The 93,557-nt window shown below is 71.9% G+C and carries 92 protein-coding genes, 3 tRNA genes, 2 pseudogenes and 1 riboswitch; of the genes and pseudogenes, 31 read left to right on the top strand and 66 right to left on the bottom strand.

Features of this window, described 5'->3' with window-relative positions:
• Window positions 1–97: 97 nt before the first annotated feature.
• Together ACFC02_RS09190 and ACFC02_RS09195 are read right to left on the bottom strand one after the other, a co-directional pair.
• Window positions 98–703: a lytic polysaccharide monooxygenase gene (locus ACFC02_RS09190; protein WP_376354378.1), complete on the bottom strand. Its 606-nt coding sequence runs from the start codon at window positions 701–703 to the stop codon at window positions 98–100.
• A 107-nt stretch (window positions 704–810) separates the two neighbouring features.
• On the bottom strand, window positions 811–1,926 hold the full coding sequence (locus tag ACFC02_RS09195) for an SPFH domain-containing protein (RefSeq protein ID WP_376354596.1): 1,116 nt from the start codon (window positions 1,924–1,926) through the stop codon (window positions 811–813).
• A 188-nt stretch (window positions 1,927–2,114) separates the two neighbouring features.
• Here ACFC02_RS09195 and ACFC02_RS09200 point away from each other — a divergent pair.
• The 3 genes from ACFC02_RS09200 (at window position 2,115) to ACFC02_RS09210 (ending at window position 6,441) form a co-directional block, all read left to right on the top strand.
• Window positions 2,115–2,191, top strand: a tRNA-Lys gene (locus tag ACFC02_RS09200).
• A 387-nt stretch (window positions 2,192–2,578) separates the two neighbouring features.
• Entirely contained in the window at window positions 2,579–4,507 is a 1,929-nt protein-coding gene (locus ACFC02_RS09205; protein WP_376354380.1) for a glycosyltransferase family 2 protein, read from the top strand.
• Window positions 4,504–6,441, top strand: a complete 1,938-nt coding sequence (locus tag ACFC02_RS09210; RefSeq protein ID WP_376354383.1) for a galactose oxidase-like domain-containing protein — start codon at window positions 4,504–4,506, stop codon at window positions 6,439–6,441. Before ACFC02_RS09205 ends, ACFC02_RS09210 begins: the two co-directional genes overlap by 4 nt.
• An 80-nt stretch (window positions 6,442–6,521) precedes the next feature.
• Here the strand turns inward: ACFC02_RS09210 and ACFC02_RS09215 are convergent, their stop codons facing one another.
• From ACFC02_RS09215 to ACFC02_RS09270, 12 genes are all read right to left on the bottom strand, one after another.
• Window positions 6,522–7,571, bottom strand: coding sequence for a glycoside hydrolase family 6 protein (locus ACFC02_RS09215; protein ID WP_376354386.1), 1,050 nt, complete (start codon window positions 7,569–7,571; stop codon window positions 6,522–6,524).
• 81 nt (window positions 7,572–7,652) lie between these two features.
• Entirely contained in the window at window positions 7,653–7,964 is a 312-nt protein-coding gene (locus ACFC02_RS09220; protein ID WP_376354388.1) for a hypothetical protein, read from the bottom strand.
• 13 nt (window positions 7,965–7,977) lie between these two features.
• Entirely contained in the window at window positions 7,978–8,331 is a 354-nt protein-coding gene (locus ACFC02_RS09225) for a hypothetical protein (protein ID WP_376354391.1), read from the bottom strand.
• 121 nt (window positions 8,332–8,452) lie between these two features.
• Window positions 8,453–9,232: an HAD-IIA family hydrolase gene (locus tag ACFC02_RS09230; RefSeq protein WP_376354393.1), complete on the bottom strand. Its 780-nt coding sequence runs from the start codon at window positions 9,230–9,232 to the stop codon at window positions 8,453–8,455.
• 118 nt (window positions 9,233–9,350) lie between these two features.
• Window positions 9,351–10,412, bottom strand: a complete 1,062-nt coding sequence (locus ACFC02_RS09235) for a 2-aminoethylphosphonate ABC transporter substrate-binding protein (RefSeq protein WP_376354395.1) — start codon at window positions 10,410–10,412, stop codon at window positions 9,351–9,353.
• A gap of 80 nt (window positions 10,413–10,492) precedes the next feature.
• On the bottom strand, window positions 10,493–11,290 hold the full coding sequence (locus ACFC02_RS09240; protein WP_376354398.1) for an ABC transporter permease: 798 nt from the start codon (window positions 11,288–11,290) through the stop codon (window positions 10,493–10,495).
• On the bottom strand, window positions 11,277–12,224 hold the full coding sequence (locus ACFC02_RS09245) for a 2-aminoethylphosphonate ABC transporter permease subunit (RefSeq protein ID WP_376354401.1): 948 nt from the start codon (window positions 12,222–12,224) through the stop codon (window positions 11,277–11,279). Before ACFC02_RS09245 ends, ACFC02_RS09240 begins: the two co-directional genes overlap by 14 nt.
• Window positions 12,214–13,266, bottom strand: coding sequence for an ABC transporter ATP-binding protein (locus tag ACFC02_RS09250; protein ID WP_376354404.1), 1,053 nt, complete (start codon window positions 13,264–13,266; stop codon window positions 12,214–12,216). Before ACFC02_RS09250 ends, ACFC02_RS09245 begins: the two co-directional genes overlap by 11 nt.
• 1 nt (window position 13,267) lies before the next feature.
• The gene (locus ACFC02_RS09255; RefSeq protein WP_376354407.1) at window positions 13,268–14,002 is read right to left on the bottom strand and encodes an HAD family hydrolase; all 735 of its coding nucleotides are present in this window, start codon (window positions 14,000–14,002) and stop codon (window positions 13,268–13,270) included.
• A gap of 8 nt (window positions 14,003–14,010) precedes the next feature.
• Window positions 14,011–15,135, bottom strand: coding sequence for a TIGR03364 family FAD-dependent oxidoreductase (locus tag ACFC02_RS09260; RefSeq protein ID WP_376354410.1), 1,125 nt, complete (start codon window positions 15,133–15,135; stop codon window positions 14,011–14,013).
• A gap of 239 nt (window positions 15,136–15,374) precedes the next feature.
• Window positions 15,375–16,130, bottom strand: a complete 756-nt coding sequence (locus ACFC02_RS09265; RefSeq protein WP_376354413.1) for a GntR family transcriptional regulator — start codon at window positions 16,128–16,130, stop codon at window positions 15,375–15,377.
• Between the two features lie 401 nt (window positions 16,131–16,531).
• A complete protein-coding gene (locus ACFC02_RS09270) occupies window positions 16,532–17,692 on the bottom strand; it encodes an ROK family protein (RefSeq protein ID WP_376354416.1) in 1,161 nt (386 codons plus the stop codon).
• Between the two features lie 211 nt (window positions 17,693–17,903).
• Here ACFC02_RS09270 and ACFC02_RS09275 point away from each other — a divergent pair, with 211 nt between their 5' ends.
• The 3 genes from ACFC02_RS09275 (at window position 17,904) to ACFC02_RS09285 (ending at window position 20,718) form a co-directional block, all read left to right on the top strand.
• On the top strand, window positions 17,904–19,001 hold the full coding sequence (locus tag ACFC02_RS09275) for a Gfo/Idh/MocA family oxidoreductase (RefSeq protein WP_376354419.1): 1,098 nt from the start codon (window positions 17,904–17,906) through the stop codon (window positions 18,999–19,001).
• A gap of 185 nt (window positions 19,002–19,186) precedes the next feature.
• Complete coding sequence (locus tag ACFC02_RS09280) at window positions 19,187–19,648, top strand: heme-degrading domain-containing protein (RefSeq protein WP_376354599.1); 462 nt, start codon at window positions 19,187–19,189, stop codon at window positions 19,646–19,648.
• A gap of 191 nt (window positions 19,649–19,839) precedes the next feature.
• A complete protein-coding gene (locus ACFC02_RS09285) occupies window positions 19,840–20,718 on the top strand; it encodes an LLM class F420-dependent oxidoreductase (protein ID WP_376354422.1) in 879 nt (292 codons plus the stop codon).
• 119 nt (window positions 20,719–20,837) lie between these two features.
• Here the strand turns inward: ACFC02_RS09285 and ACFC02_RS09290 are convergent, their stop codons facing one another.
• From ACFC02_RS09290 to ACFC02_RS09300, 3 genes are all read right to left on the bottom strand, one after another.
• On the bottom strand, window positions 20,838–21,695 hold the full coding sequence (locus tag ACFC02_RS09290; protein WP_376354425.1) for a fumarylacetoacetate hydrolase family protein: 858 nt from the start codon (window positions 21,693–21,695) through the stop codon (window positions 20,838–20,840).
• A gap of 202 nt (window positions 21,696–21,897) precedes the next feature.
• Window positions 21,898–22,656: a YidC/Oxa1 family membrane protein insertase gene (locus ACFC02_RS09295; RefSeq protein WP_376354428.1), complete on the bottom strand. Its 759-nt coding sequence runs from the start codon at window positions 22,654–22,656 to the stop codon at window positions 21,898–21,900.
• 175 nt (window positions 22,657–22,831) lie between these two features.
• On the bottom strand, window positions 22,832–23,110 hold the full coding sequence (locus ACFC02_RS09300) for a DUF6412 domain-containing protein (RefSeq protein ID WP_376354602.1): 279 nt from the start codon (window positions 23,108–23,110) through the stop codon (window positions 22,832–22,834).
• Between the two features lie 376 nt (window positions 23,111–23,486).
• Between ACFC02_RS09300 and ACFC02_RS09305 the strand changes: the two genes are divergently transcribed.
• The 3 genes from ACFC02_RS09305 to ACFC02_RS09315 all read left to right on the top strand — a co-directional run bounded on the left by ACFC02_RS09305 (window position 23,487) and on the right by ACFC02_RS09315 (window position 26,357).
• Window positions 23,487–24,575: an SEC-C metal-binding domain-containing protein gene (locus ACFC02_RS09305; protein WP_376354431.1), complete on the top strand. Its 1,089-nt coding sequence runs from the start codon at window positions 23,487–23,489 to the stop codon at window positions 24,573–24,575.
• 496 nt (window positions 24,576–25,071) lie between these two features.
• Window positions 25,072–25,479, top strand: coding sequence for an HNH endonuclease (locus tag ACFC02_RS09310; RefSeq protein ID WP_376354604.1), 408 nt, complete (start codon window positions 25,072–25,074; stop codon window positions 25,477–25,479).
• A gap of 14 nt (window positions 25,480–25,493) precedes the next feature.
• Complete coding sequence (locus ACFC02_RS09315; protein WP_376354434.1) at window positions 25,494–26,357, top strand: NgoMIV family type II restriction endonuclease; 864 nt, start codon at window positions 25,494–25,496, stop codon at window positions 26,355–26,357.
• A gap of 21 nt (window positions 26,358–26,378) precedes the next feature.
• Here ACFC02_RS09315 and ACFC02_RS09320 read toward each other — a convergent pair whose 3' ends face one another.
• Window positions 26,379–27,641, bottom strand: coding sequence for a DNA cytosine methyltransferase (locus ACFC02_RS09320; protein WP_376354437.1), 1,263 nt, complete (start codon window positions 27,639–27,641; stop codon window positions 26,379–26,381).
• An 81-nt stretch (window positions 27,642–27,722) separates the two neighbouring features.
• Between ACFC02_RS09320 and ACFC02_RS09325 the strand changes: the two genes are divergently transcribed.
• Window positions 27,723–28,169: a very short patch repair endonuclease gene (locus tag ACFC02_RS09325; RefSeq protein WP_376354440.1), complete on the top strand. Its 447-nt coding sequence runs from the start codon at window positions 27,723–27,725 to the stop codon at window positions 28,167–28,169.
• Between the two features lie 121 nt (window positions 28,170–28,290).
• Here the strand turns inward: ACFC02_RS09325 and ACFC02_RS09330 are convergent, their stop codons facing one another.
• Window positions 28,291–28,920, bottom strand: a complete 630-nt coding sequence (locus tag ACFC02_RS09330; RefSeq protein WP_376354443.1) for an ATP-binding protein — start codon at window positions 28,918–28,920, stop codon at window positions 28,291–28,293.
• 218 nt (window positions 28,921–29,138) lie between these two features.
• On the opposite strand from ACFC02_RS09330, the gene ACFC02_RS09335 reads away from it, so the two are divergent.
• Together ACFC02_RS09335 and ACFC02_RS09340 are read left to right on the top strand one after the other, a co-directional pair.
• A complete protein-coding gene (locus tag ACFC02_RS09335; protein ID WP_376354446.1) occupies window positions 29,139–29,984 on the top strand; it encodes a helix-turn-helix domain-containing protein in 846 nt (281 codons plus the stop codon).
• On the top strand, window positions 29,985–30,179 hold the full coding sequence (locus ACFC02_RS09340) for a DUF397 domain-containing protein (protein WP_376354449.1): 195 nt from the start codon (window positions 29,985–29,987) through the stop codon (window positions 30,177–30,179). It begins immediately after the preceding gene.
• A 338-nt stretch (window positions 30,180–30,517) separates the two neighbouring features.
• Here ACFC02_RS09340 and ACFC02_RS09345 read toward each other — a convergent pair whose 3' ends face one another.
• The 6 genes from ACFC02_RS09345 to ACFC02_RS09370 form a co-directional block, all read right to left on the bottom strand.
• On the bottom strand, window positions 30,518–30,934 hold the full coding sequence (locus tag ACFC02_RS09345) for a YrdB family protein (RefSeq protein ID WP_376354452.1): 417 nt from the start codon (window positions 30,932–30,934) through the stop codon (window positions 30,518–30,520).
• 285 nt (window positions 30,935–31,219) lie between these two features.
• Complete coding sequence (locus ACFC02_RS09350; RefSeq protein WP_376354454.1) at window positions 31,220–31,408, bottom strand: hypothetical protein; 189 nt, start codon at window positions 31,406–31,408, stop codon at window positions 31,220–31,222.
• Window positions 31,409–31,445: 37 nt separating this feature from the next.
• Window positions 31,446–31,928 (bottom strand): DUF2267 domain-containing protein, encoded by a 483-nt coding sequence (locus ACFC02_RS09355; protein WP_376354457.1) that lies wholly within the window; start codon window positions 31,926–31,928, stop codon window positions 31,446–31,448.
• Window positions 31,929–32,029: 101 nt separating this feature from the next.
• Window positions 32,030–32,449 carry an Hsp20/alpha crystallin family protein gene (locus ACFC02_RS09360; RefSeq protein ID WP_376354460.1) on the bottom strand — a complete coding sequence of 140 codons (420 nt, stop codon included), beginning with the start codon at window positions 32,447–32,449 and terminating at the stop codon, window positions 32,030–32,032.
• An 87-nt stretch (window positions 32,450–32,536) separates the two neighbouring features.
• Window positions 32,537–33,433 (bottom strand): alpha/beta fold hydrolase, encoded by an 897-nt coding sequence (locus ACFC02_RS09365; RefSeq protein WP_376354463.1) that lies wholly within the window; start codon window positions 33,431–33,433, stop codon window positions 32,537–32,539.
• Between the two features lie 113 nt (window positions 33,434–33,546).
• Complete coding sequence (locus ACFC02_RS09370) at window positions 33,547–34,020, bottom strand: carboxymuconolactone decarboxylase family protein (protein ID WP_376354606.1); 474 nt, start codon at window positions 34,018–34,020, stop codon at window positions 33,547–33,549.
• Between the two features lie 238 nt (window positions 34,021–34,258).
• Here ACFC02_RS09370 and ACFC02_RS09375 point away from each other — a divergent pair, with 238 nt between their 5' ends.
• Window positions 34,259–34,564, top strand: a complete 306-nt coding sequence (locus ACFC02_RS09375) for a hypothetical protein (protein ID WP_360972361.1) — start codon at window positions 34,259–34,261, stop codon at window positions 34,562–34,564.
• A 318-nt stretch (window positions 34,565–34,882) separates the two neighbouring features.
• Here the strand turns inward: ACFC02_RS09375 and ACFC02_RS09380 are convergent, their stop codons facing one another.
• Complete coding sequence (locus ACFC02_RS09380) at window positions 34,883–35,839, bottom strand: GlxA family transcriptional regulator (protein ID WP_376354467.1); 957 nt, start codon at window positions 35,837–35,839, stop codon at window positions 34,883–34,885.
• Between the two features lie 252 nt (window positions 35,840–36,091).
• Between ACFC02_RS09380 and ACFC02_RS09385 the strand changes: the two genes are divergently transcribed.
• A complete protein-coding gene (locus ACFC02_RS09385; RefSeq protein ID WP_376354470.1) occupies window positions 36,092–36,574 on the top strand; it encodes a DUF2269 family protein in 483 nt (160 codons plus the stop codon).
• 17 nt (window positions 36,575–36,591) lie between these two features.
• Here the strand turns inward: ACFC02_RS09385 and ACFC02_RS09390 are convergent, their stop codons facing one another.
• From ACFC02_RS09390 to ACFC02_RS09415, 6 genes and pseudogenes are all read right to left on the bottom strand, one after another.
• A complete protein-coding gene (locus ACFC02_RS09390; RefSeq protein WP_376354472.1) occupies window positions 36,592–38,139 on the bottom strand; it encodes an MFS transporter in 1,548 nt (515 codons plus the stop codon).
• Window positions 38,140–38,214: 75 nt separating this feature from the next.
• A complete protein-coding gene (locus ACFC02_RS09395) occupies window positions 38,215–39,582 on the bottom strand; it encodes a DUF445 domain-containing protein (RefSeq protein ID WP_376354475.1) in 1,368 nt (455 codons plus the stop codon).
• Window positions 39,583–39,726: 144 nt separating this feature from the next.
• Window positions 39,727–40,639: pseudogene (locus tag ACFC02_RS09400) on the bottom strand (DUF1707 domain-containing protein).
• Window positions 40,640–40,672: 33 nt separating this feature from the next.
• Window positions 40,673–41,710: an ATP-binding cassette domain-containing protein gene (locus ACFC02_RS09405; RefSeq protein ID WP_376354609.1), complete on the bottom strand. Its 1,038-nt coding sequence runs from the start codon at window positions 41,708–41,710 to the stop codon at window positions 40,673–40,675.
• A gap of 176 nt (window positions 41,711–41,886) precedes the next feature.
• On the bottom strand, window positions 41,887–42,765 hold the full coding sequence (locus ACFC02_RS09410; protein WP_376354478.1) for an ABC transporter permease: 879 nt from the start codon (window positions 42,763–42,765) through the stop codon (window positions 41,887–41,889).
• Complete coding sequence (locus tag ACFC02_RS09415) at window positions 42,758–43,558, bottom strand: ABC-2 family transporter protein (protein ID WP_360972377.1); 801 nt, start codon at window positions 43,556–43,558, stop codon at window positions 42,758–42,760. Before ACFC02_RS09415 ends, ACFC02_RS09410 begins: the two co-directional genes overlap by 8 nt.
• 901 nt (window positions 43,559–44,459) lie before the next feature.
• Here ACFC02_RS09415 and ACFC02_RS09420 point away from each other — a divergent pair.
• Window positions 44,460–46,844, top strand: coding sequence for a transglycosylase domain-containing protein (locus ACFC02_RS09420; protein ID WP_376354482.1), 2,385 nt, complete (start codon window positions 44,460–44,462; stop codon window positions 46,842–46,844).
• Between the two features lie 71 nt (window positions 46,845–46,915).
• Here the strand turns inward: ACFC02_RS09420 and ACFC02_RS09425 are convergent, their stop codons facing one another.
• From ACFC02_RS09425 to ACFC02_RS09435, 3 genes are all read right to left on the bottom strand, one after another.
• Window positions 46,916–47,236, bottom strand: a complete 321-nt coding sequence (locus ACFC02_RS09425; protein WP_360972607.1) for a multidrug efflux SMR transporter — start codon at window positions 47,234–47,236, stop codon at window positions 46,916–46,918.
• 62 nt (window positions 47,237–47,298) lie between these two features.
• A riboswitch (guanidine-III (ykkC-III) riboswitch) is annotated at window positions 47,299–47,373 on the bottom strand.
• 44 nt (window positions 47,374–47,417) lie between these two features.
• Window positions 47,418–47,774: a co-chaperone GroES gene (locus ACFC02_RS09430; RefSeq protein WP_037853273.1), complete on the bottom strand. Its 357-nt coding sequence runs from the start codon at window positions 47,772–47,774 to the stop codon at window positions 47,418–47,420.
• Between the two features lie 42 nt (window positions 47,775–47,816).
• Window positions 47,817–48,146, bottom strand: a complete 330-nt coding sequence (locus ACFC02_RS09435; protein ID WP_360972381.1) for a DUF3618 domain-containing protein — start codon at window positions 48,144–48,146, stop codon at window positions 47,817–47,819.
• A 141-nt stretch (window positions 48,147–48,287) separates the two neighbouring features.
• Between ACFC02_RS09435 and bcp the strand changes: the two genes are divergently transcribed.
• From bcp to ACFC02_RS09455, 4 genes are all read left to right on the top strand, one after another.
• Window positions 48,288–48,755: a thioredoxin-dependent thiol peroxidase gene (gene bcp / locus ACFC02_RS09440; RefSeq protein WP_376354486.1), complete on the top strand. Its 468-nt coding sequence runs from the start codon at window positions 48,288–48,290 to the stop codon at window positions 48,753–48,755.
• A 146-nt stretch (window positions 48,756–48,901) separates the two neighbouring features.
• Window positions 48,902–49,564 carry an HNH endonuclease signature motif containing protein gene (locus ACFC02_RS09445; protein WP_376354488.1) on the top strand — a complete coding sequence of 221 codons (663 nt, stop codon included), beginning with the start codon at window positions 48,902–48,904 and terminating at the stop codon, window positions 49,562–49,564.
• A 233-nt stretch (window positions 49,565–49,797) separates the two neighbouring features.
• Window positions 49,798–50,064, top strand: coding sequence for an HNH endonuclease (locus ACFC02_RS09450; RefSeq protein WP_376354491.1), 267 nt, complete (start codon window positions 49,798–49,800; stop codon window positions 50,062–50,064).
• 9 nt (window positions 50,065–50,073) lie between these two features.
• Window positions 50,074–50,148, top strand: a tRNA-Leu gene (locus ACFC02_RS09455).
• A 55-nt stretch (window positions 50,149–50,203) separates the two neighbouring features.
• Here ACFC02_RS09455 and rdgB read toward each other — a convergent pair.
• From rdgB to ACFC02_RS09475, 4 genes are all read right to left on the bottom strand, one after another.
• Window positions 50,204–50,806, bottom strand: coding sequence for an RdgB/HAM1 family non-canonical purine NTP pyrophosphatase (gene rdgB / locus ACFC02_RS09460; protein WP_376354494.1), 603 nt, complete (start codon window positions 50,804–50,806; stop codon window positions 50,204–50,206).
• Between the two features lie 22 nt (window positions 50,807–50,828).
• The gene (locus tag ACFC02_RS09465; protein WP_376354497.1) at window positions 50,829–51,236 is read right to left on the bottom strand and encodes a hypothetical protein; all 408 of its coding nucleotides are present in this window, start codon (window positions 51,234–51,236) and stop codon (window positions 50,829–50,831) included.
• Between the two features lie 161 nt (window positions 51,237–51,397).
• Window positions 51,398–52,123, bottom strand: coding sequence for a ribonuclease PH (rph, locus tag ACFC02_RS09470; protein WP_376354500.1), 726 nt, complete (start codon window positions 52,121–52,123; stop codon window positions 51,398–51,400).
• Between the two features lie 98 nt (window positions 52,124–52,221).
• Entirely contained in the window at window positions 52,222–52,455 is a 234-nt protein-coding gene (locus tag ACFC02_RS09475) for a glucose PTS transporter subunit EIIB (protein WP_376354503.1), read from the bottom strand.
• Window positions 52,456–52,647: 192 nt separating this feature from the next.
• Between ACFC02_RS09475 and ACFC02_RS09480 the strand changes: the two genes are divergently transcribed.
• Window positions 52,648–53,952 carry a PTS transporter subunit EIIC gene (locus tag ACFC02_RS09480; RefSeq protein ID WP_376354506.1) on the top strand — a complete coding sequence of 435 codons (1,305 nt, stop codon included), beginning with the start codon at window positions 52,648–52,650 and terminating at the stop codon, window positions 53,950–53,952.
• 164 nt (window positions 53,953–54,116) lie between these two features.
• Entirely contained in the window at window positions 54,117–55,373 is a 1,257-nt protein-coding gene (locus ACFC02_RS09485; RefSeq protein WP_376354509.1) for a PTS transporter subunit EIIC, read from the top strand.
• Between the two features lie 97 nt (window positions 55,374–55,470).
• Here the strand turns inward: ACFC02_RS09485 and ACFC02_RS09490 are convergent, their stop codons facing one another.
• Complete coding sequence (locus ACFC02_RS09490; RefSeq protein ID WP_376354512.1) at window positions 55,471–56,223, bottom strand: MBL fold metallo-hydrolase; 753 nt, start codon at window positions 56,221–56,223, stop codon at window positions 55,471–55,473.
• Between the two features lie 212 nt (window positions 56,224–56,435).
• On the opposite strand from ACFC02_RS09490, the gene ACFC02_RS09495 reads away from it, so the two are divergent.
• Window positions 56,436–56,900 carry a type II toxin-antitoxin system PemK/MazF family toxin gene (locus tag ACFC02_RS09495; RefSeq protein ID WP_376354515.1) on the top strand — a complete coding sequence of 155 codons (465 nt, stop codon included), beginning with the start codon at window positions 56,436–56,438 and terminating at the stop codon, window positions 56,898–56,900.
• Window positions 56,901–56,948: 48 nt separating this feature from the next.
• On the opposite strand, the gene ACFC02_RS09500 is transcribed toward ACFC02_RS09495, so the two are convergent.
• The 9 genes from ACFC02_RS09500 to clpS form a co-directional block, all read right to left on the bottom strand.
• Entirely contained in the window at window positions 56,949–57,476 is a 528-nt protein-coding gene (locus tag ACFC02_RS09500; protein ID WP_376354517.1) for a hypothetical protein, read from the bottom strand.
• A gap of 171 nt (window positions 57,477–57,647) precedes the next feature.
• The gene (locus tag ACFC02_RS09505; protein WP_376354520.1) at window positions 57,648–59,720 is read right to left on the bottom strand and encodes a putative Ig domain-containing protein; all 2,073 of its coding nucleotides are present in this window, start codon (window positions 59,718–59,720) and stop codon (window positions 57,648–57,650) included.
• Window positions 59,721–59,983: 263 nt separating this feature from the next.
• Window positions 59,984–60,934, bottom strand: coding sequence for a PLP-dependent cysteine synthase family protein (locus tag ACFC02_RS09510; RefSeq protein WP_376354523.1), 951 nt, complete (start codon window positions 60,932–60,934; stop codon window positions 59,984–59,986).
• Between the two features lie 17 nt (window positions 60,935–60,951).
• Window positions 60,952–61,230 (bottom strand): MoaD/ThiS family protein, encoded by a 279-nt coding sequence (locus ACFC02_RS09515; RefSeq protein ID WP_360972411.1) that lies wholly within the window; start codon window positions 61,228–61,230, stop codon window positions 60,952–60,954.
• Window positions 61,231–61,351: 121 nt separating this feature from the next.
• Entirely contained in the window at window positions 61,352–61,447 is a 96-nt protein-coding gene (locus ACFC02_RS09520) for a putative leader peptide (protein WP_324609559.1), read from the bottom strand.
• A 112-nt stretch (window positions 61,448–61,559) separates the two neighbouring features.
• On the bottom strand, window positions 61,560–61,982 hold the full coding sequence (locus ACFC02_RS09525; RefSeq protein ID WP_376354528.1) for a Mov34/MPN/PAD-1 family protein: 423 nt from the start codon (window positions 61,980–61,982) through the stop codon (window positions 61,560–61,562).
• 144 nt (window positions 61,983–62,126) lie between these two features.
• Complete coding sequence (locus ACFC02_RS09530; RefSeq protein WP_376354531.1) at window positions 62,127–63,548, bottom strand: amino acid permease; 1,422 nt, start codon at window positions 63,546–63,548, stop codon at window positions 62,127–62,129.
• Window positions 63,549–63,915: 367 nt separating this feature from the next.
• Window positions 63,916–64,524 carry a DUF2017 domain-containing protein gene (locus ACFC02_RS09535; RefSeq protein WP_376354534.1) on the bottom strand — a complete coding sequence of 203 codons (609 nt, stop codon included), beginning with the start codon at window positions 64,522–64,524 and terminating at the stop codon, window positions 63,916–63,918.
• Between the two features lie 61 nt (window positions 64,525–64,585).
• Window positions 64,586–64,903, bottom strand: coding sequence for an ATP-dependent Clp protease adapter ClpS (gene clpS, locus ACFC02_RS09540; protein WP_360972419.1), 318 nt, complete (start codon window positions 64,901–64,903; stop codon window positions 64,586–64,588).
• Between the two features lie 101 nt (window positions 64,904–65,004).
• Between clpS and ACFC02_RS09545 the strand changes: the two genes are divergently transcribed.
• Together ACFC02_RS09545 and ACFC02_RS09550 are read left to right on the top strand one after the other, a co-directional pair.
• Window positions 65,005–66,351, top strand: coding sequence for a nicotinate phosphoribosyltransferase (locus ACFC02_RS09545; protein WP_376354537.1), 1,347 nt, complete (start codon window positions 65,005–65,007; stop codon window positions 66,349–66,351).
• Between the two features lie 91 nt (window positions 66,352–66,442).
• Window positions 66,443–67,030: an isochorismatase family protein gene (locus ACFC02_RS09550; protein WP_360972423.1), complete on the top strand. Its 588-nt coding sequence runs from the start codon at window positions 66,443–66,445 to the stop codon at window positions 67,028–67,030.
• Between the two features lie 24 nt (window positions 67,031–67,054).
• Here the strand turns inward: ACFC02_RS09550 and ACFC02_RS09555 are convergent, their stop codons facing one another.
• Together ACFC02_RS09555 and ACFC02_RS09560 are read right to left on the bottom strand one after the other, a co-directional pair.
• Window positions 67,055–67,402 carry a hypothetical protein gene (locus ACFC02_RS09555; protein ID WP_376354541.1) on the bottom strand — a complete coding sequence of 116 codons (348 nt, stop codon included), beginning with the start codon at window positions 67,400–67,402 and terminating at the stop codon, window positions 67,055–67,057.
• Window positions 67,403–67,523: 121 nt separating this feature from the next.
• On the bottom strand, window positions 67,524–69,887 hold the full coding sequence (locus ACFC02_RS09560; protein WP_376354544.1) for an immune inhibitor A domain-containing protein: 2,364 nt from the start codon (window positions 69,885–69,887) through the stop codon (window positions 67,524–67,526).
• 404 nt (window positions 69,888–70,291) lie between these two features.
• Between ACFC02_RS09560 and ACFC02_RS09565 the strand changes: the two are divergent.
• A pseudogene (locus ACFC02_RS09565) lies at window positions 70,292–70,472 on the top strand (hypothetical protein); the annotation flags it as partial.
• A gap of 257 nt (window positions 70,473–70,729) precedes the next feature.
• Here the strand turns inward: ACFC02_RS09565 and ACFC02_RS09570 are convergent.
• Together ACFC02_RS09570 and ACFC02_RS09575 are read right to left on the bottom strand one after the other, a co-directional pair.
• Complete coding sequence (locus ACFC02_RS09570; protein WP_376354548.1) at window positions 70,730–71,497, bottom strand: RDD family protein; 768 nt, start codon at window positions 71,495–71,497, stop codon at window positions 70,730–70,732.
• Window positions 71,498–71,590: 93 nt separating this feature from the next.
• Window positions 71,591–73,378: an RDD family protein gene (locus ACFC02_RS09575; RefSeq protein ID WP_376354551.1), complete on the bottom strand. Its 1,788-nt coding sequence runs from the start codon at window positions 73,376–73,378 to the stop codon at window positions 71,591–71,593.
• A gap of 289 nt (window positions 73,379–73,667) precedes the next feature.
• Here ACFC02_RS09575 and ACFC02_RS09580 point away from each other — a divergent pair, with 289 nt between their 5' ends.
• A complete protein-coding gene (locus ACFC02_RS09580) occupies window positions 73,668–74,081 on the top strand; it encodes an SsgA family sporulation/cell division regulator (protein WP_376354553.1) in 414 nt (137 codons plus the stop codon).
• 10 nt (window positions 74,082–74,091) lie between these two features.
• On the opposite strand, the gene ACFC02_RS09585 is transcribed toward ACFC02_RS09580, so the two are convergent.
• Window positions 74,092–75,498, bottom strand: coding sequence for an FAD-binding oxidoreductase (locus ACFC02_RS09585; protein WP_376354555.1), 1,407 nt, complete (start codon window positions 75,496–75,498; stop codon window positions 74,092–74,094).
• 149 nt (window positions 75,499–75,647) lie between these two features.
• On the opposite strand from ACFC02_RS09585, the gene ACFC02_RS09590 reads away from it, so the two are divergent.
• Window positions 75,648–77,150 carry a tetratricopeptide repeat protein gene (locus ACFC02_RS09590; RefSeq protein WP_376354558.1) on the top strand — a complete coding sequence of 501 codons (1,503 nt, stop codon included), beginning with the start codon at window positions 75,648–75,650 and terminating at the stop codon, window positions 77,148–77,150.
• Window positions 77,151–77,340: 190 nt separating this feature from the next.
• Here the strand turns inward: ACFC02_RS09590 and nthA are convergent, their stop codons facing one another.
• Genes nthA through hppD form a run of 4 tightly spaced genes read right to left on the bottom strand, consistent with a single transcriptional unit; the run spans window position 77,341 to window position 79,665 of the window.
• Window positions 77,341–77,922, bottom strand: coding sequence for a nitrile hydratase subunit alpha (nthA, locus tag ACFC02_RS09595; RefSeq protein ID WP_376354561.1), 582 nt, complete (start codon window positions 77,920–77,922; stop codon window positions 77,341–77,343).
• The gene (locus ACFC02_RS09600; protein ID WP_376354564.1) at window positions 77,912–78,205 is read right to left on the bottom strand and encodes an SH3-like domain-containing protein; all 294 of its coding nucleotides are present in this window, start codon (window positions 78,203–78,205) and stop codon (window positions 77,912–77,914) included. The genes nthA and ACFC02_RS09600 overlap by 11 nt, the downstream gene beginning before the upstream one ends.
• Complete coding sequence (locus ACFC02_RS09605) at window positions 78,198–78,479, bottom strand: hypothetical protein (protein WP_376354567.1); 282 nt, start codon at window positions 78,477–78,479, stop codon at window positions 78,198–78,200. Before ACFC02_RS09605 ends, ACFC02_RS09600 begins: the two co-directional genes overlap by 8 nt.
• Window positions 78,480–78,516: 37 nt before the next feature.
• Window positions 78,517–79,665, bottom strand: a complete 1,149-nt coding sequence (hppD, locus tag ACFC02_RS09610; RefSeq protein WP_376354570.1) for a 4-hydroxyphenylpyruvate dioxygenase — start codon at window positions 79,663–79,665, stop codon at window positions 78,517–78,519.
• A gap of 125 nt (window positions 79,666–79,790) precedes the next feature.
• On the opposite strand from hppD, the gene ACFC02_RS09615 reads away from it, so the two are divergent.
• The 3 genes from ACFC02_RS09615 (at window position 79,791) to ACFC02_RS09625 (ending at window position 81,128) form a co-directional block, all read left to right on the top strand.
• Window positions 79,791–80,258 (top strand): Lrp/AsnC family transcriptional regulator, encoded by a 468-nt coding sequence (locus ACFC02_RS09615; RefSeq protein WP_360972449.1) that lies wholly within the window; start codon window positions 79,791–79,793, stop codon window positions 80,256–80,258.
• A 67-nt stretch (window positions 80,259–80,325) separates the two neighbouring features.
• Window positions 80,326–80,898 carry an ArsR/SmtB family transcription factor gene (locus ACFC02_RS09620; protein ID WP_376354573.1) on the top strand — a complete coding sequence of 191 codons (573 nt, stop codon included), beginning with the start codon at window positions 80,326–80,328 and terminating at the stop codon, window positions 80,896–80,898.
• 11 nt (window positions 80,899–80,909) lie between these two features.
• Entirely contained in the window at window positions 80,910–81,128 is a 219-nt protein-coding gene (locus ACFC02_RS09625) for a hypothetical protein (RefSeq protein WP_376354576.1), read from the top strand.
• On the opposite strand, the gene ACFC02_RS09630 is transcribed toward ACFC02_RS09625, so the two are convergent.
• The 4 genes from ACFC02_RS09630 to ACFC02_RS09645 form a co-directional block, all read right to left on the bottom strand.
• Entirely contained in the window at window positions 81,125–81,919 is a 795-nt protein-coding gene (locus tag ACFC02_RS09630; RefSeq protein WP_376354579.1) for a S16 family serine protease, read from the bottom strand. The two genes, ACFC02_RS09625 and ACFC02_RS09630, sit on opposite strands and share 4 nt — an antisense overlap.
• A gap of 30 nt (window positions 81,920–81,949) precedes the next feature.
• Window positions 81,950–82,591: a helix-turn-helix domain-containing protein gene (locus tag ACFC02_RS09635; RefSeq protein ID WP_360972457.1), complete on the bottom strand. Its 642-nt coding sequence runs from the start codon at window positions 82,589–82,591 to the stop codon at window positions 81,950–81,952.
• Between the two features lie 331 nt (window positions 82,592–82,922).
• Window positions 82,923–84,701 carry a DEAD/DEAH box helicase gene (locus tag ACFC02_RS09640; RefSeq protein WP_376354612.1) on the bottom strand — a complete coding sequence of 593 codons (1,779 nt, stop codon included), beginning with the start codon at window positions 84,699–84,701 and terminating at the stop codon, window positions 82,923–82,925.
• A gap of 323 nt (window positions 84,702–85,024) precedes the next feature.
• Complete coding sequence (locus ACFC02_RS09645; protein ID WP_376354582.1) at window positions 85,025–86,530, bottom strand: MFS transporter; 1,506 nt, start codon at window positions 86,528–86,530, stop codon at window positions 85,025–85,027.
• A 246-nt stretch (window positions 86,531–86,776) separates the two neighbouring features.
• Here ACFC02_RS09645 and ACFC02_RS09650 point away from each other — a divergent pair.
• Window positions 86,777–86,848, top strand: a tRNA-Cys gene (locus tag ACFC02_RS09650).
• Between the two features lie 33 nt (window positions 86,849–86,881).
• On the opposite strand, the gene ACFC02_RS09655 is transcribed toward ACFC02_RS09650, so the two are convergent.
• From ACFC02_RS09655 to ACFC02_RS09670, 4 genes are all read right to left on the bottom strand, one after another.
• The gene (locus ACFC02_RS09655) at window positions 86,882–87,808 is read right to left on the bottom strand and encodes an SUKH-4 family immunity protein (protein WP_376354584.1); all 927 of its coding nucleotides are present in this window, start codon (window positions 87,806–87,808) and stop codon (window positions 86,882–86,884) included.
• A gap of 177 nt (window positions 87,809–87,985) precedes the next feature.
• Window positions 87,986–90,295 (bottom strand): xanthine dehydrogenase family protein molybdopterin-binding subunit, encoded by a 2,310-nt coding sequence (locus ACFC02_RS09660; RefSeq protein WP_376354587.1) that lies wholly within the window; start codon window positions 90,293–90,295, stop codon window positions 87,986–87,988.
• Entirely contained in the window at window positions 90,292–92,385 is a 2,094-nt protein-coding gene (locus ACFC02_RS09665; RefSeq protein ID WP_376354590.1) for a 2Fe-2S iron-sulfur cluster-binding protein, read from the bottom strand. Before ACFC02_RS09665 ends, ACFC02_RS09660 begins: the two co-directional genes overlap by 4 nt.
• A complete protein-coding gene (locus tag ACFC02_RS09670; protein ID WP_376354593.1) occupies window positions 92,382–93,275 on the bottom strand; it encodes an FAD binding domain-containing protein in 894 nt (297 codons plus the stop codon). The genes ACFC02_RS09665 and ACFC02_RS09670 overlap by 4 nt, the downstream gene beginning before the upstream one ends.
• Window positions 93,276–93,557: the final 282 nt, after the last annotated feature.

Consider the following 93,557-nt stretch of genomic DNA (forward strand, 5'->3'; position numbering starts at 1 on the left):
GGCCGGTTCCACGGAAACGTGGAACCGGCCTCACCGCTTTCGCGCCCCGGGGCCCCCGGGGCCCCCGGGCCCCTCGGGTCCGGCGTCGGGTCCGGCGTCAGAAGGTGACGTCCGAGCAGGCGTAGAACGCGTTTCCCGTGTCGGCGATCGTCCAGACCGCGAGGATGACGTGGTGGCCGCTCAGGCCGCTGGGCAGGGTGCCGCTGTGGCTGAGGGTGGCCGGTGGCTGCTTGCCGCCGTAGGGGATGGTCAGGAACGGGGTCGTGTCGAGGTCGGCGCGGGTCAGGGCGTGGTCCTGGTTCCAGCCCTGCCTGGTGACGTAGTACCTGAAGTCGGTCGTGGCGTGCCGTGCCTCGAACTGCCAGCGGAAGGTGTAGCTCTGGCCGCCGGTGACCTGCGTGGTGGGCCACTCGGCGCCCTTGGGGGTGCGGGCGCCGTCGAGCTGGCCGAACCGGTCCAGGCCGCCGGAGCACAGGTGCCCGTCCGCCGGTCCGCGCGCCGGGAAGCCCTTGGGACCCTCGACGCTCTGCGGTTCCCACTGGATCTCGCCGCAGCCCCGTACCGTGCCGTCGGCGCACAGCAGCTGCCTGCTGATGGGGAGGTCGGTGTAGCCGTGGCCGCTGGCGCCGCCGGTGGAGAGCACGAGGGCTCCGGCGGTGGTCAGGCCCAGCACGGCCGCGTACAACTTGGCCTTGGTGCGCATGGAGTCGCTCCTGGTGAACGTGTGGGGATGTTCGCTGAGCAGGACTGTGCACGTTGGTCTAGACCAAGTAACAGGCTATGGCGACCACTTGAACATGTCCATACCAATCACGGGATGGTTTCCCGGCGTCCGGCGCAGAACGCCACCGTCAGGTCCCGCACCAGCACCTTGCGCTCGCCGTCGTCCAGATCGACCAGCCCGCGCATGGTCAGCCGGGTCACCGTGTCCTCGACCGAGTCCACCACCGACGTCAGCGCACCGGCCCGGTCCCGGGCGTCCAGCGCGGCCACGCCGCGCCGGTGCATGGCACCGGCGACCTCGGGGGCGTACTCGACCCGGGCCGGACGGACCGAGAACACCTCCAGCCCGACCGGCTCCGCCTCCCGCGCCACCAGCCGGGTCAACGCCTCCCCGGCCGCCTCCGCACCGCCCCGCGCACCCCCCGCACCACGCACCGTCACCCGCGCGAGCGCCGCCTCCACGCACGCGCGCAGGTAGGCCTCGTGGTCGTCGACCCCGAGCACCGCCCGCGCGGTGTCCCGCACCCGCCAGACCACGAGAACCGCCACCCGCAGCGCGATCCCGTCGGCGTCCGCGGACGGCATCGGCCCGCTGCGCCAGTGCCGCAGCCGTACGTCCACGCCGCGGCGCGGCACGAACGGGTTGATCCACAGCAGCCCGGTGCGCCGGACGGTCCCCCGGTAGCGGCCGAACAGCCCGAGCACCCACGCCCGGCCGGCCCGCCCCCGGGTCAGCCCGCCGAAGCCGAGCAGCCCGAGCGCCCCGGCCCCGGCGTACGCGGCCCACTGCGGCAGGCCGAGCCCCGCGCCCGCGCCGGCCGGCAGGGGCAGCGCCCGCGCCGCGAGCGGCGGCAGGACCCCCGCCCACCAGGTGGTGAGCACACAGCCGGCCGCCCCGCACACCCCGGCGAGGACACCGACCGCACCCGGCAGCACCCGGGCCGGCCGCTCCGCCAGGCCCGGCTCGGCCTCGGGCGCCGGGCGGGCCGGGGCGGGCACCCGGCGGCGGAAGCGCGGCCGCTCGCCCGTGCCCCGCCCGCTGCCCACCACCGGGGGCCCGAGCGCCGCCGGGGACGGGTCGTGGTCCGGTCGGCTGGGGCCGGGTTCGTCGCGGAAGAGCAGGTGGAGAGGGATCTCGGTGGTCGCCTCGTTCTGGATGAGCCGGGGGAAGGAACGATTCGGCCGGTCGACCGGGAGCTCCATGCGATCCACGTCACACTCCATACGGACTCGTCCGGATCTGTGCACGTTGATCAGTGTCACAATCGCCCCGGAAATACGCATTCCTGACGGCCCGAAGGATGAAAACGACCCCCGTCGGGGCGGCCCCGGCAGCCGGGCCGTGGTCACAGGCACCTCACCGAGTCCTGTAAAGTTGTCCACGTCAGCAGGCGCCGCTAGCTCAGTTGGTTAGAGCAGCTGACTCTTAATCAGCGGGTCCGGGGTTCGAGTCCCTGGCGGCGCACCATGACGACGACGGGTCCTGTTCGCGGATAACACGAACGGGGCCCGTCGTCGTTCCTGCGCCCCCGCGTCGCGCGCGGGGGGCCCGCCACCCCCGCCCCCGCCCCGTTCGCACCCCAGTGCGCCCGTGCGTCTTGCGCTGATATGAGCCGTTAACTCCGCTTTTCGCATCTTGCGATCAGGCTGAACACCTAGAACCCTGGGTGCCAGGGTGCCGCCGATAAGCGGCAGTTGTGGGGCCTTGGGAGTTTTTCGAAAAACCGTTTGAACCAGTTGCCCGATGTGCGGGAAAAGGGGCCACGTTGCGTCGAGGGCCGCCGAGGGGGGCAGCCATGCAACCGGCAGGAAACCGGAACGACACGCGCTGACCTGCGTGTGGGGGGATGAAGTCATGACGTCGACGCCGTCGGGCGCAAGGCATCGGCACGACCGGCACGACCGGCCCGATCCGTCGGAGACGACACGCCCGCGGGTGCCACCGCACCGCACCGCCGGCACCACCGGAGCGTTCCGCCGGATCAGGAACACCCTGCCGAGATACGACTACGAGCACTACAGCCGCCTGGCGGGACCGCTCACCCAGCCCGACCCGGACGAGCCGTACCGGGTGCGGTACCTCTCCCTGCTCTCGCGGGAACCGCACCGGGTCCGGGTCGCGCTGATGCTGGCCGCCGCCCCGCTGCTCTCCCTGGTCCTGCTGGTCTGGCTGATGCAGCCGCGGCACTGGACCGAGCGCGACCACCCCGCGTACGGCCTCCTGCCGGCCCTCGACACGGTGATGCTGGTCGCGATCGGCCTGATCGAACTCTTCCGCTGCCTGAACGTGCTCTCCAACGCGCACGCCACCCTGGTGGCCCGCGACCCCGTCCCGGTGGTGCCCGAGGCCGGCACCCGCGTCGCCTTCCTCACCACGTTCGTGCCCGGCAAGGAACCGCTGGAGATGGTCACGCGGACCCTTCAGGCCGCCGTACGGCTGCGGCACCGGGGCGTCATGCACGTGTGGCTGCTCGACGAGGGCGACGACGCCGAGGTGAAGGCGGTCTGCGCGCGCCTGGGCGTCCACCACTTCACCCGCAAGGGCGTCGAGCGCTGGAACCGGCCGAGGGGCCCGCACCGCGCGAGGACCAAGCACGGCAACTACAACGCCTGGCTCCAGGCGCACGGCGACGAGTACGACTTCTTCGCCTCCGTCGACACCGACCACGTCCCGCTGCCCAACTACCTGGAGCGGATGCTCGGCTACTTCCGCGACCCGGACGTCGGCTTCGTCATCGGCCCGCAGGTCTACGGCAACTACGACACGTTCGTCACCAAGGCCGCCGAGTCGCAGCAGTTCCTCTTCCACGCGCTGATCCAGCGCGCCGGCAACCGCTACGGCGCCCCCATGTTCGTCGGCACCTCCAACGCCGTACGGATCGGCGCGATCAAGCAGATCGGCGGGCTGTACGACTCGATCACCGAGGACATGGCGACCGGTTTCGAGATGCACCGCGCCAAGAACCCGGCGACCGGCCGGAAGTGGAAGTCCGTCTACACCCCGGACGTGCTCGCCGTCGGGGAGGGCCCGAGCGCCTGGACGGACTTCTTCACCCAGCAGCTGCGCTGGTCCCGCGGGACGTACGAGACGATCCTCAAGCAGTACTGGAAGGGCATCGGCACGCTGCCGCCGGGGCGCCTCCTCAACTACACCATGATGGTCGTCTTCTATCCGATGTCCGCCCTGAACTGGATCCTGGCCGCGCTGAGCTGCGCGCTCTTCCTGGGCCTGGGCGCCTCCGGCGTGAACATCGACCCCACGGTGTGGCTGATGCTGTACGGGAACGCCTCCGCGCTCCAGATCGGCCTGTACGTCTGGAACCGCCGGCACAACGTCTCCCCGCACGAGCCCGAGGGGTCGGGCGGGGTGGCCGGCATGGTGATGTCGGCGCTGTCGGCGCCGATCTACGCCCGCGCGCTGCTGGACACGGTCCTGCGCCGCGGGAGCAGCTTCGTGGTGACGCCGAAGGGCGCCTCGGCGAGCCCGGACACGCTGTTCGGCACGTTCCGCGTCCACTGGTTCTTCATCCTGGTGTTCGGCGGATCGGTCGCGGCCGGTGTCGCACGCGGGCACGCCCACCCCGCGATGCTCGCCTGGGCCGTCCTCGCCCTCCTCATCACCGCCTCCCCCCTCCTCGCCTGGCGCTGGTCGCTGCGGCGCACCCGGCGTGCCCCGGCGCCCGCCGGGCAGGGTGCGTCCGCGGCGGCCGTCGCGGACGCGCCGCCGCAGGACGCCGTGCCACCGGCGTACGCCGGGCAGGCGGCGGGCGGTGACGGCGTATGAGGGACCGGGCCGGCCTGCGCCGCGCCCGCCGGGTCGGGATCGGCGCCGTGGTGGTGCTCGCCCTGGCCGGGATGAACGGGCCGTGGCTCTACCGCTTCGGCAGGGAGCGGTACCACCAGTACAAGATCGACCAGCCCGGGTACAAGGCGGCCAACGGGCACTGGGAGATCGTCGAGTTCCCCGAGGAGTACCGCCAGGACACCATCCACGCCGTACTGCTGCACACCGGGAAGGTGCTGCTGGTGGCGGGCTCGGGCAACAACCAGGCGAACTTCGACGCGAAGCGGTTCGACTCGCGCGTCTGGGACCCGGTCCGGGGCACCGTCAAGAAGGTGCCCACGCCCGACGACCTGTTCTGCACGGGCCACACCCAGCTCGGCGACGGCAGGATCCTCATCGCCGGCGGCACCAAGCGGTACGAGAAGCTCAAGGGCGACGTCACCAAGGCCGGCGGCCTGATGATCGTGCACAACGAGAACCCGGACGAGCCCATCACCCTGCCCGCCGGGACGAGCTTCACCGGCAGGGCGAACGGGAAGACGTTCGTCTCCAAGGACCCGGTGCTCGTCCCGCGCGCGAAGAAGAACTTCGACGCCAGGACGGGGAGGTTCCTCGGCAACACCCCGGGGCTGGGCCGGATCTACGTCGAGGCGCTGAAGAGCGGCGCCCGCTACGAGACCGGGACCCAGGACAACTACCGGATCCGGGGCCTGGGCGGTGCCGACGCCCGCAACACCTACGGCATCGCGCAGAAGCTCGCCCTGGACAAGAAGGACTTCCAGGGGATCCGGGACACCTACGAGTTCGACCCGGTCGCCGAGAAGTACATCAAGGTCGACCCGATGCACGAGGCCCGCTGGTACCCGACGCTCACCACGCTCGGTGACGGGAAGGTCCTCAGCGTCTCCGGCCTCGACGACATCGGCCAGCTCGTCCCCGGCAAGAACGAGGTCTTCGACCCGAAGACCCGCACGTGGACGTACACCCCGAAGGTCCGTCAGTTCCCGACGTACCCGGCGCTGTTCCTGATGCAGGACGGCAGGATCTTCTACTCCGGTTCGAACGCGGGCTACGGACCCGCCGACGTGGGCCGCGACCCGGGCGTCTGGGACCTGGCCACCAACAGGTTCACCGCGCTGCCGGGGCTGGGCGACGCGGACCGGATGGAGACCTCGGGCACGGTGCTGCTGCCGCCCGCCCAGGGCGAGAGGTACCTGGTGATCGGCGGCGGCGGGGTCGGCGAGTCGAAGCTGTCCAGCAGGAAGACCCGGATCATCGACCTCAGGGCGAAGCACCCGCACTTCACGGACGGCCCGTCACTGGCCGAGGGCACCCGCTACCCGCAGTCCTCGATCCTGCCCGACGACAGCGTGCTGGTCTCCGGCGGCTCCGGGGACTACCGGGGCCGCGGCGACTCGAACATCCTCGAGGCCCGGCTGTACGACCCGGCCGCGAACACGTTCGGACGGGTCGCCGACCCGCTGGTGGGGCGCAACTACCACTCGGGTTCGATCCTGCTGCCCGACGCCCGGGTGATGTTCTTCGGCTCCGACTCGCTCTACGGCGACAAGGCCGGCACCAGGCCGGGCACCTTCGAGCAGCGCATCGAGATCTACACGCCGCCGTACCTGTACCGGGGCTCGCGGCCCTCCCTGACGGGCGGCCCGCAGACCATCGCGCGCGGCGCCTCCGCCACGTTCACCTCGCGGCACGCGGCGGCGATCAGGAAGGTCCGGCTGATCCGGCCGAGCGCCTCCACCCACGTCACGGACGTGGACCAGCGGTCGATCGCGCTGGACTTCACGACCTCGGGCGACCGGGTCACGGTGACGGTGCCGAAGAACCGGAACCTGGTGCAGTCGGGCTGGTACATGCTGTTCGTCGACGACGCCCGGGGAACGCCCAGCGAGGCGCAGTGGGTGAAGGTGCCGTAGGCCCCGGCGCCCCGCACGGGCGTCGGGGCGTCCTGTGCGGCGCGGGGCGCCCCTACGGACGTCGCCGCGCGGTCACCCGGTCACCCGGTCGCCCGCGCCAGCTCCAGCGCGTACGTGTCCCACCAGTCGCCCGCCCCCGGGCCGCCCTTGCAGGTGCCGTCCGACTCGCCGGGGCGCTTGACCCAGAGGTAGGCGTCGACGAGGGGGTCGGCGGTCCTCGTCGTGGGGGCCTCGCCGAGGGCGCGGCCGGGCGGGTTGCACCAGCGTTCGCCCGGCTCGCCGTCCGTGTACGGGCCGTTGCCGTTGCGGCTGGTGTCGACGACGAAGTGCTTGCCGCCGATCCTGCGCGACAACTGCTTCCCGTACTCCACGGACTGCCGGGTGGAGTAGAAGTTGGAGACGTTGACGGCGAAGCCGTCGGCCCGGTCCACGCCCGCCCGCCCGAGCGGCTCGAAGATCTGGTCCGGGTGCCCCCAGCCGGCGTTGCCCGCGTCCAGGTAGACCTTGGTGTTCTTCAGCGCCTTGAGCGTGGCGACGGCGCCCTTGAGCAGGTCGTAGCGCTCCTCCTGGAACTGCGGCGGGGTGCAGCCGTCCACCAGGTGCAGTACGGCGTCCGGCTCCAGGACCACCGTGGCCGCGCGGTCGCCGATCCCGCGGGCCACGCCGTCGATCCAGGCGCGGTAGGCGTCCCCGTCGGCGGCGCCGCCCCGGGAGTACTGGCCGCAGTCGCGGTGCGGGATGTCGTAGAGGACGAGCAGCGCCGTGCGGCCCGCCTGGTCGGCGGCCTCGGTGAAGCCGCGGGCCTCCTGCTCGGGGTTCTCCGGTCCGATCCACTCACCGGTCGGCTGCTCGGCGATCTTGCGGATCTGCTCGGCGTCGGCCTTCCGGCCGGCCTTGGCGTAGGCGGCGACCTGGCGGGCTGCCCTGCTGTCCGGGTCGACCCAGAACGGGCCGGCGGCGCGGGGCCGCTGGGTGATCGGGGCGCCCGCGCCGCCGCGCTCGCCGTCCCCGCCCGCACCGCCGTCCCCGGAGGAACACCCGGCGGCCAGCAGCGCCGCCCCCAGCAGCACCGCGGACGCCCGCGCCCCCGCCGCGAGGGCGCGCGGGACCGCCCCCCTCATGCCGTGCATACGACTCCCCCTCGGTGCATTCGGCCGTTCGGTCACATACCCCGCATTCCTCCCGTTCCATGCTGCCAGGCGGCAACCGGGTCACGGGCCGGTTCGGGAGAGGTGGACCGGATGGGGGGACGGGTCGTCCTGGGCGGGGCGGCCGACGGCGGCCATGTCGCCGGTCGCCGGTTCGCCCGGCCGCCCGTGCCCGTCGGCGGCCGCGCCTCCCCACTGCCACAGCCCGAGCAGCAGCACCGCCCAGGCCAGACCGGCGACGAGACGGCCGCGACCGCGGAGGCGTGCGGCGTCGGACAGAGTGCCGGACGGGATGCCGGACATGGTCCCGGACGTGGTGTCGGACGGGATGCCGGGCATGGTCCCGGACGGGATGCCGGACATGGTGTCGGACATGGTGGTCAGCCCTTCAGTCCTCGGTCCGCCGGCGGCCGGGGCGGCGCGCGTCCCCGCGCGCGCGGGGAAGGAGGACGACGGCCGCCGCCGCGGCGCTCGCGAGGACCAGTCCGGTCACCGCGTGCGCCACGCCGGGGGCGTCCGCGACGGCGTGGGCGTCCGGGGGATCCGGTGGCGCCGGACGCGCCTGCGCGGGGACTGCGGCGACCGCGTCACCGGGGGCGGGCGACGAGGCCGCCGGGGCCCGGCCGGCCGCGGCCCCGGGCGTCCCGTCCGTGCTGCCGGAGGTGGCGGCGGGGACCGCGGCCGGGGCGAAGGCACCCGCCACCAGCAGCCCCGTACACAGCGTCAGGCGCAGGGAACCCATCGTGACACCTCCGGTACCAGGAGACGTCAAGGGGCCGGGATACGCATCCGCAACGGGCCGGTACCGCCCGGTACTGCTCCGAACGGGTGAGCGACGACTCAGGGCCCGCCCGGGTCCGATCTCAGACGCGCTCCACGAGGTCGGCGATGGAGTCGATGACCTCGGAGGGGCGGAACGGGTAGCGATCGACGTCCTCGGGCTGCGTCACGCCGGTCAGGACGAGGAAGGTGCGCATCCCTGCCTCCAGGCCGGCGAGCACGTCGGTGTCCATCCGGTCGCCGATCATGGCGGAGGTCTCCGAGTGGGCGCCGATCGCGTTCAGCCCGGCGCGCATCATCAGCGGGTTGGGCTTGCCCACGAAGTACGGCTTCTTGCCGGTCGCCGCGGTGATCAGGGCGGCGACCGAGCCGGTGGCGGGCAGGTCGCCCTCGGCGGAGGGGCCGACGTTGTCGGGGTTGGTGGCGATGAACCGGGCACCGTCGTTGATCAGGCGGACGGCCTTCGTCAGTGCCTCGAAGGAGTACGTCCGGGTCTCGCCGAGGATCACGAAGTCGGGCTCGTGGTCGGTGAGGATGTAGCCGATGTCGTGCAGCGCGGTCGTCAGGCCGGCCTCACCGATGACGTAGGCGCTGCCGCCCGGGCGCTGGTCGTCGAGGAACTGGGCGGTGGCCAGCGCGGAGGTCCAGATGTTGTCCACCGGCACGTCCAGGCCCATCCGGCGCAGCCGGGCGTGCAGGTCGCGCTGGGTGTAGATCGAGTTGTTGGTGAGCACCAGGAACGGCCGGCCCGAATCGCGCAGCTTCTTCAGGAAGGCGTCGGCGCCGGGGATCGGAACACCCTCGTGGATCAGCACACCGTCCATGTCGGTGAGCCACGACTCGATGGGCTTGCGGTCTGCCATGGGTTTCGGTCTCCTGCCGTACGCGGGCCTGCCTGGGCCCCAGCCTAACCAGTGGCCGGATCTTGCCGGAACGGTTCAGCACGCGCTGTTCCGGCAGGCCGGGGCCCCGCCCGGCCGGTCAGCTGCCGGTGGCGCGCTTCCAGTCCTCGACGTACGCGGTCAGGTTCCGGTCGATGTCGGCCCAGTCCGGCTGGAACACCTGCACGTCCTTCAACAGGGCGGCCAGTGCGGTCGCGTCGGCGTCGGTGGCCTTGACGTCCTTGCGGGCGCTGAAGCCGCCGCCGATCTCGCTGACCTGCTGCTGGGCCTGCCTGCCGAGCATGAAGTCGAGGAGTTTCCTGCCGTTCTCGGAGTGCGGGGCCCTGGTGACGAGTCCGGCGGCGTAGGGCAGGGCGAACGTGGTGGGCCGGCCGCCCTGCCGGGCCGGGAACCAGATGCCGAGGTTCGGCATGGTCTTGGCCTGGGCGTAGTTCATCTGGACATCGCCGTTGGCGACCAGGAGTTCGCCCTTGTCCACCTTGGGGGCGAGCTTGCCCGTGGAGGCGGACGGGCCGACGTTGTTGGACTGGAGCTTCTTCAGGTACTGAAGGGCCGCGTCCTTGCCGCCGAAGTCGTGCATGGCCTTGACCAGCACGGCGGTACCGTCGCCGGCGACGCCGGGCGTGGAGTACTGGAGCCGGTTCTTGTACTTGGCGTCGAGGAGCTGCTCCCAGGTGGTGGGGGCGGGCTTCAGCTCCTTCTTGTCGTAGACGAACCCGAAGTAGTTGTTGACGACCGAGGTCCACGTGCCATCGGCCGCCTTGTCGGCGGTGCCCACCTGGTCGGCGCCCTTCGGGGCGTACTTCTGCAGCAGGCCCTTGCCGTCGGCCTGCTGGATGAAGGGGGGCAGGGTGACCAGCACGTCGGCCTGCGGGTTGGCCTTCTCGCGCACGGCGCGCTGCACCATCTCGCCCGAGCCGCCCTCGACGTACTTGACCTTGATCCCGGTCTGCTTCTCGAAGTCCTTGAAGACGCGGTCGTACCAGCCGTCGCCGCTCTCGCCCTTGAGGCCGTCGGCGCTGTAGACGGTGACGGACTTGTCGCCCGCGGCGGCGGAGGAGCCGCCGCAGGCGGACAGCAGCGGGGCGGTGAGCAGGGCGAGGGCGACGGCGACGGCGGGCGTGAGGCGGTTCCTGGGCATGGCGGGGCGTACTCCTTGCGGCGGGCGGGAGGGAAGGAGGGGTCAGCGAGGTGCGGGGTGAGGGCGGGCGTGGTCCGTGGTCAGCGGTAGGAGGCCCGGGTGCGGACGCGGGACACGGCCAGCAGGACGAGCAGCGTGACGGCCAGCAGGACCACGGCGACGGCGGAGCCGGTGAACAGGGAGCCGCGGTCGGTGGCCGCGAAGATCAGTACGGGCAGCGGCGTCCAGTCGGGCGGGTAGAGCATCATCGTGGCGCTCAGCTCGCCCATCGACAGGGCGAAGCAGAGGCCGGCGGCGGCCGTGAGCGAGGGCAGCAGCAGCGGCAGCCGCACCCGCCACAGGACGTACGCGGGCCGGGCACCGAGCGAGGCGGCGGCCTGTTCGTAGGCGGGGTCGAGGCGGACGATCGCCGCGGACACGGACTGGTACGCGAAGGCCGTGACCAGCACCGTGTGGGCGACGATCACGATCCAGCGGGTGCCGTTGAGGAGCACCGGCGGCCTGGAGAACGCCACCAGGACCGACAGTCCGACCACCACCGACGGCACGGCGACCGGCAGGACGAACAGCGCGTCCAGGACCCGGCGCTGGGCCTTCTTCAGGGCGGCCCCGGCCAGGGCGGCCCAGGTGCCCGCGGCCAGCGCGAGCAGGCTCGCGGTGACAGCGGTGACCAGGCTGGTGGTCAGCGCCTGGAGGGCCTCGCCGCGGGTGGCGGCGCGGTAGTTGCCGGTGGTCAGGCCCGAGGGCAGGACACCGGACCAGTGGGTGGCGAAGGAGGCGCCGAGGACGACGAGGAGGGGCAGGGCGAACAGGGGCAGGAAGAGGACGAGGAAGACCGCCCACACGGCCCAGCGGGCCCCCCGGCTATGCACCAGCACGACGGCTCACCACCCGGTAGAGGCCGTAGAGGCCCACGGAGATCAGGACGTTGACGACGGCGACCACGCACGCGCCCGGATAGTCGGACTCCAGGATCGCCTTTCCGTAGACGAGCATCGGCAGGGTGGTGACGCCCTTGGCGCCGGTGAAGAGCACGATGCCGAACTCGTTGAGGCACAGCACGAGCACGAGGCTCCCGCCCGCCCCGAGCGCGGGCAGCGCCTCGGGCAGGATCACCTGCCGGACGATCCGCGGCGCACGGGCGCCCAGTGAACTGGCCGCCTCCAGCTGGGCGGTGTCCAGTTGCGTGAACGCGGCGAGCAGCGGGCGCATCACGAACGGCGTGAAGTAGGTGATCTCCGCGAGCAGCACGCCCCAGGGCGTGGTCAGGAACTGGAAGGGGCCGTCCGCGGCGCCGGTGGCCTGCGTCCACAGCCCGTTGGCCAGGCCGGTGCGGCCGTAGACGAACAGCAGGGCCAGCGTGATGAGGAAGGACGGGAAGGACAGGAAGACGTCGACGAAGCGGGCGACCGCCTTCGCCCCGGGGAACGGTACGAACGCGATGACGAGCGCCAGCAGGAAGCCCAGTACCAGGCATCCGGCGGTCGAGGCGAGCGCCAGCCAGACGGTGGTCCACAGCGCCTCGCGGAAGGCGTCCGAGGCGAAGACGTCGGCGTACGGCTTCAGGGAGGTGCCGCCGGTGTCCGGCTGGAAGGACTGCCGGACGACCAGGGCGAGCGGGTAGAGGAAGAAGACGGCGAGCAGCGCGACCGGCGGCAGCGCCCACAGCAGGCGCCGGGCCGTCCGGGCGGCGGGGGCGCGCGGCGGGGCGGCGCGGGCCGGGGTGAGGGCCGCGTCGGCGGGGGCCGGGGCGGCGGGCGCGTGGGCGGCCGGCCGGGCGGCGGCCGGGGTGGGCAGCGGCTCAGTGCTCATCGCCGCTCACCCCCGCGGCCAGCAGCACCGCGTCCTCGGCGGCGAAGTGCAGGCTGACCGGGTCGCCGTGCGCGGGGGGCTCCCGCAGCTCGGGCAGGTCCGCCATCACGGGGTGGCCTGCGACGTCGACGTAGAGCCGGTGCGTGGAGCCGCGCCACTGGACCTCGCGGACCGTGCCGGTGAGCCGGTTGGGGCCGTCGCCGAGGCCGACCAGGTGGGGGCGTACGCACAGGGTGGCCCGCGCCCCGGCCGCCGCGCCCGCCGTGTCGAGCGTCAGCTCGGCGTCGCCGAGGACGGCGCCCCGGGGCGTCACGGTGACCGGCAGCAGGTTGGCGTTGCCCACGAAGGACGCCGTGAACTCGTCGGCCGGGGCCCGGTACAGCTCCCGGGGTGTCCCGCAGGCGCGCAGCCTGGCCCTGTCCATCACCGCGATCCGGTCGGCCAGGGTCAGCGCCTCGATCTGGTCGTGGGTGACGTACAGGATGGAGACGTCGGGCAACTCCCGGTGCAGTCGCGCCAGTTCGGCGAGCATCCCGGAGCGCAGCCGGGCGTCCAGCGCGGACAGCGGTTCGTCGAGCAGCAGGACGGCGGGGCGGATGGCGAGCGCGCGGGCGATGGCGACGCGCTGCTGCTGGCCCCCGGACAGTTCCCGGGGGTAGCGGCGCGCGTAGGCGGCCATGCCGGTCATCTCCAGGGCCGCGCCGACGCGTTCACGGATCTCGGCCCGGCCGGCCTTGCGGGCCTTCAGGCCGAAGGCGACGTTGTCCTCGACCCGCAGGTGCGGGAAGAGGGCGTACTGCTGCACGACCATGCCGATGCCCCGCCGGTGGGGAGGCAGGTCCGTCACGTCCCGCTCCCCGAGAAGCACCCGTCCCGACACGGGCCGCACGAAGCCGGCGACCGCCCGCAGCGCGGTGGTCTTGCCGGATCCGGACGGCCCGAGCAGCGCCATCACCTCGCCGGGCGCGACGGTGAGGTCGAGCGAGTCGAGGACGACGTTGCCGTCGTAGGCGACCGTGACGGAGTCGAAGCGGATGCTCATCTCACCGTTCTCCCCGGAGCAGGCCGGGCAGGGCGCCGACCGAGTCGAGGACGTGCGTGGCGCCCGCGGCACGGAACTCGGCGTCGCCGTGGGCCCCGGTGCGCACTCCGGCGACCAGGCCCGCTCCGGCGCGCAGCCCGCTGAGCACGTCGTAGGAGGTGTCGCCGACGACGGCCACCTGGCGCACGGCGTCGGCGGCCTTGGTGCGCAGGAAGGCTTCGAGGACCATGTCCGGGTACGGCCGCCCGCGTCCGCCAGCGTCGGCCGGGCACAGGGTGAGCGGCACCAGGTCGCGCCAGCCGAGCGCGTCGAGGATGGCGTCCTGGGTGACGCGGGCGAAGCCGGTGGTGAGGACGACGGTACGGCCGTCCGCCAGCAGTTCCTCGACGGCCTCGCGGGCGCCGGGCACGGGGGCGACGAGCCCGCCGTCGACGAGGTCGCCGTACGCCTTCTCGAAGGCGGCGTTGGCCCGCTGGGCGGCCTCCTCCGCACCGAACAGGTGCCGGAAGACGGAGATCTTCGACTCGCCCATGGTGGCGCGGACGTAGGCGAGCTTGTCGGCGTGGTCGGCGGAGCCGGGTTCGACACCCAGCTCGGCGGAGGCGGCGGCGAAGGCGCGCTCGACCAGGCCGCCGTCGGCGACGGTGGTGCCGGCCATGTCGAGGACGACGAGCCGGATGCCGGCGCCGCCCTGGGCGTCGTCCGGCACCTCGGTGGTGGTGTGGGTTTCGGTCATCGGTTGTCTCACCAGCCCAGTTCGTTCGCGGTGCGTTCGGCGATCGCCGGGGAGCAGGTCATGCCGCGCCCGCCGGGCCCGGTGACCAGCCAGACGCCGTCGCGCACCTGCTGTCGGTGCACGACCCGGCTCGGGTCGGTGCACTGCGCGTACACGCCGGCCCAGCGGCGGCGGATCCTCGGCAGCGGGCGGCCCAGCAGGGATTCGACGACCCCGGCGAGGTGTTCGTAGGGGTCCTCGACGGTGTCGAAGGCGAAGGGGTGCTCGTACTCGTGGGTGTCGCCGATGGTCAGTCCGCCGTCGGCGCGCTGCACCATGAGCAGCTGCATCCGGTGCGCGGCGGCGGTCTCGGGCTGCGGCTGGGCGGCGTCGAGCGCGTCCAGGGCCCCGCCGGCGTACGCCGGGTAGTAGCGGAAGCTGTCGGCGTCGGCGACCGAGGTGGGCAGCGCCTCGCCGAGCGGGTCGGTCTGCATCATCTGCAGCCGGACGCGGCGCACGGGCAGGTCGGGTCCGGCCAGTTCCCGGACGAGTCCGCCGAGCCAGGCGCCGGTGGCGAGGACCACCACGTCGGCGGTGTGGACGTCGCCGTGGTCGTCGCGGACGGCGCCCGCGCCGACGACCTCGCGGACCTCGCGGCCCGGCAGGAAGGTGTACTTCGGGTGCTTGAGCAGTTCGGCGCGCAGGGCGCGCTGGGCGGTGCGCGGCTCGACGGCGGCGTCCCGTTCGCAGTACAGGGCGGCGTCGAACTCCCCGCGCAGGGCGGGATTGAGGGCGCGGGCCTCGGCCGGGGTCAGCAGCTCGTGGCCGCGGGCGGCGGCGTCAGGGGCCGCCGCGGCGGCCTCGGCCACGGCGCGTTCGAGGGACCCCCGTACGGGGGTGAGGGAGCCGTTGGCACGGAAGCCCAGCGCGGGCACCCGGCCGCCGATCTCCTCCCACAGCTCCCGCGCCCGCAGGGCGGTGTGAAGTTCCTCGCCGCTCGCGCGGCCGCTCACCCAGATCTGCCCGAAGTTGCGCAGCGAGGCGCCGCGGGCCTCGGCCTCGCGCTCGATCTGCACGACCTCGTGGCCGCGTTCCACTGCCTGCCAGGCGTGCATGGTGCCCACCACGCCGGCTCCTACGACTGTCACTTTCACGACGGCGACGTTCCTCTCGGAGGGAGAACCGGAAGAGTCCGGCTGACAACGAGAGCCTGAACGAGGCATCACGATTGGGCTAGACCCGTTATCCTTTCGTTACTCGCAGGCGGGGGTGGAGTGGGACGTCTCACGGCGGCACGCCAGGCGTTCAGGGAGCGTCAGCCGCTCAGGCGGGTGGTGAGCGTCAACCGCTCAGGTGGGTGGTGAGCGTCAACCGCTCAGGTGGGTGGTGAGCGTCAGCCGCTCAGGTGGGTGGTGAAGGAGAACCGGTCCCCGCGGTAGAGGCTGCGCACCCGCTCCAGCGGCTGTCCCTGCGCGTCCCGCGAGACGCGGTGGATCAGCAGCATGGGGAGGGCGGGCGGGGTGCCGATGAGCAGCGCCTCGCGCGGGGTGGCGAGTACGGTCTCGATGCGCTCGTCCGCGTCGCCGAAGGCCAGGTCCAGGCTCTGGAGGTAGGCGTAGAAGGACGAGTCCGGGTCGAAGTCGGTGTCCAGGCGCGGCACGCGGGCCACCGCCACGTAGGTGCTCTCCAGTCCCACCCGCTCCTCGTCCGCGAGCAGCACCCGCTCCAGGTGCCAGACGGGCTCGCCGCGGCCGAGTCCGGTCTCGGCGGCGAGCGCGTCCGGGCAGGGGAACCGTTCCAGGCCGACGAGCGTACGCCCCGGCGTACGGCCCTGCCGCCGCACGCCCTCCGTGTAGCTGGCCAGCGAGAGCGGCTGCTCCAGCTTGGGCCCCGCCACGACGGTCCCCCGGCCCCGGCGCCTGAGCTTGCCCTCCAGGACCAGCTCGCGCAGCGCCTGCCGCACGGTCTCGCGGGCGACCCCGTACTCCTCGGCGAGGTCGCGCTCGGTGGGGATCGGCCGGTCCTCGCCCAGCTCGCCGACGAGGCGGTCGATCCTCGCCTTCACCGCGTAGTACTTGGGGATCCGGCCGTGCTCCGGGATGCCGGAGCGCACCGGGGCGCCGGGGGCCTGGTCGTTCGGGTAGTCCACGCAGGGATCGTCGCAGACGGTGGCGCCGGGTACGGCGGCGGCTCTGCATCGGGGCGAACGCCTCGGCGGCGACCGGCAGGACGGCGGTGCGCCAGGCAGCCGGGCGACAGCACGGCAGAGCCGCAGCGGGGCGGCGCCGTAGCACGGCAGAGCCGCAAGGCGGCAGGGCAGGTCGGCCAGACGGCACGAAGCCGGATGGCAGCGCGGCCGACGGCCGGGCGGCAGGCGGCCGGGCGGCAGGCGACAGCGCGGCAGAGCCGCAAGGCGGCAGGTCGGCAGGTCAGCCAGACGGCAGGCAGCCGGGCGGCAGGTGGCAGCGCAGCCGGAGGCGGGGCGGCAGGGGGCGGAGCCGCAGGCGCGGCCACAGCGGCCCGGCCGCAGCCGTCCCCTCACCCGTCCTCCTACCCGTCCCCCCGCCCGAACAACGGCGCCAGCAGCAACTGCGCCGCGCCCTCCGCGACCCCGCGCGCCCCGGCCGGCGCCTGCCTGACCGGCACCGCGCCCTCCGGCAGCCCGCCCCGCCCGGCCCGGGCGGCGACGACCGCGCCCACCCCGGTCACGAACACCTCCGGCTGCTCGGCGACCGTACGCCCGCCGAGCAGCACCAGGTCGATGTCCAGCAGCCCGACGAGGTTCGCGGCCCCCGCGCCCAGTACGCGCGCCGCCTCCCGCACGTCCCCGCGCGCGACCGCCGCCAGGCACAGCGCCTCGACGCACCCCCGGTCCCCACACTCGCAGCGCGGCCCGTCCAGCTGGATCACCTGGTGCCCGAACTCGCCGGCCCCGGTCCGCACCCCCCGGTGCACGGTCCCGCCGATGACCAGCCCGGCCCCGAGCCCCGTGCCCAGGTGGAGGTAGGCGAAGGAGCCGCCGCCCCCTTCCCCGGCGACGGCCAGGCCGAGCGCCGCCGCGTTGGTGTCCTTGTCCACGACGACGGGCACGTGGAGCCGCCGCTCCAGCGCGTCCCGCAGCGGGAACCCGTCCCACTGGGGGAACCCGGTGACCCGGCGCAGCACCCCGCTCCCGTGGTCGAGCGGCCCGGGCAGCGCCACTCCGGCCCCGACGAGCGAGGCGGCGGACGCCTCCCGGGCACGGACCCCGAACGCCTCCGTGACCAGCGCCTCGACCTGCGCCGCCACCGCGTCCACGACGGCACCGGCCCGCGCTCCCAGGGCCAGCGGCTCGCGCCGCTCGCCGGTGACGGTGCCGTCCAGGTCGACCAGTACGGCCCGCACCTCGTCCCGCTCGACGTGCACGCCGACCGCGTGCCCGGCCTCCGGGACCAGCCGCAGCACGGTCCGCGGTTTGCCCCCGGTGGAGGCCCGGCGTCCCGCCTCGGCCGCCAGTCCCCGTTCCCGCAGCCGCGCGGTGATCTTGCTGACGGCCTGGGGGGTGAGACCGGTCCGCTCGGCCAGTTCCAGCCTGCTGATCCCGGCGGCCCCCGCCCGGCGCAGCAGATCGAGCACCAGGGCGGTGTTGTGGCTGCGCAGGGCGAGCAGGTTCGCCCCGGCGCCCACGCCGCGCACCTTCCCGCCGGTCACCAGGTCCTCAGCCTCACTCACCGTGCACTTCCACCGTCCTCGCCCTGCGCTCGCCGCGCCCGTACCCGCCGTTCGCCGCCCGTCGCCTTCCGGCCACTCGCCGCTCGCCGCTCGCGCCACGTTCGCCGCCCTAGGCTTCTCGCCACCCTCGTCCGGCTGCTCGCGCCGCACCGTCCGCCCCCATTCTCCCCCGCGCTTGCACTTAGGCAACAGCGTTGCGAAAGTGGAACACATGACTACTACCCCCCTCCGCGACCTCCGCGTGGGCCTCATCGGCTACGGCCTCGCCGGTTCCGTCTTCCACGCCCCACTGATCGCCGCCACCGAGGGCCTGACCCTCGACACGGTCGTCACGTCGAACGAGGAACGGCAGGCGCAGGCCCGTAAGGAGTTCCCGGACGTCCGCGTCGCCGCCGGCGCGGAGGAGCTGTTCGCCCGCGCCGGCGAGCTGGACCTGGTCGTCGTCGCCTCCCCGAACAAGACGCACGTCCCGCTCGCGACGACGGCGCTGGAGGCCGGCCTGCCGGTGGTCGTGGACAAGCCCGTCGCCGGTACGGCGGCCGAGGCGCGCGGCCTCGCCGCCCTCGCCGAGGAGCGCGGACTGCTGCTGTCCGTCTTCCAGAACCGCCGCTGGGACAACGACTTCCTGACCCTGCGCGGACTGGTCGACCGGGGCGAACTCGGGGACGTATGGCGGTTCGAGTCCCGTTTCGAGCGCTGGCGCCCGCAGCCGAAGGGCGGCTGGCGCGAGTCCGGCGACCCCGCAGAGATCGGAGGTCTCCTCTACGACCTCGGGAGCCACGTGGTCGACCAGGCCCTGGTGCTCTTCGGCCCGGCCACGCAGGTGTACGCCGAGTCGGTCGTCCGCCGCGCGGGCGCCGAGGCCGACGACGACACGTTCCTCGCGCTCACGCACGCGAACGGCGTCCGCTCCCACCTGTACGTCTCCTCGACGGCCGCCCAGCTCGGCCCCCGTTTCAAGGTGCTGGGCTCGCGGGCCGGATACGTCAAGTACGGCCTGGACCCGCAGGAGGCCGCACTGCGCGCGGGTGCACGTCCGGGCCCGGACGGCTGGGGCGTCGAGGAGGAGTCCCTGTGGGGCCGTCTCGGCGCTGGGGCTGCCCCCTTTGGGGGAGAGTCCCAGGTGACCGGCGGCGGCAGCCCCGTACCGACCCTGCCCGGCGACTACCCGGCGTACTACGCCGCCGTGGCCGCCGCCCTGCGCGAGGGCGCCCCGAACCCGGTGACCGCCCACGAGGCCGCCGCCGCGCTGGACGTCCTGGAGGCGGCGCGCCGCTCCGCCCGCGACGGTGGGGCGGTGCGGCTGTGACGAACGCACCGAAGCCGCCGCAGCCCTCGAAGCCGCCGCAGCCCGCACAGCCCCCGCAGCCTCCGCAGTCCCCGCAGCCCTCGGCCGCGGGGCCGGCCGATACTGACACCGGCACCGGCACCGGCACCGGCACCGGCACCGGCACCGGCACCGGCACCGGCGTCCCCGTCGGCGTCGGCGTCGGCATCGGCGTCGGCATCGAGGAGCTGGAGGCGCAGGAACGCCGCCTGGTCTTCCCCCGTTTCACCCACGAGGACGCCTGGGCGCTGGGCTGCCTGCTGGTCGAACTGGCGCGGGAGCGGCGGGCGCCGGTCGCCGTCGACATCCACCGCGCCGGCCAGCAGCTGTTCCACGCGGCCCTGCCCGGCTCCACCCCCGACAACGACGCCTGGATCGCCCGCAAACGCCGGGTCGTGGAGCGCTACGGCTCCGCGTCCTACCTGGTCGGCGCCCGTTTCCGCGCCAAGGGCACGACCTTCGAGGACTCCTCCCGCCTGGACCCCGACACCTACGCGGCGCACGGCGGCTCCTTCCCGGTCACCGTGGAGGGTGTCGGCGTGATCGGCGCGGTGACGGTGTCGGGCCTGCCGCAGGTACAGGACCACCGGCTGGTGGTGGAGGCACTGGAGACGTATCTCGGCCTCTAGGACGGCAGCATCCCACTCGCCGGGCCGGGGAATGACGGGCGCCGCCCTCGCGGTTGGGGTTGGCTGTACGCAGGACGATCAGGCAGTGCAGATCAGACATGGCAGATCAGACACTGCCGACCAGACACTGCCGATCAGACACTGCCGATCAGACATCTGATCGCGGCACCCGCCCGGAGGGATCGGAACCGATGAGCGACACGGCAGCCCCACTGAAGGAGACGGTCGGACGGTACGGCGTCTGGAGCGTCGGCCTCCGATCGGAGGACCCGTCCCGGCGCGGCGCCATCGCCGAGGCCGCCGCCGAACTGCAAGAGCTGGGCTACGGCACCGCGTGGCTCGGCGGCAGCAGCGCCCCGGGCCACGCCGCACCGCTGCTGGAAGCCACCTCGACGCTCGCCGTCGGCACCAGCATCCAGAGCATCTGGCAGCACGACGCCGAGGCGAGCGCGGCCGGCTACGCGGAGCTGGAGGCGGCCCACCCCGGCCGCTTCGTGCTGGGCATCGGGGTGAGCCACGCCAAGCTCGCCGAGCAGTACCGCCGCCCGTACTCGGCGCTGGTCGCCTACCTGGACCAGCTGGACGCGGCGAAGGTGCCCGCGGAGCGCCGGGTGCTGGCCGCGCTCGGCCCCAGGACCCTCGAACTGTCCCGGGACCGGGCGGCGGGCGCGATCCCTTACCTGGTCACGGCGGAGCACACCGCGCAGGCCCGGGAGATCCTGGGCGAGGGCCCGCTGCTCGCCCCCGAGCTGAAAATCGTCCTGGACGAGGACCCCGACCGGGCCCGCGCGACCGCCCGGGGCTACCTCGCGATGTACCTCCAACTCCCCAACTACACCAACAACTTCCTCCGTCTGGGCTTCACCGAGGACGACCTCCGCGACGGCGGCAGCGACCGTCTGATCGACGCCGTGTACGCCTGGGGCGACGACAACCGCATCCGCGCCCGCCTGGAGGAGTTCCGGTCAGCGGGCGCGGACCACCTGGCCCTCCAACTGGTCACCGGCACGACGGACCCCGACGACCTCCCGAGGGAGGGCTGGCGCCGCCTGGCCTCACTCCTCGACTGAGGCCGGCCGCACAGGGGCGCGGGGCGGTGCCGGTATGCGGCTCCGCCCCGCGGGCCCGGGCATCCACGACGGCGCCGCAGACGCAAAAGCACCGTAGTCCCCCGCCCCCGGCAAAACGCTCACGCGTCCTTGAGTTCCTGCCGCTGCCGCCCCAGCCCCTCGATCTCCAGCTCGACCACGTCACCGGAGCGCAGGTACGGCTTCGGCTCGGGCTGTCCCATGGCCACGCCCGCCGGCGTACCGGTGTTGATGACGTCACCGGGGTAGAGCGTCATGAAGTGGCTGACGTAGCGCACGACTTCGGCGACGGGGAAGATCTGCTCGGCGGTCGTACCGTCCTGCTTCAGCTCCCCGTTGACCCACAGCTTCAGGGCCAGGTCCTGCGGGTCGGGCACCTCGTCGGCCGTGACGAGCCAGGGCCCGAGCGGGTTGAACGTCTCGCAGTTCTTCCCCTTGTCCCAGGTACCGCCCCGCTCGATCTGGAACTCCCGCTCGGACACGTCGTGCGCCACGGCGTACCCGGCGACGTGCGCCAGAGCCTCCTCGTCCGTCTCCAGGTAGCGGGCCGTACGGCCGATGACGACCGCCAGCTCCACCTCCCAGTCGGTCTTGGCGGAGCCGCGCGGTACGAGCACGGTGTCGTTCGGCCCGACCACGGTGTCCGCCGCCTTGAAGAAGACGACGGGCTCGGCGGGCGCCTCGGCGCCCGTCTCCCGGGCGTGGTCGTGGTAGTTCAGTCCGATGCACACGACCTTGCCGATCCGGGCCAGCGGCGGACCGATCCGCAGACCGTCCGCGTCCAGCACCGGCAGGTGCCCGGCCTCGGCGGCGCTCCGGACGCGGCCGAGCGCGGCAGCGTCGGCCAGCAGGCCGCCGTCGATGTCCGGGACGATGCCGGACAGGTCGCGCAAGGTGCCCTCGGCGTCCAGCAGTGCGGGCCTCTCGGCCCCGGCCGTACCGACTCGCAGCAGCTTCATGTTCCCCAACTCCCTCGATCGCGGGCAGCCCGGCCGAGCGACGCGACCTGAGTGCGGCGGGCGCAGCCGTCGGAGGACTGTTCGATCCTCCAAGGTCGGGGTCCACTCCGCAATACCCCGTTCACGTACTGGACCGTAGGCCCGCCTCGGCGGCCTGGCGCAGTGGCTCAGCACGCCCCGCTCGGCGACAGAGCAGACCCGCTCAGCGGTAGAGCACGGCACGTTCCACGGCACTCCACGCGGTGCTGGTCACCACGTACAGCGCGGCGGCCAGCGGCACGACGGCCACGGTGACCAGCGTGGCGAACGACATGAACGGCATGACCTTGCCGACGGCGGCGAGCCCGGGCACCTGCTCCTCGCCGCCCGCGGCGCCCGCACCGCCACCGATACCGGCCGACGCCCGACGGGCACGCAGGAAGTTGAAGGTGGCGACGACGGCCACGACCGCGAACAGCCCGACGTACACGAGCCCGGCCGGCCCGAACGCGCCCCCGCCCGCCAGGGCGTCACTCCACCGCCCGCCCAGCGGCGCGGCCAGCAGCCGGTGCGTGAGCAGCCCGTTGGCGTCGCCGCCGATCGACGTGCTGGAGAACAGGTGGTAGAGCAGGAAGAACGCGGGCAGCTGGAGCAGGCCGGGCAGGCAGCCCGACAGCGGGGACACCTTCTCTTCGGCGTGCAGTGCGAGCACCGCCTTCTGGAGCCGCTCGGGGTCCTTCCGGTACTTCTTCCGCAGCTCGGCGACGCGCGGCTGGAGCGCGGTCCGCGCCTTCTGCCCGCGCGCCGCGGCGCGGGAGAGCGGATGGACGAGGAGCCGTACGAGCGCGGTGACCAGGACGATCGCGGCGGCAGCGGCGGAGGCGTGGAACAGCGGCTGGAGCAGGTCGGCGAGGTGTTCGACCGCCCCGGCGAAAGCAGAGAGGACGGACGCCGGGAGAACGGACGCGGAGACGACGGACATGGGTGAGAAGCCCTCCGGGGGATTCGTCGTGCCGGGGAAAGAAGACAGACGGCATGACGACCCGCGGCGCAGGCACACGTGACGTACACGAAGCGAAGTGAACGTGCAGTCCAGAACCAGAACCAGAACCAGAACCTGGCAGACGGCACAGGTACCGGGAGAGAGGTGGCGTGCCCTACGCGGCGACGGTCGCCGGAAGGCCACGTCCGGGTGCCCTGGGCCGTCGCCGGCCCGCGGCATCGGGATCGCGCTGCGGCAGGAAGGCCGTACGGCGGTCCCGATCCCGGATCGCCGTACGCACCCGCGTGGGCGCCACGGCGGGCGCACACCGCGAGCCGAGCAGCACACACGCGACGAGCGCGGCACCGGCGGCGACGGTCACGGAGAGACCGCCCGTGTCCAGCAGCGAGAGCTGGAGGACCAGGAGGGCCAGGACGAGCAGGGAGCCCAGCACGGGAGCGAAGCGCGCACCGTTGCGGGGACGGTGGCGCGGCACATGACGCAGCACGATCGACTCCCCCTCCCGAACGGTTCCCGTCCGACTACGACTACAAGTGCGACCTGGTGCCGCCCTGGTCGTCTCGTTATACAGGACGCTCCGGCCCGGCCCGCAAGCCCCCTCTCACCGGACCGGGCCCTCACGTCCCGACCACGCCACGGCGCCGCCGGAGGCCGCCGTGCCGCCGGGACCCCGTGCCGCCAAGCACCTGCTGGGGCCCTGGCCTGCGGAGACCCCGACGAACCCTCCCGCGCGTACGCCCGCGGATATGCCCCCCGATACTCCGGTGGACGTCTCACCTTTGTCAGCGCCCGGCAGTACGGTGTCCCCCATGCGCCCCGACACGCCCGCCGAAAGCACCGGAAAAGCCGGGAACGACCGCCCCGGCGAGAACGACCGGAACACCTCCGCCGCCCCGAACGCCGACACCGCCGACCACACCGCCGAAGCGGCCCGCCTGGAGCGGACCGCGGGCCTGTACCCGGAGGACGCCGAAGCCCTCCTGCTGCGGGCCGCCGCCCACCTGGAACTCGCCGGCGACCGCCCCGCGGCGACAGCGCTCTACGACCGCCTGCTGGCCACCGCGGGCGCCCTGGAGAACGCCACGCTGGTACGCGCCCTGAAGGCGGCCAACCTCTGGGAGTACGACCACGAGGCCGAGGCCCGGGCGATCATCGACGGCGTCCGCGCCGCCGCGCCGCGCGACCCGGCGCCCTGGGTGATCGTCGCGGAGTCGTTGGAGTCGCACGACGAACTGGAGGCGGCCCACAAGACGTTCACGGAGGCCGTCACGCTCCTCCTGACCGACGTCCCGGAACCCCCGTACGCCACCCACCCGCTCCTCTTCGGCCGCCACCGGGTACGCCGCATGCTCGGCGCGTCCCACGACGACTGGGACGCCCTCGCCGACACCCTGCACTCCCTGCCGGTCTCCCTGGACGAGCTGCACGACCCCAAGCGGGTCTGGTCCCTCGGCTCGGAGAACCCGGCCGAACTCCAGGCGGAACTGGTCCGCCTGCGCGCGGAACTCGGCGCCTACCGCGAGGCCCTTTCCCGCCCCTTCCCGGTGGCGGTCCTGCACTGGCCGGCGGGCGAACTGGACGAACTGGTCGCGGCCTACGCCGACCTCGCCACGGAGTACCCCTCCCACGAGACCCACCTGGCGACGATAGAGCGCTCCCTGCGCGAACTGGCCGCCTCCGGCACTGCCAACCTCGGCATCGTCACAGGCACGGTCCCCTCCTACGAGGCCTTCGCCGCCTCGGAGGGCTCCTCCCCGTCCGACACGACCCTGCTCCCCCAGTACGCGACGACCCTGGCGGCCCGGGGCCGGGCGGTGGCGTGGCCGCCGCAGCGGGCGGCGGAGTGCTGGTGCGGCTCGGGACGGGCGTACGGGGAGTGTCACGCGAGTGGAGCCTGACAGACGTTGGAGCCAGGCAGCCGCGTTAGCAGGCGGCGAAGTGACCAAGAGGCCTCCTCAGAGCAGCCCTTAACTAGCGATCCGTTGGCCGGCCATACTCCTGCGCATGGACACCAGCGGACACGATGGACCGATAGCCCCAAACGGAAGGCCGTGGTGGGAACTCACGATCCAGCCGGGCACCCAGAACAAGCGGTTCGGTCAAGAACGACGCCTAGCAGCGTGGCTGTGGTTCAACAAAGAAATAGGCGACATATTTACTATGAACGAACTCCGCGATGCCCTAGGACCGGACATAGTAGGTAAGTCTGAGCACCTCAACCGCCGTCTTCGCACACTGCGCCATGTCGGGTGGGTTATCCCGTCCTACAAAGATGACGGTTCACTCAAACCCGATGAGTACCGCCTTCAAGCGAAAGGCGCACGGTATTGGCTAGACGAAGACCGCAAGACTCACCAGAGATTTTCACCATCCGCCCGGGTTAAGCGCGAGGTGATGGAGCGCGACGGCAGGCGCTGCGTCGTGTGCGGGACGGCGGCTGGGGAGTCATACCCGGGTGATCCGACTAACAAGGCCCGGCTCACCATCGGACACCGAGTACCGCAGGAGCGATTGCGGTCTCGCGGAGCCGCCGACGATATCGATAATTGGCGAACCGAGTGTGCACGATGTAACGAGCCAGTCCGGGATGCGATCCCTGACCCCATCCAGTACGACGAAGTACTAGCCCAGGTCAAGCGTATGAGCCGCGACAACAAGCGAACGCTGCTCAGTTGGCTGGAACGAGGGGAGCGCACTCGATCGGAACTTGATCGTGTCTACGACCTAGCTCGGATCCTTGGGCAAACAGAAAAAGAGCATCTCGTCGCATACTTGCAAACCAGTTCAGCACCCTCACGCTAAGGAGCATCTCTCACGTGACAGCAGCACTGACCGCCGCCAGGAAGAACTTCCATGACGAGCTTGTCGATAGACAGACACTATCGCTGTCACTTGATGGCGTAGCCTCAAATGCGGACAGCAGCCAGCGGACTAGCGTCGACGTCGCGCTAAGGATCGCAAAAGACCTGTCCACTCAGACCATTCCCAAAAAACTCACAGGACAGCGAGTCGGAAAGCAGTTCGAGGAAGCCGTCGAAGGCTTTCTATCAGAAACCTTTCCCCTATTTCAATCCCTTCGACCCGGCCACTGGAGCATCGAGAACGTTGGCGGTTCTCGCAGCGAGTACCAGATTTCAAAATACGAACCCTACACTCACCTGGCCGATCTCGCAAATGCAATCAGGAGCGATCGAAACCTCGCATCAGTCCTGGGGAATTCATATGAAATCAGCCCTGACATTCTGATTCTCCGAAACCCCGAGCCAGACTCCGTAATCAACCGCGATTACGATCTCGTAGATTCAAAATCGGGCCAGCATGCCGCAATTAGGTCCGCCAATCAGCCACACCCGATCGTTCACGCCATAGTTTCATGCAAGTGGACGCTGAGGAGCGATCGGGCTCAGAATGCGCGCTCGGAGGCACTCAACGTAATCCGCAACCGTAAAGGACGCACTCCGCACATTGCGGTCGTTACTGGCGAACCTTCTCCGTCCAGATTGGCATCCTTGGCTCTCGGAACGGGCGATATCGACACCGTCTACCATTTCGCCCTGCCTGAACTAATCACCGCAGTCCAGGAAACACAGAACGACGAGGCAATTAGCATGCTTCACACTCTGGTTTCCGGTAAGCGCCTACGCGACATCAGCGATCTTCCCCTAGACCTGGCTATCTAGTGGAGATTTCCGCGAGAGTGACTAACTAATACGAGATCGCAACTCCGCGAACCGCGCGTGCCGCTCGTGGCCGGCCTGGCCCGTGAAGCCCTTGAAGCCCGAGAGCCGGTACGCGCGGCCTCCCAGTTGCTCATCCTCGTCGATCACGAAGTCCCGTGCGAGCAGAGCCATCCGGCGTTCAAAGCTGAGGGAATCCATCTTCTCGCCAGCGAGCTTCACCAGTTCCTTCTCTGTCAGCGCGGTCGACGCATTCTTCAGTGCCAGGTAAAGCCGATCATGCATGACCTCGCTCTCAACTTCAGCCAGCTGTTTGGGCTCGCCTTTTTGATGCAGCGCGTTGGCAATGGAACTGCCAACTGCCCGGGCTACAGGAGGCGGAAAAGCATTGCCGATCTGCCGATACCTTGTGGTCTTGCGTCCAGTGAAGTGCCACTCGTATTCAGATCCACTTTCCCAACCCTGAATGCGCGCCACCATCTCGGTAGTGAGCTTCGGCACAAAATCGATGGGGGTCGACGTAGTTGGTGGGCCGTCGGCAACCCCCATGGCATCTACTCCGAGGTTACGCCAAGCTGCTTTGGCGCGGGTAGGACCAAGATCAGCACCGCCATGCTTCTTCGATCCACCAACAACCGTAGGGGCGATATCATTTGCCTTCTTCGCCCAGGCATCGGCACCTAGCCAGCCCTTATCGGCCATCATGTCGCGCAGTGCGGTTCCAACGGTGTCCTTTGTCGGCTCTTTCGCTGGCCATTCGAACCACTGGGCGTCTTCATGACGCATAGCGACAAGGACGAACCGGGGCCGCAGCTGAGGAACACCGTAGTCGTTTGCTTGCAATAGCTGCCAGTCGGACCAATATCCCAGGTCTTTGAGGCGGTCTTTGACGTGCTGCCTGTAGGCGGAAAAACGGGGCATCGAGAGGCCGCGCACATTTTCCAGAAGGAGAGCCCGGGGCCTCATCTTGCCTGCTAGCTCCACAGCCCAGGCGAAGAGGTCACGCTCGTCAGTTGCACCGAGCTGCTTGCCAGCAATCGAGAACGGAGGGCAAGGGACCCCACCAGCAAGGAGGTCGATGCCGACATAGTCATTCGGATCCCAAGTCCGTTCGTCGGCTACGTCACCGTGCGCTACTTTCCAATCACGGTTCTCGCGGAGCGTGTTCACGGCGTTCTCGTCCAGCTCGACAGCGAGGGCGTGGTTGAATCCTGCCAGCTCAAGGCCCAGCGACTGGCCCCCAGCGCCCGCGCAGATCTCAACGGCCGACAGATCAGCCACGCTCATGCCTACACCTCTCCTTGCTTAGGACTACCATCCTGAACCATCAAACACTGTGGGTCTGACACCAGGGCTACGGTGGAGGCGATGCCCCCGACCTCCGAACCCTCTGTGCCAACGCCGCCGACCCCTGGCCGGTCGCGCAACATGGCCGCGATCAAGCGACGAGACACCCGGCCTGAGCGAGCCATCCGGTCCTTGCTCCATGCCGCGGGGAAGCGCTACCGGGTTGACGTCCGTCTGCAACTGGGGGACGTCCGCCCCCGACCGGACATCGTCTTCACCCGCGCCCGAGTGGCTGTCTTCGTGGATGGCTGCTTCTGGCACTGCTGCCCTCAGCATGGTCGGCAGCCTGGTGTCAATGGCGGATACTGGGGGCCGAAGCTTGAGCGCAATGTTGCCCGGGACCGAGCCGCGAACGAGGTCCTCACAGCCGCCGGCTGGACTGTCGTGCGAGTGTGGGAACACGAGGCTCCAGAAGAGGCAGCCAAACGCATCATCGCCGTGCTCGATGGCGTTACCCCTGCTAGCTAGTAGTGATCTACGAGCAGTATGGCGCTGTCCGTGCAGGGAACCTCCTTGGGGAGACGCAACGCATGTCCGCGAGGTCTCGCCTCGTGAGCAATGCCACAGATGCGCTTCAGCCAGCCCGTCGCTAGGCCGCCCTCGCTTCGGCTTCGTAGTGCAGCTGGGCCCGGTCCAGCACGTCGTCCGGGTCCAGACCGCGCGCTGACGTCCAGTGGAGCAAGTCAGCGATCAGCTCGATGGCCGACTCCTCCAAGGCTGACTCACGCAGGCGTCCCTCCAGGGGCACGTCCCTGCGCCCCTGATAGTTCTCGAGCGCATCCACAGCTCGTTCCATCCGGCGGCAAGCCGCCTCAGAACCCAGCGCGATCTCGCACCAGACGGCCTTGCCCATGACGGTGACGATGGTTCCCCAGTCCACTGCCATAGCCGTCAGCAAGTGCAGGCCCCGGCCGCACTCTCCATCACACCCGGCACTGCGTGGAGTCGGCCGTACCGTGCTCTTGTCGTGCATCTCAACACGCAACCGGTCTCGCCTCCGCTCAAGGATGAGAGTTGCCGACACCCCTTCGCCGACGTGCTTGATGACGTTCGTCGAGAGCTCCGTAACGATCAACTCCGTCTCATCACAAGCCGTCGGCAGACCCCACTGGTCCAACTGCGCCGCGACCGCCTTCCGCAGTAGACGGACCTCCGTCGGTACTGCCTCAAAGGGCAGGACGCAACGGTCCTCACGATTCCTGCTGTTGGTGGCCAGCATGAGCCATCCTCCCTCCCGCGCCACGCACGTGCCTCACCTAACGCATCGAGGCTGCTGCACTGCGTAGCGATCCGTCAGACGAGAATGGCACAGAGAAGTTTCGCCATGTAACTTCTCACGCGAATCGATCGGGTGAATCCCGTAGTGAGCCGACCGCCGCGCTGCCTAGCCTGTTCCCGCCCGAGCGAGTGCCTGGGCGTCACGCGCAGAGGAGCCCCATGCCTGAGAGGACCACCACTCGCCGCCGTCAACTGGGCGCAACACTGCGCAAGTTGCGAGCCCGTAAGGGCATGACCCTGGAGGAAGCAGGACGGCTGGTCGGCGTGTCCAAGGCGACGGTCAGCCGGTACGAGACCCAGGCCGGTCCGGTGAAGTGGATCGTCGTCGATGCGCTGTGCCGCGAGTACGGAGCGACCGACGCCGAGCGGGAGGCCGTCGTACGGCTGGCCAAGGATGCGAAGCAGCAGGGGTGGTGGAGTTCGTTCGCCGACTCCATCCCGGAGAGCATGAACCTGCTGCTCACGCTTGAGGATGAAGCCGTACACGAGAACCATTTCTCATGCGTCTACGTCCCTGGGCTTCTGCAGACCCGGGCGTACACCACCGCCCTGCAGAAGGCCAACGAGATCCGGCTGGACCCCGCAGAGATCGAACGGCTGGTGGACATCCGCATGAAACGCCAGGAGATCCTCACCAGGCCGAAACCGCTCCGCATGTGGGCCATTCTCGACGAGTCGGTCATCCGCCGTGTCGTCGGTTCAGCCGAGATCATGAAGGAACAGCTCGACAGGCTTCTCGAAGCCAACGAGTCGTCCCACATCAGGCTGCAAGTGCTGCCGTTCTCCAAGGGCGCTCACGCCGCCGCCCTCGGCAGCTTCGTCATCATCGGCGGGACCGAGTCACCTCTCGACGTGGCTTACGTCGACTTCCACACCGGCTCGCTCTTCTTGGAGAAGGATGAAGAGCTTGAGCGATACAGACTTGCGTTCGAGTACCTGCGCGCACAAGCGTTGGACGTGGAGGCCTCCTCCGCCATGATCCAACGCGCCCGCAAGGAGCTGTGAATGCCCGTCGGTACCCGGCCCGTCTCCGCATCCGCCTGGTTCAAGTCCTCGTACAGCGGCGGCAACGCCACCGAGTGTGTGGAATGCGCGTACACCAGCCAAAGCGTCCTGATACGCGACTCCAAACAGGTGGAGGGCGCCATCCTGCGAGTCAGGCCCGAGGTGTGGTGGCTGTTCGTGCGAGACCTGGCTTAGAACTCCTGCCCGACTACGGCGGCCGGGCACGGGGCCGGGTTGGCCCCTCACGCTCACGAATGCGGCGGAGTCGCCGTTCGCACTTCGGCTGCCGGAAGGTCAGGCACACGCTTCGCGTTCCGGCCCCCTGATGCGCGCACCCACCGCAGGGGCCGGTTGAGGCGGCGGCCTCCGCGCCTGGGGCGGAGGCCGTCCGCATTCCGCGCAGTGCCAGCAGGTCTTGAAGACCGAGGGCGCCGGCACCCCCGATTGGCCGACGGTGCCTGCCGACGGTCGGAAACTCCGACGCGTGCGGGCGGCTACATGGCAACGGCCCACCGGATAGGCCCGAGCTCGGACTACAGCAGGGGGTCTAGCCCCACCTGCCGCGAACGACGGAACGTCTCCGCCACCGCCGTGTTCGCGACGACCAGGCCAGCCAGCGCGATGGCAGCCGTGGGATGGCCGACCTCGTACACGGCCGTGGCGCCACCGCCCAGGACCACGGCCTTGACCATCAGGACCAGCGGGAGACCGGGGCGCAGCCGGGCCTTCGGGGCGGCGAAGAGGGCCCAGAGAGTGATGGCCAGGGCGGGAGTGCCGAGGCCCAGGAGGATGCGCATCGCGCCGTGGCCGGTGGTGAAGCCCCACCAGGTCAGGGTGGCCAGCGCACCCAATTCCAGGAGGAAGGCCAGGATTTCGTTGGCCGCGTACCAGGGACGTATGCGTGGGGGCGTCACCGCGACGCGGGCGGTGTTCTCCATCGTACCGTCCATCTTTCCTCCCCCGTGAGCGTCGCCTTGACGGCCACGAGGCACAGCCTCGCACGGGCAACCGGCCGGTTGACGGCCTTTCGCACGTGAGGCCGCCCCGCAGACCGTCCGTCCCGTGGTTTCTGGGGATGGTGACCTGGCTGCTGCCCTACCCGGGAGAGCTCCACGTGACCGGGCAGCGGAGCGGTCCAGGGGCAGCCGAACACAGCGCTCAGGATCGAGCCGGTGCGACGGCGGGCCCGTGCCGGGGACCCGTCCCGGACACGGGGCACTGCCGGTTCGTCGAGGTCAGGAGCCTGCTCGCGCCCCGCGCACGGTCTTCAGGTGGTCCTCAATATGCCGGAGGCGTCTCCGCACACCAGGGTCCGTTCCGTCGCCGAGTTCGTAGTGGAGGGCCGGGCGGGCCGTGGGGCCGAGGCCTCGGCAGGGGGTGTCCGTCAGGGTGCTGTCCAAGCAGCCCCGCCCGATGTCGGCCACGGAGTCCGGGCCGAAGGTGAGAGAGGGATCCGGCCACTCAGGCTGTGCGGTGCGCCCGCCGGGGCCCGCCCAGTTCCGCCCTGCCGAAGAGCAGCGCGTACCCCGTCGGCAGATGGGTCAGGACGTCCGTCAGGACGGGTGGGGGCAGGAGGTCTGCCAGGACGGTCAGCACCGTGCCGGTGTCCCAGCGGGCCGTTGCCGGGGTGGAGTTGTCGAGGCGGGACGCCACCGCTTCGACGAAGTCCGGGGCCGGCAGGGGTCGGAGGGCCGGGATCTGGGAGGCGAGCACCCTTGCCGCCTCCTCGGGGAGGGCGCGGGCCAGGGCCACGCGTTCGTCACCGGTCACGTGGGTGCCGAGGACCGAGAGGACGGTGCGGGTGATGTGTTCCGCCTCCGCTCTCGTCCGGTAGCCGCCCGCTTCCCGCACCCGTTCGGTCAACGTGAGCCAAGTGGTGTCAGTAGAAGGGAAGTTCGCGGGTGTACTGGTCGTCTTCCTGGTGGGGGCCGCCGTCGCGGTCATCGTGTGGGGTCTCCTCCGCCTGGGTTCGCTCTCCGGGGTGGCGCGTGGCCGCGTCCCGTGAGCGGGGTACGGGCTCACGGGACGCTTCCTCGAAGGTGTTCTCAGCTGCTCAGCTGCCTGCGTTCGCCGCCGCCGGTGATCTGGATCTTGCGCGGCTTGGCCTGCTCGGCCACCGGGATGCGCAGCGTGAGGACGCCGGCCTCGTACGAGGCGTCGATGCGTTCCGTGTCGAGTGTCTCGCCGAGGAACAACTGGCGGGTGAAGGTGCCCGTGGGTCGTTCGCAGACGAGCATTTCCGCGCCGTCGGGGGCCGGGGGCTTCCGCTCGGCGTGGACGTTGAGCACGTTCCGTTCGACGTCGAGGTCGATGGTCTCCGGATCGACCCCGGGGAGGTCGAAGTGGACGACGAAGTCGTCTCCCGAGCGGTAGGCGTCCATGGCCATGGCACCGGGGCGGGTGGGACCGAAGGCCTGCTGCGCGAGGCGGTCGAACTCGCGGAAGGGGTCGGAGCGCATGAGCATCACAGGTCACTCCTTTCTCGTGGCACTGAGTGCGATGCCCTACGTCTCTTTATATAGCTCGCCGGATGAAACCTGACAAGCCCCGACTCAGGTCAGGAACGCCGCCACCGCCTCGTACAGGGCTTCCGGCTGGTCCAGGTGGACGTCGTGGGCCGCGGCGGGGACGGTCAGCGGCGTGGTGTCGTGGGGGCGGCGGGCGTGCATCTCCGTGAACTCCGCCTCGCGCATCGTGCCGGCGGCGCCCCTCACCACCAGCGTGGGGCAGGTGATCGTCTGCCACTCGCGCCAGTGGTCGTGCCGGGTGAGTTCGGCGATCGAGGACACCATCACGTCTTTGTCGACCCGCGGCCACCAGCCGTCCGCGCGCTCCTCCAGGCCCCGCGCCCAGGCCTCGTGGCCGAAGAAGCCGGTGGCCGCCTCGGCGGTGGGGAACGGGAGCGGCCAGGAGTCCAGCCAGGCCGCGATCTGCCCGGGGACGTCAGGCGGTGCCGCCGCCGGGCCCGCCTCGATCAGGATCAGGGACTCCACCAGCTCGGGGCGGGCTGCGGCCAGGAGCAGGGCGGTGTGGCCGCCGAAGGACTGGCCGACGAGGACGGCCGGGGCCAGGGCGAGGGTCTCGATCAGCGCCGCCGCGTCCGCGACGCAGGCCTCCCGTGTCACGTCCTCGGGGCGGCGCGTGCTGTCGCCGTGGCCCCGGGCGTCGTACGTCACCACGCGGTGGCCGGCCGCTACGAGACGCGCGGCCAGGTCGTCCCATTCGCCGCGGTGTCCCGCCAGGCCGTGCAGGAGGAGTACGGGTTCCGGCCGGTCCGAGGGGGGTTGGGAAGGGGGTGGGTCGCGGTCCTCCGGCGTGCGGTCCACGGGGGTGTGGTCGTCGTAGGCGATGTGGGTGCCGTCCGGGCGGGACAGGCGGCCCCGACGGGTACGGGCGGTGGCGGTGCTGGTAGTGGTGTCTTCGTGCGTCGTCTTCGGTTCGTCAGGCACCGCTCGGCCCCCCAGCGGAAGATCACCGTTCGATTCGGTGGTCAGCCTATGCCGGGGGGCATGAGGGTGTAGCGAGGCCTCGCGGTGGGGCTCGTGGTGAACCGGATCGGCCGTCAGCCGAACATGCCCGGCTCGTAGTCGCCCGCGGGCTGCTGGATGACGACGTTCAGGCGGTTGTACGCGTTGATCAGGGCGATGAGGCCGACGAGGGCGGCCAGCTGGTCCTCGTCGTAGTACTTGGCCGCGTTCTCCCACACCTCGTCGCTCACGCCGCCGGCCGCGTCCGCGATGCGGGTGCCCTGCTCGGTCAGTTCCAGGGCCGCGCGCTCGGCCTCCGTGAAGACCTTCGCCTCCCTCCACGCGGCGACCAGGTGGAGGCGCTGCGCCGTCTCGCCGGCGTGCGCGGCGTCCTTGGTGTGCATGTCCATGCAGAAGCTGCAGCCGTTGATCTGGCTGGCGCGGATCTTCACCAGCTCCTGCGTCGCGGCCGGGAGCGTCGAGTCCGACAGGACCTTTCCGGCCGAGTTGATGTAGCGGAAGAACTTGCCGGCGACGGGGTTCTGGAAGATGTTGAGGCGGGCTTCCATCGTGGGCTCCTTGGGCGTCTTGGGCATCGTTGCTCGTCTTCGTGCGGTTGCACTGATACGACGGATCCGGGGCGCGGTGTGTGACAGGCCGACGGGTCCTGATGGTGTGACCTGGGTCTCACTCTGGCGTGCTCGGGGGCGGTCCGCCCGTCGGCGGGGCCGGGGGTTAGCCTCGGGTCGTTCGACACGTGCGGGAGTCTCGGCACGTGCGGGAGTCGGGGGAGACAGGGAGACAGTGATGGCGAGGATTCCTACGGCAGCGGTCGCCGCGACCGGGCTCGTCGGCGGCTACGGGGTGGCCCGCTGGACCAAGAAGCGGCAGTTGGGCGGGGCCGTACTGGCCGTCGCCGGTGCCACCGCCGCGCAGCAGTGGCGGCAGCGGGCGGGCGGGAAGGCGGCGGGTGCGCTCACGGCCGCCTACGTCGCCGCGTTCGCCGGGTCGCACCCGCTGGCCAAGAAGGTGGGCGCCTGGCCCGCCGTGTTCGGGGTCGCCGGCGCGGTCGCCGCCGCCTCCTGGGCCGTCGCCGACCGGCGCGGCTCGTAAGCCGACCGGCGCGCAGGGCTCGTACGCCGACCGGCGCGCCAGGCTCGTAAGCGTCTAGACGCGCCGGGCTCGTAAGCCGACCGGCGCGTGGAGTTCGTACGCCAGCCGGCGCGCACGGCTCGTACGCCACCCGGCGTGCGCGGCTCGCGGGCCGGCCGGGCCGGCTCGAACGCCGACCGGTGCGCGCCCGCAGGCCTACCGGCGCGGGCCGAGGCCGTCCGGCGCGGGCTCGTGACCGGCCCTGACCGAGTCCGAGCCGATGCGTGGGACGCGCGTCCCGCTCGCGTCCGCGCTCCCGCCCCCTCAGCCCCCGCCGCCTCAGCCGCCCGCCGCCTGGAACGACTTCCGGTACGCCCTCGGGCTCGTGCCCACCACCCGCCGGAAGCGCTCACGGAACGCCGTCGGGGAGCCGAAACCGGCCTGCGCGGCGATGTGCTCCACCGGGTACGGCGTCGTCTCCAGCAGGTGCTGGGCGCGCCGTACCCGCGCGCGGTGCAGCCACTGCAACGGCGTCGTGCCGGTCTGCTCGCGGAACCGGCGGTTGAGGGTGCGGGTGCTCATGCCCGCCCGGGCCGCGATCTCCTCCAGGGCGAGGTCGCGGTCGCAGTGCTCCTCCAGCCACCGCAGCACCGGCTCCAGCGTGGCGCCGGAGGGGGCCGGAGGCAGGTCGTGGACGATGAACTGCGCCTGGCCGCCCTCCCGTTCCAGCGGCATCACCGACATGCGGGCCGCGTGCGCGGCGATGGCCGAGCCGTGGTCCTTGCGGATCATGTGCAGGCACATGTCCAGGGCCGCGGCGGCGCCCGCGGAGGTCAGGAGCCGGCCGTTGTCGACGTAGAGGACGTTCGGGTCGACGGTCACCTCCGGGTACCGCTCCGCCAGGGTCCCGGCCGCGGCCCAGTGGGTCGTCACGCGCAGGCCGTCCAGCAGGCCGGTGGCCGCGAGGACGAAGGCGCCCACGCAGATCGAGGCGATGCGGGTGCCGTGCGCCGCCGCGGCGCGCAGCGCGTCCGCGACGCCGGGCGGGAGCGGGGCGGTGGGGTCGGCGACCCCCGGCACGACGATCGTGTCGGCCTCGGCCAGCGTCTCCAGCCCGTACGGCGCCTGGACGGTGAACGCGCCGCCGGCCGCCCGCACCTGCGGGCCCACCGAGCAGACCCGGGTCTCGTACAGGGGCCGGCCGTCCGGCTGCCGCGCCCAGCCGAAGGTGTCGACGGGGGCGGCGAGGTCGAACGGGATCACCTGGTCCAACGCGAGGACGGCCACGATGTGCATGCCGGGAGCGTAGGCGCGCGTACCTCGGGCGGGCACTGGGGGTGGCCCCTCAACCGGTCCACACCAGTCCTCAAACCCGGTCCACACACCCGGTCCCCACGCCCGGTCCCGGCACCTGGGCCCGCCCGGTCCCCACGCCCGGCCCCGGCACCTGGTCCCCACGTCGGTCCCCGTCCCTGCCTGGCGGGAATCTGTCGGTACCTGGCATTCTTGCCGCTTCTTCCGGCTCGGCGGCCCGTCTAGCGTCGGCGCGTGACCAAGTTCCTCCTCGCCGTGCACGTCCTGGCCGCGATCGTCGCGGTCGGGCCCGTCACCGTCGCCGCCAGCATGTTCCCGCCCGCCGCGCGCCGCGCGCTGTCCGCGCCGGAGGATCCGCGGGCCGCGGAGACCGTACGGCTGCTGCTGCGGATCTGCCGGGTGTACGCCGTCGTCGGCGTCGTCGTGCCGGTGTTCGGGTTCGCCACGGCACGGAACATGGGGGTGCTGGGCGACACCTGGCTCATCGTGTCCATCGCGCTGACCGCGCTCGCCGCGCTCGTGCTCGCCGCGTTCGTCCTGCCCCGCCAGGCAGCGCTCGCCGAGGGCGTCACGGGCGGCGGCACGACCGGCGGCACCGGCGCGGACACCGCCCGCGCCACCGCCCGACTGGCCATGTTCACCGGCCTGTTCAACCTCCTGTGGGCCGCCGTCACCGTCCTGATGATCGTCAGGCCGGGCTCGACGACGGGGGCGTGACGACCGGGGCGTGAGGGTCAGGCCGGGCTAGACGACGGGGGCGTGACGTCGGGGCGGCCCTTCTTCGCGCCAGGGCCGGACTTCCCCCTCACGGCGGTCAGCGGCTCGGCGATGTCCTCCAGGGAGCGGCGCTCGGCGTCGACCGCGAGGAAGGCGGCCACCAGGCCCGCCGCGCACATCAGGGCGGCGCCGATCGAGAAGGCGAGGACCGTGTCCCCGACCTTGCCGGTGCCCGTGAGGTCGGCGAAGAGCACCGGGCCGCTGATGCCGCCGGCGGCGGTGCCGAGGGCGTAGAAGAAGGCGATGGACATCGCCCTGGTCTCCATGGGGAAGATCTCGGAGACGGTCAGGTACGCGCTGGAGGCGCCGGCCGAGGCGAAGAACAGCACCGCGCACCAGCAGGCGGTCAGCGTGGTCGCGTCGAGCGCGCCGCGGTCGAACAGCCAGGCCGTGCCGAAGAGCAGCAGGCCGGACAGCAGGTAGGTGGAGGAGATCATCACCCGGCGGCCGACCGTGTCGAAGAGCTTGCCGAGCAGCAGCGGGCCCAGGAAGTTGCCGACCGCGATGACGGCGAAGTAGTAGCCGGTGTGGTCGGCGGGGACGTCGAAGAACTTGGTGAGGATGGCGCCGAAACCGAAGGTGATGGCGTTGTAGAGGAAGGCCTGGCCGATGAAGAGGGAGAAGCCGAGGACGGCCCGCTTGGGGTAGTCGGCGAAGACCGTACGGCCGATCTCCAGGAAGGAGATGGTGCGGCGCTGGTGGATGGTGAGCTCGCCGTGCGGCTCCGGCAGCTGTTCGCCCGTCTCGGACTCGATCCGCTGTTCGATCCCGGCCACCACCTCCTCGGCCTCGCGGTCCCTGCCGTGGATCAGCAGCCAGCGCGGGCTCTCGGGGACGTGCCGCCGGACGAGGAGGATGACCAGGGCGAGTACGGCGCCGAGCGCGAACGTCAGCCGCCAGCCCAGGTCGGCGGCGAGGAAGTGGGTGTTCAGCGCGAGGATCGACAGCAGCGAACCGCCGACCGCGCCCACCCAGAAGCTGCCGTTGATGATCAGGTCGACCCGGCCGCGGTAGTTCGCGGGGATCAGTTCGTCGATCGCGGAGTTGATGGCCGCGTACTCGCCGCCGATGCCGAACCCGGTCAGGAAACGGAAGAGGAAGAACCACCAGGCCTGGAAGGAGACGGCGGTCAGGGCCGTCGCCGCGAGGTACACCGCCAGGGTGATCATGAACAGCTTCCGGCGGCCGTAGCGGTCGGTCAGCCGGCCCCAGAACAGGGCGCCGACGCAGGCCCCGGCCACGTACAGCGCGGCGGCGACACCGGTGACCTGCCCGGAGCTGATCGCCAGACCGCTGCCCGGCTCCGACAGGCGGCTGGCGATGTTGCCGACGACGGTGACTTCCAGACCGTCCAGGATCCACACGGTGCCCAGACCGACGACGATGGTCCAGTGCCAGCGCGACCAGGGAAGGCGGTCGAGTCTGGCGGGGATGTCGGTGGTCACGGTGCGGCCGGTGCCGTCACCTGCCGCCCCTGCGGCGCTTGCGGCGTCTGCGGTGGCCATGGGCTCCCTCCTCGTCGAGCGGACCTCACTCCGGGTGCCCCCGAACCCATGGGATCACGCCCTGGCACCGGCCGCCTACGCTCCGAGGACGCGCGACACCGTGTAGATCAGCAGCCCCGCCAGCGAACCCACGACCGTGCCGTTGATCCGGATGAACTGGAGGTCACGGCCGATGTGCGCCTCGATCTTGCGGGTGGTGTGCTCCGCGTCCCAGCCCGCCACGGTGTCGGTGATCAGAGAGGTGATCTCCGTGCGGTACGTCTCCACGACGTACACCGCCGCGCCCTCCACCCAGCGGTCCACCTTGCCCTGCGTCCTGGGGTCCTCGGCCATCCGGTTGCCCAGGGAGAGCAGGGAGGCCCGCACCCGCAGCCGCAGTTCGCTGCGTTCGTCCTCCGCCGCCGAGACGATCATCGACCGCACCGCGGACCAGGCCGAGGCGATCAGGTCCTGCACCTCACCACGGCCCAGCACCTCGCTCTTGAGGCGTTCGACACGGGCCCGGGTGTCGCTGTCGGACTGGAGGTCGGAGGCGAAGTCGGTGAGGAAGCGGTCCAGCGCCCCGCGCGCGGGGTGGCTCGGCATGTCCCGCATCTCGGTGACGAACCGCAGCAGCTCCCGGTAGACACGCTCACCGACCTTCCGGTCGACGAACTTCGGGGTCCAGCCGGGCGCCCCGCCCTGCACGGCGTCCATCACCGAGTCGCCGTGCAGCACCAGCCAGTCGTGCGCGCGGCTGACCACCAGGTCGACGACGCGCCGGTGCCCGCCGTCGGCGACGATCTTCTCCAGCATCTTGCCGAGACCGGGCGCGATCTCCTGCACCGCCGCCCGGCGCGTGATCGCCTCGCCGACCACGGCCTGCACGTCCGAGTCGCGCAGCACCGTCAGCGCGCCGCGCAGCGCGGTGGCCAGCTCGGCGGTCACCCGGTCGGCGTGCTCCGGACGGGCCAGCCAGGCGCCCAGCCGGCTGCCGATGCCCACGGCGCGCAGCCGCTGCCGTACGACGTCCCCGGCAAGGAAGTTCTCGCCGACGAACTCCCCCAGCGAGACGCCCAGCTGGTCCTTCTTCGTGGGGATGATCGCGGTGTGCGGGATGGGCAGGCCGAGCGGGTGGCGGAAGAGGGCGGTGACCGCGAACCAGTCGGCGAGCGCACCGACCATGCCCGCCTCGGTGGCCGCTGCGACGTACCCCGCCCAGGCGCCGGCGCCGGTGTGCTGGGCCCACTTGGCCAGGACGTACACCACCGCCACGAACAGCAGCAGCCCGGTCGCGGTCAGTTTCATCCGGCGCACACCGCGCCTGCGCTCCTCGTCGGCGGGGCTGAACACGGTCATCGTGCGGCGGGAGACGGCCGCGGCATCCGCCGCTTCCGCATCCGCCTGTGGCACAGCCGTCGTCGTTCGTTCCATCCGCTCCACCCGTTCCGTGTTCCCGCACACGCGCCGCGCACGATTGTCCCCTCCTGACCTACTCCCGGAACGGAACAGGAGTTCCCGACACCACCCGGAAGGGACGAGGGAGGGGAAGGGTGACGAAGGGGAAGGAAGGGGAAGAAGGGGGAGGAAGGAAGGGCAGCGGCGGCCCTAGAAGTCACGGTGCCCGCGGCCGTCGCGGCGCCGGTCCCAGCGGTCCCGGTGCTGCTCCCAGCGTTCGCGGTGCTGCTCCCGGCGCTCCTCGTGGCGCTCGCGGTGCTGCTCCATGCGCTCCTCGTGGCGCTCCCACTGCCGCTCCCAGCGCTCCCGGCGCCCGTCGCGGCGGTCCGCCTCCAGCTCGCGGCGCTCGGCCCTGCGGTCCAGCTTCTCCTGGCGGCGCTCCTCCCGCTGCCGCTGCCGCTCGGCCTTGGTGAGCTTGCGCTCCACTCCGACGCCGCCCCCAGAAGGCGAAGCCCGTGACGATCACGCGCGGGGCGCCCGGCTCACCCGGCACGCCCTCCTCGCGGTGGTCGAAGCCGCCCATGATGCCGATGCCGCGCACGACCACCTCGACGCCGGGCGGCACGATCACCTGCGCACCGCCCATGATCGCGATGCAGTTGATCTCGACCTCGCGGTCGGCGAAGTTCGCCTCGCGCAGGTCGATCTCGCCGCCGCCCCAGAAGGAGAAGCAGGTGAAGCGCTTGGGGACCGTCCACCGCCCCTTGCGCTGGAAGCCGGACATGACGGCGACGGCCCACGCCGACGACCCCTCGCCGCCGGTGATCCGCCCCGCCCAACTCCCGTCCGCCTCAGGCTCCTTGTGCAGGGAGACCGTCGGGGCCACGGGCGCGGCGCCCTGCCCGACCGGCAGGTCGCGGGTGATCGGCGCCAGCTCCCCGTACGTGCGCGCCTTGTACGTCGCGTCCAGCCGCTCCTCGAACTCGCCCATGTCCAGGCGGCCTTCGGCGAGGGCGTCCCGCAGGACCTCGGCGACCCGTTCACGGTCGGCGTCGGAGGCGCGCAGCTCGGGCACGGCGGGCCCGGCGGGCGTCTCCCCAGGGGGCGGCACGGCATCGGTCATGGGCAGCAGCCTACGAGTTCACCGCGCGGGAGGCTACGAGCCCACACGTTCCGCCCCGGACTCGTACATCCTGGCGATCACCGCCTCGATGTCCGGCTCCCGCACCGACAGGTCCACCAGCGGATAGCGGTCCGCGATCCGCGCCACCAGCGGGGCCGCCGACTCGCCCGCCGGGAACGCCAGCCACTGCCGGGGGCCCTCGACGCGGACCACGCGTGCGCCCGGCACCTCGACCGGGGGCAGTTCGCGCTCCAGGTCCACCACCAGGGTGCGCTCCCCCTCCCCCGCCTCGTGCAGACCGGCCAGCGGGCCGTCGTACATCAGGCGCCCGTGGTCGATCACCATCACCCGCGAACACAACTGCTCGATGTCCTGGAGGTCGTGCGTGGTGAGCAGCACCGTCGTACCGCGCTCGGCGTTCAGGTCGCGCAGGAAGTCACGGACCCTGGCCTTGCTGATCACGTCCAGGCCGATGGTCGGCTCGTCCAGGTAGAGCACCTCGGGGTCGTGCAGCAGCGCCGCCGCGATGTCACCGCGCATGCGCTGGCCGAGCGAGAGCTGCCGTACGGGGACGTCCAGCAGGTCGGCCAGTTCCAGGAGTTCCACGCAGCGGTCGAGGTTCTCGCGGTAACGGGCGTCGGGGATGCGGTACATGCGGTGCATCAGCCGGTACGAGTCGATGAGCGGCAGGTCCCACCACAGCGTCGTCCGCTGCCCGAACACCACCCCGATGCGCTGGGCCAGCCGCGTCCGCTCGCGGGAGGGATCGATGCCCGCGATCCGCAGCCGGCCGCCGCTCGGGGTGAGGATGCCCGTGAGCATCTTGATCGTCGTCGACTTGCCCGCGCCGTTCGGGCCGATGTAGCCGACGATCTCACCGCGCGCCACGGTGAAGGAGATCCCGTCCACCGCCCGCACCCGCCGCCGCTCCCGCTTCAGGAAGCCGGTCTTCTTGCGCACGTCGAAGACCTTCTCGACCCGGTCGAGTTCGATGAACGCGCCGCCGACCGCGCTGTCCGCCACGCCTTCGAGCGCGCCCTCGACCGCACTGTCGACCACGCTTTCGAGCATGTCGTCGACCGTGCCTTCCGCCGTGCCCGTGCCTTCCGCCGTGCCTTCCGCCGTGCCTTCGGCCGTGCCTTCGGCCGTGCCTTCCGCCGTGCCTTCGGCCGTGCCTTCGGCCGCAGTCTCGACCACGCCTTCGACCGCGCCGTCCGGTCCCGTGTCCATGTCCGCCCCGCGTCCCTTCAGCTTCCCGTACTCCGATACGACCGCAGCCCCGCCCGCCAGGCCAGCCCCGCCAGCGCGGCGCAGGCCACCGCGACCAGCGGCGAGACGAACGCCGTCCACTGCGGCAGCGCCAGCGGGTAGGGGCGCCCGAGCACGTAGGCCGCGGGCAGCCAGTTGACGAAGGCCAGCGGCAGGACGAACGTCACCCCGCGCACCAGCTCCCTGCCGAACACGGTCGGCGGGTACTCCAGCAGCGTGGTCCCGCCGTAGGTGAACGCGTTCTGCACCTCGGAGGCGTCCTGCGCCACGAACTGGAAGGCCGCGCCCGCCACGAACACCGCGCAGAAGATCACGCAGCCGCTCAGCACCATCACCGGCATCAACATCACCTTGAGCACCGTCCAGTGCAGGTCCAGCGTGCACAGGGCGTACCCCAGCACCAGCAGCCCCTGCGTGACGCGGCCCAGCCGGCGCAGCGCGAACCGGTCCGCGGCGACCTGCGCCAGCACCGGGGCCGGGCGCACCAGCAGCGTGTCCAGCGTGCCGTCGCGCACCCGCCGCCCCAGCCGGTCCATCGAGCCGATCGCGAGGTCCGCCAGCCCGAAGGACGTGCCCGAAAGCCCGTACAGGAGGGCGATCTCCGGCAGCGAGTAGCCGCCGAGCGCGTCCACGCGCGAGAACATCAGCAGGATCGCCACGAAGTCCAGCGCCGTCGCCGCGAAGTTGCCGATGGTGGTCATCACGAACGACGCCCGGTAGGCCATCGTGGAGCGCAGCCACATCGCGGCGATCATGCGGTAGGCGCGCAGCCCGTCGGCGAGCCGGCGGCGGCGCGGCGGCGCGGGAACGGGTTCGCGCGTGAGTGCCCGGTCCGCGCCGCCCGCGGTCTCAGCCACCCTGCACCACCACCCGCCGCGTCGCCACCGTCTGCAACAGCCGGCCGGCCCCCAGCAGCGCCGCCGCCCACGCGCCCTGGAAGGCGTACGTGCGCAGCGGATCCGCGTGTCCCAGCAGCACATCGGCCGGGGCCTGGAGCAGCGACGACCACGGCAGGACCCGTACGACCTCGCCGAGGGCGCCCGGGAAGACGTTCAGCGGGAGCAGCATCCCCGAGCAGAAGAGCCCGGCCAGCCACGCGATCTGCACGACACCCGCCCCGTCCAGGAGCCAGAACGCGCTCAGCGCCACCAGGAACCGGATCCCGAAGCTCACCAGCATCGCCAGCGGCACCGCGCCGAGGAACGCCGCCCAGGTCACCGGGTCCGTGGGCAGCGTGGCCGGGAAGAACAGCGCCCCGAAGACGAAGGGCACGACCCCGCGGCCCAGCAGCTGGAACGTCGCCCTGCCCACGTCCGCCGCGAGCCACCACAGCTGAAGGTCGGCGGGGCGGTGGAGATCCGTCGCGATGTCACCCGTACGGATGCGCTCCATCAGCTCGTCCTCGACGCCGCCCCCGCCGATCGCGAGCGTCGCGAGGAACGCCTGCCCCAGCCACACGTACGTCACCGCCTGGGAGCGGTCGTACCCGCCCAGATGCGGCCGGGCGTCCCACAGCGCGAGGTAGGTGTACACGAGGATCAGGCCGAAGACCGTGTTCGTGAACACCCCGGCCGCCGTGGCCGCCCGATACGTCGCGTACCGTCTGAATCCGCCCGCCGCGACGGCCGCGTACAACCGTCCAGCGCCCACGTCACGCCTCCCGAGCTCCGCCGACACCGAAGCGAAGGAGCCTAGTACGCGCGGAACGTGACGTGCCACGCATTTTCCGCGCCCCCGAAGTTTCGGCGCGCGGGAACGGAACGCTTGGTACGAGAGTCTTCATCCGGGGGCGCAAAAGGCAGAAGCCGCATGAGGGCGTACGGGAACGTACGAGGCGAAACAGGAGTCCGTGCACGAGATGAGCGACGAGCCGCAGCCGAAGGCCGGGGCGCAGCAGCCAGAGACCGGCGCGCGGCCACGGCCGCAAGCGCGACCGCAGTCGTGGCCCGGCCGGGAACCGCAGGGCCGACCCGGCCCGCACCCGGAGGCTGGGGCACAGCGCCAGGAGCCCGGGGTGGAGCCGGGTGCCGGTGCGGAGTCCGGCCCCGGTGCGGAGTCCGGCCCCGGTGCGGAATCGGGTGCGGGGGCCGCCGGTTCGCGGTCCGGAGACGGTTCGCGGTCCGAAGACGCGTCGCGGTCCGGAGACGGGTCGGGGGCGGGGGCCGGTTCCGGTGGTGAGCGCGGTCGTCCGGGCGCGGATTCAGTGCCGGAGCCCGGGCTCGGGACCGGGCCCGGACCCGAGCCCGGTCCCGGTCAGGATTCGGATCCGCAGGGCGGCCCGCGACGTCGTACGGCGCCTCCCGCCTGGGCGGCGGGAGCCGGTGCCGGCTCCGGGTCCGGTGCCGGTGCCGGTGCCGGCTCCGGTGCCGGTGCCGGTGCCGGCTCCGGTGCCGGTGCCGGTGCACGTACCGCCCCGGCCGCGCCACGCGCCGCCCTGACCACCACGGCCCACGCCTCCGTCGCCACCGACGGCAGCACGGGCGCGGGCGGCAAAGGCAAGCGGCCCAAGCGGCGGCGTACGGGGTGGCGGCGCATCTTCCCCACCTGGCGCATGACACTCGGCGGGTTCCTCACCCTCGTCCTGCTGGGCTTCGGCGCGTTCTTCGTCGGCTACTCACTGGTCAAGATCCCGCCCGCCAACGCCCTGGCCGTCAAGCAGGCCAACGTCTACCTCTACGCCGACGGCACCGAGATCGCCCGCGACGGCGAGGTCAACCGCGAGAGCGTCCCACTGGAGCAGGTCTCCAAGGCCGCCCAGCACGCCGTGCTCGCCGCCGAGGACCGCGACTTCTACACCGAGTCCGCCATCGACCCCAAGGCCGTGGTCCGCGGCGGCTGGCGCACCATCAGCGGCAAGGGCAAGCAGTCCGGCTCCACGATCACCCAGCAGTACGTGAAGAACTACTACCTGGGCCAGGAACAGACCGTCACCCGCAAGGTGAAGGAGTTCTTCATCTCGATCAAGCTGGACCGCAACAAGTCCAAGGACGAGATCTTCGAGGGCTACCTCAACACCAGCTTCTTCGGCCGCAACGCGTACGGCATCCAGGCCGCCGCCCAGGCGTACTACGGCGTGAAGGCCAAGGACCTCGACCCGGCCCGCGCCGCCTACCTCGCCGCCCTCGTCAACGCCCCCAGCGAATACGACGTGTCGGCCCACCCGGAGAACAAGACCGCCGCCGTCGCCCGCTGGAACTACGTCCTGGACGGCATGGTCAAGAAAGGCTGGCTCAGCGCATCCGAGCGGGCCGGCCTGAAGTTCCCGACGCCCAAGGCCGCCACCGTGCCCACCAACATGGCCGGACAGCGCGGCTACCTCGTGCACGCGGTGAAGGACTACCTCGCCAAGAACAAGATCCTCGACGAGGACGAACTGGCCGCCGGCGGCTACCGCATCACCACCACCCTGCAGAAGAACAAGCAGGACGCCTTCGTCAAGGCGGTCGACGACCAGCTGATGAACAAGCTGGACAAGAAGAACAACAAGACCGACGGCTACGTCCGCGCCGGCGGCGCCGCGGTCGACCCGAAGACCGGGCAGGTCGTGGCGATGTACGGCGGCATCGACTACGTCAAGCAGTACACCAACAACGCCACCCGGCGGGACTTCCAGGTCGGCTCCACCTTCAAGCCGTTCGTGTTCACCTCCGCCGTGCAGAACCAGTCCACCACCCAGGACTCCCGCCCCATCACCCCGAACACCCTCTACGACGGCACCGACAAACGGCCCGTGCAGGGCTGGAACGGCGGCCACTACGCGCCCGAGAACGAGGACCAGCAGTCCTACGGCGACATCACCGTCCGCGAGGCCACCGACAAGTCCGTCAACGCCGTCTACGCGCAGATGGCCGTCGACGTGGGCTCCGACAAGGTCAAGGACACCGCGATCGCCCTCGGCCTCCCGTCCGACACCCCGGAGCTGATCGGCTCCCCCTCGATCGCGCTCGGCGTCGCCCAGGCCAGCGTCCTCGACATGGCCGAGGGATACGCGACCCTCGCCAACCACGGCAAGCACGGCACGTACACGATCATCAAGAAGATCACCAAGGACGGCGCCGACGCGGTGGCCCTCCCGGGCCACGACAGCACCGCCTCCCAGGCCGTCAGCCGCGAGGCCGCCGACACCACCACCTCCGTGCTGCAGAGTGTCGTCCAGAACGGCACCGGGGCACCCGCCCAGGCGATCGGCCGCCCGGCCGCGGCCAAGACGGGCACCGCCGAGAACGACCAGGCGGCCTGGTTCGCCGGTTACACGCCCGACCTCGCCACCGTCGTCTCCGTCATGGGCCAGGACCCCGAGACCGCCGCGCACAAACCGCTCTACGGCGCCCTCGGCCTCGCCCGCGTCAACGGCAGCGGGCCGCCCGGCAGCATCTGGGCACAGTTCATGGGCGACGCCCTCAAGGGCACCCCCGTCAGCGACTTCGACCTCCGGCTCCAGCCCGGCGCCGACGAGAGCCAGGCACCCCCGAGCAGCCCGGCCCAGACCAGCCCGGGCACCGGCGCCGGCACCGCCGGCACCACCGTGACGCCGGGGGCCGACCGCGGCCAGGACACGCAGGGCCAGGGCACCCAGGGACAGGCTCAGGGACAGACCGGCGGCACACCGGGCGACTCCAGCGGCGGCACGCCCACGGACAGCGGCGGTACCGGAAACACGGGAGGCACCCAGGGCGGCCCCGGCGGCGACACCGGCACCACCGACGGCACGGGCGGCACTCCCCCCACCGGCGGGGGCACCCAGGGCGGCGGCACCCCCGGCGGATCCGGGGGCGGTACGCCGACCACCGGCGACCCCACCGGGGCCGGCGGCGCGAGCGCCGACGGCGGGTCCGGGACCGGCACCAGCACGGGCCCGGCCGCGGGCGGCACCGGCACGAACACCGGCACCGGCCCGGGCACGGGCCAGCACCTCACCACCCCGCGACGGCAGTAGGCGACAACGGCGGTAGCCCACGGGGCCGCCACAGGCCCGGGCCTGTGGCGGCCCGGGCCTGCCGGCTGTGGCTAGTGCCCCGAGGTGGCCTTCAGGCCCACCACGGCCACCAGCAGCAGACAGACGAAGAAGATCCGGGCGGCGGTCACCGGCTCACCGAGCACCACCATGCCCAGCACCGCCGCACCGGCCGCCCCGATCCCCACCCACACGCCGTAGGCCGTACCGATGGGCAGGGAACGGGCGGCGTAGGACAGCAGCAGCATGCTCGCGACGATCCCCGCGCCGGTCAGGACGCTGGGCACCGGCCGGGTGAACCCCTCGCTGTACTTCATCCCGATCGACCAGCCCACTTCCAGCAGACCGGCGACGACAAGCAGAACCCAGGCCACGACGGGCACCTCCGAGACGACGGCGACGCCGGACGGTCGACCGGGCGTCGCGACGGACATCAGGTGCGTCGTCTTTGCCTTCGACCCGGTACGGCGCGTCTCGTCGGGCTCCCTCCCGAGGTTAGCAAAGGAACGACAAAGGGGCCGGTGACAACGGTCACCAGCCCCTCGGGCCGTCCTGTCAGAGGTACAGACCGGTGGAGTCCTCCGAGCCCTCGAACCGGTCCGCGGCCACCGCGTGCAGATCCCGCTCGCGCATCAGCACGTACGCGGTACCCCGCACCTCGACCTCCGCCCGGTCCTCCGGGTCGAACAGCACCCGGTCACCCGGCTCCACGGTCCGCACGTTCTGCCCGACCGCGACGACCTCCGCCCAGGCGAGCCGACGGCCCACCGCCGCCGTCGCGGGAATCAGGATGCCGCCGCCCGACCGGCGCTCGCCCTCGCTCGTGTCCTGGCGGACGAGCACCCGGTCGTGCAGCATCCGGATGGGCAGCTTGTCCTCGTGGGGGCTGTGCTCGTTTCTGTTGGCGCTCACGCCTGAAACCTACCTGCTTCGGCCATGTCCGTACGGAGTGGGTCAGCCGCGGCGCTTGCGCCCGCCGACCGCGAGCAGGCCGACGACCCCCACCGCGAGCAGCGCGACCGGCACGATCCGCTCCAACCGGGGCGCGCCCGCCTCGTCCACGAACTGGGACCGCACGTCGCTCACCACCCGGTTGACCTGCACGTAGGCCCGGCCGAGGGTGTGGTCGACGTGGGAGGCGACCTTGGCCTTGGCGTCGCCGACGATGGTCTTCGGGTGCACGCGCACCCCGATCTCGTCGAGGGTCTCGGCCAGCGTCTCGCGGCGACGCCTGATGTCCGCCTCGATCTCAGCCGGGGTTCTGGTGTCCGCCGTGTCCGCCACCGTAGCGCCTCCGAAGTCAACTGATGCGTGTTCAGCACAGTCTGTCAGCTCTCGCCGCGACCGCACTGTCGGCACCCCCGGTTACCCTCGGACCGACACGGTATTGGCACCTACGAGGACACGCACGAGGAGAAGACTTCGATGAGCGAGCGACTCCAGCCCGGGGACGAGGCCCCCGCCTTCACCCTCCCCGACGCCGACGGCAACGAGGTGTCGCTGGCCGACCGCAAGGGCCGCAAGGTCATCGTGTACTTCTACCCGGCCGCCCTCACGCCCGGCTGCACCAAGCAGGCCTGCGACTTCACCGACAACCTCGACCTGCTCGCCGGCGCGGGCTACGACGTCATCGGCATCTCCCCCGACAAGCCGGAGAAGCTCGCGAAGTTCCGCGAGACCGAGTCCCTGAAGGTCACGCTCCTCGCCGACCCGGACAAGAAGGTCCTGGAGTCCTACGGCGCCTTCGGCGAGAAGAAGCTCTACGGCAAGACGGTCACCGGAGTCATCCGCTCCACGGTCGTCGTCGACGAATCCGGCAAGGTCGAACGAGCCCTGTACAACGTCAAGGCCACCGGCCACGTAGCCAAGATCATCAAGGACCTGGGGATCTGAGGCGGGAGGCTCCCGCCCTGCGAGCGGCCCGTACCGGCACACCCGGTACGGGCCGCTCCGCTTTCCGTGCGTGACTGTCCGATAACCGGTTCGTTACTCCGTACGGGCCATGAACACATGGCCGAGATTCGAACGGAGGGGGCTCGATGGGGGCCAGTGCGTACACGCGGGAGCGGCTGGAGGAAGCGGCGCGCGGGGCGCGGACGCTGTCGGAGGCGCTGGTGAGGTTGGGGGTGGACCCCAGGAGTTCGACGCGGGCCTACATCAGGGACCGGATGAAGAAGCTGGGGGTGGACGCGTCGCACTTCGAGCGGGAGGGGGTGAAGTGGACGCGGGAGGTGCTGCAGACCGCGGTGGCGGCCTCGACGAGCGTGCGCGGCGTACTGCGCCACCTGGGCCTCGAACTCGTCGGTGGACACCACACCCACATCAGCCGCAAGATCAAGGCGTACGGCATCGACACCTCGCACTTCACGCCGTCGGTCCGCACGGAGAGGATGCGATCCAACCAACGCCGCCGCTCCGCCGAGGAGATCCTCGTCAGGGACACGTCCGTACACGCCACGCGGCTCCCCAGCGCCCGGCTCAAGAGGGCCATGGCCGAACTCGGGGTCGAGGAACGCTGCGCTCTGTGCGGAACAGAACCCCTCTGGCACGGGGAGCCCCTACCGCTGGAAGTCGACCATATCGATGGCGACTGGCGGGACAACCGAATCGCCAACCTCCGGCTTCTGTGCCCCAACTGCCACTCGACGACGGACACCTACCGGGGCCGCGGCAAGGGACGCGGCAGGATCGGTGACGCATGAGCAGGGGCGGCCGACGCGATCCGCTCGACCCGGACGAACTGCGGTCGACAGTCGCGGAGTCGGGCTCCCTCGCAGAGGTTCTGCGTCGTCTGGAGCGGCCGGACAACGGCGGGCAACGAGCGGCATTGCGGCAGCAGATCGCTCAGAGGGGCCTCACGACGGCCCATTTCCGCGGGCAGGCGCACCAGCGGGGAAGACGGGGAGCGAACGCCAAGGACCCTGGAGAAGTACTGGTGCGTCACACCGGCCCGTACCGGATCAAGACCTGGCGCCTGCGCCGCGCACTGCGGGAAGTGGGCGTGCCCGAGCGGTGCGCCAGCTGCGGGCTCCGTCCCGAGTGGCTCGGCAAACCCCTGACGTTGGAGATCGACCACGTCAACGGCGACTGGCGGGACAACCGGCGGGAGAACCTGCGACTGCTCTGCCCCAACTGCCACGCGATCACCAGCACCTGGTGCCGGGGAGGCCGGCGAACGAGCACACGAACCCCAGTAGAGTAGGACCGCTGCGGGCCCGTACCCCAGCTGGCAAGAGGGCGCCGGTTTAGATCCGGTGTGTCGTGGGTTCGAGTCCCACCGGGCTCACAGGGGATATCGCCCCCGTACCTTCGATTCGTAGGTGCGGGGGCGTTTTCATGGTTCAGCCCACCAGTTCCCGAACCACCGGCACCAGCGCCCGGAACGCCTTGCCCCGGTGGCTGATCGCGTTCTTCTCCGCGGGGGTCAGTTCCGCGCAGGTGCGCGTCTCGCCGTCCGGCTGGAGGATCGGGTCGTAGCCGAAGCCGTGCGCGCCGGCGGGGGCGAAGCGCAGGGTTCCGCGCAGTTGGCCTTCGACCACCCGTTCCGTGCCGTCCGGGAGGGCGAGGGCCGCCGCGCAGGCGAAGTGGGCCGCGCGGTGGCCGTCCGCGATGTCGGAGAGCTGGGCGAGGAGGAGGTCCAGGTTGGCCTGGTCGTCGCCGTGGCGGCCGGCCCAGCGGGCGGAGAAGATGCCGGGGGCGCCGCCGAGGACGTCGACGCACAGGCCGGAGTCGTCGGCGACCGCGGGCAGGCCGGTGGCCTGGGCGAGGGCGTGGGCCTTCAGCAGTGCGTTCTCGGCGAAGGTGACGCCGGTCTCCTTGACGTCGGGGACCTCGGGGTAGGCGTCGGTGCCGACGAGTTCGTGGGGCAGTCCTGCCTCGGTGAGGATCGACCTGAGTTCGGTGATCTTCCCGGGGTTGCGGGTGGCGAGGATCAAGCGGGTCATGCTCACCAGTATCGGGGCCGGGTCAGGGGGTGCAGACCTTGGTCAGTTCGCCGGCGGCGTCGGTGACGGGGGTGAGGTCGGGGGTGTCGTCGCCGTTCTTGAGGGCGGTGCGGACGTTCCCGACGGCCTTGTCCAGGTCGTCGACGGCCTTGTTGACGTCGGTGTTGTCGGTCTTGTCGCCGATTTTCTTCAGGTTGTTCTCTATGGCGCGCAGGGCGTCGTCGGTCTTGGTCGGGTCGTCCGCTGCGTTCTGCACGGCCTGCTGGAGGTTGGTGACGCTGTCGGCGATGGCGTCGGCGCTCTGGACGCAGTCGAGGGCTTTGCCGACGGCGTCGCAGCCGGTGAGGGCGGTGACGGTGAGTGCGATGGCGGCCGCGGTGGCGGCGATGGCGGTGGTGCGGCCGGGTCGTCGGCGGCGGCTCGCGGCCATGGCTGGGTTCCCTCCCCGTTCGGTGGCCGGACGTACGGTTTCGTGCACGGTTTCCGTGCCCCGTACGCCCGTACCGGTAGGGACGTCGGACGCGGGAGGCGGGTTGCGTCCCGGTGGCTCCCTTTCTTGGCGTGCGCTTTACCCGCTGAGCCGCTGTCGCGCTACTTCTCGAGCGCGGCCCGCTGGATCGCGGCGAGGTCGGTGCAGCCGGCCACGGCGAGGTCGAGCAGGGCGTTCAGTTCGTCGCGGGCGAAGGGTTCGGCCTCGGCGGTGCCCTGGACCTCGACGAAGCGGCCGTCGCCGGTGCAGACGACGTTCATGTCGGTGTCGGCGCGCACGTCCTCCTCGTAGCAGAGGTCGAGGAGGGGGACGCCGCCGACGATGCCGACGGAGACGGCGCTGACGGTGCCGGTGAGGGGCTGGCGGCCGGCCTTGATCAGCTTCTTGCCCTGGGCCCAGGCGACGGCGTCGGCGAGGGCGACGTAGGAGCCGGTGATGGCGGCGGTGCGGGTGCCGCCGTCGGCCTGGAGGACGTCGCAGTCCAGGACGATGGTGTTCTCGCCGAGGGCCTTGTAGTCGATGACGGCGCGCAGGGAGCGGCCGATGAGGCGGCTGATCTCATGGGTGCGGCCGCCGATGCGGCCCTTGACGGATTCGCGGTCGCCGCGGGTGTTGGTGGCGCGGGGCAGCATGGCGTACTCGGCGGTGACCCAGCCCTCGCCGCTGCCCTTGCGCCAGCGCGGGACGCCTTCGGTGACGGAGGCGGTGCAGAGGACCTTGGTGTCGCCGAAGGAGACGAGGACGGAGCCTTCGGCGTGCTTGCTCCAGCCGCGTTCGATGGTGACGGGGCGGAGCTGGTCGGGGGTGCGGCCGTCGATTCGAGACATGGGTCGAGCCTAGTGCCCCACGGGCAAGGGGCTCTTCCCGCGTCGGGAAGAGCCCCTTGGGGGTGAACCTGCCGGGTCCCTGGGCGGGACCGCGGGGTTCACATCATGTCTTCGATGTCCGCGGCGATCGGGTCGGCGTCGGTGCCGATGACGACCTGGATGGCGTTGCCCATCTTCACGACGCCGTGGGCGCCGGCGGCCTTGAGGGCGGCCTCGTCGACCTTGCTCGGGTCGACGACCTCGGTGCGGAGGCGGGTGATGCAGCCCTCGACCTCTTCGATGTTGTCGATGCCGCCGAGCCCGGCAACGATCTTCTCAGCCTTGCTGGCCATGTTCTGTCTCCCTGATCCGAACCGCTTTGTCGCAGTAACCCACAGTTGGCCCATCTTCGCGAGCGGTTGTGCCGTCGGTGCCGAATGATGGCGTTCACGACAGCGGAACCGTCCGTCAACTGGTCTACACCACCGTTGGCGCGGTGGCCAAACGCGGTGCCGCACGACGCAGCGGAGCCCCGGGAGGACGCCATGAGTGCCGACAGCGCGGGCGGCGGGGGCGTCGGGGTCTCCCCTGTGCGGGAGCGCTGGAACACGTTGTTCCAGGGCTTGCAGAAGATGGGCCGCAGTCTCCAGTTGCCCATCGCGGTGCTGCCGGCGGCGGGCATCCTGAACCGGCTGGGGCAGCCGGACGTGTTCGGCAAGGACGGGCTGGGCTGGATCGACGTCTCGAAGGTGATGGCGGGGGCGGGCGGTGCACTGCTCGACGGGGAGCTGGGGCTGCCGATGCTGTTCTGCGTCGGTGTGGCCATCGGGATGGCGAAGAAGGCGGACGGTTCGACGGCACTGGCGGCGGTGGCGGGCTTCCTCGTCTACTACAACGTGCTGCACCAGTTCCCGACGACCTGTCCGGCGGGTGCGCGGGTGATCGCGACGGGGTGTCAGGCGGCGGACGGGACGGTGACGGCGTTCACGTTCCAGAATCCGGGAATCTTCGGCGGGATCGTGATGGGGCTGCTGTCCGCTTTCTTCTGGCGGCGTTTCCACCGTACGAGGCTGGTGGACTGGCTCGGTTTCTTCAACGGGCGGCGGCTGGTGCCGATCATCATGGCGTTCGTGGCGATCCTGTTCGCGGCGCTGTGCCTGTGGGTCTGGCCGCCGATCGGCCGGGGTCTGGAGGGCTTCAGCAACTGGCTGAGCGCTGCCGGGGCGTGGGGTGCGGGTGTCTTCGGGCTGGCGAACCGGGCGTTGCTGGTGATCGGCCTGCACCAGTTCCTGAACGTGCCGATCTGGTTCCAGTTCGGCAGTTACACGAAGCCGGACGGGACGGTGGTGCACGGTGACATCAACATGTTCCTGGCGGGCGACCCGCAGGCAGGGCAGTTCACCTCGGGTTTCTTCCCGATCATGATGTTCGCGCTGCCGGCGGCGGCGCTGGCGATCACGCACACGGCGCGGCCGGGCCGGCGCAAGGAGGTCGGCGGGCTGATGCTGTCGGTGGCGCTGACGTCGTTCGTCACGGGGATCACCGAGCCGCTGGAGTACTCGTTCCTGTTCATCGCCCCGGTGCTGTACGCGGTGCACGCGGTGCTGACGGGGGTGTCGATGGCGGTGACCTGGGCGCTGGGCGTGCACGACGGGTTCAGCTTCTCGGCGGGGCTGATCGATTACGTCATCAACTGGAACCTGGCGACCCGGCCGTGGGCGATCGTGCCGATCGGGCTGTGCTTCGCCGTCGTCTATTACGCGGTCTTCCGATTTGCCATCACGAAGTTCGATCTGAAGACTCCTGGGCGGGAGCCCGAGGAGGAGGTCGAGGACGTCACGCAGGCCTGAGGGTCAAACCGGTGCGAAAGCGGCCTGTGCCGACCGGTGGGATTCCGTACGGCGTGTAGCGGTTCGGTCGCATTTTCGCGGGTTCCTTACGCCACCTTCATCGTGCTACAACAGGTCTACACCACTGAGTGGTGTAGACCACCACCCGATGGAGGACGGACGTTATGAGCACCGCCACCGCCGAGACGACGGCGGCACCCGCAAAGAAGCGGGGATCAGGCCTTTTCCAGGGCCTGCAGAAGGTCGGCCGAAGCCTGCAGCTTCCGATCGCCGTGCTGCCGGCGGCCGGCATCATGGTCCGGCTGGGCCAGGATGACATCTTCGGCAAGGACGGCCTGGGCTGGGACAAGGTCGCCGCTGTGTTCAACAACGCGGGCGGCGCGCTGACCGGCTCCCTGCCGATCCTCTTCTGCATCGGTGTGGCCATCGGTTTCGCCAAGAAGTCGGACGGTTCGACCGCGCTGGCCGCGGTGGTGGGCTTCCTCGTCTACAGCAAGGTCCTCGAGGCCTTCCCCCTCACCGAGCAGCACATCGAGAAGGGGAAGATAGTCGAGGCCACCTACAACAACCCGGGTGTGCTCGGCGGCATCATCATGGGTCTGCTCGCCGCCGTGCTGTGGCAGCGCTTCCACCGCACCAAGCTCGTCGACTGGCTGGGCTTCTTCAACGGCCGCCGTCTGGTGCCGATCATCATGGCCTTCGTCGGCATCGTGGTGGGTGTCGTCTTCGCCCTGATCTGGAAGCCGATCGGCACCGGCATCACCAACTTCGGCGACTGGATGACGGGCCTCGGCTCGGGCGGCGCCGCTCTCTTCGGCGGCGTGAACCGCGCGCTGATCCCGGTCGGCATGCACCAGTTCGTGAACACGGTCTCCTGGTTCCAGCTCGGCAGCTTCACCGACGCCTCCGGCCAGGTCTGGCAGGGCGACATCCCGCGCTTCCTGCACGGTGACCCGTCCGCCGGTCTCTTCCAGTCCGGCTTCTTCCCGATCATGATGTTCGGCCTGCCGGCCGCCGCGCTCGCCATCGCGCACTGCGCCCGTCCCGAGCGCCGCAAGGTCGTGCTCGGCATGATGATCTCGCTGGCCGCGACCTCGTTCGTCACCGGTGTCACCGAGCCGATCGAGTTCTCCTTCATGTTCATCGCGCCGGTCCTGTACGTGCTGCACGCCGTGCTCACCGCCGCGTCGATGGCCATCACCTGGGGCCTGGGCGTGCACGACGGCTTCAACTTCTCCGCCGGCTTCATCGACTACGCGCTGAACTGGCACCTGGCGTCGAAGCCATGGCTGATCATCCCGATCGGACTGGTCTTCGCGGTCATCTACTACGTGACCTTCCGCTTCGCCATCATCAAGTTCAACCTCCCCACCCCGGGCCGCGAGCCCGAGGAGGAGGTGGAGGACCTCACCAAGGCGTGAGCTCTCCTCCGGAACGTCACGAGCCCCCCGAGCCGCTGTGCTCGGGGGGCTTCGTCGTGCGTCGTCGTACGGGCGGGCGCCTCAGGTCTCGGGCGCCTCAGATCTCGTACGTCGCTCCGGTCGCCGCCAGTTCCACCGGGCCGTCGAAGACGGCGCGGGCGTCGGTGAGGTTGATCTGGGGGTCGGTCCACGGGGGGATGTGGGTGAGGACGAGGCGGCGGGCGCGGGCGCGGGCGGCGGCCTCGCCGGCCTCGCGGCCGTTGAGGTGGAGGTCGGGGATGTTCTCCTTGCCGTCCGTGAAGGCGGCCTCGCACAGGAACAGGTCGGCGTCCCGGGCGAGTTCCTCCAGCGCTTCGCTGGTGCCGGTGTCGCCGGAGTACGTCAGCGTCCGGCCGCCGTGTTCGAGGCGGATGGCGTACGCCTCCACGGGGTGGGCCACCCGCTCGGTGTGCACGGTGAAGGGGCCGATGTCGAAGGTGCCCGGCTTGACCGTGTGGAAGTCGAAGACCTCGCTCATCGAGGAGGCCGTGGGGGTGTCGGCGTAGGCCGTGGTGAGCCGGTGCTCGGTGCCCTCGGGGCCGTGGACCGGCAGCGGGGCGCAGCGTCCGCCCTCGTGCCGGTAGTAGCGCGCGACGAAGTAGGCGCACATGTCGATGCAGTGGTCGGCGTGCAGGTGGCTCAGGAAGATCGCGTCGAGGTCGTAGAGACCGCAGTGGCGCTGCAGCTCGCCGAGGGCGCCGTTGCCCATGTCGAGGAGCAGCCGGAAGCCGTCGGCCTCTACGAGGTAGCTCGAGCAGGCCGATTCCGCGGACGGGAACGACCCCGAGCAGCCGACGACGGTGAGCTTCATGGAGCAGAAACCTCCGCTGGCGGGGAAGATACAGAAGGTGACGGGGGTCGTGCGGTCCGTCGAGCGTAAGGCGCGAAACGGCGGGTCGCTCCTTCGGCAAGGTCGGTTGTGGGCGAACTCACCTGTGGTGTCACCGGTTCGGCTGGACGTGGGGCGCATGAGGTGCGGAAGAGGGCGCGCACGGACGGTCGTGCGCCGGTAACGTCGACCTTATGGACACGTCCTGGTGGCTGGCGCTCGCGGCGGTGGTGCTGTTGGCGCTCGTCGCCACGCTCGTCGACGGGTGGGGTCGGGGCCGGCGTCCCGCGGGGCGCCGGACGCGTCCGCCGGGGCGTCCTGAGGGGCGCGGGAAGCTGGGCGGCGCCGCGCGTCCGCAGCCGGCGGAGATCTGGTGGGCGAACGTGCCCTACGAGGAGGGCCCCGGGTCGAAGGACCGTCCCTGTCTGGTGCTGTCGGTGCACGGCAAGCGGGCCCGGGTCGCCAAGATCACCAGCAGGTACCACGACGAGCGGGCCGGGGTGATCCCGTTGCCGCCGGGCTCGGTGGGGGACGCGCAGGGGCGGACGAGCTTCCTGGAGACCGACGAGGTGCGGGAGGTGCCGGTGTGGGACTTCCGGCGCCGGGTGGGGGTCGTGGACCCGGTGCTCTGGGACCAGGTGCGCTACCTGGCCGGGTGAGTCGGTCCGCCGGGGCCGCCCGTACGTCCTGGCCACCGGGTGCGCCTGTCATGGCCGTGCGACCCGCACGGTGACCGTCCACTCCTGGATGCCCTTGCAGGAGATCTTGCCGGGGGCGGTGGCGCACAGCGGGCGGGACGAGGTGAGGCGGGCGGTGCCGGGGGTGGTGGCGGTGTAGGCGGCGAGGGCGTCGCCGGGCAGGATCACGATGCCGGCGTCGGCGCCCTTGAGGGCGTTGCCGGTGGCCTTGACGGGGGTCCAGGGGCGTTCCTTGGTGCCGTCGAGGGTCAGGCGGAGGTAGCCGCCGACGGTGAGGCAGAGGGTGCGGCCGGAGTCGGCGGCGGTGAGGTCGGCGTGGGCGGTGCAGCCGGGCGGGGGCGGCTGGGAGGCGGACGTGGGACCCGCGGATCCTGCTGGCCCCGCAGTTCCCGCTGTGCCTGCTGTTCCCGCTGTGCCTGCTGTTCCCGCTGTGCCCTTGCCGTCCTGCTGGGTGCTGCCGCAGCCGAGGAGGAGCAGGGCGGCTGCCGCCGCCCCCGCGGTCGCGGTGGTGGTGCGGTGGTGCGTCGTACGGCGCATGGGGCGTCCGCCTTTCCGCAGTCCCGTTCCGGGTGCCCGGTGTCCCGGGGCCCAGTGCCCTGGTGCCGATGTGACGTTCCTCCAGCACATCAGGATCCCCGCGCCCGCGCACGCCGGGACCCCGGCCGGTGTTCCGGCCGGGGTCGCGGTGTGCGGGAGGGGCGGGGCGGATCAGCCGGTCGTCAGGGCCGTGTCGTCGACGACGAAGCTGGTCTGGAGGGAGGAGTCCTCCGTGCCGCTGAACTTCAGGGTGACGGTGGAGCCCGCCAGGCTGGAGAGGTCGACGGTCTTCTGGGCGTAACCGGAGGCCGCGTTGGCGTTGGAGTACGTCGCCAGGGTCTTCGATCCCGCGGTCACCGTCAGCTTGTCGTAGGCGGTGCTGCCGCTCTCCGAGGTGTCGATGTGCAGGTAGAAGGTGAGGGTGGCCTTGCAGCCGGCCGGGATGGTCACCGACTGGGAGAGGCTGTCGGTGTGCGAGGTGCCGTACCCGTCGAGCCACGCCTTGTAGGAGCCGCTGTGGGCGGGCTCGCCGCTGTCGGTGGTGATGACGCCGCTGGAGGCGGTCCAGGCGGTGTTGCCGGACTCGAAGCCCGGGTTGCCGAGCAGCTGCGCCGCGGTGCAGGTGCCGCCGGAGGTGCCGATCGTCCAGGTGAAGGAGGTGGAGCCAGAGGCGCCGGTGGAGTCCTTCGCGGTGACGGTGACCTGGTAGGTGCCGGCGGTGGAGGCGGTGCCGCTGATCAGGCCGGTGGAGCTGTTGATGGACAGGCCGGTGGGCAGGCCGGTGGCGCTGTAGGTGAGGGCCGCGCCGGCGCTGTCGGTGGCCTGGATCTGGAGGCTGGCGGAGCCGCCGGTGGTGGTCGACTGGCTGCCGGGGTTGGTGACGCTCACGGTGTTGCCGGTGCCGCCGCCGCCCGTGGTGAAGGCGGCGGTGCCGTTCGGGGTGCCCCAGCCGGTCGGGCCGTCGTAGCCGGCGGCCGCCTTGCAGAAGTACGCGGTGGAGCAGGAGCCGTTGGAGCCGCTGGTCACGTCGTACAGGTTGCCGGTGTGGCTGTAGGGGTACTTCGCCGGGTAGTCGCTGCCGCCCGGGGTGCCCGCCAGGGCGTAGACGCCGGCGATGATCGGGGCGGAGGCGCTGGTGCCGCCGTAGACGGCCCAGCCGCTGCCGCCGTAGGTGTCGTAGACGGCGACGCCGGTGGCCGGGTCGGCGACGGCGGAGACGTCGGCCTCCATGCGCTTGGAGCAGCCGGTGTCGGTCTGCCAGCTCGGCTTCGGGTCGTAGGCGGAGCAGCCGGAGCCGGTGCCCTCGGTGGAGTTGGTGTTCCACACGCTCTCGCTCCAGCCGCGGGAGTTGGACGCGGTGGTGAGGGCGGTGCCGCCGACGGCGGTCACGTACTGGGAGGTCGCGGGGTATTCGGCGCCGTAGCCGGAGTCGCCCGCGGAGACGGTGATCGCGACGCCGGGGTGCTTGAAGTACTGGGTGTCCTCGGTGGTCTGGGTGGACGCCTCGGAGCCGCCCCAGCTGTTGGAGACGAACTTGGCGCCGAGCGAGACGGCCTCGTTCTCGGCTGTGCCGAGGTCGGTGTCGTTCGCGGAGTTCGCCTCGACCAGGATGATGCTGCAGTTGGGGCAGACCGCGCTGACCATGTCGAGGTCGAGCGCCTCCTCACCGGCCCAGCCGCTGTCGTTGGTCGGCAGGGAGGTGGTGGAGCCGGTCTGGCTGACCTGCTTGAAGCAGCCGTTGGCCTTGGTGCACGCCGACAGGCCGTACGTCGAGCGGTAGGTGGCCAGGTCGGATTCGGCGTTGGGGTCGTTGTAGGCGTCGACCACCGCGACCGTCAGGCCGGAGCCGCCGGTGCTGGGCAGGTTGTAGGCGCTGTGCAGGTTGGCCGGGGAGAGGCCGGAGGGTGCGGCGGCGGCGAGCGCGGAGGCCAGCCGCTGTTTGATGTCGGTGCGGCGCTGGGCGAAGCAGGAGGCCTCGCCGGGCCGGGCGTCGGCGCACAGCCGGGTCGTGGGCACCTTCTGGCCGGCCGTGCCGGTGGTGTGGAAGGTCTGCCGCTCCGGGGCGGTGAGGGCCCGCGCGTTCTGGGCGGCCTTGGTGGTGTGCGGGTGCGCGGCGGCGGGCTGGGCCGCTCCGGCGGTCGGTGCCGCGGCGAACCCGGCGACGGCGAGGGCGAGGGCGGGGAAGGCGACGGTGAGGAGTCGGAGCGGACTCCGTCTCCGGCTGCTCGGGCGGGACTCACGCATGGGGTACTGCCTCCGTTGACGTGGGGGTGCGCACTGGTCGGGCAGCCCGTGACGCGGGTCGCGGCGGCGGAACCGCGCAGTCATGAGCATGACATTCCACACTCCGCACACCACGTGATCGTGGCATGACAGGGTGCGCCGAGAACGTAGCCCCGCGCGGCCGGGACGCGGCAGTACCCGGAGGGAATTCTTTGCCCCTCCATAGGATGAGATTGGCCCCCTCGTGGGAGGGGGCTGGGACGTGCTTGAGGCGGCCGGACCGGTCAGGCCCAGAGCTGGCCGTGGAGCGTGGCGATGGCCTCCTCCGTGGTGGCCGCCGTGTAGACGCCGGTGGACAGGTACTTCCAGCCGCCGTCGGCGACGACGAAGACGATGTCGGCGCTCTCCCCCGCCTTGACGGCCTTGCGGCCGACGCCGATGGCCGCGTGCAGCGCGGCACCCGTGGAGACCCCGGCGAAGATCCCCTCCTGCTGGAGGAGTTCACGGGTGCGGGTGACGGCGTCGGCGGAGCCGACGGAGAAGCGGGTGGTGAGGACGGAGGCGTCGTACAGCTCGGGGACGAAGCCCTCGTCGAGGTTGCGCAGGCCGTACACCAGGTCGTCGTAGCGCGGTTCGGCGGCGACGATCTTCACGTCCGGCTTGTGCTCGCGCAGGTAGCGGCCGACGCCCATCAGGGTGCCGGTGGTGCCGAGGCCCGCCACGAAGTGGGTGACGGAGGGCAGGTCGGCGAGGATCTCCGGGCCGGTGGTCGCGTAGTGCGCGCCGGCGTTGTCGGGGTTGCCGTACTGGTAGAGCATCACCCAGTCGGGATGCTCGGCGGAGAGTTCCTTGGCGACGCGGACGGCGGTGTTGGAGCCGCCCGCCGCCGGAGAGGAGATGATCTCCGCTCCCCACATGCCGAGCAGGTCCCGGCGCTCCTGGGAGGTGTTCTCTGGCATCACGCACACCATGCGGTAGCCCTTGAGCTTGGCCGCCATGGCGAGCGAGATGCCGGTGTTGCCGCTGGTCGGTTCGAGGATCGTGCAGCCCGGCGTGAGACGGCCGCCCTTCTCCGCCTGCTCGATCATGTGCAGGGCGGGGCGGTCCTTGACGGAGCCGGTCGGGTTGCGGTCCTCCAGCTTGGCCCAGATGCGGACGTCGGCGGACGGCGAGAGCCGCGGCAGGCGCACCAGGGGGGTGTTGCCCACCGCGGCCAGCGGGGAGTCGTAGCGCATCGCTGCTCAGCGGCCGATCAGCGCATCCCGCCGGCGACGGCCGGCAGGATCGTCACGTTGTCGCCGTCGGCGAGCTTGGTCTTGATGCCGTCCAGGAAGCGGACGTCCTCGTCGTTGAGGTAGACGTTGACGAAGCGGCGCAGCTGGTCACCGTCCACGATGCGGGCCTGGATGCCCGGGTGGCGGGCTTCGAGGTCGGCGAAGAGCGCGGCGAGCGTGTCCCCGGTGCCCTCCACCGCCTTCTGCCCGTCGGTGTAGGTGCGGAGGATGGTCGGGATGCGGACCTCGATGGCCATGGGTGCGGGCTCCTGTCAGGAAGGTGTCGTCGGATCGGGGGGCGCGCGTCGTGAGTGCCCCCAGGCGTTGGCCCCTGGGGGAGCGCCGCGGCTCACGGCCGTACGGCGGCGGCAGGGAACGTCAACAGATGGCGCTGTTCAACCTGCACAGGTCGACGTGCAGCCGCGCCACGAGCAGCGTGCCCGGGATGTCGTCGCTCACGTCGTGAAGAACCATGGGCTCATCGTATCGATTCCCTATCCGGTCCCTGGAATGTGATCTCGCCCTTCGGACGGATTCCATCCGCGGTACGAGACGGAGGCGGGGTGGGGACGGTACGGGGGCCGGTTCAGTACGCCTCCACGACCTTGACCTCCTCCTCCGTGACCTCGCCCTCGACGATGCGGAACGAGCGGAACTGGAACGCGCCCGCGCCGTCGGTGTCGGCGGTGGAGACCAGGACGTAGTGGGCGCCGGGCTCGTTGGCGTAGGAGATGTCGGTCCGGGAGGGGTGGGCCTCGGTCGCCGTGTGGGAGTGGTAGATGATCACCGGCTCCTCGTCGCGGTCGTCCATCTCGCGGTAGAGCTTGAGCAGGTCCTGCGAGTCGAACTCGTAGAAGGTGGGCGAGCGGGCCGCGTTCAGCATGGGGATGAACCGCTCGGGGCGGCCGGCGCCGACGGGTCCGGCGACCACGCCGCACGCCTCGTCGGGGTGGTCCGCGCGCGCGTGGGCGACGATCTGGTCGTAGAGCGACTGGGTGATGGTCAGCATGGGCCAAAGGATAAACAGAGGGGCCGTTCCGTACCGGGGAGTGGTACGGAACGGCCCACATCGCGGACGTCCTGAGCGGCTGCCGGAGCGGGTCGCCACGAGAATCCGCTCCGGCCGGACGTCCGGGTTCGGTGCCGGTGCCGGTCAGCGCCTGCGGAAGGCGGCGGCCTCCGGGTTGCGGCGCTTGAGCACCAGGTAGGCGACGGCGAGGATCAGGCCCCACAGCGGCGCGCAGTACAGCGAGACGCGGGCGTCCTTGTCTATGCCCATCAGCACGATCACCATGCCGATGAAGGCGAGCGCGAACCAGCTGGCGTACGGGGCGCCGGGGGCGCGGAACTCCGACTTGGGCAGCTCCCCGCGGTCGGACTTGGCGCGGTAGCGGATCTGGCAGACCAGGATGACGATCCAGGCCCACATGCCGGAGATGGTCGCGAAGGAGACGACGTAGTCGAACGCCTTGCCCGGCCACTGGTAGTTGATCCACACGCCGACCAGCATCAGCGCGGCGGAGAACGTGGTCCCCACCAGCGGGGTGCCGCTACGGGTCAGCTTGGTGAAGAACTGCGGGCCCTGGCTGTTGAGCGCCAGGTCGCGCAGCATGCGGCCGGTGGAGTACATGCCGGAGTTGCAGGAGGACAGGGCGGCGGTCAGGACGACGAAGTTGACGATGCCGGCGCCCGCGGGCAGGCCCATCTTCTCGAAGGCGACCACGAACGGGCTCGCGCCCGCGTGGAAGCTCGTCCAGGGCACGACCGACAGGATCATGATCAGCGCGCCGATGTAGAAGACGGCGATGCGCCACGGCACGGTGTTGATCGCCCGCGGCAGCACGGTCCTGGGGTCCTTCGACTCGCCCGCGGTCACGCCGACCAGCTCGACGGCGAGGAAGGCGAACATGACCATCTGGAGGGTCATCAGGGTGCTGCCGACGCCGTGCGGGAAGAAGCCGCCCTCGTTCCACAGGTGCGAGACGGACGCGGTGTCACCGGCGTCGGAGAAGCCGACGGTCAGGATGCCCGCGCAGATCAGGATCATGCCGATGATCGCGGTGACCTTGACCATGGAGAACCAGAACTCCAGCTCGCCGAAGAGCTTCACGGAGATCAGGTTGGCCCCGTAGAGCACGAGGGTGAAGATCAGGGCCGAGACCCATTGCGGGATGTCGAACCAGTACGTCATGTACGCGGCCGCGGCGGTGACCTCGGTGATGCCGGTGACGACCCAGAACAGCCAGTACGTCCAGCCGGTCACGAAGCCCGCGAAGGGGCCGATGAACTCGCGGGCGTACTCCGAGAAGGAACCGGAGACCGGGCGGTACATCAGCAGCTCGCCGAGCGCCCGCATGATGAGGAAGATGACGAAGCCGGCCACCGCGTAGGCCAGGATCAGGCTGGGGCCGGCCTTGGAGATGCCCTTGCCCGCCCCGAGGAACAGGCCGGTGCCGATGGCGCCGCCGATGGCGATCATCTGGATCTGCCGGGCGCCGAGGCCGCGCTGGTAGCCCTCGCCGCCTTCCACGGCCTCTTTGCCGTCGTGTTCGTGCTCGACCTGCGCTGAGGTCATGTGTCGTGCGCCTTTCTCCATGCCGACCCGGGCCGTTCGTCGGCCGCGGATCGGGTCTCGATCCCCCCGGACTGAAATGGAGTGAGCGGGCTCGGGTGTCACCGGACTCGCTCATGCCTGGCCGGCGGTTGCCGGCTCGGTGGCGCACCCGGGCGAACGTGGGTGGTGTTCGCCGGGCGGTCGTGAAGATTTATCACGGCCGCAACACTGATCGCAGGGTGAGCTGTGGCACATGGCACAGAGAAGGGCAGGGATAATCGGACGAAACGCACTCAATCGGCTGATAATGCTGAACCGTATTGACGCGATCGTTATGCGGATTTGAGCGTCCTCTGAGCGAACGCCGAATCCGTACGGACCGGTGCGATCAGGGCATCAGAGTGGTGACGAGGGTCTCCTGGAGGCCGCCCAGCCACAGGTACGCCATCACCATCGGCTTGCGCGGGTCCTCGTCGGGCAGCCGGTAGAGGTCGTCCGCGTCGTCCTCGTCACCGATCTCCAGCCGGGAGCCGATGGCCAGGCGCAGGTCGTTCAGGGCGCCGAGCCAGCGCCGGGACTCCGCCTGCGACAGCTTCAGCACGGCCCCGCCCTCACCGGCCGCGGACAGCTCGTTGAGCGAGTGGATCACCGCGAGGGCGTTCTCCCGCTTGCCCGCGCGCAGGTCGTTCTCGGTGTAGCGGCGGAACTCGGAGGCGTGCGCCAGCTGCTCGGCGGCCTCCTCGGGGCTGCCCGGCAGCTGCTCGGGGTCGCCGTAGGCGTCCGGGAAGAGCCTTTTGAGCACCGGGTCGGCGGGCGGCTCGCTCGGGCCCTCGGCGAACAGCTCGGCGAGCGGGTCGGCGGGTTTCTCGTCCTCCGCCGGGCCGGGGCCGATCAGTTCCAGGAGCTGCACGGCCAGCGAGCGGATGATGGAGATCTCGACGTCGTCGAGGGCGACGGCCGCGCCGCCGCCGGGGAGCGGTTCGAAGTGTCCAGGCATGGAGAGGATTCGCTGCTTCCGGTCCGGGCTTCGTCGGCGCTGCGCGCCGCCTGCCACTTGGCTACTTGCGGTCCTGCTGGAGAGTGGCCCACAGACCGTAGCCGTGCATGGCCTGAACGTCCCGTTCCATCTCCTCGCGGCTGCCGCTGGAGACGACCGCCCGGCCTTTGTGGTGGACGTCGAGCATGAGCTTGGTGGCCTTGTCCTTCGAGTACCCGAAGTACGTCTGGAAGACATAGGTGACGTAGCTCATCAGATTGACGGGGTCGTTGTGGACGATCGTCACCCAGGGGACGTCGGGCTCGGGTACGGCGAAGACCTCTTCCGCCGGCTCTGTCTTCTCGATCTCGATGGGTGCGGCTGCCGTCACATGGCCCATGCTGCCACTACAGGGGGGTGGGAGCACAAATGAGCAGGCCGCACGAGCAGGGCGCACCCCTAAATCGTCAGACTGACGAAATGGGAGTACGATCGTCGGTCATGAACACAGCGGACCTTGGGCTGCCGGTGGACGTTCCCTCGACGGCGCTCTTCACCGACCACTACGAGCTGACGATGCTGCAGGCCGCTTTGCGGGCCGGTACGGCCGAGCGGCGCAGTGTCTTCGAGGTCTTCACCAGGCGGCTGCCCGAGGGGCGCCGCTACGGCGTCGTGGCCGGAACCGGCCGGGTGCTGGACGCGGTGGAGAACTTCCGCTTCGACGCGGACGTCCTCGGCTTCCTGCGCGAGCGGCGGGTCGTGGACGAGCCGACCCTGCGGTGGCTGGCCGACTACCGCTTCAGTGGCGACATCTGGGGCTACCCCGAGGGCGAGGTCTACTTCCCCGGCTCGCCGATCATGCGGGTGGAGGGATCGTTCGGCGAGTGCGTGCTGCTGGAGACCGTGATCCTGTCGATCCTCAACCACGACTCCGCGATCGCCGCCGCCGCCTCCCGGATGTCCTCGGCAGCCGGCGAGCGCCCGCTGATCGAGATGGGCGCCCGCCGCACCCACGAGCTGGCCGCGGTGGCCGCCTCCCGGGCCGCCTACGTGGGCGGCTTCGCCACCACCTCCGACCTGGCCGCCGGCTTCCGCTACAACATCCCCACCGTCGGCACCTCGGCCCACGCCTTCACCCTGCTGCACGACCACGAGCGCGACGCCTTCCAGGCGCAGGTGGACTCGCTGGGCCGGGACACGACGCTGCTGGTGGACACCTACGACGTCGCCGAGGCCGTCCGCACGGCCGTGGAGGTCGCCGGGCCCGAGCTGGGCGCGGTGCGCATCGACTCCGGCGACCTGCTGCTGGTCGCGCACCGGGTGCGGCAGCAGCTGGACGAGCTGGGCGCCCGGGACACGAAGATCGTCGTGACCTCGGACCTCGACGAGTACGCCATCGCCTCGCTCGCCGCGGCGCCCGTGGACGCGTACGGCGTCGGCACCCAGCTGGTCACCGGGTCCGGGCACCCGACCTGCTCCATGGTCTACAAGCTGGTCGCCCGCGCCGAGTCCGCCGACCCGCGGGCCCCGCTGACGCCGGTGGCGAAGAAGTCCAGCGGCGGCAAGACCTCCATCGGCGGCCGCAAGTGGGCGGCGCGCCGCCTGGACGCCCACGGGATCGCGGAGACCGAGGTGGTGGGCACCGGCGCCGTGCCCACCGAGCTGGCCGACCGGCAGTTGCAGGTCGAGCTGGTCAAGGGGGGCGAGGTCGTCGGCCGCGAGCCGCTGGACGTCGTACGGGACCGGCACGTCGCGGTCCGCGCCGGACTGCCGCTGTCGGCCACACAGCTCTCGCGCGGGGAACCCGTGCTCGCGACGGAGTACGTCACCGAGCGCTCGGGTAACTAGCTCGCTAGTTCCTGTCCCTGATCCCTGTCCGAGCCGGCATCCGCCCCGACCGCACGACCCCCGCTGACCCCAGAGCCGAAGGACACCCGCCATGCGCCGCGCCTTGATCGTCGTCGATGTGCAGAACGACTTCTGCGAGGGGGGCAGCCTCGCGGTGGCCGGCGGCGCCGACGTGGCCGCCGCGATCACCGAGCTGATCGGGCAGGCCCCGGCCGGTTACCGGCACGTGGTGGCCACCCGCGACCACCACATCGCGCCCGGCGGCCACTTCGCCGACGAACCCGACTACGTCCACTCCTGGCCCGCGCACTGCGTCGCGGGCACGGAGGGTGTGGGCTTCCACCCGAACTTCGCGCCCGCCGTCGCCTCCGGCGCGATCGACGCCGTCTTCGACAAGGGCGCCTACTCCGCCGCGTACAGCGGTTTCGAGGGCTGCGACGAGAACGGCGTGGCCCTGGCCGACTGGCTGCGGGCCAGGGAGATCGACGAGGTCGACGTGGTCGGGATCGCCACCGACCACTGTGTGCGGGCCACCGCGCTGGACGCGGCGCGGGAGGGTTTCCGCACCCACGTCCTGCTCGACCTCACCGCCGGGGTGGCCGCGCAGACCACCGAGCGGGCGCTGGAGGAGCTGCGGCAGGCGGGCGTCGAGCTGACCGGCAAGCCCGTCGTCGCCTGAGACCGCTCGTGCCGCTCGGCCGGGTCACGCCTGGGCCGGGGCGCGGCGGCGCAGCAGGGCCCTGATCGGGTGCCACAGCTCCGGGGGGCCGACGGGGACGGCGCCGACAGCGTTGTCGGGGGACGTGCGCCAGATGAGGCCGTCGGGGTGGTGCAGGACCGCCGTGATCTCGTCGGGGCTGGGCGGGGCGGTGTTGCCCCGCAGGTAGACGGCGCGCAGGCCCAGGTTCCGCAGCCGGGTCAGGGCGCGGGCGCGGTTGTGCGCGTGGACGAGCACGCGGACGCCGCCGGGGCCGTCGGGGGCGGGGCTGGGCAGGTTGAGGGCCACCACGACGGTGCCGTTCGGCAGCTTGCTGAAACCTCCTGCGGCCATGCGGTCACTTCCCCGTTCCGGTCGGTGTCAATAAGAGCGTCACAGCAGGCACCTAAACACGATCGGCGGCAACCCGCCAGGGGGTTGCCGCCGATACGCGTTTGACCTGCGTTTTTTACCTCTACTTCACCGCACGGCCGACTTCGAGCTCGATCGTGGAGCCGTCGTGGGCCTCCTTGGTGATCTCGATCCGGGTGTTGGTGTCAGTGATCTTGACACCGCCGGCCGGGTTCGCCGGGTCGTAGTACGTGCTGGTGTGGTCGTTGAAGACCGGCACGCCCTTCGACGACTTGATCCGGGTGGTGACGTCCGCCTTGTGCAGGGTGATGCCGTCGGTGCGGTAGCGGCTGAACGGCGAGTCGTAGGCCTGGACGCGGTTGCGCATCAGGGTGCCGTCGGACCACTTCAGCGCGGTCGGGTGCGAGTCGATCGGGAGGATCAGACCGGTGCCCGGGTGGACGCTGGTGTTGTTGTCCGCCTGGGAGGTGTCGTACTTCCAGATCAGCAGGCCGTTCTGGTACGGGTAGTGCTCCACCCAGTCGGGGCGCTTGGCCGAACCGAAGTTGTACGGGCCGGTCTTCAGCGTGGTGTCGTACGAGGCGTACTGGCGGTTCTCCGCGATGTAGTACTGCTCGTAGTCCTTGGTGAAGGACGCGCCGATGCGGGAGAAGCCGTTCGCCGTCCAGGCCGGGTCCGCGCTCTCGGCGTTGTCCGAGAAGAGCGCCGAGCCGTCGGCGGTCACCGTGATCTCGTCGGCCGCGAAGCCCTTGAGCGCCGCGCCGCCGTCCGTCTGGTAGCGGAAGCGGAGCTGGATCTTCTGGCCCGCGTAGGCGTCCAGCGGGTACGACAGCTTCTTGTAGGCGTCCACGGAACCGGTCAGGGCCGGCTTGTCGCTGCCGTCACGCGGGATGGCCTGGCCGTCCGCGGTGCCGTCCAGGGCGGTCCAGTTGGCGCCGCCGTCGGTGGAGACCTCGGTGTAGAGGAAGTCGTAGTTGGCCTCGATGTCGTACCAGCCGTCGAGCGAGAGCGTGGCCGACTTCTTGCCGGTGAGGTCGACGGACCGGGTCAGGGTGTTCTTCAGGTCGTCGCCGCTGCCGCTCCACCACTGGGTGGCGCCCTGGGCCGGGGCGACCACGGTGGTGGTGACCGCCTTGTCGGGCAGGGTGACCACGACGGCCTGCCGGTACTTGGTGTTGTACTCGGACAGACCCAGCTTGTGCCAGGACTTCACACCGGCCTTGGCGGTGTCGAAGTTCAGCCAGCCCAGGCGCATCTTGTCCCAGGCGTTCATGTCGCCGGGCAGGTCGCCGATGGCGTCCTCGCCGCGGCCGAGCCAGGAACCGGAGGACATCAGCGTCCAGAACCCGGTGGAGTTCTCGCCGCCCGCGGTGTCGTACTCGTCGGGCAGGCCGAGGTCGTGGCCGTACTCGTGGGCGAAGACGCCGAGTCCGCCGTTCTCCGGCTGGATGGTGTAGTCGCCGACCCAGACGCCGGTGTCGCCGATCTGCGTGCCGCCGAGCTTGTTGTCCGAGGGGCCGGTGGAGCCGGCGTCGGTGCCGAAGGCGTACCAGCGGTGCGCCCAGATCGCGTCGGTGCCCTGGACGCCGCCGCCCGCGGACTCGTCCTCGCCGGCGTGCACGATCTGGAAGTGGTCGATGTAGCCGTCGGGCTCGTTGAAGTTGCCGTCGCCGTCGTAGTCGTAGCGGTCCCACTGGTCGTACTGGGCCAGGTCCGCCTTGATCGCGGCGTCGGACTTGCCGGCGGCCTTCTGCTGGGCGACCCAGGCGTTGACGCCGTCGCTGACGACGTTCCACACGCTGGAGCAGTTGGTGGAGCCGCAGTAGTTGGAGCCGTAACGGGCCTCGTTGTAGGGGACCTTGACCCAGTCCGCGACCTCGCCGTCGACCGAGTAGCGGCCCGAGGACTGCTTCTCGTAGTACTTCTTGACCGACTCGGTGTTCTTGCCGGTGCCGAAGTACAGGTCCTGGAAGTGCTTCTGGTCGTAGTCCTTCTGCCAGGCCGTCGAGTTGTCCTTCTTGCGGTCCGGCGCGGCTATCTGGTTGTGCAGCGGCCCGGGGGTGCCGCCGAACTTCGGGTCCGTCTTGTCGCCGAACTCGACCAGGATGGTGAAGATCTTGTCGGTCTTCTCGCGGCCCAGCTCGACGTACTTGGTGTCGCCCTTCTTGCCCTTGAGGCCGACGACCTTGGAGCCGTTGCGGTCCTGGACCTTGGCCTTGCCGGAGATGACCCGGCTCAGGGCCTCCTGGCGCTGGGCGTCCTGGGTCTTGCTCAGCGGGCCGTCGAGGTTGTGCTCGTGCTGCCCGGGCGACTGCGGGTCGTGCCGGTCCACGGCGGCCGAGCCGGCGGTGGTGGAGCCGGCCGTGGTGGCGGCCTCGGCGACGGCGAACGTCGAGAACGTGGCGGTGGCCGCCGCGAGCGCGACACCGATCGCGGCCGCTCTGAACGTCCAGGGTCTACTGGTCACTTGCTGTCCTCCCCTGACGCGCCCGTACGCGCGGAAGGGGGGTCTCTGAGGCACGAGAAAGTCCGCGCGCGATCAACGCGTGTTAGTCAAGTGACGACATTTGACTAGAGGTTTACGAGAAAAGACAGACCTTGACTTGGACAGTTCAAGTGCACTATGCGGAGCCGACGTTCGCTTTGCGGACGGACCCGGCAGTGGGCACGCCGTGTCCATGACGCGGGCACGCCGTGGCCGTGACTCCGTGCGCCCCCCGTGCACCGGCACCGTGGGTTAGGTCACGCTTACCGGCCGTTCCTCACGGGCATCCAGGGGATTACAGTCGATTGGCGGAACGCCCGGAAGCCGGCGGAAAGCCAGGCCGGCCCGCTGTCGCACCCCCGAAATCTTCCGAGGACACGATTGCCATGCCTCGTCCGACCGCCGCACAGCTCGCCTACGGTTCCTGCACCGTGATCTGCTCGACGCTCGCCATGCTGCTGCTGTCGCAGACGAGTTCGGGCCTCGGGATCGCGGTCATCGCCCTCGCGGCACTCGCGCTGGGGCTCCTGGTCGCCATGACGGTACCGCTGCCGAAGGCGCGCGCGGCTTCCGGTACGACGACCGGGGCGGCGGCCGGGGATTCCGGGGCGCCGGTCGTGGCCTCCGGGGCGGCGGTCAGGACTTCCGCGGCGGCGCGGACCGGTGGGCCGGCGCGGGCCGCCGGGCACGCCCGGGTCGCGGCGCGCCGCCGGGAGACCGTCTCCGCCGGTGTGGAGCCGGGGCAGGGCCCGGCCGCGGCCTCCTGACACGGCGTCGGCTCACCTGACCGACCCGGCTGACGCGGCTCACCCGGCTCGCGCGGCTCAACGGCCCGTACTGACCACCACCGTCTTGGCCGCCTTGTCGTGCAGGCCCTGCTTGTAGGGCCGGTCGAAGTAGCTCCAGCCGCCGCAGACCGCGAGCCAGAAGCAGGCGCAGCAGAACCAGAACGGGATCCAGAGCACCGCGGCGCGTGCCAGCGCGGTGGCCGTGGACGGCGTCGATCCGTCGCTCAGCTCCGCCACGCGCATACCCAGCCACTTCTTGCCCAGCGTCTGCCCCGTCCTGGCGATCATGAAGGTGTCGTAGGCGATGTAGAGGACGACGCCGACGACCGACTGCGCGATGGACGTGCCGACCTGGACCTGATCGGCGTTCATCGTGGACTCGTTGACGCGCAGCGCCCAGGTGATCACCCAGACGACGATGCCCACGAGGATCAGATCGATGATCCGGGCGAGGGTGCGCCTGCCGCTCTCCGCGAGCGGGGGCATCCCGGCGAGCGGTTCGTCGGGGGTCGGGCCGCCGCCGTACGGGCCCCCGCCGTAGGGACCGCCGCCTCCGTACGGGCCGCCGCCGTAGGGGCCGCCCCCGGACGGACCACCGCCGTACGGGCCGCCGCCCTCGTGGGGGCCTCCCCCGCCGTACGGATCGCCGCCGCCGCTGTACGGGTTGCCGCCGCCGTACGGGTTGCCGGGGTGCGGGTGGGCTCCGCCGCCCTGCGCGCCGCCGTCCGGTGGCGGTGGCCGGCCGCCGGGCGGGGGTCCGGAGCCGGCGGGCGGTTCGGAGCCGGGGGGCGGTTCGCTGCTCATGCGCCGAGTCGATCCCGAACCCGGCGGGGCCGCATCCGGCGAGCAGCCGTACGGATGACGGCGGGCGCCCGCCGGGATGACGGCCGGCGGCGGTCACCCCGCCACGAAGGTGTGCGCCGCCTTGTCGTGCCAGCACTGGTGCCAGGGCCGGTCGAACACGCACCACAGGACGCCGACGACGCCGACGCCCAGGAGTCCCGGCACGCTGTAGACCAGCCAGCGGCGCAGGGCCGGAGCGAACGACGGGGGCTCGTGCCCCTCGATGTCCCGCACCTGCAGACCGCACAGCTTCTTGCCCAGGGTGCGGCCCCACTTGGCGGTGGGCAGCACTTCGTACAGGACGCCGACGAGCAGCAGGACGGCGAGGACGACGCCGAGGTACGCCGCCGTCGTGCCGTCCAGCAGCCAGACCGTGACCGTACGGCCGGAGAGCTTGGCCGCGTCGATCTTCTCGTCGACGTGGTCGGCCGCCTTGGTGCCCAGCGGTACGGCGGCCACGGCCGTGACGCCCGCGAGGACCACGGTGTCGACGAGGCGGGCCGCCAGCCGCTTGCCCAGGCCGGCGGGGCGGGCCTCCGCCTGTCTCCGGGCCGCGGCCTGGAAGAGGTCCTCGACCGGCGGCTTCCAGGGCACGACGGGCTGCTCGTCGGGCGCCGGGACCGGGCCCGCGCCCGCACCGGCTCCCGCGAGCTGGTGCACCTGCTGGGCCCAGGAGGACTGGCCGCCGCCGGGGCCGCTGGTCACGGGCGCGGGCAGGGATCCGGGCATCCCGGCGACGGGCCGGGGCGCGGCGGACTGCTGCGGCAGCGGGGCGGGGCCGGAAGCAGGACCGGGAGCAGGCGAGGGGGCCGCGGCCGCGGGATGCGTCGGGGGCCCGGCCACCGGCTGCCCCGGGGTACCGCCGCCCTGGGCGGGCCCCTGGTTCCGCGCCTGCCCCGGGAACTGGCCCTGCACGGGGCCGGGTGCCTGCGGCTGGGGGTACGGCTGGGCCTGGGCGTGCCCCTGCGCGTGCGCCGGGCCCTGGGCCTGGCCCGGCCCCTGTCCCTGGGCCTGTGCCTGGTCCTGGCCCTGGCCCTGGCCCTGGCCTTGCGCTTGTCCCTGCCCCTGGGCCTGCCCCGGGCCCTGACCCGGCGTTCGCGGCTGGGGCGCTGACGCGCGGGCCTCGGCTGCCTTCCCGGCGCCGAAGCCTGGCCCGCCGGCCGCGCCCTGGGGTGAGCCCTGGGCCGGTACCGCCCCGCCGGAGCGCGGTACGGGCCGGAAGGTCATGGTGCCGTCGTCCACGGGGCCGCCCGGCCCCGGGATGCCGGGCGCGGCCGGGGCGCCTGCCGTCCCCGCGCCGCCGTCGGCCGCCGTCGGCCGCCGGAACACGAACGTACTGCCGGACTCGGCACCGCCCTGGCCCGCTGCCCGGCCCCGGCCCTCCCCCTCGTTGCGGGCGGCCTGCCCCGTGCCGGCCGCAGGGCCGGCGGGGGCGTCCGCGTGCGGATGCGGCGGGGAGTCCGGGCGGGCGAGCCGCGGGTCGGGCCCCGCCGGGGCGCCCCAGGAGCCCGGGCGGTCCTGGCCGCCGCCGGGACCGGAGGGCCGGCCGGCCTCGGCGGGCCATGCCTGCGGTCGGTGCGGCCCGCCGGCCGGGGCGGGCCCGTCCTGCGGGTCCTCGTCGAAGAAGTGCGGGCCCGTCTCCTCGACCTCCGGGGCCGCGGGCCGGGCGGGCCGCACGCCGGGCGGCGGGCTGAGCGGCTCGCCGTCGGCCGGTGCCGGCCGGCTGGTGCCCGGCACCCAGGAGGCACCGTTCCAGTACCGGACGTATCCGGGGATGGACGGGTCCGGGTAGTACCCCTCGCGGGGCCTGTCGTCGCCTGGTGCCGGGGTTGGGGCGCTCATGTCCGTCGTCCCGTATCTGCTCGGGGGCCGTCTTGGGGGCCTCCACATCTATCAGACCGGCGCACCCCGCACCGCCCGTCCCGCCGGACCCACTCCTTTCCGGGCAACCTCGTGCAGATGCTTCACATCCGCCGCCTCCCCGCGCGCGGGTCGCGGGCGGTGCAGCGGCCGGGCGGGGAAAACTCCGCGGACCCGCGTAATGCCCGGCGTCCGCCCGCCTCTTCACCGGTGCGGGGCCGCTCCGGTACCCGTACGCGTCACGCGTCACGAGTGGAGAGGACGAAGAGCCATGCGGCACACCGTGGTGGAGCGCGAGCTGGAGCTGAGGCTGATCCTGTCGCCCGAGCGGGGGATCCCCGTACCGGCGCGGCTGGCCTACCTCACCGACGACCCGTACGCCGCGCACATCGACTTCCACGTCGGCTCCGGGGAGCCGGTGCACTGGGCGTTCGCGCGGGACCTGCTCGTGGAGGGGGTGTTCCGCCCGTGCGGTCACGGCGACGTGCGGGTGTGGCCGTCGGAGGCGGAGGGGCGAAGCGTCGTGCTGATGGCGCTCGGCTCGCCGTCCGGCACGGCCCTGCTGGAGGCGCCGTCCGCGCAGCTGTCGTCGTGGCTGGAGCGCACCTTGCGGGTGGTGGTGCCGGGCACCGAGGGCGAGCGGCTCGGCATCGACGCCGGGCTGGCCGGGCTGCTCGCCCGGTGAGGGCACGGGTTCAGAACAGCTTGCCGGGGTTGAGGATGCCCAGTGGGTCGAAGACCTGTTTGACGGCCCGCTGCATCTCGACGCCGACCGGACCGATCTCGCGGGCCAGCCACTCCTTCTTGAGGACGCCCACCCCGTGCTCGCCGGTGATCGTGCCGCCGAGCCGCAGGCCCAGGGCCATGATCTCGTCGAAGGACTCGCGGGCACGCCGGGACTCGTCGGCGTCCCGGGCGTCGAAGCAGACGGTCGGGTGGGTGTTGCCGTCGCCCGCGTGCGCGCAGACGCCGATGGTGAGCTGGTACTTCCCGGCGATCTGTTCGATGCCGTCGAGCATCTCGGCGAGTCGGGAGCGGGGGACGCACACGTCGTCGATCATCGTCGTGCCGGTGACCGCCTCCAGCGCGGTCAGCGCCAGCCGCCTGGCCTGGAGCAGCAGCTCGGACTCGGCGGGGTCGTCGGCCGGGACGACCTGGGTGGCGCCGGCGGCCTCGCACAGCGCGCCGACTGCGGCGAGGTCGGCACGCGGGTCCGGCGTGTCGAACGCGGCGAGCAGCAGGGCCTCGGTGGTCTCCGGCAGGCCCATGTGGGCGAGGTCGTTGACGGCCTTCACCGTCGTACGGTCCATGAGTTCCAGGAGCGAGGGCACGTGACCGCCCTCCATGATGCGGCAGACCGCGTCGCAGGCGGCGGTCGCGGAGGCGAACTCGGCGGCGAGCACGAGCTGCTGCGGTGGCTGCGGCTTGAGGGCGAGGACGGCGCGTACGACGATGCCGAGGGAGCCCTCGGAGCCGACGAAGAGACGGGTGAGGTCGTATCCGGCGACGCCCTTGGCGGTGCGCCGCCCGGTGGACATGAGGCGGCCGTCGGCGAGGACGACGTCGAGGCCGAGGACGTACTCGGCGGTGACGCCGTACTTCACGCAGCACAGGCCGCCGGAGGCGGTGCCGATGTTGCCGCCGATGGTGCACATCTCCCAGCTGGAGGGGTCCGGCGGGTAGTACAGGCCGTGCTCGTTCACCGCGCGGGAGAGCGCGGCGTTGACGACGCCCGGCTCGACGATCGCGATGCGGTCGACGGGGTTGATCTCCAGGATCCGGTCCATCTTCGTCAGGGAGAGGACGATGCAGCCCTCGGAGGCGTTGGCCGCGCCGGACAGGCCGGTGCGGGCGCCCTGGGGGACGACCGGGACGCGCAGCTCGGTGGCGATCCGCATGACGTGCTGGACCTGTTCCACGGTGCGCGGCAGGACTACGACGGCCGGGGCGGCGGACGGGCAGAAGCTCGCCATGTCGTTGGCGTAGGAGGCCGTGACGTCGGGATCGGTGAGGACCGCTTCGGCCGGCAGGCCCGCGAGGAGCCGGTCGGTGAGGTTGGCCTCGGCTGCGTCGGGTGCGGCTTGGATACGGCTCATGATCACAGCGTCGCACCAGCGGCCACCGGTGTGAAGCCCGTGGGCGGCATCCCTGCGCCTGCCGGGTGGGGATCGGTCCGCCCGCCGGGTGGCCCTCGGTGCCGGCGCCGGGTCGCGGCCGGTCCGTGTGGGCGCGGCGGCGCACAGTGTGCGCCATGGACAACCCTCTGCGCTCCCCGGTCGCGTCCTCGCCGCCCGAGCCGGCGTGCGGGCGGCGGCGCCGGTCGCGGCGGCCGCGGCGGCTGGTGCGGGTGCTGGTCGCGCTGGTGGTGCTGGGCGGTGCGCTCGGCGCGGTCTGGCTGGCGCTGCCGGGCCAGCGGCGGCCGGCGCGGCCCACCGCGCCTGGGGTGCCCGGGGCACCGGGGAAGGAGGTCGCTCTGCGCGCGCTGACGGCCGGGGTGCCCGCCGCGCTGTCCGGCCTGAGCGAGCTGATCGCCGACCGGCAGCGGCGGGTGCGGGCGGCCCCGCGGGACGCGCGGGCGTGGGCGGAGCTGGGTTCGGCGTACGTCGAGCGGGGGCGGCGGACTGCGGACCCGGCGGACTTCCCCGCCGCCGACCGGGCGCTGCGTACCTCGCTGCGGCTGGGCCCCGAGCGGAACGCGGACGCGTCGACCGCCCTGGCGGCGCTGGCCGTCGCACGGCGGGACTTCCCCGCCGCGCGCACCTGGGCCGAGGCCGCGGTGAAGGCGGCTCCGCGGCGGGGGACGGCGTACGCGCTGCTGATCGAGGCCTGTACGGGGCTCGGTGACCACAAGGCCGTGGGGCGCACCCTGGACAGACTGCTGAAACTGGACCACTCCCCCGCCGCGCGGGCCCGGGCCGCGGCCGTCTACCGGGACCGCGGCTGGCGCGAGGACGCCGAGGCACAGGTCGCCGACGCCGTGGCGTCCGCGACCGCGCCCGCCGAGCGGGCCGCGTACCTGGAGCAGGCCGGGCAGTACGCCTGGGAGCGCGGCGCCCTGGACGACGCGCTGCGCTGTTTCGGGGCGGCGCTGCGCCTGGACCCCGCGCTGCGCGACGCCGAGGCCGGGCGGGCGCGCACGCTGGCCTCCCTGGGCCGGACCGAGGAGGCCGTGCGGGCCTACGGCCGGGCGCTCGGCCCCCGCCCCCGCCCCGAACACCTGCTGGAACTCGGCGAGCTGTACGAGTCGCTGGGGCGGGAGGAGCAGGCCGAGGACGCGTACGAGCGGGTGCGGGAGCGGGCCGGGCAGGACGCGGCGGCCGGGGTCGACGACGAGCTGGTCCTGGGCCGGCTGGAGGCGGACCACGGCGACGCGGAGTCGGCGGTGGGGCGGCTGCGCGCCGAGTGGCGACTGCGGCCCGCGACCGAGGTGGCCGACGCGCTGGGCTGGGCGCTGCACCGCGACGGGTACGACGAGGAGGCGCTGGAGTTCGTGACGGCGGCGACGGACCCGACGAAGGGCGGCGGGGTGCGCAACGCGCTGTACGAGTTCCACCGCGGGATCGTCGAGGGGGGCCTCGGGATGTCCGGGGCCGCGCGGCGCCATCTGGAGCAGGCGCTGCGCACCGCCCCGTCGTTCTCGCCGCTGTGGGCCCCGGACGCCGCCGAGGCGCTGGACGAGCTGGGCGAGCCGGTGCCCGCCGACGCGCCCGCGGGGGTGGACGTGGCGGCGGAGTTCACCGCGCCGTCGTTCTGATGAGGGCGTGGCGTTTCACCGCGCCGCCCTCCCGTCGAGGGCGTGCTGCCGCAGAGTGCTGCCGTCCCGACGAGGGCGTGGCGTTTCAGAGCGCCGCCCTCCCGTCGAGGGCGTGCTGCCGCAGAGTGCTGCCGTCCCGACGAGGGCGTGGCGTTTCAGAGCGCCGCCGTTCCGACGAGGGCGTGGCGTTTCAGAGCGCCGCCGTCCCGATGAGGGCGTTGCGGGTGACCAGGGCCGCCAGTTCCTCCTCGCTGAGCCCGTCGGTGTTCTCCGGCCGCCGGGGCAGCACCATGTAGCGGGTCTCCGCGCTGGAGTCCCACACGGTGATGTCCGTGCCGTCCGGCAGCTGCGTGCCGAACTCGGCCAGTACGGCCCGGGGTTCGCGCACCACGCGGGAGCGGTAGGCCTCCGACTTGTACCAGCTGGGGGACGGCCCGAGCAGCCGCAGCGGGTAGCAGGAGCAGAGCGTGCAGACGACGACGTTGTGGGTGTCCGCGGTGTTCTCCACGACCCGCAGGCGCTGGTACGAGCCTTCCATGTAGCCGAGTTCGCGCACGGCGGCCGTCCCGTCGGCCAGCAACCTCGCCTTGTACGCGGGGTCCGTCCACGCGCGGGCCACCACGCGGGCGCCGTTCGCGGGGGACGCGCCGGTGAGGGAGGCGTCGATGATCTCGTCGAGGCGCGCACCGGAGAGCACGCCCTTCTCCTCCAGCAGGGTCTCCAGACGCCGTACCCGCCGGGCGATCGCCGCGTCGGAGTGGTCACCGCTCATCGTGCTGCTCGTCCAGACGGCTCAGGTAGCTCTCCCACAGGTCCAGGACGACGTGGTGGTCGCCCTCGCCCCACAGGTCGCGGGCCGCGAACCGGACGGCGTAGACCTGCTCGACGGGCGCGTCGGCGCGGCCCTGCGCGCTGATGTCGGCGAGCGGGGCGCGTCCTTCCGGTTCGACGACGACGCCCTGTTTGCCGCGGGCGTAGCGCGGCAGGCGGGTGTGGTGCGGCGGGTCGTGCGGGAAGGTGCGGACCCGGGTGCCGGGGGCGAAGCGGTCAGGCATCGAGTTCTCCCGGGCTCAGCACACCCTTGCGTTCCAGCAGGGTGCGGATGGCCTCGAACCAGCGCTCGTAGTACGAGGTCGTCAGGTACTCGGTGGGCGGCATCGACTCGATGGCGTCCCGGAACTCGTTGGTGTTGAACAGCCCTTCCGCGCGCAGGGCGTTGAGGAGGCCGACGACCCGCGTCTCCCAGTCCGCGTGGAAGGGCGCGGGGTCGTCGGTGGTGTCGACCGCGCCGAAGCCGAGCGTGCCGCCCACGTCGTTGATCCTGGCCATGGGCGGCAGCCTACGGCTTCCTGGCGGACTCGGCGGCTCAGAGGTTGCCGCGGCGCTCCTGCTCGCGCTCGATCGCCTCGAACAGGGCCTTGAAGTTGCCCTTGCCGAAGCCCATGGAGCCGTGCCGCTCGATGATCTCGAAGAACACCGTCGGTCGGTCCTGGACCGGCTTGGTGAAGATCTGCAGCAGGTAGCCGTCCTCGTCGCGGTCGGCGAGGATCTTCAGCTCGCGCAGGGTGTCGATGGGCACGCGGGTGTCGCCGACCCACTCGCCGAGGGTGTCGTAGTACGAGTCGGGGGTGTCCAGGAACCGGACGCCGGCGGCGCGCATCTGGCGGACCGTGTGCACGATGTCGTTGGTGTTCAGCGCGATGTGCTGGACACCGGCGCCGCCGTAGAACTCCAGGTACTCGTCGATCTGTGACTTCTTCTTCGCGATCGCGGGCTCGTTGATCGGGAACTTGACCTTGAGGGTGCCGTCGGCCACGACCTTCGACATCAGGGCGCTGTACTCGGTCGCGATGTCGTCGCCCACGAACTCCTTCATGTTCGTGAAGCCCATGACCTTGTTGTAGAACTCCACCCACTCGTTCATCCGGCCGAGTTCGACGTTGCCGACGCAGTGGTCGACCGCTTGGAACGAGCGCTGGGCGGGCGGCTCGACGATGGGCTCGGCGGCCGTGAAGCCCGGCAGGTACGGGCCGTCGTAGCCGGTGCGCTCGACCAGGGTGTGGCGGGTCTCGCCGTAGGTGGCGATCGCGGCGAGGACGACCGTGCCGTGCTCGTCCTTCAGCTCGTAGGGCTCGGCGACGGAGCGGGCGCCGTGCTCGACGGCGTAGGCGTAGGCGGCGCGCGCGTCCGGGACCTCGATGGCGAGGTCGACGACGCCGTCGCCGTGGTCGGCCACGTGCTGGGCGAGGAAGTGGCCCCAGGCGGTGGCCGGCTTGATCACCGAGGTGAACACGAACCGGGCGGAGCCGCTCTCCAGGACGTAGCTCGCGGTCTCGCGGCTGCCGTTCTCCGGTCCGGAGTAGGCGACCAGCTGCATGCCGAAGGCGGTGGAGTAGTAGTGCGCCGCCTGCTTGGCGTTGCCCACGGCGAAGACGACCGCGTCCATTCCCTTGACCGGGAAGGGATCGGCCTGCCGTGCGGTCTCGTCGGGAGTGTGCTGTGTGGTCTGCGTCATGGCGGAAGCGTCACCCGGCTCCGCAAGGTGCGCAATAGTTCGCGCGTTCACTGGGCAAGGTGTCCGGTGGAAGCCCGGCACCGGCAGGCTTTCTGTACAGGATGACCACCCGGGAGGCGGGGCCCATGGCGATCGATCATCTGGACGGCCGCATCATCGTGCTGCTGGCGCGCGAGCCGCGCATCGGCGTGCTGGAGATGTCCCGGCGGCTGGGGGTGGCGCGCGGGACGGTGCAGGCCCGCCTGGACCGGCTCCGCTCGGGCGGGGTCATCCGCGGCTTCGGCCCGGAGGTGGACCCGGCGGCGCTCGGCTATCCGGTCACGGCGTTCGCGACGCTGCAGATCCGGCAGGGGCAGGGCGCGGGCGTCCGCGCCCACCTGGCGACCGTGCCGGAGGTGCTGGAGCTGCACACCACCACCGGCACCGGGGACATGCTGTGCCGACTGGTGGCCCGCTCCAACGCCGACCTCCAGCGCGTGATCGACCGGGTGGTCGGCATCGAGGGCATCGTCCGCGCGTCCACCGCGATCGTGATGGAGAACCCGGTGCCGATGCGGATCATCCCGCTGGTGGAGCAGGCGGCGGAGGAGTGAGAGCGAGCGAGGAGGAGTTACAAAGAACACGTTGCAAAGACATCTTTGCATGGCTACGGTGGTCAGCATGCCGGAAGAGAAGACAACGCGGGTGCTCGATGCCCGCTCACTTCGCGGGCTCGCCCACCCGCTGCGCATGCGCCTCCTGGTCGCCCTGCGGCACGGCGGCCCCGCCACCGCGTCCCAACTCGCCGGGAAACTGGGCGAGTCGAGCGGGGCGACCAGCTACCACCTGCGCCAGCTCGCCGCGCACGGTTTCGTCGAGGACGCCCCCGAGCACGGCAAGGGCAGGGAGCGCTGGTGGCGAGCCCTCAGCACGTCGGTCCAGCTGGACGACACCCTGGTCAGAGACGCGGACCCCGTGGTGCGGGGCGCCGCCGCCGTCTTCCGTCACGAGGTGGCCGCCGTGCACACCCAGGAACTCGACACCTGGGTCGGCAACTCCAACGACTGGGCGGCCGAGTGGGGAGGCGCGAGCGACATGAGCGACTTCACCCTTCGGCTCACGCCGGACCTGGCCCGGGAACTCGTCCAGCGCATGCACGAGCTGATCAGGGGCTACGGCCCCGCGCCCGAAGGGGCCACCGACGCGGAGACCGTACGCGTGCACACCCACCTCTTCCCCACGCACACGGCCTGAGAGGCAGCCCGATGCATCCCGAGACCCACCTCGTCCTGCACCACGCCCGCGCCGCCGAACTCCACGCCGAGGCCGCGGCCGACCACCTGGCCGACGACGTGCGCCAACGGCGGCGACAACCGCGCGGCCTGCGGGGCCGGCTCGGCTGGACCCTCGTGGAGGTCGGCCTGCGCCTGGCCACCGCCGCCCCCGCCGCGGGGGCCGTGAACGCGGGGACCGCGACCGCCTAACAGCTCGGTACGGCGGAGTCCTTGCCCTCCCGCAGGGCGGTCAGGGCACCGATCGCGCCCTTCAGGGTGGTCACCGGGACCAGCCTCAGGCCCTTGGGGAGTTCCGCCCCGGCGTCCTTGCACTCGTCCTTGGGGACGAGGAAGATCGTGGCGCCGTCCCGCCGCGCGGCCTGCGTCTTGAGGGCGACACCGCCCACCGCGCCCACCGTCCCGTCGGGACTGATCGTGCCCGTGCCCGCGATCGTACGGCCGCCCGTCAGGTCCGCGCCGCCGTCGGCGCCGTGCAGCTTGTCGATGATGCCGAGGGAGAGCAGCAGGCCCGCGCTGGGGCCGCCCACGTTGGCGAGGTCGAGCTTCACGTCGATCTTTTGGCCGGACTTGCCGAGGTACTTCAGGGCGGCCTGGGTCGCCGCGTCCTGCGACTCCTTCATCTGCGCCGCGTTGTGCTGCTCGATCTGCCGGACGGTGTCACCGCTCGGGTAGACGGCGTCGCGCGGCATGACCGCGCGGTCCGTGGCGAACCAGCCGTCGATCACGTCACCCAGCGAGATGTGCGTGTCCGGCCCGGTCGCCTCGATGGTCACCATCCGCAGTTGCCCGGAGGTGTTCCGCACGGGCGCGCCGGAGATCGCGATCACCTGGTTGCCCTTGAAGGTGCCGAGCACGTTCGCCGTCGACCCCGGCTGCGCCACCGAGAACGGCAGCGGCGCGAAGGCCGCCGTGGCGATCAGGGCCACGACGGGCAGCGCGCAGACGGTGAGGGCCTGGGGGCGTGTGAGGCGAGAGAGCACGGCTTCAATCTACGCGACGGGGCGGCACGGTCACCTGAGTGCCTCGGCCACCTCGCGGGCGGCGTCCACCACCCTCGGGCCCACCCGCTCGGGCACGGCGTCCGCGAGCATCACCACGCCGACGCTGCCCTCGACGCCGCTCACGCCGAGCAGCGGCGCCGCGGCTCCGCAGGCGCCCGCCTCCAGTTCGCCGTGGGTGAGGGTGTAGCCGGGTTCGGCGGCCGGCTGGCGGCGGGCCGTGAGGATCGCCTTGCCCGCGGCGCCCCGGTCCAGGGAGTGGCGAAAGCCGGCCCGGTAGGCCACGTGGTAGTCGGTCCAGGTCGGTTCCACGACGGCGACCGCCAGCGCCTCCGCCCCGTCGACCAGCGTCAGGTGCGCGGTCGCGCCTATGTCCTCGGCCAGGGAGCGCAGCGCGGGCAGCGCCGCCTCGCGCACCAGCGGGTGCACCTGCCGGCCCAGACGCAGCACCCCGAGTCCGACCCGGGCGCGTCCGCCCAGGTCACGGCGGACCAGCGCGTGCTGTTCGAGGGTGGCGAGGAGCCGGTAGACGACGGTCCGGTTCACGCCCAGCCTCTGGGACAGCTCCGTGACGGTCAGTCCGTGGTCCGTGTCGGCCAGCAGTTTGAGGACCCTCAGTCCCCGGTCGAGCGTCTGGGATGTCTCCGCGGTCACGACGCCCACTCCTTCAGTGGTGAGGTCGGCGGCGCTCCTCGCGGCGGGTGCGTCACCGAGTCCCGTCAGTGACGCGCGACAGAGGCCGCCGATCGGCCGGCGGTCCGGGGGCGGTCCGGACTCAGTCGCTTCACGGCTGCGCTCCGCGGCGGCTCTGCCACGGGGCGTGTGCGTAGCGGGACAGTAGCGAAGCCGGTTCGCTGAGCGGAAGGCTCCGTCCAGAATCCGGGCAGTGCCCGATGGGAACTGTTCGCGTACGTCCCGATACGTACCGCACATCTCTGCACAAGGTCCTCACACGCCCCAGGCGCCCCCCGGGGCCGTACTCGCCTCAGCGCATCCGGGTGGCCCACTCCTGCACCTTGGCGATGCGCTGGCGCAGCTGGCCGGCCGTCGCCTCCGCGCTCGGCGGCCCGCCGCACACCCGGCGCAGCTCGGTGTGGATCACGCCGTGCGGCTTGCCGCTCTGGTGGACGTAGGCGCCGACCATCGTGTTGAGCTGCTTGCGCAGCTCCATCAGCTCCTTGTGGGTGACCACCGGCCGCCGCTCGGCGGGCAGTTCGAGCAGGTCGGCCTCGTCGTCCGGCTTCTTGCGGCTGTGCGCGATCTGCCGGGCCTGCCGCTTCTGGAGCAGCAGCTGCACCTGCTCGGGTTCGAGCAGGCCCGGGATGCCGAGGTAGTCCTGCTCCTCCTCGCTGCCCGGGTGGGCCTGCATGCCGAACTCGGCGCCGTCGTAGAGGACCCGGTCGAAGACGGCGTCGGACTCCAGTGCCTCGAAGGGCAGCATGTCCTGCTCGCCGGTGTCCTCGTCCTGCTCCTTGTTCGCCTCGTCCATCTCCTTCTCGGACTCGGCGTAGGGGTCCTCCTCGCCCTCCTTCTTCGGCTTGTCGAGGGCGTGGTCGCGCTCGACCTCCATCTCGTTGGCGAAGGTCAGCAGGTCGGGCACGGTCGGCAGGAAGACGGAGGCGGTCTCGCCGCGCCGCCTCGACCGTACGAAACGGCCGACGGCCTGGGCGAAGAACAGCGGGGTGGAGATCGTCGTCGCGTACACGCCGACCGCGAGGCGGGGGACGTCGACGCCCTCGGACACCATGCGGACGGCGACCATCCACCGGTCGTCGCCGTCACTGAACTCGTCGATCTTCTTCGAGGCGCCGGCGTCGTCGGACAGGACGACGGTCGCACCGCTGCCGGTGATCTCACGGATCAGCTTGGCGTAGGCGCGCGCGGATTCCTGGTCGGAGGCGATGACCAGGGCGCCGGCGTCCGGGATGGCCTTGCGGACCTCGGTGAGCCGCTGGTCGGCGGCGCGCAGCACGGCCGGCATCCACTCGCCGCGGGCGTCCAGCGCGGTGCGCCAGGCCTGGCTGACCGCGTCCTTGGTCATCGGCTCGCCGAGCCGCGCCTCTATCTCGTCGCCGGCCTTGGTTCGCCAGCGCATGTTGCCGCTGTAGGAGAGGAAGATGACCGGGCGGACGACGCCGTCGGAGAGGGCGGAGCCGTAGCCGTAGGTGTAGTCGGCGGCCGAGCGCCGGATGCCGTCGTTGCCCTCCTCGTACGTGACGAACGGGATGGGGTTGGTGTCCGACCGGAACGGCGTACCGGTCAGCGCGAGCCGCCGGGTCGCGGGCTCGAACGCCTCCAGGCACGCCTCGCCCCACGACTTCGAGTCGCCGGCGTGGTGGATCTCGTCGAGGATGACGAGGGTCTTGCGCTGCTCGACGCGGTTGCGGTGCAGCATGGGGCGCACCCCGACGCCCGCGTACGTCACGGCCACGCCGTGGTACTCCCGGCCGAGCGGGCCCGCGCTGTACTCGGGGTCCAGCTTGATGCCTATGCGGGCGGCGGCCTCGGCCCACTGCTTCTTCAGGTGCTCGGTCGGCGCGACCACGGTCACCTGCTGGACGACGTGGTGGTGCAGCAGCCAGGAGGCGAGGGTCAGCGCGAAGGTGGTCTTCCCGGCGCCGGGGGTGGCGACCGCGAGGAAGTCGCGCGGCTGCTCCTGGAGGTACTTCTCCATGGCGCCCTGCTGCCAGGCACGCAGCTTGCTGGCGGTTCCCCAGGGGGCTCGGCCGGGGAAGGCGGGCGAGAGGTGGTGGGAGGCTGACACGGGGGTGTGCCCGGTGGGCCCTCCGTTGAGGGCGGTGGCGGGCGACGGGCGGGCGGTAGTCACGGTCTCCGGGTTCGTGGTGCGGGTCGGTCTCGGCTACGTATGACAACCGGGCCACCCTACCGGTGTCCTCACCCCTCCCCGGAGCCGACGACACCCCGCCGGGCACGGGTGCGACGCGGGTCACAGACGACGGGCCGGCCGCGCCGGTGCCTCCTGCCACAGCCGGCCGTGTCCGGGCGGCAGGACGTCAGGCGGCCACGCCACCGCCCGTCAGCGATCGTCCGTTTCACCGTTCGCCCGTGACTCACCTGTCGCCCGGCTCACTTGTCGCCCGCCTCACCGGTCGACAGCCGGCCGGTGATCCACACGCCTGCCAGGGCCACCCCCGCCATCGGCAGGAAGACCGCCGCGAACGCGGCCGGACGGGCCCCGGAACCGGCCGCCGCGGCCGTCGCCGTCGCGTGGGCCACCGTGCCGCCGCCCAGGGCGGCGAAGGCGGCGCCGCCCGCGGCGAGCAGGAGGACGTTGGAGAGGGCGTCGGACATCTGGAGGGCCGCGGAGTTGGCCCCGGCCTCCTCGGGCGCGGACAGGCGCAGCAGGAGCACGCTGGTGGAGGAGATGACCAGGCCCATGCCGAAGCAGCCGAAGCCCCAGGCGACGGCGACCGTCCACACCGGGACGGAGTGGACCAGCACGCTGGGCGCGGTGGCGATGGCCGCCGCGACGAGCACCATCCCGAGCGTCATCAGCCGCTCCCGGTACGGCGTCACGCCCGGCCGGGACTGCACCCACGAGCCCAGGGCCCAGGTGCCGCCGCCCGCGGCCAGCGAGAACCCGGCCAGGGTCGGGGAGAGCCCGCGCTGGGTGACGAGCATCAGCGGTACGAAGGACTCGGCGGCGATGAAGGACCCGGCGGCGACGCCGCGCAGCAGCACCACGGACGGCAGCCCGCGCGCCGCCCGGTAGGTGCCGCGCGGCAGCAGTCCGCGCACGGCGGGCACCAGCAGCGCGGCGCCCGCGGCGGCGGGCAGCAGCGACATCCACCGCAGGTCCTGGGCCGCGTACTGGAGGAGTCCCGCACCGAGCGAGATGGCGAGGGCGAGGCGGATGCGCCGCCGGGCGGGGTACGGCGCGGCGTCCTGCTCGCCGCCCTCCCCCACCGGGCCGGCCGCCCGCCGCCGTATCTGCGGCAGGGCCATCGCCAGCGGGAAGACCACCAGCACGGGGATGCCGATGAACACCCAGCGCCAGCCCAGGTGCTCGGTGACCGCGCCCGCGGCGAGCGGGCCGACGATCGAGGGGACCACCCAGGCCGCCGCGAACGCCGCCATGATCGCCGGGCGCAGCCGCTCCGGGTAGGCCCGCCCGACGACGACGTACAGGGCGACGATCACCAGGCCGCCACCGAGCCCCTGGACGGCGCGGCCCAGGATGAACACCCACATCGTGGTCGCCGTCCCGGCCAGCAGCAGGCCGGCCGCGAACGCCCCGATCCCCGCGGTGAGCGCGCCCAGCGGGCCGCGCCGGTCCGCCCACTGCCCGGCGAGCACCATGCCGAACAGGCTGGTCGTGAAGTACCCCGAGAACGCGAACGCGTACAGCGACACCCCGTGCAGTTCGCGCGCGGCGACCGGCATCGCCGTGCCGACGGCGGTCGCCTCGAAGGCGATCAGCAGCACGACGGAGACGATCCCGATGCTGAGTGCGCGGTAGGCGCGGCCCAGCACCGAGTCGGCCGCCTCGGCCGCGACCTCCTGCGAGGGGGACGTCGTACATGTCTCAGGGAAGCCTGCGACGTCGGTGTCGCGTGGTTCGAGGGCGGTCATGGTCGCCAGGGTAAGGTCCGCAGACGGCTTTGACCCCTGTCGGGAGTCGGTCCCGGACCGGGACCTTGGTCGTACGACCGGAGGCATCCGGTCCTCCTTTCCCCTGCCCTTCAGGGACACCCCCTGCCTTTGTGAACGGCGTGTGGCAGTCCCGTTGCGGCGCTCGCCGTCTCCTTGAGTCACCCCCCGCGCCCGTCCTACGGTCGATGAACCGAGTCCGGGACGAGCACTCAGCGTTCCGAACGCGGCCGTGTGCCCGAGTGGTTCAGGGAGTCGCCTGCAAAGCGACTTACGCGGGTTCGATTCCCGCCACGGCCTCCGGTCGAGGAGGGACGGCGGGCGGTGTGTGCTTCAGAGCGCGCCGCCCGCTTCGTCATGGGAACCGGTCCGCTTCTCACGGTGCAGCAGCCACAGGGTGAAGGCGAGGGTGGAGACGTCCGTGCTGAGCGGGTGGAGGGTGGCCTCGTGCTCGCTCCATCTCCACACCGTGCCCGTGCTGCCGTCGGCCACCAGGCTGTTGTCGGCGACGAGGTGGCCGAGGCGTATCAACCGGTCCGCCGCCACCGGGAGTCCGGTGGGCGCACGGTGCGGGCGGTCCTCGTCGGCGTGATGTTCGGCGAGGGTGGGCAGGGGGACGTCGGTGTCCAGCTGGAAGACGGTCCCGTCCTCGGGCAGGCCCGTCTCGCGCAGGAAGCGGCGGGTGGGCTCGTGGGTGAGCGTGGCGGGGAAGTCGACGTCCTCGAAGCGGGCGACGCGGCCGGGCCCGAACTCCCGCTCCAGGAGGCGGGCGGGCAGATCGAGGGTGAGGCCCGAGCGCGTGCGCGGACCGCCGATCAGGGACAGCGGGCGGATGAGGGTGGTGGCCCTCCAGAACGGCGGCACCTCGCCGACCGCGCCCGCCTCGAACACCGCGAGGAGCCGACGGGACGCCTCGGCCACCGCCTCCGGGCCGTACCGGCCGGCGCAGGAGGCGAACTCGCCGCGCAGGCCCACCAGTTCCTCCGTGGCCGCGGCGAAGCGGCCCAGCGCCTCCAGGGGCGGCGCGAGCGGGCGGGCGTCCATGAGGTCGGGGCGGTCGTGGAGGAAGTCACCGGTGGAGCCGGAGCCGGCGGCCATGCGCAAGCCGTCGCGGCGCAGCGCGCCGAACGTCAGCAGGGTGCGGCCGGCCGGCAGTCCGGGGCCGGTGAGTCCGCGGTGCGTGGGCGCGTGGGTGCCGTACGGGCCGGGGCCTGTCCCGGGCCGGGTCATCACCGCGGTGGTGGTACCTGTCGTGCTCATCTGTCCCCCGTGTCCCCCGTGCTGAACGGTCCCCTGGCGCGGGCGGGGCCCGGTCCGGGGCGGGGCGCGGCCGGGCCCGTCCGCAGCGGGCGGGCGCCGTCGTCCCCACTGCCCAGCACATTACGCCGCCCCACTGACAACGCCCCCGGCCTGCGCGAACGCCGGAGGAACAGGGGGTCACCGGCCGGTGACGACCGCGGCCTGCGGGCGGATCGGCAGCCGGTTGACCGGACGGCCGGTGGCGGCTCGCACCGCCGAGGCGATGGCCGCGGGGGAGGTGACCACCGGGACCGCGCTGACGGCCTTGGCCCCGAAGGGGGCCACGACGTCGCGCTCCTCGACGAGTTTCACGATCCGGATGTCCGGCGCGTCCAGGGCCGTCGGCAGGGCGTAGCCCGTCAGGTCGGGGTGGCGGACCAGGCCGCGTGGGGCGCGCAGGTTCTCCGTGAGGGCGATACCCACGCCCTGCGTGACGCCCGCCTCGATGCGCGCGGCCAGTTGCGCTGGGTTGAGGATCCGGCCGACGTCCTGGGCCACCGCCAGCTCCACGACCCGTACCGAGCCCAGTTCGATGTCCACGTCCACCACCGCGCGGATCGCGCAGAAGGCGAGGCCGACGAAGGCGTCGCCCTGGCCGGACTCGTCCAGCGGCTCCGTGGGGTGCGGGCGGCACTGCGCCGTGGCCCACAGCTCCTTGCCCTCCATGGCCTCGGTGACCGTGGTCGACAGGACACCGTCGTATGAGGTGATCTTGCCGTCGGTGATCTGGAGCAGTTCGGTGGACATGCCGAACTTGTGGGCCAAGGGCTGCAGGAGCTGGGTGCGGACCATCTTCGCCGCCCGCTCCACGGCACCGCCGGAGACCCATGTGTGCCTGCCCCGGCAGCCCGCGCCGGCCGGGGGCTGGTCGGTGTCGACGGGGGCCACGTGCACCTCGTCGACGCCCAGCGTCTCCTGGACGATCTGCCGGGCGAGCGTGGTGAAGCCCTGGCCGGTCTCGACTGCCGCGCAGAGCACGGTCGCCACTCCGTCATGGACCTTCACGGTGGCCGTGGAGACCTCGTCGGCGCCTTCCGCGCCGAGCATGTGCACCATGCCCAGGCCGTAGCCCACGCCCCGGCGCACCGCGCCCGGTTCCCCCGCGCCCTCGGGGCCGCCGGGCAGCAACCACTCGTCCTCGGGGGCGTCCTTGGGCAGCGGCGGCAGCGGGTGGTCCCGCACGGTCTGGAGCAGTTCCGCGACCGGGGCCGGGCAGGTCACCGTCTGGCCGGTGGGCAGCACGTCGCCGGTCGCGAGCACGTTGCGCAGGCGCAGTTCGGCCGGGTCGACGCCGAGTTTCCTGGCCAGTTTGTCCATCTGCGCCTCGTAGGCGGCGCACACCTGGAGGGCGCCCTCGCCGCGCACGTGGCCGGAGGGCGGGTTGTTGGTGCGCACCGCCCAGCCCTCGATGAACGCGTGCGGGACCACGTAGGGGCCGCAGGCGAAGGACACAGCGGCGGCCAGCGCCTCGGCGGAGGTGTCGGCGTAGGCACCGGCGTCCAGCAGGATCTGCGCCTCGACCTTCACCAGCCGGCCCTCGGCGTCGGCGTGGTGACGGTAGCGCAGGAGGGTGGGGTGGCGGTGGACGTGGCCCAGGAAGGACTCCTCGCGGGTCGCCGTCAGCTTCACCGGGCAGCCGGTGCGCAGCGCCAGCAGGCCGAGCGGGAGCTGGAAGCCCTGGTCCTCGCGGTCGGCCGTCGCGCCGGGCACGCCGGTGACGACGATCTTCACGCGCTCGGGTGCCAGGCCGTAGCAGGCGGCGAGCGTGTCGCGGTCGGCGTGCGGGTCGGTGGAGGCCACGTACAGCTCGACGCCGCCGTCGGGCCGGGGCACGGCGAGACCGGCCTCCGCGCCGATGGGCGCCGGGTCCTGGCGGCCGATGCGGTACAGGCCCTCGACGACGACCTCGCCGGCCGCCTCCGGGTCGCCGTGGCGCAGCGGGATGTGCCGGATCAGGTTGCCGTCGGGGTGCAGGGGTTCGGCCTCGAAGGCGTGTTCCGGGTCGGTCACCGGGTCGAGCACCTCGTACTCGACGATGACGGCCGCGGCGGCCATCCGCGCGGTGTCCGGGTGGTCGGCGGCGACGGCGGCGATGGGCTCGCCGTGGTGGCGTACGACGTCGGAGGCGAACACCGGCCGGTCGGCCACGCCCCTGCCGTACAGGGGGCTGCCGGGCACGTCCTCGTGGGTGACGACGGCGCGGACGCCGGGCATCTCGCGCGCGTGGGAGGTGTCGATGGACACGATGCGCGCGTGCGGGTGCGGTGAGCGCAGCACGGCCGCCCACAGCAGGCCCTCGGCCCACAGGTCGGCGGCGTACGGGAAGGTGCCCTCCGTCTTCGCGCGGGCGTCGGCGGGCGGCAGCGAGGAGCCGATACCGTGCGGCAGCGGCTCCGGCGACGCGGGCGCGGTGTCCGTGGCGGCAGCGGTGGCGGCTTCGTCGCTCACGCCTGGCCTCCGTCCTGACCGTAGGGGTCGTGCGGGTGGTGCGGTGATTCGCCGGGGGCGTGCGGGCCGGGCGTGTCGAAGGCGGACGGGTGGATGCCGCCCGCTCCGGGGCCCGCCTGGTGCGGGATGCGGGGCTCGCCGGCGTCCGTCTCGGCGTATCCGGCGCCGGTGTGCTCGGGCCCGGTGTGCTCGGGCTCCGCGTGCTCCGCGGCGGCCGACGCCTCGCGCTCGGCGACGACCTCCTCGACGGCCCGCAGGACGCCCCGGTAGCCGGAGCAGCGGCACAGGTTGCCGCACAGGGCCTGCCGGGTCTCCCGCTCGGTCGGCGCCGGGTTGCCCTCCAGCAGGTCGTGCACGGTCATCGCCATGCCCGGCACGCAGAAGCCGCACTGCACCGCGCCGCAGCGCGCGAGCGCCCGCTGCACGTCCGAGGGCTGCCCGTCGGCGGCCAGGCCCTCGACCGTGCGGACCTCGCTGCCGGCCGAGGTGACGGCGGGCACCAGGCAAGAGGCGACGAGGCGGCCGTCCACCTGCACGTTGCAGGCGCCGCACTCGCCCTGCGAGCAGCCGTCCTTGGCGCCCGCCAGGCCGAGCCGCTCGCGCAGCACGTACAGCAGCGACTCGCCGATCCAGGCGTCCGTGACGGGCCGGTCGACGCCGTTGACGCGCAACACGTAGGAGGCGAGCGGGTGTTCGTCCTGCGGCGGCGCGGGGGGCAGGCCCTGCGGGTCCGGTTCGGCTGTCGTCTCCCGCGGGGCCGGCGCCTCCTGCGCAACGGCGTCCGCGTCCGGACCGTGGTCCGGGCCGGGTTCGGCGTCGGTCTCGGGAGCGGTCTCGTGGTCGGTCTCGGGGGCGGTCCGGGGGGCGTCGGCAGCGGCGTCCGGCTCGGCGTCGGTCTCCGGGGCCGTGACGGGCTCCTGGGCGGCCCCGGGCTCGACGTCGGTGTCCTCGGCCGGCTCGGGGTCCGCGGGCGGCCCCACGGAGCCTTCGGGGGCCTCCACGGGCCCTTCGTCGTCGTCCGCCGCCGGTGCGTCGGTGGACGGCTCCTGCGTGGTCTCCCCGGGGTGCTGTCCGGCGGAAGGGGCGGGCACGGGCGCGGGCACCCCGGTGGGGGCGGTCGCGGTCCCCGGCGCGTCCGGGGCCCGGTCCGCAACGGGCCCGGACGGCGCCTCCGAGGCGGGGTGCGCCTCGGCTGCCGGTGCCTCCTGGGGGGCGGCGGGGGGCGCCTGCGGTGCCGGGTGTTCCGGGTGTTCGGGAAGGTGTCCGGGGACCGGGTCCACGGGCACCGGGTGTTCGAGGGCCGGGCGTTCGGGGGCCGGGTGCTCAGGGGCCGGGCGTTCGGGGGCACGCTCCGGTGCGGGCAGTCCGGCGCCGTACGAGTGCCCCGACGGGTCGCTCCCGTACGCGCCCGGGGCCGGCTCCTGCGCGGTCCGGCCCCACGGCTGCCCCGCGGTCTCGGTGGCCCACGGGGCGGGGGCGCCGCCGGGAAGGGTGGCCGGAGGGGTGCCGCCCCACTGCTCGATCAGGGCCGACGTGGTGAACTCGCCGGATTCGTCCGGGATGTCACCACCGGCCACGGGAATGGACCACTGCCCGGTCACGTCGTGTCCGGGCGCCGCCCCACCGGCCCGCGCCTCCTCGGGGTGCCCGTGCTGTCCCTGGTCGCCCTGGTGCCCGTGCGGCTCCAGGCGCCCCTGGACCTCCTGGAAGTTCCACTGCTGGGTCGCCTCGGGCCGGTAGGCGAACGCCTCGCCCGCGCCCGTGTCGCCGTGGCCGTGGCCCCCGTCCGGCCGCGGCACCGCGTTCGGGTCGGGCCAGCCGGTGCCCTGGGCGGGCGCGGCGGGTACGGCCCAGGTGCCGGTCGCCGCCGGGTCGGTGGCCTCGGCCGGGGCGGACGTGACCGTTATCTGCGGCGGCACGTACCCGTGGCCCGGCGCGGCGAGCGGGCTGTCGGCGGCCAGGAGCGCGTCGATGCCGCCCTCGGGGAGCTTGACGAAGGCGGTGGCGCCGTCGTCGTAGTCGCCCTGCGGCAGCGGGTCCCAGCGGCCGCCGCCGGGGGGCGTGCCCTGTCCGTGCTGGTCGTCGGTCACGACAGCGCCCTCCCCAGTGCTCGTCGGGCCAGCGCGGCGACGGTGCGCCGCAGATGCAGTACGGCGGGCGGGAGCTGCTGCACCGAACCGTCCTCGGCCACGGCCGGGTCGGGGATGCAGGCCGCGGCCACGTACTCGCCGAAGGCGTTCAGCGCCTCGGGGACGATCGCGCGGTTGTTGTCCCAGTCGATGAGCCCGGCCACCCACTGCTCGGCGTCCAGCGGCCTGAGCGGCATCGGCGCTATGGCACCGACCGCGCACCGCACGCCGCGCCGGGCCGGGTCGAGGACGAGCGCCACGGAGGCGACCGCCCGGCCGGGACCGGTGCGGCCGGTCGCCTTCAGGAAGACCTGCGGGGCGTGCAGCAGCGGTACGCGCACGTAGCCGATGAGTTCGCCGCCGCGCAGCATCTCCACGCCGGCCAGCAGGTGGGAGACCGGGACCTCCCGGCGGGCCCCGCCCGGGCCCGCGACGATCAGGGTGGCCTCCAGGGCGGCCAGCACCGGCAGCGCGTCCCCGGTGGGCGCGGCCGAGGCGATGTTGCCGCCCAGGGTGCCGGCGTTGCGGATGTGCGGCGGGCCCGCGGCGCGCGCGGCGGCGGCCAGCGCCGGGATCAGGGCGGCGAAGTCGGGACGCCCCATACGCGCGTGCGTGAGGCCCGCGCCGAGCAGCGCGTGCCCGTCCTGGTACTGCCAGCCGCGGATCTCGCTGATCCGGCCGAGGCCGACCAGCGCGGCGGGCCTGAGCTGCCCGGAGTTGACGGCGGCCATGAGGTCCGTGCCACCCGCCACGGGTACGGCGGCGGGCATGGCGGTGAGCGCCGCCACGGCCTCGTCCAGCGTCGTGGGCAGCGTGACGGCCTGCGCCGCCTGTGGTGCGTGCGTGGTCAAACCGGCTGCCCCTTCCCGCTGCCCCACTGGTCCCACCCGTGCTGCCGTACGGTACGGCCTCACAGGGCGGACGTGGCAACTCTGGCACATCTTCCCAGGGCTCGCGGACACGGGTCCGCCGGGAGGCATTCGCCCACCTCATCGGGGACATGGTCCGTTTTGACACAGGATCACCGGTGCGAGCGAATTAGCGCTGTTCGCTGACTCTTGCGGACTTTTTACGGTGCCAGTTCGAGACAGCGGGCGGCCGGCGCGCACGGGCCCCCCGGGCCGCCGCTGCCG

The organism is Streptomyces sp. NPDC056160 (genome assembly GCF_042268205.1).
GTDB lineage: Bacteria > Actinomycetota > Actinomycetes > Streptomycetales > Streptomycetaceae > Streptomyces.

Coding starts and splice junctions, on each gene's coding strand:
- ACFC02_RS09390 (WP_376354472.1), bottom strand. CDS start 38,139: ATGGCCACCGCAGACGCCGCAAGCGCCGCAGGGGCGGCAGGTGACGGC.
- ACFC02_RS09360 (WP_376354460.1), bottom strand. CDS start 32,449: ATGCTCATGCGCTCCGACCCCTTCCGCGAGTTCGACCGCCTCGCGCAG.
- ACFC02_RS09495 (WP_376354515.1), top strand. CDS start 56,436: ATGGACACGTCCTGGTGGCTGGCGCTCGCGGCGGTGGTGCTGTTGGCG.
- ACFC02_RS09465 (WP_376354497.1), bottom strand. CDS start 51,236: ATGGCCGCGAGCCGCCGCCGACGACCCGGCCGCACCACCGCCATCGCC.
- ACFC02_RS09490 (WP_376354512.1), bottom strand. CDS start 56,223: ATGAAGCTCACCGTCGTCGGCTGCTCGGGGTCGTTCCCGTCCGCGGAA.
- ACFC02_RS09205 (WP_376354380.1), top strand. CDS start 2,579: ATGACGTCGACGCCGTCGGGCGCAAGGCATCGGCACGACCGGCACGAC.
- ACFC02_RS09250 (WP_376354404.1), bottom strand. CDS start 13,266: ATGAGCATCCGCTTCGACTCCGTCACGGTCGCCTACGACGGCAACGTC.
- ACFC02_RS09275 (WP_376354419.1), top strand. CDS start 17,904: ATGACTACTACCCCCCTCCGCGACCTCCGCGTGGGCCTCATCGGCTAC.
- ACFC02_RS09555 (WP_376354541.1), bottom strand. CDS start 67,402: ATGGCCGCAGGAGGTTTCAGCAAGCTGCCGAACGGCACCGTCGTGGTG.
- ACFC02_RS09420 (WP_376354482.1), top strand. CDS start 44,460: ATGACACTCGGCGGGTTCCTCACCCTCGTCCTGCTGGGCTTCGGCGCG.
- ACFC02_RS09590 (WP_376354558.1), top strand. CDS start 75,648: ATGGACAACCCTCTGCGCTCCCCGGTCGCGTCCTCGCCGCCCGAGCCG.
- ACFC02_RS09620 (WP_376354573.1), top strand. CDS start 80,326: ATGCCGGAAGAGAAGACAACGCGGGTGCTCGATGCCCGCTCACTTCGC.
- ACFC02_RS09210 (WP_376354383.1), top strand. CDS start 4,504: ATGAGGGACCGGGCCGGCCTGCGCCGCGCCCGCCGGGTCGGGATCGGC.
- ACFC02_RS09545 (WP_376354537.1), top strand. CDS start 65,005: ATGAACACAGCGGACCTTGGGCTGCCGGTGGACGTTCCCTCGACGGCG.
- ACFC02_RS09255 (WP_376354407.1), bottom strand. CDS start 14,002: ATGACCGAAACCCACACCACCACCGAGGTGCCGGACGACGCCCAGGGC.
- ACFC02_RS09480 (WP_376354506.1), top strand. CDS start 52,648: ATGAGTGCCGACAGCGCGGGCGGCGGGGGCGTCGGGGTCTCCCCTGTG.
- ACFC02_RS09655 (WP_376354584.1), bottom strand. CDS start 87,808: ATGAGCACGACAGGTACCACCACCGCGGTGATGACCCGGCCCGGGACA.
- ACFC02_RS09320 (WP_376354437.1), bottom strand. CDS start 27,641: ATGAGCGTGGCTGATCTGTCGGCCGTTGAGATCTGCGCGGGCGCTGGG.
- ACFC02_RS09510 (WP_376354523.1), bottom strand. CDS start 60,934: ATGCGCTACGACTCCCCGCTGGCCGCGGTGGGCAACACCCCCCTGGTG.
- ACFC02_RS09380 (WP_376354467.1), bottom strand. CDS start 35,839: ATGCACATCGTGGCCGTCCTCGCGTTGGACCAGGTGATCCCGTTCGAC.
- ACFC02_RS09305 (WP_376354431.1), top strand. CDS start 23,487: ATGCGCCCCGACACGCCCGCCGAAAGCACCGGAAAAGCCGGGAACGAC.
- ACFC02_RS09375 (WP_360972361.1), top strand. CDS start 34,259: ATGGCGAGGATTCCTACGGCAGCGGTCGCCGCGACCGGGCTCGTCGGC.
- ACFC02_RS09515 (WP_360972411.1), bottom strand. CDS start 61,230: ATGGCCATCGAGGTCCGCATCCCGACCATCCTCCGCACCTACACCGAC.
- ACFC02_RS09475 (WP_376354503.1), bottom strand. CDS start 52,455: ATGGCCAGCAAGGCTGAGAAGATCGTTGCCGGGCTCGGCGGCATCGAC.
- ACFC02_RS09235 (WP_376354395.1), bottom strand. CDS start 10,412: ATGCCCAGGAACCGCCTCACGCCCGCCGTCGCCGTCGCCCTCGCCCTG.
- ACFC02_RS09340 (WP_376354449.1), top strand. CDS start 29,985: ATGCCCGTCGGTACCCGGCCCGTCTCCGCATCCGCCTGGTTCAAGTCC.
- ACFC02_RS09215 (WP_376354386.1), bottom strand. CDS start 7,571: ATGCACGGCATGAGGGGGGCGGTCCCGCGCGCCCTCGCGGCGGGGGCG.
- ACFC02_RS09290 (WP_376354425.1), bottom strand. CDS start 21,695: ATGAAGCTGCTGCGAGTCGGTACGGCCGGGGCCGAGAGGCCCGCACTG.
- ACFC02_RS09500 (WP_376354517.1), bottom strand. CDS start 57,476: ATGCGCCGTACGACGCACCACCGCACCACCACCGCGACCGCGGGGGCG.
- ACFC02_RS09530 (WP_376354531.1), bottom strand. CDS start 63,548: ATGACCTCAGCGCAGGTCGAGCACGAACACGACGGCAAAGAGGCCGTG.
- ACFC02_RS09645 (WP_376354582.1), bottom strand. CDS start 86,530: ATGACCGCCCTCGAACCACGCGACACCGACGTCGCAGGCTTCCCTGAG.
- ACFC02_RS09505 (WP_376354520.1), bottom strand. CDS start 59,720: ATGCGTGAGTCCCGCCCGAGCAGCCGGAGACGGAGTCCGCTCCGACTC.
- ACFC02_RS09575 (WP_376354551.1), bottom strand. CDS start 73,378: ATGAGCGCCCCAACCCCGGCACCAGGCGACGACAGGCCCCGCGAGGGG.
- ACFC02_RS09245 (WP_376354401.1), bottom strand. CDS start 12,224: ATGAGCACTGAGCCGCTGCCCACCCCGGCCGCCGCCCGGCCGGCCGCC.
- ACFC02_RS09580 (WP_376354553.1), top strand. CDS start 73,668: ATGCGGCACACCGTGGTGGAGCGCGAGCTGGAGCTGAGGCTGATCCTG.
- ACFC02_RS09445 (WP_376354488.1), top strand. CDS start 48,902: ATGGGGGCCAGTGCGTACACGCGGGAGCGGCTGGAGGAAGCGGCGCGC.
- ACFC02_RS09525 (WP_376354528.1), bottom strand. CDS start 61,982: ATGCTGACCATCACCCAGTCGCTCTACGACCAGATCGTCGCCCACGCG.
- ACFC02_RS09325 (WP_376354440.1), top strand. CDS start 27,723: ATGCCCCCGACCTCCGAACCCTCTGTGCCAACGCCGCCGACCCCTGGC.
- ACFC02_RS09330 (WP_376354443.1), bottom strand. CDS start 28,920: ATGCTGGCCACCAACAGCAGGAATCGTGAGGACCGTTGCGTCCTGCCC.
- ACFC02_RS09520 (WP_324609559.1), bottom strand. CDS start 61,447: ATGGTTCTTCACGACGTGAGCGACGACATCCCGGGCACGCTGCTCGTG.
- ACFC02_RS09605 (WP_376354567.1), bottom strand. CDS start 78,479: ATGGCCAGGATCAACGACGTGGGCGGCACGCTCGGCTTCGGCGCGGTC.
- ACFC02_RS09570 (WP_376354548.1), bottom strand. CDS start 71,497: ATGAGCAGCGAACCGCCCCCCGGCTCCGAACCGCCCGCCGGCTCCGGA.
- nthA (WP_376354561.1), bottom strand. CDS start 77,922: ATGAGCGGTGACCACTCCGACGCGGCGATCGCCCGGCGGGTACGGCGT.
- ACFC02_RS09600 (WP_376354564.1), bottom strand. CDS start 78,205: ATGCCTGACCGCTTCGCCCCCGGCACCCGGGTCCGCACCTTCCCGCAC.
- ACFC02_RS09190 (WP_376354378.1), bottom strand. CDS start 703: ATGCGCACCAAGGCCAAGTTGTACGCGGCCGTGCTGGGCCTGACCACC.
- ACFC02_RS09295 (WP_376354428.1), bottom strand. CDS start 22,656: ATGTCCGTCGTCTCCGCGTCCGTTCTCCCGGCGTCCGTCCTCTCTGCT.
- ACFC02_RS09195 (WP_376354596.1), bottom strand. CDS start 1,926: ATGGAGCTCCCGGTCGACCGGCCGAATCGTTCCTTCCCCCGGCTCATC.
- rdgB (WP_376354494.1), bottom strand. CDS start 50,806: ATGACCCGCTTGATCCTCGCCACCCGCAACCCCGGGAAGATCACCGAA.
- ACFC02_RS09285 (WP_376354422.1), top strand. CDS start 19,840: ATGAGCGACACGGCAGCCCCACTGAAGGAGACGGTCGGACGGTACGGC.
- ACFC02_RS09220 (WP_376354388.1), bottom strand. CDS start 7,964: ATGTCCGACACCATGTCCGGCATCCCGTCCGGGACCATGCCCGGCATC.
- ACFC02_RS09335 (WP_376354446.1), top strand. CDS start 29,139: ATGCCTGAGAGGACCACCACTCGCCGCCGTCAACTGGGCGCAACACTG.
- ACFC02_RS09355 (WP_376354457.1), bottom strand. CDS start 31,928: ATGACCGCGACGGCGGCCCCCACCAGGAAGACGACCAGTACACCCGCG.
- ACFC02_RS09625 (WP_376354576.1), top strand. CDS start 80,910: ATGCATCCCGAGACCCACCTCGTCCTGCACCACGCCCGCGCCGCCGAA.
- ACFC02_RS09485 (WP_376354509.1), top strand. CDS start 54,117: ATGAGCACCGCCACCGCCGAGACGACGGCGGCACCCGCAAAGAAGCGG.
- clpS (WP_360972419.1), bottom strand. CDS start 64,903: ATGGGCCATGTGACGGCAGCCGCACCCATCGAGATCGAGAAGACAGAG.
- ACFC02_RS09225 (WP_376354391.1), bottom strand. CDS start 8,331: ATGGGTTCCCTGCGCCTGACGCTGTGTACGGGGCTGCTGGTGGCGGGT.
- bcp (WP_376354486.1), top strand. CDS start 48,288: ATGAGCGAGCGACTCCAGCCCGGGGACGAGGCCCCCGCCTTCACCCTC.
- ACFC02_RS09535 (WP_376354534.1), bottom strand. CDS start 64,524: ATGCCTGGACACTTCGAACCGCTCCCCGGCGGCGGCGCGGCCGTCGCC.
- ACFC02_RS09310 (WP_376354604.1), top strand. CDS start 25,072: ATGGAGCGCGACGGCAGGCGCTGCGTCGTGTGCGGGACGGCGGCTGGG.
- ACFC02_RS09615 (WP_360972449.1), top strand. CDS start 79,791: ATGGCGATCGATCATCTGGACGGCCGCATCATCGTGCTGCTGGCGCGC.
- rph (WP_376354500.1), bottom strand. CDS start 52,123: ATGTCTCGAATCGACGGCCGCACCCCCGACCAGCTCCGCCCCGTCACC.
- ACFC02_RS09230 (WP_376354393.1), bottom strand. CDS start 9,232: ATGGCAGACCGCAAGCCCATCGAGTCGTGGCTCACCGACATGGACGGT.
- ACFC02_RS09405 (WP_376354609.1), bottom strand. CDS start 41,710: ATGCTCGAAAGCGTGGTCGACAGTGCGGTCGAGGGCGCGCTCGAAGGC.
- ACFC02_RS09345 (WP_376354452.1), bottom strand. CDS start 30,934: ATGGACGGTACGATGGAGAACACCGCCCGCGTCGCGGTGACGCCCCCA.
- ACFC02_RS09550 (WP_360972423.1), top strand. CDS start 66,443: ATGCGCCGCGCCTTGATCGTCGTCGATGTGCAGAACGACTTCTGCGAG.
- ACFC02_RS09370 (WP_376354606.1), bottom strand. CDS start 34,020: ATGGAAGCCCGCCTCAACATCTTCCAGAACCCCGTCGCCGGCAAGTTC.
- hppD (WP_376354570.1), bottom strand. CDS start 79,665: ATGACGCAGACCACACAGCACACTCCCGACGAGACCGCACGGCAGGCC.